General features: G+C 64.8%; 108 protein-coding genes and 2 pseudogenes (1 of these 110 running past the window's edge). 59 read left to right on the top strand and 51 right to left on the bottom strand.

Going from position 1 to position 112,400, the window contains the following annotated elements; genetic code table 11:
• The 8 genes in view from AX729_RS07915 to AX729_RS07880 are tightly spaced (at most 26 nt apart) and all read right to left on the bottom strand, a layout consistent with a single transcriptional unit that may run on beyond the window.
• A protein-coding gene (locus tag AX729_RS07915) for an FAD-binding oxidoreductase (RefSeq protein WP_063817228.1) crosses the window boundary here: on the bottom strand, positions 1–837 show its 5' portion. It extends 174 nt beyond the left edge of the window; only the first 837 of its 1,011 coding nucleotides appear in the window; it begins with the start codon at positions 835–837; its stop codon lies beyond the left edge, outside the window.
• A 26-nt stretch (positions 838–863) separates the two neighbouring features.
• Positions 864–2,006, bottom strand: a complete 1,143-nt coding sequence (locus tag AX729_RS07910) for an ABC transporter substrate-binding protein (protein ID WP_061021746.1) — start codon at positions 2,004–2,006, stop codon at positions 864–866.
• 13 nt (positions 2,007–2,019) lie between these two features.
• A complete protein-coding gene (locus AX729_RS07905; protein WP_061021744.1) occupies positions 2,020–3,210 on the bottom strand; it encodes a YlbE family protein in 1,191 nt (396 codons plus the stop codon).
• Between the two features lies 1 nt (position 3,211).
• Positions 3,212–4,828: an ATP-binding cassette domain-containing protein gene (locus AX729_RS07900; RefSeq protein ID WP_061021742.1), complete on the bottom strand. Its 1,617-nt coding sequence runs from the start codon at positions 4,826–4,828 to the stop codon at positions 3,212–3,214.
• The gene (locus tag AX729_RS07895) at positions 4,825–5,775 is read right to left on the bottom strand and encodes a branched-chain amino acid ABC transporter permease (protein WP_061021740.1); all 951 of its coding nucleotides are present in this window, start codon (positions 5,773–5,775) and stop codon (positions 4,825–4,827) included. The genes AX729_RS07900 and AX729_RS07895 overlap by 4 nt, the downstream gene beginning before the upstream one ends.
• On the bottom strand, positions 5,772–6,641 hold the full coding sequence (locus tag AX729_RS07890) for a branched-chain amino acid ABC transporter permease (RefSeq protein WP_156456789.1): 870 nt from the start codon (positions 6,639–6,641) through the stop codon (positions 5,772–5,774). The genes AX729_RS07895 and AX729_RS07890 overlap by 4 nt, the downstream gene beginning before the upstream one ends.
• Before the next feature lie 16 nt (positions 6,642–6,657).
• Positions 6,658–7,272, bottom strand: coding sequence for a hypothetical protein (locus AX729_RS07885; RefSeq protein ID WP_061021738.1), 615 nt, complete (start codon positions 7,270–7,272; stop codon positions 6,658–6,660).
• Positions 7,273–7,295: 23 nt separating this feature from the next.
• A complete protein-coding gene (locus tag AX729_RS07880) occupies positions 7,296–8,642 on the bottom strand; it encodes an aromatic ring-hydroxylating dioxygenase subunit alpha (protein WP_061021736.1) in 1,347 nt (448 codons plus the stop codon).
• 156 nt (positions 8,643–8,798) lie between these two features.
• Between AX729_RS07880 and AX729_RS07875 the strand changes: the two genes are divergently transcribed.
• Positions 8,799–9,794 carry a LysR substrate-binding domain-containing protein gene (locus AX729_RS07875; RefSeq protein ID WP_061021734.1) on the top strand — a complete coding sequence of 332 codons (996 nt, stop codon included), beginning with the start codon at positions 8,799–8,801 and terminating at the stop codon, positions 9,792–9,794.
• Between the two features lie 178 nt (positions 9,795–9,972).
• On the opposite strand, the gene AX729_RS07870 is transcribed toward AX729_RS07875, so the two are convergent.
• Positions 9,973–10,677 (bottom strand): hypothetical protein, encoded by a 705-nt coding sequence (locus AX729_RS07870; protein WP_061021733.1) that lies wholly within the window; start codon positions 10,675–10,677, stop codon positions 9,973–9,975.
• A 320-nt stretch (positions 10,678–10,997) separates the two neighbouring features.
• Positions 10,998–11,471, bottom strand: a complete 474-nt coding sequence (locus AX729_RS07865) for a hypothetical protein (RefSeq protein ID WP_061021731.1) — start codon at positions 11,469–11,471, stop codon at positions 10,998–11,000.
• A gap of 150 nt (positions 11,472–11,621) precedes the next feature.
• On the opposite strand from AX729_RS07865, the gene AX729_RS07860 reads away from it, so the two are divergent.
• The gene (locus AX729_RS07860) at positions 11,622–12,080 is read left to right on the top strand and encodes a hypothetical protein (protein ID WP_061021730.1); all 459 of its coding nucleotides are present in this window, start codon (positions 11,622–11,624) and stop codon (positions 12,078–12,080) included.
• Position 12,081: 1 nt separating this feature from the next.
• Here the strand turns inward: AX729_RS07860 and AX729_RS07855 are convergent, their stop codons facing one another.
• The 4 genes from AX729_RS07855 to AX729_RS07840 form a co-directional block, all read right to left on the bottom strand.
• Positions 12,082–12,903, bottom strand: coding sequence for a tetratricopeptide repeat protein (locus tag AX729_RS07855; protein ID WP_061021873.1), 822 nt, complete (start codon positions 12,901–12,903; stop codon positions 12,082–12,084).
• A 32-nt stretch (positions 12,904–12,935) separates the two neighbouring features.
• Positions 12,936–13,619, bottom strand: a complete 684-nt coding sequence (locus AX729_RS07850; RefSeq protein WP_061021727.1) for a substrate-binding domain-containing protein — start codon at positions 13,617–13,619, stop codon at positions 12,936–12,938.
• 37 nt (positions 13,620–13,656) lie between these two features.
• Complete coding sequence (locus tag AX729_RS07845; RefSeq protein WP_061021725.1) at positions 13,657–14,358, bottom strand: GrlR family regulatory protein; 702 nt, start codon at positions 14,356–14,358, stop codon at positions 13,657–13,659.
• A 195-nt stretch (positions 14,359–14,553) separates the two neighbouring features.
• Positions 14,554–15,588 (bottom strand): glutamine synthetase beta-grasp domain-containing protein, encoded by a 1,035-nt coding sequence (locus AX729_RS07840; RefSeq protein ID WP_061021723.1) that lies wholly within the window; start codon positions 15,586–15,588, stop codon positions 14,554–14,556.
• Positions 15,589–16,129: 541 nt separating this feature from the next.
• Between AX729_RS07840 and AX729_RS07835 the strand changes: the two genes are divergently transcribed.
• On the top strand, positions 16,130–16,333 hold the full coding sequence (locus AX729_RS07835; RefSeq protein ID WP_061021721.1) for a DUF2735 domain-containing protein: 204 nt from the start codon (positions 16,130–16,132) through the stop codon (positions 16,331–16,333).
• 113 nt (positions 16,334–16,446) lie between these two features.
• Here the strand turns inward: AX729_RS07835 and AX729_RS07830 are convergent, their stop codons facing one another.
• Positions 16,447–16,758 (bottom strand): MliC family protein, encoded by a 312-nt coding sequence (locus tag AX729_RS07830; RefSeq protein WP_061021719.1) that lies wholly within the window; start codon positions 16,756–16,758, stop codon positions 16,447–16,449.
• A 70-nt stretch (positions 16,759–16,828) separates the two neighbouring features.
• Between AX729_RS07830 and AX729_RS07825 the strand changes: the two genes are divergently transcribed.
• The 4 genes from AX729_RS07825 (at position 16,829) to AX729_RS07810 (ending at position 19,458) form a co-directional block, all read left to right on the top strand.
• The gene (locus tag AX729_RS07825; RefSeq protein WP_061021717.1) at positions 16,829–17,572 is read left to right on the top strand and encodes a tyrosine-protein phosphatase; all 744 of its coding nucleotides are present in this window, start codon (positions 16,829–16,831) and stop codon (positions 17,570–17,572) included.
• Between the two features lie 23 nt (positions 17,573–17,595).
• Entirely contained in the window at positions 17,596–18,276 is a 681-nt protein-coding gene (locus AX729_RS07820) for an SDR family oxidoreductase (RefSeq protein ID WP_061021715.1), read from the top strand.
• A gap of 94 nt (positions 18,277–18,370) precedes the next feature.
• Positions 18,371–19,057 (top strand): DUF2161 domain-containing phosphodiesterase, encoded by a 687-nt coding sequence (locus tag AX729_RS07815; RefSeq protein ID WP_061021712.1) that lies wholly within the window; start codon positions 18,371–18,373, stop codon positions 19,055–19,057.
• A 95-nt stretch (positions 19,058–19,152) separates the two neighbouring features.
• On the top strand, positions 19,153–19,458 hold the full coding sequence (locus tag AX729_RS07810) for a hypothetical protein (RefSeq protein WP_028182079.1): 306 nt from the start codon (positions 19,153–19,155) through the stop codon (positions 19,456–19,458).
• Positions 19,459–19,537: 79 nt separating this feature from the next.
• On the opposite strand, the gene AX729_RS07805 is transcribed toward AX729_RS07810, so the two are convergent.
• Positions 19,538–20,143 carry a GNAT family N-acetyltransferase gene (locus AX729_RS07805; protein WP_061021710.1) on the bottom strand — a complete coding sequence of 202 codons (606 nt, stop codon included), beginning with the start codon at positions 20,141–20,143 and terminating at the stop codon, positions 19,538–19,540.
• A gap of 152 nt (positions 20,144–20,295) precedes the next feature.
• Entirely contained in the window at positions 20,296–20,694 is a 399-nt protein-coding gene (locus AX729_RS07800) for a PaaI family thioesterase (protein WP_061021708.1), read from the bottom strand.
• Between the two features lie 118 nt (positions 20,695–20,812).
• Here AX729_RS07800 and AX729_RS07795 point away from each other — a divergent pair, with 118 nt between their 5' ends.
• The gene (locus AX729_RS07795; RefSeq protein WP_061021706.1) at positions 20,813–21,625 is read left to right on the top strand and encodes a cobalamin-binding protein; all 813 of its coding nucleotides are present in this window, start codon (positions 20,813–20,815) and stop codon (positions 21,623–21,625) included.
• A gap of 78 nt (positions 21,626–21,703) precedes the next feature.
• Here AX729_RS07795 and kynU read toward each other — a convergent pair whose 3' ends face one another.
• From kynU to AX729_RS07770, 5 genes are all read right to left on the bottom strand, one after another.
• Positions 21,704–22,906: a kynureninase gene (kynU, locus tag AX729_RS07790; RefSeq protein ID WP_061021871.1), complete on the bottom strand. Its 1,203-nt coding sequence runs from the start codon at positions 22,904–22,906 to the stop codon at positions 21,704–21,706.
• A gap of 8 nt (positions 22,907–22,914) precedes the next feature.
• On the bottom strand, positions 22,915–23,754 hold the full coding sequence (gene kynA / locus AX729_RS07785) for a tryptophan 2,3-dioxygenase (RefSeq protein ID WP_061021704.1): 840 nt from the start codon (positions 23,752–23,754) through the stop codon (positions 22,915–22,917).
• A 36-nt stretch (positions 23,755–23,790) separates the two neighbouring features.
• Entirely contained in the window at positions 23,791–24,600 is an 810-nt protein-coding gene (locus tag AX729_RS07780) for a hormone-sensitive lipase (protein WP_061021702.1), read from the bottom strand.
• Positions 24,601–24,875: 275 nt separating this feature from the next.
• Complete coding sequence (locus tag AX729_RS07775) at positions 24,876–26,153, bottom strand: ArgE/DapE family deacylase (protein WP_061021700.1); 1,278 nt, start codon at positions 26,151–26,153, stop codon at positions 24,876–24,878.
• Positions 26,154–26,207: 54 nt separating this feature from the next.
• Positions 26,208–26,933, bottom strand: coding sequence for a pyridoxamine 5'-phosphate oxidase family protein (locus AX729_RS07770; RefSeq protein ID WP_061021869.1), 726 nt, complete (start codon positions 26,931–26,933; stop codon positions 26,208–26,210).
• A gap of 75 nt (positions 26,934–27,008) precedes the next feature.
• Between AX729_RS07770 and pdxR the strand changes: the two genes are divergently transcribed.
• Together pdxR and AX729_RS07760 are read left to right on the top strand one after the other, a co-directional pair.
• Positions 27,009–28,478, top strand: a complete 1,470-nt coding sequence (gene pdxR / locus AX729_RS07765; RefSeq protein ID WP_061021698.1) for a MocR-like pyridoxine biosynthesis transcription factor PdxR — start codon at positions 27,009–27,011, stop codon at positions 28,476–28,478.
• 66 nt (positions 28,479–28,544) lie between these two features.
• Entirely contained in the window at positions 28,545–28,790 is a 246-nt protein-coding gene (locus tag AX729_RS07760) for a DUF6719 family protein (protein WP_061021696.1), read from the top strand.
• Between the two features lie 12 nt (positions 28,791–28,802).
• Here AX729_RS07760 and AX729_RS07755 read toward each other — a convergent pair whose 3' ends face one another.
• A complete protein-coding gene (locus AX729_RS07755) occupies positions 28,803–29,165 on the bottom strand; it encodes a hypothetical protein (protein WP_061021867.1) in 363 nt (120 codons plus the stop codon).
• Between the two features lie 33 nt (positions 29,166–29,198).
• Positions 29,199–29,363, bottom strand: coding sequence for a hypothetical protein (locus AX729_RS40400; RefSeq protein WP_197433553.1), 165 nt, complete (start codon positions 29,361–29,363; stop codon positions 29,199–29,201).
• A 59-nt stretch (positions 29,364–29,422) separates the two neighbouring features.
• On the opposite strand from AX729_RS40400, the gene AX729_RS39460 reads away from it, so the two are divergent.
• Both AX729_RS39460 and AX729_RS07750 read left to right on the top strand, forming a co-directional pair.
• Positions 29,423–29,569, top strand: a complete 147-nt coding sequence (locus AX729_RS39460) for a hypothetical protein (protein WP_156456787.1) — start codon at positions 29,423–29,425, stop codon at positions 29,567–29,569.
• A gap of 200 nt (positions 29,570–29,769) precedes the next feature.
• Positions 29,770–29,988 carry a hypothetical protein gene (locus tag AX729_RS07750; RefSeq protein ID WP_082770372.1) on the top strand — a complete coding sequence of 73 codons (219 nt, stop codon included), beginning with the start codon at positions 29,770–29,772 and terminating at the stop codon, positions 29,986–29,988.
• Here the strand turns inward: AX729_RS07750 and AX729_RS07745 are convergent.
• Positions 29,978–30,526 carry a CreA family protein gene (locus AX729_RS07745; RefSeq protein ID WP_061021694.1) on the bottom strand — a complete coding sequence of 183 codons (549 nt, stop codon included), beginning with the start codon at positions 30,524–30,526 and terminating at the stop codon, positions 29,978–29,980. The two genes, AX729_RS07750 and AX729_RS07745, sit on opposite strands and share 11 nt — an antisense overlap.
• A 208-nt stretch (positions 30,527–30,734) precedes the next feature.
• On the opposite strand from AX729_RS07745, the gene AX729_RS07740 reads away from it, so the two are divergent.
• The 5 genes from AX729_RS07740 to AX729_RS07720 all read left to right on the top strand — a co-directional run bounded on the left by AX729_RS07740 (position 30,735) and on the right by AX729_RS07720 (position 36,285).
• Positions 30,735–32,255, top strand: a complete 1,521-nt coding sequence (locus tag AX729_RS07740; RefSeq protein ID WP_061021692.1) for a L,D-transpeptidase — start codon at positions 30,735–30,737, stop codon at positions 32,253–32,255.
• 90 nt (positions 32,256–32,345) lie between these two features.
• Positions 32,346–32,915 (top strand): glutathione peroxidase, encoded by a 570-nt coding sequence (locus AX729_RS07735; protein ID WP_061021689.1) that lies wholly within the window; start codon positions 32,346–32,348, stop codon positions 32,913–32,915.
• Between the two features lie 163 nt (positions 32,916–33,078).
• Positions 33,079–34,107, top strand: coding sequence for a polysaccharide deacetylase family protein (locus AX729_RS07730; protein ID WP_061021862.1), 1,029 nt, complete (start codon positions 33,079–33,081; stop codon positions 34,105–34,107).
• Positions 34,108–34,114: 7 nt separating this feature from the next.
• On the top strand, positions 34,115–34,666 hold the full coding sequence (locus AX729_RS07725) for a dihydrofolate reductase family protein (protein ID WP_061021687.1): 552 nt from the start codon (positions 34,115–34,117) through the stop codon (positions 34,664–34,666).
• A gap of 503 nt (positions 34,667–35,169) precedes the next feature.
• On the top strand, positions 35,170–36,285 hold the full coding sequence (locus AX729_RS07720; protein WP_061021685.1) for a helix-turn-helix domain-containing protein: 1,116 nt from the start codon (positions 35,170–35,172) through the stop codon (positions 36,283–36,285).
• 3 nt (positions 36,286–36,288) lie between these two features.
• Here AX729_RS07720 and AX729_RS07715 read toward each other — a convergent pair whose 3' ends face one another.
• Positions 36,289–36,741 carry a DoxX family membrane protein gene (locus tag AX729_RS07715; protein ID WP_061021683.1) on the bottom strand — a complete coding sequence of 151 codons (453 nt, stop codon included), beginning with the start codon at positions 36,739–36,741 and terminating at the stop codon, positions 36,289–36,291.
• A 201-nt stretch (positions 36,742–36,942) separates the two neighbouring features.
• Between AX729_RS07715 and AX729_RS07710 the strand changes: the two are divergent.
• Positions 36,943–37,902, top strand: a pseudogene (locus AX729_RS07710) (IS5 family transposase).
• 244 nt (positions 37,903–38,146) lie between these two features.
• On the opposite strand, the gene AX729_RS07705 reads toward AX729_RS07710, so the two are convergent.
• Positions 38,147–40,453 carry an NADP-dependent malic enzyme gene (locus AX729_RS07705; RefSeq protein WP_061021681.1) on the bottom strand — a complete coding sequence of 769 codons (2,307 nt, stop codon included), beginning with the start codon at positions 40,451–40,453 and terminating at the stop codon, positions 38,147–38,149.
• A gap of 247 nt (positions 40,454–40,700) precedes the next feature.
• Here AX729_RS07705 and AX729_RS07700 point away from each other — a divergent pair, with 247 nt between their 5' ends.
• Positions 40,701–42,671: an aq_1923 C-terminal domain gene (locus tag AX729_RS07700; RefSeq protein WP_061021861.1), complete on the top strand. Its 1,971-nt coding sequence runs from the start codon at positions 40,701–40,703 to the stop codon at positions 42,669–42,671.
• Between the two features lie 254 nt (positions 42,672–42,925).
• Here AX729_RS07700 and aspS read toward each other — a convergent pair whose 3' ends face one another.
• Positions 42,926–44,761 carry an aspartate--tRNA ligase gene (aspS, locus tag AX729_RS07695; protein WP_061021678.1) on the bottom strand — a complete coding sequence of 612 codons (1,836 nt, stop codon included), beginning with the start codon at positions 44,759–44,761 and terminating at the stop codon, positions 42,926–42,928.
• A gap of 196 nt (positions 44,762–44,957) precedes the next feature.
• Between aspS and AX729_RS07690 the strand changes: the two genes are divergently transcribed.
• Positions 44,958–46,430 (top strand): protein adenylyltransferase SelO, encoded by a 1,473-nt coding sequence (locus AX729_RS07690; RefSeq protein WP_061021677.1) that lies wholly within the window; start codon positions 44,958–44,960, stop codon positions 46,428–46,430.
• A gap of 17 nt (positions 46,431–46,447) precedes the next feature.
• Here the strand turns inward: AX729_RS07690 and AX729_RS07685 are convergent, their stop codons facing one another.
• Positions 46,448–47,458: a M23 family metallopeptidase gene (locus AX729_RS07685; protein WP_061021675.1), complete on the bottom strand. Its 1,011-nt coding sequence runs from the start codon at positions 47,456–47,458 to the stop codon at positions 46,448–46,450.
• Between the two features lie 254 nt (positions 47,459–47,712).
• On the opposite strand from AX729_RS07685, the gene AX729_RS07680 reads away from it, so the two are divergent.
• Genes AX729_RS07680 through AX729_RS07665 form a run of 4 tightly spaced genes read left to right on the top strand, consistent with a single transcriptional unit; the run spans position 47,713 to position 51,722 of the window.
• Complete coding sequence (locus AX729_RS07680) at positions 47,713–48,561, top strand: phosphodiesterase (RefSeq protein WP_061021673.1); 849 nt, start codon at positions 47,713–47,715, stop codon at positions 48,559–48,561.
• Between the two features lies 1 nt (position 48,562).
• Positions 48,563–49,513 (top strand): carbohydrate ABC transporter permease, encoded by a 951-nt coding sequence (locus AX729_RS07675; protein WP_061021672.1) that lies wholly within the window; start codon positions 48,563–48,565, stop codon positions 49,511–49,513.
• On the top strand, positions 49,510–50,379 hold the full coding sequence (locus AX729_RS07670; RefSeq protein WP_061021669.1) for a carbohydrate ABC transporter permease: 870 nt from the start codon (positions 49,510–49,512) through the stop codon (positions 50,377–50,379). The genes AX729_RS07675 and AX729_RS07670 overlap by 4 nt, the downstream gene beginning before the upstream one ends.
• Positions 50,380–50,390: 11 nt before the next feature.
• On the top strand, positions 50,391–51,722 hold the full coding sequence (locus AX729_RS07665) for an ABC transporter substrate-binding protein (RefSeq protein ID WP_061021666.1): 1,332 nt from the start codon (positions 50,391–50,393) through the stop codon (positions 51,720–51,722).
• A gap of 324 nt (positions 51,723–52,046) precedes the next feature.
• Here the strand turns inward: AX729_RS07665 and AX729_RS07660 are convergent, their stop codons facing one another.
• Positions 52,047–52,862: an outer membrane protein gene (locus AX729_RS07660; RefSeq protein ID WP_082770371.1), complete on the bottom strand. Its 816-nt coding sequence runs from the start codon at positions 52,860–52,862 to the stop codon at positions 52,047–52,049.
• Positions 52,863–53,114: 252 nt separating this feature from the next.
• Here AX729_RS07660 and AX729_RS07655 point away from each other — a divergent pair, with 252 nt between their 5' ends.
• Together AX729_RS07655 and rnd are read left to right on the top strand one after the other, a co-directional pair.
• Entirely contained in the window at positions 53,115–54,104 is a 990-nt protein-coding gene (locus AX729_RS07655) for an AraC family transcriptional regulator (protein ID WP_061021662.1), read from the top strand.
• 365 nt (positions 54,105–54,469) lie between these two features.
• Positions 54,470–55,618 carry a ribonuclease D gene (gene rnd / locus AX729_RS07650; RefSeq protein WP_061021660.1) on the top strand — a complete coding sequence of 383 codons (1,149 nt, stop codon included), beginning with the start codon at positions 54,470–54,472 and terminating at the stop codon, positions 55,616–55,618.
• A gap of 163 nt (positions 55,619–55,781) precedes the next feature.
• On the opposite strand, the gene AX729_RS07645 is transcribed toward rnd, so the two are convergent.
• The 5 genes from AX729_RS07645 to AX729_RS07630 all read right to left on the bottom strand — a co-directional run bounded on the left by AX729_RS07645 (position 55,782) and on the right by AX729_RS07630 (position 59,387).
• Complete coding sequence (locus tag AX729_RS07645) at positions 55,782–57,164, bottom strand: aspartate aminotransferase family protein (protein ID WP_061021658.1); 1,383 nt, start codon at positions 57,162–57,164, stop codon at positions 55,782–55,784.
• Positions 57,165–57,372: 208 nt separating this feature from the next.
• Positions 57,373–57,543, bottom strand: coding sequence for a hypothetical protein (locus AX729_RS40395; RefSeq protein WP_197433552.1), 171 nt, complete (start codon positions 57,541–57,543; stop codon positions 57,373–57,375).
• Positions 57,544–57,573: 30 nt separating this feature from the next.
• Positions 57,574–58,137 carry an isochorismatase family protein gene (locus tag AX729_RS07640; protein WP_061021657.1) on the bottom strand — a complete coding sequence of 188 codons (564 nt, stop codon included), beginning with the start codon at positions 58,135–58,137 and terminating at the stop codon, positions 57,574–57,576.
• A 25-nt stretch (positions 58,138–58,162) separates the two neighbouring features.
• Positions 58,163–58,783 carry a GNAT family N-acetyltransferase gene (locus AX729_RS07635; RefSeq protein ID WP_061021656.1) on the bottom strand — a complete coding sequence of 207 codons (621 nt, stop codon included), beginning with the start codon at positions 58,781–58,783 and terminating at the stop codon, positions 58,163–58,165.
• Positions 58,770–59,387, bottom strand: a complete 618-nt coding sequence (locus AX729_RS07630; RefSeq protein WP_061021654.1) for a hypothetical protein — start codon at positions 59,385–59,387, stop codon at positions 58,770–58,772. Before AX729_RS07630 ends, AX729_RS07635 begins: the two co-directional genes overlap by 14 nt.
• 71 nt (positions 59,388–59,458) lie before the next feature.
• Here AX729_RS07630 and AX729_RS07625 point away from each other — a divergent pair, with 71 nt between their 5' ends.
• On the top strand, positions 59,459–60,499 hold the full coding sequence (locus tag AX729_RS07625) for a LysR family transcriptional regulator (RefSeq protein ID WP_061021652.1): 1,041 nt from the start codon (positions 59,459–59,461) through the stop codon (positions 60,497–60,499).
• Positions 60,500–60,517: 18 nt separating this feature from the next.
• On the opposite strand, the gene AX729_RS07620 is transcribed toward AX729_RS07625, so the two are convergent.
• Positions 60,518–61,663: an autotransporter outer membrane beta-barrel domain-containing protein gene (locus tag AX729_RS07620; RefSeq protein ID WP_061021650.1), complete on the bottom strand. Its 1,146-nt coding sequence runs from the start codon at positions 61,661–61,663 to the stop codon at positions 60,518–60,520.
• 375 nt (positions 61,664–62,038) lie between these two features.
• Here AX729_RS07620 and AX729_RS07615 point away from each other — a divergent pair, with 375 nt between their 5' ends.
• The gene (locus AX729_RS07615; RefSeq protein ID WP_027576280.1) at positions 62,039–62,245 is read left to right on the top strand and encodes a cold-shock protein; all 207 of its coding nucleotides are present in this window, start codon (positions 62,039–62,041) and stop codon (positions 62,243–62,245) included.
• A 92-nt stretch (positions 62,246–62,337) separates the two neighbouring features.
• Here the strand turns inward: AX729_RS07615 and purN are convergent, their stop codons facing one another.
• Both purN and purM read right to left on the bottom strand, forming a co-directional pair.
• Positions 62,338–62,991: a phosphoribosylglycinamide formyltransferase gene (gene purN, locus AX729_RS07610; protein WP_061021648.1), complete on the bottom strand. Its 654-nt coding sequence runs from the start codon at positions 62,989–62,991 to the stop codon at positions 62,338–62,340.
• Positions 62,992–63,005: 14 nt separating this feature from the next.
• Positions 63,006–64,079, bottom strand: coding sequence for a phosphoribosylformylglycinamidine cyclo-ligase (gene purM / locus AX729_RS07605; RefSeq protein WP_061021646.1), 1,074 nt, complete (start codon positions 64,077–64,079; stop codon positions 63,006–63,008).
• Between the two features lie 156 nt (positions 64,080–64,235).
• Between purM and AX729_RS07600 the strand changes: the two genes are divergently transcribed.
• The 4 genes from AX729_RS07600 to ppx all read left to right on the top strand — a co-directional run bounded on the left by AX729_RS07600 (position 64,236) and on the right by ppx (position 69,407).
• Positions 64,236–64,778: a CDP-alcohol phosphatidyltransferase family protein gene (locus tag AX729_RS07600; RefSeq protein ID WP_061021644.1), complete on the top strand. Its 543-nt coding sequence runs from the start codon at positions 64,236–64,238 to the stop codon at positions 64,776–64,778.
• Between the two features lie 91 nt (positions 64,779–64,869).
• Positions 64,870–65,547, top strand: a complete 678-nt coding sequence (locus AX729_RS07595; protein WP_061021859.1) for a P-loop NTPase family protein — start codon at positions 64,870–64,872, stop codon at positions 65,545–65,547.
• Between the two features lie 152 nt (positions 65,548–65,699).
• A complete protein-coding gene (locus AX729_RS07590; protein ID WP_061021857.1) occupies positions 65,700–67,889 on the top strand; it encodes an RNA degradosome polyphosphate kinase in 2,190 nt (729 codons plus the stop codon).
• A gap of 15 nt (positions 67,890–67,904) precedes the next feature.
• On the top strand, positions 67,905–69,407 hold the full coding sequence (gene ppx, locus AX729_RS07585; protein WP_061021642.1) for an exopolyphosphatase: 1,503 nt from the start codon (positions 67,905–67,907) through the stop codon (positions 69,405–69,407).
• A gap of 56 nt (positions 69,408–69,463) precedes the next feature.
• Here the strand turns inward: ppx and AX729_RS07580 are convergent, their stop codons facing one another.
• Genes AX729_RS07580 through AX729_RS41725 form a run of 3 tightly spaced genes read right to left on the bottom strand, consistent with a single transcriptional unit; the run spans position 69,464 to position 71,972 of the window.
• Positions 69,464–70,834 (bottom strand): sensor histidine kinase, encoded by a 1,371-nt coding sequence (locus AX729_RS07580; protein ID WP_061021640.1) that lies wholly within the window; start codon positions 70,832–70,834, stop codon positions 69,464–69,466.
• Positions 70,831–71,496: a response regulator transcription factor gene (locus tag AX729_RS07575; RefSeq protein ID WP_061021638.1), complete on the bottom strand. Its 666-nt coding sequence runs from the start codon at positions 71,494–71,496 to the stop codon at positions 70,831–70,833. The genes AX729_RS07580 and AX729_RS07575 overlap by 4 nt, the downstream gene beginning before the upstream one ends.
• Positions 71,496–71,972 carry a PepSY domain-containing protein gene (locus AX729_RS41725; RefSeq protein WP_502686901.1) on the bottom strand — a complete coding sequence of 159 codons (477 nt, stop codon included), beginning with the start codon at positions 71,970–71,972 and terminating at the stop codon, positions 71,496–71,498. Before AX729_RS41725 ends, AX729_RS07575 begins: the two co-directional genes overlap by 1 nt.
• On the opposite strand from AX729_RS41725, the gene AX729_RS07565 reads away from it, so the two are divergent.
• Together AX729_RS07565 and AX729_RS07560 are read left to right on the top strand one after the other, a co-directional pair.
• Positions 71,956–72,234, top strand: a complete 279-nt coding sequence (locus tag AX729_RS07565; protein ID WP_061021635.1) for a PepSY domain-containing protein — start codon at positions 71,956–71,958, stop codon at positions 72,232–72,234. The two genes, AX729_RS41725 and AX729_RS07565, sit on opposite strands and share 17 nt — an antisense overlap.
• An 11-nt stretch (positions 72,235–72,245) precedes the next feature.
• Positions 72,246–72,809 carry a cytochrome b/b6 domain-containing protein gene (locus AX729_RS07560; RefSeq protein ID WP_061021633.1) on the top strand — a complete coding sequence of 188 codons (564 nt, stop codon included), beginning with the start codon at positions 72,246–72,248 and terminating at the stop codon, positions 72,807–72,809.
• Between the two features lie 33 nt (positions 72,810–72,842).
• Here the strand turns inward: AX729_RS07560 and AX729_RS07555 are convergent, their stop codons facing one another.
• Positions 72,843–73,316: a hypothetical protein gene (locus AX729_RS07555; protein ID WP_156456784.1), complete on the bottom strand. Its 474-nt coding sequence runs from the start codon at positions 73,314–73,316 to the stop codon at positions 72,843–72,845.
• Positions 73,317–73,535: 219 nt separating this feature from the next.
• On the opposite strand from AX729_RS07555, the gene AX729_RS07550 reads away from it, so the two are divergent.
• The 3 genes from AX729_RS07550 to AX729_RS07540 are packed head-to-tail and all read left to right on the top strand — an operon-like array spanning position 73,536 to position 78,052.
• Positions 73,536–74,669, top strand: coding sequence for an efflux RND transporter periplasmic adaptor subunit (locus AX729_RS07550; RefSeq protein ID WP_061021630.1), 1,134 nt, complete (start codon positions 73,536–73,538; stop codon positions 74,667–74,669).
• Positions 74,670–77,744 (top strand): efflux RND transporter permease subunit, encoded by a 3,075-nt coding sequence (locus AX729_RS07545; protein ID WP_061021628.1) that lies wholly within the window; start codon positions 74,670–74,672, stop codon positions 77,742–77,744. It abuts the gene before it with no gap.
• Positions 77,741–78,052, top strand: a complete 312-nt coding sequence (locus AX729_RS07540) for a DUF3240 family protein (protein WP_061021627.1) — start codon at positions 77,741–77,743, stop codon at positions 78,050–78,052. Before AX729_RS07545 ends, AX729_RS07540 begins: the two co-directional genes overlap by 4 nt.
• 5 nt (positions 78,053–78,057) lie before the next feature.
• On the opposite strand, the gene AX729_RS07535 is transcribed toward AX729_RS07540, so the two are convergent.
• The 3 genes from AX729_RS07535 to ndk all read right to left on the bottom strand — a co-directional run bounded on the left by AX729_RS07535 (position 78,058) and on the right by ndk (position 81,908).
• Positions 78,058–80,391: a TonB-dependent receptor gene (locus AX729_RS07535; protein WP_349643754.1), complete on the bottom strand. Its 2,334-nt coding sequence runs from the start codon at positions 80,389–80,391 to the stop codon at positions 78,058–78,060.
• Between the two features lie 189 nt (positions 80,392–80,580).
• Positions 80,581–81,441: a TerC family protein gene (locus tag AX729_RS07530; protein WP_061021625.1), complete on the bottom strand. Its 861-nt coding sequence runs from the start codon at positions 81,439–81,441 to the stop codon at positions 80,581–80,583.
• 44 nt (positions 81,442–81,485) lie between these two features.
• Positions 81,486–81,908 (bottom strand): nucleoside-diphosphate kinase, encoded by a 423-nt coding sequence (gene ndk, locus AX729_RS07525; RefSeq protein ID WP_024338099.1) that lies wholly within the window; start codon positions 81,906–81,908, stop codon positions 81,486–81,488.
• Positions 81,909–82,215: 307 nt separating this feature from the next.
• Between ndk and AX729_RS07520 the strand changes: the two genes are divergently transcribed.
• From AX729_RS07520 to AX729_RS07500, 5 genes are all read left to right on the top strand, one after another.
• A complete protein-coding gene (locus AX729_RS07520; protein WP_061021852.1) occupies positions 82,216–82,467 on the top strand; it encodes a hypothetical protein in 252 nt (83 codons plus the stop codon).
• A 216-nt stretch (positions 82,468–82,683) separates the two neighbouring features.
• Positions 82,684–82,863 (top strand): hypothetical protein, encoded by a 180-nt coding sequence (locus AX729_RS07515; RefSeq protein ID WP_061021623.1) that lies wholly within the window; start codon positions 82,684–82,686, stop codon positions 82,861–82,863.
• A gap of 128 nt (positions 82,864–82,991) precedes the next feature.
• A complete protein-coding gene (locus AX729_RS07510; protein WP_197433551.1) occupies positions 82,992–83,456 on the top strand; it encodes a (2Fe-2S)-binding protein in 465 nt (154 codons plus the stop codon).
• Position 83,457: 1 nt separating this feature from the next.
• Positions 83,458–85,707: a xanthine dehydrogenase family protein molybdopterin-binding subunit gene (locus AX729_RS07505; RefSeq protein ID WP_061021621.1), complete on the top strand. Its 2,250-nt coding sequence runs from the start codon at positions 83,458–83,460 to the stop codon at positions 85,705–85,707.
• 8 nt (positions 85,708–85,715) lie between these two features.
• Entirely contained in the window at positions 85,716–86,345 is a 630-nt protein-coding gene (locus AX729_RS07500; protein WP_061021620.1) for a hypothetical protein, read from the top strand.
• A gap of 33 nt (positions 86,346–86,378) precedes the next feature.
• On the opposite strand, the gene AX729_RS07495 is transcribed toward AX729_RS07500, so the two are convergent.
• On the bottom strand, positions 86,379–89,240 hold the full coding sequence (locus tag AX729_RS07495; RefSeq protein WP_061021617.1) for an ATP-binding protein: 2,862 nt from the start codon (positions 89,238–89,240) through the stop codon (positions 86,379–86,381).
• A gap of 179 nt (positions 89,241–89,419) precedes the next feature.
• On the opposite strand from AX729_RS07495, the gene AX729_RS07490 reads away from it, so the two are divergent.
• Positions 89,420–91,282, top strand: a complete 1,863-nt coding sequence (locus AX729_RS07490) for an ABC-F family ATP-binding cassette domain-containing protein (RefSeq protein WP_061021615.1) — start codon at positions 89,420–89,422, stop codon at positions 91,280–91,282.
• A gap of 202 nt (positions 91,283–91,484) precedes the next feature.
• Here the strand turns inward: AX729_RS07490 and AX729_RS07485 are convergent, their stop codons facing one another.
• A complete protein-coding gene (locus AX729_RS07485) occupies positions 91,485–91,973 on the bottom strand; it encodes a MarR family winged helix-turn-helix transcriptional regulator (RefSeq protein WP_061021613.1) in 489 nt (162 codons plus the stop codon).
• A gap of 98 nt (positions 91,974–92,071) precedes the next feature.
• Here AX729_RS07485 and AX729_RS07480 point away from each other — a divergent pair, with 98 nt between their 5' ends.
• The 4 genes from AX729_RS07480 to AX729_RS07465 all read left to right on the top strand — a co-directional run bounded on the left by AX729_RS07480 (position 92,072) and on the right by AX729_RS07465 (position 95,401).
• On the top strand, positions 92,072–92,440 hold the full coding sequence (locus tag AX729_RS07480) for an antibiotic biosynthesis monooxygenase family protein (protein WP_061021612.1): 369 nt from the start codon (positions 92,072–92,074) through the stop codon (positions 92,438–92,440).
• A 13-nt stretch (positions 92,441–92,453) separates the two neighbouring features.
• Positions 92,454–92,927, top strand: coding sequence for a hypothetical protein (locus AX729_RS07475; protein ID WP_061021609.1), 474 nt, complete (start codon positions 92,454–92,456; stop codon positions 92,925–92,927).
• A 286-nt stretch (positions 92,928–93,213) separates the two neighbouring features.
• Positions 93,214–94,335 carry a PAS domain-containing protein gene (locus AX729_RS07470; RefSeq protein WP_061021607.1) on the top strand — a complete coding sequence of 374 codons (1,122 nt, stop codon included), beginning with the start codon at positions 93,214–93,216 and terminating at the stop codon, positions 94,333–94,335.
• 103 nt (positions 94,336–94,438) lie between these two features.
• Positions 94,439–95,401 (top strand): Bug family tripartite tricarboxylate transporter substrate binding protein, encoded by a 963-nt coding sequence (locus AX729_RS07465; RefSeq protein ID WP_061021605.1) that lies wholly within the window; start codon positions 94,439–94,441, stop codon positions 95,399–95,401.
• Positions 95,402–95,422: 21 nt separating this feature from the next.
• Here the strand turns inward: AX729_RS07465 and AX729_RS07460 are convergent, their stop codons facing one another.
• From AX729_RS07460 to AX729_RS07450, 3 genes are all read right to left on the bottom strand, one after another.
• Positions 95,423–95,911 carry a hypothetical protein gene (locus tag AX729_RS07460; protein ID WP_082770377.1) on the bottom strand — a complete coding sequence of 163 codons (489 nt, stop codon included), beginning with the start codon at positions 95,909–95,911 and terminating at the stop codon, positions 95,423–95,425.
• Between the two features lie 165 nt (positions 95,912–96,076).
• Positions 96,077–96,529 (bottom strand): DNA polymerase III subunit chi, encoded by a 453-nt coding sequence (locus AX729_RS07455; protein WP_061021601.1) that lies wholly within the window; start codon positions 96,527–96,529, stop codon positions 96,077–96,079.
• A gap of 6 nt (positions 96,530–96,535) precedes the next feature.
• Complete coding sequence (locus AX729_RS07450) at positions 96,536–98,035, bottom strand: leucyl aminopeptidase (RefSeq protein ID WP_061021599.1); 1,500 nt, start codon at positions 98,033–98,035, stop codon at positions 96,536–96,538.
• A gap of 339 nt (positions 98,036–98,374) precedes the next feature.
• Between AX729_RS07450 and lptF the strand changes: the two genes are divergently transcribed.
• From lptF to AX729_RS41060, 9 genes are all read left to right on the top strand, one after another.
• Positions 98,375–99,544: an LPS export ABC transporter permease LptF gene (gene lptF / locus AX729_RS07445; protein WP_061021598.1), complete on the top strand. Its 1,170-nt coding sequence runs from the start codon at positions 98,375–98,377 to the stop codon at positions 99,542–99,544.
• Positions 99,541–100,638, top strand: coding sequence for an LPS export ABC transporter permease LptG (lptG, locus tag AX729_RS07440; RefSeq protein ID WP_061021596.1), 1,098 nt, complete (start codon positions 99,541–99,543; stop codon positions 100,636–100,638). Before lptF ends, lptG begins: the two co-directional genes overlap by 4 nt.
• Positions 100,639–100,670: 32 nt before the next feature.
• A complete protein-coding gene (locus AX729_RS07435) occupies positions 100,671–103,127 on the top strand; it encodes an LPS-assembly protein LptD (protein ID WP_502686902.1) in 2,457 nt (818 codons plus the stop codon).
• A gap of 61 nt (positions 103,128–103,188) precedes the next feature.
• Entirely contained in the window at positions 103,189–104,124 is a 936-nt protein-coding gene (locus AX729_RS07430; RefSeq protein ID WP_061021592.1) for a peptidylprolyl isomerase, read from the top strand.
• The gene (gene pdxA, locus AX729_RS07425; protein WP_061021590.1) at positions 104,124–105,164 is read left to right on the top strand and encodes a 4-hydroxythreonine-4-phosphate dehydrogenase PdxA; all 1,041 of its coding nucleotides are present in this window, start codon (positions 104,124–104,126) and stop codon (positions 105,162–105,164) included. The genes AX729_RS07430 and pdxA overlap by 1 nt, the downstream gene beginning before the upstream one ends.
• Positions 105,161–106,018, top strand: a complete 858-nt coding sequence (gene rsmA, locus AX729_RS07420; RefSeq protein ID WP_061021588.1) for a 16S rRNA (adenine(1518)-N(6)/adenine(1519)-N(6))-dimethyltransferase RsmA — start codon at positions 105,161–105,163, stop codon at positions 106,016–106,018. Before pdxA ends, rsmA begins: the two co-directional genes overlap by 4 nt.
• A gap of 72 nt (positions 106,019–106,090) precedes the next feature.
• On the top strand, positions 106,091–107,149 hold the full coding sequence (locus AX729_RS07415; protein WP_061021586.1) for an alcohol dehydrogenase: 1,059 nt from the start codon (positions 106,091–106,093) through the stop codon (positions 107,147–107,149).
• A gap of 76 nt (positions 107,150–107,225) precedes the next feature.
• Positions 107,226–107,462: a hypothetical protein gene (locus AX729_RS07410; protein WP_061021584.1), complete on the top strand. Its 237-nt coding sequence runs from the start codon at positions 107,226–107,228 to the stop codon at positions 107,460–107,462.
• Between the two features lie 198 nt (positions 107,463–107,660).
• Positions 107,661–108,377 carry a Crp/Fnr family transcriptional regulator gene (locus AX729_RS41060; protein ID WP_061021582.1) on the top strand — a complete coding sequence of 239 codons (717 nt, stop codon included), beginning with the start codon at positions 107,661–107,663 and terminating at the stop codon, positions 108,375–108,377.
• Here AX729_RS41060 and AX729_RS38440 read toward each other — a convergent pair.
• Positions 108,361–109,074 (bottom strand): annotated as a pseudogene (locus tag AX729_RS38440) (Crp/Fnr family transcriptional regulator); the annotation flags it as partial. The gene AX729_RS41060 and the pseudogene AX729_RS38440 sit on opposite strands and share 17 nt — an antisense overlap.
• Before the next feature lie 155 nt (positions 109,075–109,229).
• Between AX729_RS38440 and AX729_RS07395 the strand changes: the two are divergent.
• The 3 genes from AX729_RS07395 to AX729_RS07385 all read left to right on the top strand — a co-directional run bounded on the left by AX729_RS07395 (position 109,230) and on the right by AX729_RS07385 (position 111,438).
• On the top strand, positions 109,230–109,469 hold the full coding sequence (locus AX729_RS07395; RefSeq protein ID WP_061021577.1) for a hypothetical protein: 240 nt from the start codon (positions 109,230–109,232) through the stop codon (positions 109,467–109,469).
• Positions 109,470–109,487: 18 nt separating this feature from the next.
• Positions 109,488–110,189 carry a Crp/Fnr family transcriptional regulator gene (locus AX729_RS07390; protein WP_061021575.1) on the top strand — a complete coding sequence of 234 codons (702 nt, stop codon included), beginning with the start codon at positions 109,488–109,490 and terminating at the stop codon, positions 110,187–110,189.
• A gap of 151 nt (positions 110,190–110,340) precedes the next feature.
• Positions 110,341–111,438: a helix-turn-helix transcriptional regulator gene (locus tag AX729_RS07385; protein WP_061021574.1), complete on the top strand. Its 1,098-nt coding sequence runs from the start codon at positions 110,341–110,343 to the stop codon at positions 111,436–111,438.
• The last annotated feature ends 962 nt before the right edge of the window (positions 111,439–112,400 follow it).

The raw sequence follows: 112,400 nt of genomic DNA, 5'->3' as shown, positions 1-112,400 counted from the left end.
GATATCAGGCGGGCTGAGCCCATGGGCCACGGATATCCGCAGGTCCAATTCCGGCATCGCCTCGGCGAGCGCGTGCAGTTCGTCGAGGAAGAACAGGTCACTGGCGGAATTCACACCGAAGCACAGCGTGACCTTCCGCTTTTCGGCAGGCGCGTTCATCTGCCGCAGCATGGACACCATCGGTGCGACGCCCGTGCCTCCCGCGACCATCAGCACCGGCCGCCCGCTGGATCTCAGGTAGAAGACGCCCTGCGGACCACGGCACTGAATGATATCGCCAGCCGCAGCCTGCGAGCTCAGATAGCGAGACATCGCCCCGTCGTCGATCAGGCGAACCAGAAACTCCAAGGCGCGGTCGTCGCTGGGTGAGTTGGCCATCGAGTACGAGCGCCACTGGGTCGTGCCCGGCACCTGCAGATTGACATACTGTCCCGGCAGAAACCTGATCGGCGAAAGCCCAAGCGTTTGCGCGACGACCCGGACCACGGACGTGCTGAGCCGTTCGATGCTCCCGAGCTTCATCGAGAACGGCTTCGCCGGGATCAGCTTGCCGCGCTCATAGGGCAGCCGTATCTCCAAATCGTTTCGGGCGATGGCGACGCAGGGCAGCATCTCGCCGGCGTCGATCTCGTCCTGCGACAGCGACACCGACGAGCCGTCTTCGTAGTCGAGATCGCCGCCGAGACGGGTCGCGCGGCAGGTCTGGCAGTCGCCGACCTCGCAATCCGAGCTCAGCGGAACTCCGGCGCGGCGCGCCGCGGCGAGAACGGTCTCGCCGGACCTCGCCTCGACGCGGACGCAATCGCCGTCCGCGAAGCGGAGGGAAAGGTTCGGCATGGCTTCGCTCCTGTCCCGTGCGGCGCTCACTGCGCGAGCGTGAACTTGCCGTCCTTTACGGTCAGCATCACGACGCTGTCGGCCTTGGCGCCGAAATGATCGTCGGGACCGTAAGAATACACCGCGGTCACGCCGACATAGTCCTTCAGGCCTTCGATGGCGTCCCGGATTTTGGCGCGGTCGGTCCCCGCCTTGCCGATCGCCGCCGCGATCATGTTGACGGCGTCGTAGGCGTTCCCCGCGAAGGTCGCCGGCGGCTTGCCGTACTTGTTCTGATAATCCGTCACGAAGCTACGCAGAGCGGCTTTCTGCGGATCGGAATCCTTGAGCGAATCGATCACGTAGATCTTCGACGACGGGATCAGCACGTCATCAGCCGATCCGCCAGCCAGCCGGAGGAAATTGAAATCGTTGGCGGCGTGCGACATGTACAGGGGCGCGGCCAGGCCGAGCTGACGGTAGTTCTTGGCTGCGATCGCCTGCCCAGGACCGGTCGCCCAGATCACCACCGCATCGGGCTGCGCGCTGCGGATCTTGGTGAGCTGCGGCGTCATATCCTTGTCGGCATTGGCGTAGGATTCCTGAGCGACGATGGTCAGGCCGAATGAGTCCGCATTCTTGACGAGCTGATCGCGACCGCTGGTACCGAACGGAGAATCCGCATAGAGGAGCGCGATCTTCTTGGCGCCGCGCTTCCGCATGTCGGTCATCATGACGCTCTGAACCAATGCGTCGGTCAGCGGCGACAGGAACAGCCATTTCTTGTCCTGCGCGGGCAGTACGATGCCGCGGGAGCCGCCATTGGAGATCATGGGCGTCGCGGCATTCTGAACCGTGTCGATGATCGCATAGGACGAACCGCTGTTCATCGGTCCGACCAGGGCGACCACGGCGCTCTGTTCCAGCAGCCGCTTGGCAGCGGTGACCGATTTGGTGTTGTCACCCTCGGTGTTGACGTTGTCGAGTTCGAGCTTCTTGCCGGCGATGCCGCCTTTGGCGTTGATCTGCTCGATCGCAAGCATCGCGCCCTCGAGTCCCGGCTGGCCGAGCGAGGCCAACGGACCGGAGGTCTCGAGCAGGCCGCCGATCTTGATCGTGTCTTCCGCGTGCGCTCCGGCGACGGCCGTCATGAGCACAAGAGCAGCCAGCATGGCTTTGGTCGTCATCATCAGATCCCCTGGGTTAGGAAGTCGTAGGTACGAGCGAAGTGACGGCGGCGGCGAACGGCTCCGAGGGCGGCAGAAAGATTCCGCCGCCGATCCGGCCGTTGTTTCCGTTGCGGTCGAGAATGCCGAGGACGATGGCGAGTGGCGAGCCGCCGCGCGCGAGGCTCCGGGCGACCGTCCCGACCCTGATTCCGCTCCGCGCGAAGCCGGGATGAACCGCGGGCAGCAGCTCCGCTGCTTCCGCCGCGGGACCGCCGGCTCGTGGCAGCGACACAGCGGTCATGGCCCCGAAGCCCATGGCGTCGACCAGGGCACTGTCGCCGATCGCGCCAAGCCGGTCGCTGCTCTGAAAGCCGGGCAGCAGATTGCCTTGTGGCGGCTCTGCCGGCGCGACGAACCAGCGTGGACCGCTGCCACCGAGCTTGACGCCGCAATCGACACCGTTGCCGCCGAGCGCAGTTACGATGCTGCTGCCCTCCCCCACCCCGGCCTTGGCGATGCACTTCACCGCTGCCATCCAGAGATTCAGGAAGAAGGCCGAAGCCCTGTCCAGAAAGCGCCGCTCCGGCGTGTCGCCACCGAGACGCGGCGCGAGCTGCTCGATCAGACTGCGTGTCGCAGCCGAGGTTCGCGAATGGCAATCGTCGCCGTCCATCAGCGCGCGGTCGGCAATCTCGATCAGCGAGATATCCCGGTCGGCGACGATCTCCAGCGTCGCAGCGAGATTGCCGTTCATCCAGCGCAGATGGGTCAGCACCTCGCGACTGCACAGCCCCAGCCGCTGCGCCAGCGCCATCCCTCCGTTGAGCGGGCTGTAGGCGACGTTCGCCGGTTCGGCGGCGTCGGCGACGATCTGCACCGCCATGCTGGGCGACAGCACCGCGGCGAGCGGCACCACCGCGTCGAAATCCTGCGCCGGCGCCAACTGAACCTCGCCGCTCGTCAGCATCGCACGGGCCGAACTCTCGTCCGAAGCCCAGCGCTCGAACAGGATTGCCATCACTGCACTGTTGACGATCGGCGCCGCAACCGCACCGGGTTGGACCGGAGGCCCGGCATGAAGGATGGTCCGGTCCGGAAACGTCATGACGTCGCGTGCTGCCGCGACGCCACGCCAGACCGGCCGCACCGCATGCATCCGCCTGAGGGCGGCGCGGTCGGCGGGGTGAAGGTCGGCTTCGACTGCCACGGCGGAAGGATCGGGCAATTCAGCCTCCGTTGATCGCGACGACGTTACGGCCCGCTTCGGTCCCGTCCGCCCCGGCCTCGCTCGACCCGAGATAGGCCTCGGTGAGGTTGCGGTCCTGAAGCAGCGTGCGACCCGGGCCTTCTGCGATGACCCGTCCGTTCGCGAGCACATAGCCGCGGTCCGCGATGGACAAGGCCGCGGTCACGTTCTGCTCCACCAGCAGGATCGTCAGCCCCTGCTCGCGCAGCCGTTCGACACAGCGCAGGATCTCGGTCAGCACTTGCGGCGCGAGGCCAAGCGACGGTTCGTCCAGCATCAGCAATTTGGGCTCGCCCATCAGGGCGCGGCCGATCGCCACCATTTGCTGCTGCCCTCCGCTCAGGGTCCCCGCGAGTTGGTCCGCACGCTCCTTGAGCACGGGAAACAGCTGGTACACGGTCTCCAGCCGCTGCTCGAAACTGATCCGCTCGGCGGAACTGCGCCAGATGACATGATGAAAGCCCCGCGCGCGGCGCAGGGCGTAGCGTCCCGCCGCGAGGTTTTGAAGGACCGTGAGCGAGCGGAACAACGCACGCCCCTCCGGCACCAGGCTGATGCCGCTCGCCACACGCTGGTCCGCCGCAATGCCGCGCAGGTCGATTTGACCGAACATCATCTTCTCGGCGGTGCAGGTCTCGACCCCGGCGATCGCCCGCAGCAAGCTGCTCTTGCCTGCGCCATTGGCGCCGACCAGCGCGACGATCTCTCCGCGGCCGATCCCGAGCGAGACGCGATCCAGCGCGAGCAGGCCGCCGTAATTGACGCCAAGACCGTCGATCTCGAGCAACGGAGGCGCGACGGCGCGGGTCACTTTCGGCGCTTGCGGCGGAGCGTCGCGACGCCCCAGATAGGCGTCGAGCACGCGCGGATTTCGGCGCACTTCCGCCGGCTCGCCGTCGGCGATGATGCGGCCCTGGTCCAGCACCAGGATGCGGCGCGCCAGCCGGCTCACCAGGGGCATGTCGTGATCGATGAACAGGATTGTCTTCCCGGCGCGCGAGAGTGACAGGATGATGTCGCCGAGCGCCCGTTTCTCGAGATCGTTCAGCCCGGCGCCGGGCTCGTCGAGCACGAGCATCCGTGCGCCGGAGGCGAGCACGCGCGCAATGCTGAGGAGCCGTCGCTGCCCGGCGGTCAGAACCGATGCCGATTGATCGGCGAGGTCCGACAATCCAACCGCCGCGAGATGCTCGTCGGCCTCGCGCCTCAGCTTGCCATGATCGAGCAGCGCCGCGCCGCGGCCGATGATCGAGGACAGCAGACCGAGACGATGATGCGCGACGCCGCCAACCATCACGTTCTCGCGCACCGTGAGTTGCTGGAACGGCTCGGCTGCCTGGAACGTGCGCGCCAGTCCCCGGGCGACGACGCAGTGGGGCGCTTCGCCGGTGATGGTCTCGCCGTCGAACCGCACCACCCCGGTCTGGGGAGCGATCTCGCCGGAGAGGACGTTGAGCAGCGTGGTCTTTCCGGCACCGTTCGGGCCGATCAGCGCGACGAGCTCACCGCCATGGACGTCGAAGCTGACGTCGGTCAGCGCACGGAACGCGCCGAAGCTCACCGAGGCGCCCGCGACCGAGAGAAGCGGACCGCTCATCGCGTGCTCCCCGCGGCCGCCGTCCCCCGGGCGCGCCTCGCGAGCGTCCCGAGAGCGCGCAACAATCCGTTGGGGCAGTAGATCACGCTGACGACCAGCAGCGCGCCGTAAGCCACGATGTCGTAGGCGCCGAGCGGCTTCAGGAGCTCGCCGATCAGGGTGATGAAGATGACGCCCAGCAGCACGCCCCAGACATCGGCGAAACCTCCAATTGCCACCATCAGCAACAGCTTGATCGAGAAGCCGACGTCGAACGGGCCCGGGCTGAGGTAGCCGATATAATGCGCGTAGAGCCCGCCGCCGAGCGCGCAGAAGAGGCCGCTCACCATCATGATCAGACGCTTGATCGACTGGACGTTGTTGCCGACCGACCGCGCCGTGGCCTCGTTCTCCGCGATCGCCCGCATTGCAAGGCCGGTGGGGGAGGCCACGAGATTCTGCGCGGCGAGGATCGCGGCGATCGTCGCCGCCCCGACCACCGGCAGCATGGCGAGATCGCCGCGCAGCGTGAATCCGAACAGGCTTAGCGGCGGGATCCCCGACAGCCCGTCCTGGCCACCCGTGATGCCGTGCATCTCTGTGAAACAGATCTGAACGATGATGCCGAATGCCAGCGTCGCCATCGCCAGGTAATGTCCCTTCAGGCGAAACACGAGCCAGCCGATAGCCCAGGCCAGCAGGGCCACCACCGCGGTTGACAGCAGGATATCGACCCAGGCGGGGACACCAAGCCATCTTCCGATCAGCGCGGCACCATAGGCTCCGAGGCCGTAGAACGCGGCGTGGCCGAGTGAGATCTGGCCAGTGAAGCCGGCGATCAACGCCAGGCCGATGGCAGGGAGTGCCTGCAAGCCGATCACCACCAACAGGCTCACCACATAGCTATTGCCGATCGCGGCGCAAGCCAGGAGAACGACGATCAGTGCGAGGACGCGCCACCACGTCATGCGCGCACCCGATCGTAGTCGCCGAGCAACCCGCCGGGACGGAACAGCAGAAAGCCGAGCAGCAGCGCGAAGGCGATTGCGTTCTTGTAGCCGGAGGAAACATAGCCTGCGGAGAACGCCTCCAGCACGCCGAGCACCAGGCCGCCGACCGCGGCGCCGACCGGCCCGCCGAAGCCGCCGACGATGCAGGCGACGAAGCCCTTTATTCCAAGTTGCAGGCCGCTGTCGTACTGGGTCAGCGCGATGGGCGCGACCACGATCCCGGCGATTGCCCCGAGCGCCCCCGACATGACGAAGCCGACCAGGCTCATGGTCTCGACCTTCATGCCGACCAGCCGCGCCGCGAAGGGATTCATGGCGCAGGCCCGGAACATCTGGCCGAGATAGGTGCGGCGAAACAGCAGGTCGAGGCCGCCCATCGCCACGATGCCAACGCCGATCACCCACAGCGACTGCGGCATCACGGTCGCGCCCAGGAGATGGATCAGCTTCTCGCCCGAGAACGCCGGCATCGGCTGCGCGTCGGTTCCCCAGACGATCGCTGCCATGCCTTGCAGCACCACCCCCACCCCGATGGTGACGATGATTCCGCGCATGACGTCGCCGCGGACGGGCTGAATGGCTGTGCGCTCGATCAGCACCGCCACCACGCTGGTGATCACGATGGCGAGCACGATGGCCAGCCAGAGGGGCACGCCGGCGACATTCAGCGCGATCGCACTCATCGCGCCCACCATCGCGAAATCGCCCTGCGCGAAGTTGACGATGCCGGTGACGTTGTAGATGCAGGTGAAACCGACGCCGATCAGCCCATAGATGCTGCCCACCACCAGTCCACTGATGAGAAACTGTAAGGCGTCGGACATCAGTCCTTCCTCCGCGTTAGACCTGCATCCAGGATTCGGAAAACGCCAGAAACGCCGTGCTCTTGCGTGTCCCGGCAAAATCGCGCTGCATCACCTTGCCGGCGAGCGGACGGCCGTTGATGGTCACGGCCCCCTCGCCCGCATCGAGGAACAGGCTGTACATCTGGTGGAGCTTGGTTGGGCCGTTTTCAGCGGGCATGTCGACCGCGTAGGGCGCGCCGAGCTTCGACCAGGTCGCGACCACCTCTACGTCGGCGGCGCGCACGATCTCCGAATAGGTCGACAGTGTGCTGCCTTCGCGGCGGCACTCGATCAAAGGCAGGTGCGTGACCGCGCCGATGCCGGGAGACACCCGGAAGGACGCAAACTTCGAGAAGAACTCGGCGATCAGATATTTGGCGAGCGGCTCGTTGTCGCTGATGCAGAAATTGTCGACCTCGGGACGGCCCTTCGCAATGCCGGGCTTGTCCAGCACGAGAATTCCGCTGCCCATGCCGTGCGCGGAGTAGAAGATGCGGAAGAAGCACATCAGTCCAGTCCATGGACCTTCCTGCGTGTCCTTCAGATAGATGCCGGGATTCTCGCCGGTCCAGGCCACTGCACCCGGATGAATGGGACTCTTGTTCGACACGTTGAAACTCTCTTCTTCGAGGCTCAGGCCGCGGCCTGCGATGCGACGGTGCGTTCGTATTCGCCGAGAAGCTTGCGGACGACCTCGTGTCTGTCGTCGGCGACGTGATGATCGCCCGCGATCACGATCTCGGTCACACGGCGTCCGATCTCTTCCTGGAGTTCGAGATCGTCGACACCGGCGATCGGCGGGATCGCCAACACGGTGTCGTGGCAGTATGTCGGGATCAACCCGCTCGAGCGGAGCGTCGAACGCGGCGGCTCCTCGCCGGCCGCGACTTTGCGGATGTCGCGACGCAGCAGCTTGCGCAGCATCACCACTCCCTTGTCGCAGTAGGTGAGGTGCTCGAGCGAATGCAGCGCGATTGGACGTTGGGTGACGATCGCGTCGTAGTCACCGGGCAGACGCTGCCGCTCCTCGAACGACCCGCCGGCGCCCTGACCGTAGAAGTCGTCCTCTTCCTTGCCGATCCCGCGGGGGTTGACCTCGGGATGGAAGTGCCGCCATCCGATCACCTTGCACGTCGTGTTGTCGATCGGCGTGGTCCAGCGTGTGATGCCGACACGACCGAACTGCTTGGCATCCTGGCCATCCTCCCAGATATGCCCGACCTGCGCGAGGTTCGGCATGATGATATCGTTGGAACGGACCCAGACCTTGTCCTTCCAGCGCCGCGTGGTGACGTAGATCATTCCGGTCGGCGTCTCGACAAAGTCCATCACCGGCAATTCGCCCCACGTATCGGAGAAATGCGAAAAGGTGACGCGAGTGTGCAGGAACACGGCATGGGCGGGGTCCATGACGTTCTCCTGTACCTGCAGCCAGTTGCAGGGATAGGTGATGCAATACGGCACCAGCTTGTCGCCCGGATACTCGTAGCTGTCGAAGATCGGAAACTCCGGAATACTGTCGGGTGGCCCGAAGTAGCCGAAAATCAGGCCCTTGTACTCCTTGCAGGGATAGGCGCCGTGAAACAGCCGGTCCTTCAGCGCACTTCCGGGAGGATCGCCCGGCGTTTCCAGCACCTGCCCATTCACGCCGAACAGCCAGCCGTGATAGCAGCATCGCAATCCGTTCTCCGTCGGCAGCCCAAACTCCAGCGACGTGCCGCGATGGCTGCAATGCCGGTCGAGGATGCCGTACTCGCCTTGGGTGGTGCGGAACACAACAAGGTCTTCGCCGAACATGCGGAAGCCAAGCGGCACGTCGGTTAGCTCCGACGTCAACGCAATCGGTTGCCAATAGCGCCGCAGCAGCTCGCCGGCAGGCGCCCCCTTCTCCACATGCGTGAGTTCGACGTTCTCTCCGGGTATCTCCCGCTTGAGATAGCCACCATAGGCTGTCGTAAGAAACTGCTTTTGCGCAACCATCGCCGCCCTCGTCCGCTCGCGCGGGTCTTTGGAATTAGTCTCGTTTGAGTATTGTGCGAGGCTCTGGTTCTGCCAATAATAGTTACTTGCACGATGAGTTTGGAAATCTTGAACTGCTCATTCGGACAGCGGCAATGCTCACGATCAGAGCAGTAAATGCTTCAAATTGGAGCCTTTGAGGAGATCGGCCGGTTGACGAGCGAGAAGTACAGGGACCAGATCGAAGTTGGCGAGGCCGTCCCCAAGCTCTCGCTGCGACAGCTCACTTATTTTCTCGCAACTGCGAACCACGAGAGCGTATTGCGCGCCTCGGAAACCCTGAACGTGTCGTCCGCTTCGATCTCGACTGCGATCTCCCAGATCGAGGAATTCCTTCAGACACAGCTGTTCATCCGGCGTCACGCGCGCGGCCTGGTGCTGACCTCGGCCGGGCAGGATCTCGCCGCTCACGCCCGAAACATTCTCCTCCATGCCCGCGAGATCGAGGCCGTTGCGCAACGGGGCCCGTTTCGAGCCGCTGGCCGCATCAACGTTGGATGCCTCGCAACCATCGCGCCCTATCTCGTTCCTCTGGTGCTGCGAGACCTGCAGGAGAAGCATCCCAACATTGAGATGCGCTGGCGAGCGGACAAGCATGAAGCGCTGCTCGACGGTCTGCACAACGGAAGTTTCGACCTGATCATCGTCTACGACTACGATATTCCGACAACGCTTCACGCTCTGCCGTTGAGATCGATGCCCATCCAGGTCGTGCTGCCGAGTGGCCATCCGCTCGCCTCCAGTCAGAGTTGCGTCCTGTCTGATCTGGTCGGCCTGCCGATGGTGCTGCTCGATCAGCCCCGGACTCGCGACTACTTCTTGTCGTTGTTCGGAAATCGGGGTCTCAGCCCGACCATCGCGCACCGCGTCGACTCGTTCGAGATGGTACGCAGCCTCGTGGCAAACGGATTCGGCTTCGCGCTGCTGAATTTTGTGCCACCCTATAATGTTTGCGGCCACGGTACGCTGACGTCGCGGCCGGTCGCCGACGTGGACCGGCCGCAGAACCTCGTGCTCGCCCGATTGTACCGATTTCGAGCTCCGCGGCTTGTCGACGAGTTCTTCAACAGCGTCAGCTTCGCCGCCCAGCAGCTGACAATATCGACCCCGTAGCGGACGCGCGCGACGCGGCCGGCACGGCGGATTCCTGAACCGGGCACGATATTTGCTAACTCATGCCTAGACGTGGTCGGATCCGAGGCGCTCGATGTTTCTCAATGCAATGAAGGCAGCCGTGAAGTTTCTCGCCGAGGGCGCGAAGTACATTCCCTACCATTGAGCGGAGGCGGGTTTAAGCCCGACGCATCAGCTTCAGTGACGCGACCAGCCGAAGGCTGCGCTTGCCGGCGAGCGCGATGCCTTCGAGTTCGCCGCTATCCTCGCTGCAAGTTCCCGAAAATCCGATCCCGACCTCGTAACCGCCGAACACCGGGTTCACGCCTTTCGCCGGCGTGTGCTCCTGGTTCAGCATCTCGCCCTTCCACCGGCCGTTCGCCGAGGAATAGGAGCCGAGATAATAGAAGAACGCATCGCCCCCGAGGATGCGGCCGTCGATCAGCAGCATCACGCCGGACAGTCCGGCATCGACCCCGTCCAGCGCCCGCAGGCTCATCCCGTAGAGCCCGTTGGCGATGCCGCCTTGGCCAATCGTCCCGCGTGCCGGCAGCACGCCGTCATCGAGCCGCGTGAGATTGGCCCAGAACTTGGCGCCCGGCATGGTGTTAGCGCCGCCCTCGAGACGGATCTGGTTGCCGTAGAGCCGGCCGCGCGCCCCGATCGAGGCGACGTCGGCGCCCATCAGCGGCTTGTAGTTGGGATCGTGATTGTGCCGCTCGGTGATCACCTCGGCGACGATCTCGCCGTCGCGCTCGAGATAGGTGCCAAGATGCGCAAAGCCGGAATTGCCGCCCAGCATCTTGCCGTCGTGCAGGCACATGATGCTGCAGCCGGACGCGTCGTTGACGCCGTATTCAACCTTGTAGAGCCCGTCCAGCAACGCAATGAACCCGCAAATTCGAAAGTGATCGACGGGTACCTAGCACCGCTGCCGCAGCCATTCCACCCGGCTTTTCCGCGCAGGGGTGGCTCGGAAACCCCGCTCCTGCCACCTTGCCATCATGCCCCTGTTTTGCCCGACAAAGCAAATCCATTTCGTAAAATCCGCATATCGGGATTTCGCAACGATTTCAATGCCAAGGCTACTGTGCATGGGGTTGTTTTCGAGCTTTTGTTCTGGAAAGCCCCCGGGCCCGCTCAGTGACGTCTTGAATACTGGACCTCAGGTGACCGAGCCCGCTGCGCTCTACATCCGTTCCGTCATGGCTTGGACGGCGGCGCAAACTGCTGATTGGCAAATGGCTCCTGCCCGGAAGGGACCTTCATGATGACGAAGTTGCGATTCATCGAGCGATGGCAGGCATTGCAGCCCTCGGTCAGATTGCCGAAGGCTTTTGCGAATTTGCGGCCGTCCTTCGCCGCGAGCGCGTCGGAGATCGATTGCAGCGACGGCTCCAACGTCGTGACGTTGCTGACGGGAATGCCCGAGTAGAGCACGGCGGCCTCGACCAGGCTGGTCTTGAGCTGGCGCAGCTCATAGTCCGCAAGCTCCCAGTGCTGGGCTTTGCCGGCCAGCCAGAGTTTCTGGTGACGCGTCTGCGCGATGCCCATGATGTCGCCGAGGCGCGGGACGTACAGGTCCGAGGATGGCGATTTGAGGTCCTGCGCCGCTGCCACGCCGGTTATCGCGCTTAGGCCGGCCAGGGCCAGCAGCATCCAACTTCGAAGCCTCATCGTAGATCTCCATTCCCGTGAGATCCAAGTGTAAGCCGGCGCGGCGCCCGGGAGTCTTGCGCTCGATCAAGGGCGGCGTCGATCCCGTCGGCAAAAGCACGCGATAATCTGCGGCTCGAACCCGCCTGCGCGGACACGCGACCAAGTGGAATGGATACTCCGCAGCCATCAGCACAAGACGAGATCGGCGCAATCATCGCCAGAGCAGCGAAGCTGCCGCTGCTCGATGCGGCCTACGAACTATGGCGCCAGCGCTACCGGTTCGACACGATCGAGGGACGCCCGACCGCCGAAGAGATCCGCATCAATCGGACGCTCACGCCGGAACAGTTCAGCGCCAAACGCCGCTATGAACGCGACCATGCCCATGAAGGGCCGATGTTCGGCTATGTGAAGCGCGCCCATCCGAACGCCGACGATCAGGCGATCAGGCAGGCCATCATCACCGCCGTCAGGTTCGAGGACGCCTACAACAAGCACTTCGACTGGAACGGTGATTTCGGCGACTGCGTGGCGCGCGCGGTGGCGCAGGCCGCGCGAAAGTTTCCCTTCTATCTCGAGACGAGCTATCGCGACGCCCGCAACGATCTCGCCTATTACATGAAGTGATTTAGAAGCACAGCGTGGTGACGAGCTTGCCCTGCTTGTCCTTGATCGCGTAGGGACAGCGCAGCCGCTCCAGCGCCTTCTTGGCGTCGTCGTCGCCGAGCGCCGCGGCCCGCTCGTAATAGGCTTTTGCAGCGTCCTTGTCCTTGGGCCCGCCGCGGCCTTCCTGCGCGAAGGCGCCCATCCGCTCCAGCGCGCCAGGATGGTTCTGCGCCGCCGCCTTCTCGAACAGCGCGCGCGCCGCGGCGTCGTCCTTGGCACCGCCCTCGCCTGCGGACAGCATCAGGCCGAGCTGATACTGTGCTTCAGCGTTGGTCTCGGCAGCCTTGCCGAGAAGTGCGCGCGCCTGCGCGGGGTCGGCCGGCGCGCTGCCGCCTGCGCCGCCGAGCGCGGCAAGATTGCTGACAGCGCGGGGATTGCCTGATTGCGCCGCCTTCTCGAACAGCTTTCGCGCCTGCGCCTCGTCCTTCGCAACGCCCGTACCGGTGGCATAGGCCACGCCGAGTTCGACCATCGCCGCACTCGATCCCTTGTCGGCGGCCTTGCGCCAGGCCGCCATCGCCTCCGCCGTCTGCCGGTTGGCGGCATAGGCCCGCCCGAGCGCGAACATGGCACGCCGTGACGATGCTGCGGCCTGTTTGCAGAACTTGACGGCGATCGTGACGTCGGCCGCTGCGATTTCCGCCACGCCCTTCACGTCAGCCGGCTTGTCGGGGTCGCTGGGATCGGCGGCGACGCGGTCGCACAGAACGAGGTCGGCCGACTGCGCCTGCGCCGTCAGCGGCGCGGCGAGCGCGAAGAGCATGGCAAGGAGATAAGTCCGCATGAGCATCACGTTGCGTCCCCGTCCCGGCAAATTCAAGGCTCAAGTCCCGATTGGCGCAGCACGGGCACGACATCAGGTGATGCCAAATAGCTTAAGAGCCGGTCGGCGGCTTCGGCTTGTTTCGCATTCGCCATGCGCCCGGCGGAGAACACGGCCGGCGTCTGCAAATCATGCGGAATCGGGCCGACGACCTCGATGCCGCCGACCTGCTTCAGCTCGCTGATCTGTTGCACGGCAAGGTCAGCCTCGCCGGTCACGAGCCGCTCCGCCGTGAATCCCTGCTCGACGATGGTGGCCCTGGCGTTGATCTCGGCCTCAATGCCCATCCGCACGATCAGCTGGGCGAAATACACGCCGCTCGCACCGAGCCGCGAATAGGCGACGGACCGCGCTGCGAGCAAGGTTGTGCGCAGCGCCGTTTCGTTGCCGATGTCGGGATGCACCTGCCCGGCCCTCACGGCGATGCCGACGAAGGAGCGCGCCAGATCGGCCGCGCCGCCGGCAACCACGCGCCCTTCGCCGATCATCTCGTCGAGCCCTTCGCGGGTGAGGATGACGAGATCGGCGGCTTCACCCTCGCGCAAGCGCTTGAGCAGCGCCAGGGTCGGCGCGAAGTCGGCATCGACATGGATGCCCGTCGCAGTCTCGAACGCGGAGGACAGGCTGCGCATCGCGCCCATCAGGCCGAGCGTCGAGAGCATGCGGACATTTTCCATGAGCCGTTCCTGGTTCCATGAGCCGTTCCTGGCGCGATCAGGCGCGATGCATCAGCCTGAGTGCTGCGGTCAGGCGCAGGCTGCGCTTGCCGGCAAGCGCGGTCGCCTCCAGCACCGCCTGCTCCGCATCGTAGCTACCGGAAAAGCCGATGCCGACCTCATGGCCGCCGAAGATCGGATCGTCCTTGGCCGGCGTGTGCTCCTGGTTCAGAATCTGGCCCTTCCAACGGCCGTTGGCGGCAGTGTAGCTCCCGAGATAGTGGAAGGACGCATCGCCGCCGAGGATGCGGCCCTGGTTGAGCAGCATCACGCCGGTGAGGCCGCCGTCGAGGCCGTCGAGCATCCGCAGATGGATCGAGTAGAGACCGTCGGCGATGCCGGCCTCGCCAACGCCCCCGGCAATCGGCACTTCATCTTCAGTGATCGGCGTCATCAGCGACTGGAAGGGCACGCCGGGCAGCTCCTTCAGCTCACCCTTGAAGCGATAGAGATCGCCGTCTGCCCAGCCCTTCGCGATCAAGGTGGCATCATCCGTGCCCGCCATGGCGCGGTAGCTCGGATCCGGGTTATGGCGGACGGTGCTGATCACGATGTCCACGCCCTCGCCGGTCTTCACGTAGGTGCCGATATGCGCGAAGGCCGAATTGCCGCCGAGCATCTTGCCGTTGCCGGCATGCATCACGCTCCGGCCGACGGCATCGCCGAGCTGAAATCTCACCTTGTAGAAGCCTTCAAACACCAGCCGTGTCCCCGGCCCTGCGCGCGTCCTGGAGCACTCTATCCCGCTTTCGGCGGCAATGGACAAGTTTCGCGGAGCCGGGTTCGGCACACACGGGGACGGCCGTCATTCAAATGCAAAAATCCGCCGGAGCCTTGCAGCTCCGGCGGATTGAGACCAACCCGGGCCAGCCCCCCAGCCCGGGCCGGGAGGATCTTAGGCCGCGGCCTTCTTGTCGGTCGGCACGGACGCGATCGTCTTCAGGATCTGCGAAGCGATCTGGTAGGGGTCGCCCTGCGAGTTCGGACGGCGGTCTTCCAGATAGCCCTTGTAGCCGTTGTTGACGAAGGAGTGCGGAACGCGGATCGAAGCGCCGCGATCGGCAACGCCGTAGCTGAACTTGTTCCACGGCGCGGTCTCGTGCTTGCCGGTCAGACGCTTGTCGTTGTCCGGGCCATAGACGGCGATGTGGTCCATCAGGTTCTTCTCGAACGCCGCCATCAGCGCCTCGAAGTACTCCTTGCCGCCGACTTCGCGCATATAGGCGGTCGAGAAGTTGGCGTGCATGCCGGAGCCGTTCCAGTCGGTGTCGCCGAGCGGCTTGCAGTGGAATTCGATGTCGATGCCGTACTTCTCGGTCAGGCGCAGCATCAGGTAGCGGGCCATCCACATTTCGTCAGCGGCCTTCTTGGAGCCCTTGCCGAAGATCTGGAATTCCCACTGGCCCTTGGCGACTTCCGCGTTGATGCCTTCATGGTTGATGCCGGCAGCGAGGCAGAGGTCGAGATGCTCTTCGACGATCTTGCGGGCGATGTCGCCGACGAACTTGTAGCCGACGCCGGTGTAGTACGGGCCCTGCGGCGCCGGATAGCCGTATTCCGGGAAGCCGAGCGGGCGGCCGTCCTTGTAGAAGAAGTACTCCTGCTCGAAGCCGAACCAGGCGCCGGGATCGTCGAGGATGGTGGCGCGCTTGTTGGACGGATGCGGGGTCTTGCCATCGGGCATCATGACTTCGCACATCACCAGCACCCCGTTGGTGCGGGCACCGTCCGGGAACACCGCGACCGGCTTCAGCACGCAATCGGAGCTGTGGCCTTCGGCCTGCTGGGTGGAGGAGCCATCGAAGCCCCAGAGCGGAAGCTGCTCGAGCGTCGGGAACGACGCGAATTCCTTGATCTGAGTCTTGCCGCGCAAATTCGGAGTCGGCGTATATCCGTCGAGCCAAATGTACTCGAGCTTATACTTGGTCATTGAGCCTCTCTGTAGATGATGCGAAAGGTTTGGGGGCCCGGAGGCCCCTGAACGTTTTGTACCCGGCCATCATCGGCCGGCCTTTTACAAGCATTTGTCGTGCCAAAAGGCCGCAGTCCGGCAGGTTTTCCCCCGCGGCCGCTCGATCTGGCCAAAGGCATGCGGCTCGCCCTACCCTGCGTCATAGCCGCGCACCTTCGCGTGAAGCTGCACCGCAAAATACCCGGGAATATCGCCCGATTCTGCAGCAGATGGGGCCATGCTGATTGGTGCCGATGAAACGCGCATCAACGCCTCGCAACTTTCGTAAAGTCTGGCGTCATGGCCCAGCAACCTTTGGAATAGCCCAGGCGTTGATCACGAAGCCGCTGCCTTGGAGGAAGCACAAGGCGCCATGCCCACAAATTGGGCGGCAACTGATTTTCTTTTCAGCACTTTCCAATCAGGGAAGCGCGGCCGATATGGGGACTCCAGTAACCACAATCGAACGAGTCGGGCGCACCATTGGAGGCCAAGGCGCTTCGACCAAGGAGAAATCGCAATGATGAACAATGGTCTGAGTCACGAATCTGCGAAGATCTACCAATTCCCCGCCGGGGGCCGCGCGGCTCTCGCCGGACGCCGCTATGGCGAGACCCGCCTTCCTGCCGATCACGCCTCGCTTCCTGCGAACGTCTCGATCTGCAGCGATAGCTGGTACCATCAAGACGCGGTCGACGAAGCCAAGCCGAAATGGGATCGCTGATGCCGACGGCCGGTTTGTTACCGCCGCGCTCTCACAAGCGCCCGGCGGCAGTTTGAAAAGGGTCGAAACAACGAAGTTTCGGCCTTTTTTGATTCTTGCACGAGCGATGCCGTTCAGGTCACTCCGCAGGCCGTGACCGGCCGCTTGAGGTGCTTGACCGTGGTGGCCCCGGTCTTCCCGATGGTCAGCGTGATACCGCCCCCCGAATAGCGCACGCCAGCAACAGCCAACCGCTTGGCGAGCGTGACGGCTTCGCCGTCGATCTGAAGAAAGGCGCGCTTGTCGCCATCATAAAAACCGACGATGAACTGGGTACCATCGGCACAGCGATAGGTCCGGAACGTCTGCGCATCAGCCTGCCGCGCCCAGCAAATTCCGCCCGCCAGCATGGTGACCGCCAAAAGAATGGCCTTGTGGCAGCCCATGATCGCCCCCTCTAGTACTCCTCGAGAACGCCCGTCGTGCGTCCAATGGAACATAACCCAAGCTGATCTCATGTCAGACTCCCCTGCCCGCCATCTCGCCCTGCAAGGCGCAAGCAATTTTCGCGATCTCGGCGGCTACCCGACCACCGATGGCCGCATCACGCGCTGGCGGCACATCTTCCGCTCCAACCATCTCGGCCAGCTCACCGCTGCCGATGTCGAGATCGTCCGCGCGCTGGGCGTCAGAAGCGCATTCGATTTCCGTGGCCGGGAGGAGCGCGCAGCCGGCATCTGCGTCGTGAACGAGATCACGGTGCACTCGCTGCCGATCGAGCCGACCGTCGTCGCCGCGCTGCGGGCCGAACTCGCGCGGGGCACTCTTACCGCGCCGGTGGCGCTCGAGCTCATGCGCGAGTCCTATCGCAACTATGTTCGCCACAACACGCACTGTTTTCGCGCGCTGTTCGGTCATCTTCTGGAAGACCGCGCGCCGCTCGTGATCCATTGCACGGCCGGCAAGGACCGCACCGGCTTTGCCAGCGCGCTGATCCTGCATGCGCTGGGCGTGCCCGACGACGTCATTGCCGAGGACTATCTCCTCACCAACAACCACTACAAGCGCGATGCGACGGCTGCCATCGACCTGCCGGAGGACGTCCGCAATGCCATCGGCAGCGTCGAAGCCTCTTACCTTGCAGCCGCGTTCGAAGCCGTCGACAAGGAATACGGCGATATCGAAACCTATCTGCGCGACGGCCTCAAGCTCGGCACAGCAGAGCGGACCGCGCTGAGGGAGCGCTATCTGCAATCATAGGCCAAGGCGCCGGGAGAACGACGATGCAAGGCAAGGTTCTGATCGTGACGGGCGCAAGCGGCGCGCTCGGCAAGGTGGTCACTGAGGCGGCGCTGGCACGTGGCGCCCGCGTGGCCGGCATCGACCATGCGCCATCGCAAGCCCCCGCAGTCGCCGACCGCGTCGAGATCGGCGGCGTCGACCTGTCCGACCCGGCGCAGGCGAAGACGGCCATCGAGACGGCGGCCAAGCATTTCGGCCGGCTCGACGCGCTGATCAACATTGCCGGCGGCTTTGCCTTCGAGACCGTCGGCGACGGCGACATCAAAACCTGGCAGCGCATGCATGCGCAGAACGTCCTGACCGCGCTCAACGCCTCGCGCGCGGCGCTGCCGCACCTCGCCGCATCCAAGGCCGGCCGCATCGTCAATATCGGCGCGATGGGCGCGCTCCAGGCCGGCAGCGGCATGGGCCCCTATGCGGCCTCGAAGGCAGCCGTGCATCGCCTCACCGAAGCCCTCGCTCAGGAGTGGAAGGGTCAGGTCACCGTCAACGCCGTGCTGCCCTCGATCATCGACACCAAGGCCAACCGCGCCGACATGCCGAAAGCCGACTTCTCCAAATGGGTGACGCCGCAGGAGCTCGCCGAGGTCATCCTGTTCCTTGCCAGCGACGCCGCGAGCGGCGTCACCGGCGCGCTGATCCCGGTCGGAGGACGGGTGTGAGCGTCTTGGTCGAACCGGCTGAACACAGGCTGGATTCAATCGGAGGCGAGAAGGCCCTAGACTAGCCGCAACTGATTCTCCGATCGGAACTGCCTTGGAAACCGCGCTTTACCTTCCCGTCAAACGCTTCCTCGAAGAGCTCGGCTTCACGGTCAAGGGCGAGATCGGCGGCTGCGATCTCGTCGGCCTCAGCGCCAGCGACCCGCCAGTGGTGGTGATCGGCGAGCTCAAGCTCGCCTTCAATCTCGAGCTGATTCTCCAGGCGGTCGACCGCGCGCCGGCGGGCGACGAGGTCTGGATCGCGGCGAAGATGTCGGCGCGCGGCAAGGGACGCGAGAGCGACGCGCGCTATCGAAATCTCTGCCGCCGCCTCGGCTTCGGCATGCTCGGGGTGACCGATCGCGGTCAGGTCGAGGTGCTGGTGAAGCCGCCGACGGCGGCGCCGCGCCGCGAGCCGAAGATTCGCTCGCGGCTCGTTGCCGAGCATCAGCGGCGCCAGGGCGATCCCGTGCTCGGCGGCAGCACCCGCGCACCGATCATGACGGCTTATCGACAACAGGCACTGGCGTGCGCGTCGGCGCTTGCCGAAGGCCCAAAGCGCGTGCGCGAGTTGCGCGAACGCTGTCCCGACGCCGGCAAGATCTTGCTTAACAATGTGTATGGCTGGTTCGAACGCGCCGAGCGCGGAATCTACGGGCTCACCGAAGCCGGGCGCGCCGCGCTGAAGCGTTGGCCGCAACAGCGGGTCGAGGCCGATGCAGGTGCTGCGTCACCGCCATGACACCCGACCGGTGCATAGCTGAGATGCCACACCGATTTCATATTGCAATGCAACATTCACGGCACTAGGTATCCCGGCATCAAGATGAGGCCGTTATGAGCGCAGACTGGAATACCAAATATGGCACGCGGCGCGTCCGCCACGATCCGCCCACCTTGGACGAGGCGATCTTCGCCGCCGTCGGCATCACCGACGACCAGGCGCAGCAGGCCGAGATCGCCGCGGCCTTGATGGGTATGCCGCTCGATGTCGTTCAGGCCGAGGTGAAGAAGCAGGCCCGCACCAACAGCCGCATCACCGCGACGCGCGTGATCGCCGGCGAACAGGGCGCGCAGCGCTCCGTGGTGGTCGAACGCCGCGTCGTCCGCCGTTTCGGCAACGACAAGCGCACCGGCACCTGAGCGTTCATTTCACTGCCCAAGAACACGAAAGCGGACCGGCCTTGCCGGTCCGCTTTGTGATTCCGTCTGCCATTTCAGGCTATGCGGCGCGATTGCCGTACATGCTGGAGATCAGCTTCCAGCAAGTGCTGTTGAAGCTGAGAAGCGCGCGCCCGGCCGTGAAGGGCGAGGCCGCCAGTTCGGCGAGCTCGGCCTCAGGCGTCTTGGCGAGGTCGATCGTACCCGTCGATTCACCGTGGCGGAAAGCCAGATGCGCTCCGAACTTCCTCGCGAGCGCCCGCATCGCGTGATTCTCGGCGCCCGTGGTGATGCGCAATTGCTTGTAGCCCCTCCAGCGCGCTTCCGCGATCAGCCGGCGGAACAGCGCGGTTCCGACACCCTGGCGGCGCGCTGAGGCTTCCACGCTGAAGGCGACCTCGGGCAAGCAATCACCCTCCGGCGGATGCAGCTCGGCCGCACCGCGGACCATGCCATCGACGATGTAGGCGACGATCACGGTGCCGTCGTCGGCACAGCGGGCGGCATAGCGCTCGATGAAGCTGTCGTCGAGAAAGCCGTTGAAACGGTCGTGCCTGCTGCCGGCATCGAGCCTCAACAGGTGATCGCGCAGAAGCGGCAATTCTTCCTGCTGGATCAAGGTCCGTACATAGCCGGGAGCGGTCCGGACGATCTCTTCAAGTACCACGTCAAAACTCCTCTTGGTGTCCCTCGAGGAGGCGTTCGAATCCCTAGGCCCCCTATATTGTGCATCGCACCATAATTTTCAAGCCGGAGGCCTGCCCAAGTTTCGGGCACCGGAAGCGACTAATTCGTTAACAGAATCAAAGCCCCGTAGTCTTACAGGACCAGCTGCGTCTGGGTCACAACGGCGACCAGCTTGCCGTCCTCGGTCTCCAGCCGGGTGGTCCAGATCTGGGTCCGCCGGCCACGATGAACCGGAGTGGCCGTGGCGATGACCGTGGTTCCCTCCTTGGCTCCGCCGATGAAATTGGTCTTGCTCTCCAGCGTGGTCGTGCCCTTGGCATCCTCGGGCAGATTGATCACGGTCGCCGCCGCGCCGACGGAATCGGCCAGGGCCATCACTGCCCCGCCATGGATGGTATGGTGAAGCGTGCAGAGATCGGGCCGGACCGTCATCCGCGCCACCACGCGGTCCTTCTCGGCCTCGACGAACTCGACGCCCTTGAGCTCGGCGAACGGCATCTTCATCGCTTTAAGTTGATCGAGCGGCGTCATCACATCTCCTCCCAATTGCTTGTTGTCTCAGGGTGAATTGCTTCGCGCGGCAAAGCAATGACGTCCGAGGTAATGGCGGTGCTGACATATGCGCCGCGTTCGCGCATATGCTCCCTCCATGCGCCACTTCCCGCCCCGCCGCGTCGTCTGTCTCACCGAAGAGACGGTCGAGACGCTCTATCTGCTCGGCGAGCAGGACCGTATCGTCGGCGTCTCCGGCTATGCGGTCCGCCCACCGCAGGTGCGGCGCGAGAAGCCACGGGTGTCGGCTTTCGTCTCAGCGGACATCCCGAAAATCCTGGCATTGGAGCCGGACCTCGTGCTCGCGTTCTCCGATCTCCAGGCGGGCATCGTCGCCGACCTCGTCCGCGCCGGCATCGATGTCCACGTCTTCAACCAGCGCGACATCGCCGGGATCCTGGCGATGATCCGCACGCTAGGTGCACTGGTTGGCGCCGCGGGGTGCGCGGAAGACCTAGCGCAAGGCTTCGAGCGGCGCCTTGCGGCGATCGCAGCAACGCCCCGCCCCTCGCCGCCGCCAAAGGTCTATTTCGAGGAATGGGATGATCCGTTGATCTCGGGCATCGGATGGGTGTCCGAACTGATCGAGATTGCCGGTGGCAAGGACGCCTTTCCGGACCTGCGCCATCGGCAGGCGGCGAAGGATCGCATCATTTCACCGGACGACGTGCGTGAGGCTGCGCCCGACGTGATCCTCGCATCGTGGTGCGGCAAGAAGGTCGTGCCCGCCCGCATCAAGCAGCGCGACGGATGGAGCGGCATCCCGGCCGTGCGTGACAACCGCATCATCGAGATCAAGTCGCCGATTATTTTGCAGCCGGGACCGGCGGCGCTGACGGACGGGCTCGATGCGATCGTGACGGCGTTGTGGGGCGAGCAAAGCTCTCTCATCCCGTCATCGCGAGTGTAGCAAAGCAATCCAGAATCTTTCCACGGGGACAGCCTGGATTGCTTCGCTCGCAATGACGCTCGAGGCAACGTTCGGTGCTCACGTCACCGCGTTCACGACCTGGTACTCCGGCCGGCGCCACACCTCTCCCCCGATCACCTCCTCGATGATCTCAGCCGCCCGCACGATCTCGGCTTCGCCGATGTACAGCGGCGTGAGGCCGAACCGCATGATGTCGGGGGCGCGGAAATCGCCGATGACGCCGCGAGCGATCAGGGCCTGCATGGCGGCGTAACCACCATCAAACGCGAAGGAGACTTGCGATCCGCGCTGCACATGCGCGCGCGGCGTCACCAGCTTCAAGGACGGGCAGCGGCGTTCCACCTGTGTGATCAGGAGATCGCCCAGCGCCAGCGAGCGTGCGCGGACGTCAGCGATATCGACGCGGTCCCAGATGTCGAGCGAAGCCTCCAGCGCCGCCATTGCCAGCACCGGGGGCGTACCGACGCGCATGCGCTCGACGCCACCGGCGGCTGCGTAAGCGAGCTCAAATGCAAACGGCTTTGCGTGGCCCATCCATCCCGACAGGGCCGCGCGCGCAATATCGGCGTGGCGCGGCGCGACGTAGAGGAAGGCGGGCGCGCCCGGGCCGGCGTTGATGTATTTGTAGGTGCATCCCGCGGCGAAATCGGCGCCACAGCCGGCGAGATCGACCGGCAGCGCACCGGCGGAATGGGCGAGATCCCAGACCGTGACAATGCCGAGCGCATGCGCCTTTGCGGTCAGCTTCGCCATGTCGTGGCGGCGGCCGGTGCGGTAATCCACCTCGGTGACGTAGAGGACGGCGATCTCCTCCGACAGCGCCATTTCGATCTCTTCCGGTGCAACCAGGCGCAATTGATGGCCGCGCCCGAGCGTTTCGATCAGGCCCTCGGCCATGTAGAGATCGGTCGGGAAATTGCCGGTGTCGGACAGGATCACCTTGCGCGACGCGTTCATGTCGAGCGCGGCGGCGAGCGCCTGATAGACCTTGAGCGACAGCGTGTCGCCGACCATCACGGAACCCGCTTCCGCGCCGATCAGCCGCGCGATGCGGTCGCCGACATGGCGCGGCTGCGCATACCAGCCCGCGGTGTTCCAGGCGCGGATCAGCTCGTTGCCCCATTCATCCGTGATGACGCGGTTGACGCGCTCGGCAACGCCAAGCGGCAGCGCACCGAGCGAGTTGCCGTCGAGATAGATCACGCCGTCAGGCAAATGGAACAACGCCCTGGTGTCGTCGTAGACGCGAAGCCTGGTCATGGACATTCCTACAAGATCGTGCGCACGCGCCAGAGTTCGGGAAACAGTTCGACCTCCAGCATGCGCTTGAGATAGCTGACGCCGCCGGTTCCGCCGGTGCCGCGCTTGAAGCCGATGACCCTCTCGACCGTCGTCACATGGTTGAAGCGCCAGCGCCGGAAATAGTCCTCGAAATCGACCAGCTTCTCGGCGAGCTCATAGAGCATCCAGTGCGTCTCCGGCGCCTCGTACACGATACGCCAGGCTTGCAGCACGCCCTCGTTGAAGCTGTGGGTCTCGCGCACATCGCGAGCCAGCACCGCCGCAGGCATCGTCAGCCCGTTGCGGTCCGCGAGCCGCAGCACCTCGTCATAGAGGCTTGGCGTCGCGAGCTCGGCTTCGAGCAGTTTCGTCGTCGCGGCATCGTGCGCGTGAGGCTTCAGCATGGCGTGATTGCGGTTGCCGAGCAGAAACTCGATCAGCCGGTATTGCCGCGACTGGAAACCGGAGGACTGGCCGAGTTGCGAGCGGAAGCGCGTGTATTCGCTCGGCGTCATGGTGCGCAGCACGTCCCAGGCGCCGTTCAGCTGCTCGAAGATTCGCGACATCCGTGCCAGCATCTTCATGGCAGGCTGCACCTCGTCTTTCGCGATGGCCCGGCGCGCGGCGCTGAGCTCGTGGATGGCAAGCCGCATCCAGAGCTCCGTGGTCTGATGCTGGATGATGAACAGCATCTCGTCATGCGCCTCCGACAGCGGATGCTGCGCGCCGAGGATCGCATCCAGCGCAAGGTAGTCGCCGTAGGACATCCGCCGGGCGAAATCGGTCTCGGCGCCTTCGCTCGCGGGATCGTAGTCGCTGGACGTCATGACAAGGTCCTTTCGATCTATCTTCCCGGGCTTTGCTCAGTCGAGGCCGATCAGGCAGCCGGTGATCGGCGAGGATGGATCCTTCAACCCGTCGATGACGGTAAAATGGTTGAGGCCGGGCTCGACGACGAGGCGGGTCGGCACATCGAAGCCGGTCCAGACATTGGCCAGCAGATCGGATTGGCGGATGAACTCGGGCCGCTCGCTGGCCCCGACCCAGGCGGTCACAGACGAATGCCCTCGCGGCAGATGCAGCGCCGCGCTTTCCAGCGTCGCCTCCTCCATCGTCATGCGCAGCGTCTCGTTCATCTTGGTCTTCAGGAGCGGACGCAGATCGTGCAGGCCGCTGATCGAGAGCGTGCCGGCGATGCGGTTGTAGACGGCCGACTCGAGGCGGCTGTCGTCGCACAGCATGCGGGTGACGAGATGGCCGCCGGCGGAATGGCCGGCGAGCCGGATCGGACCTGAGACGAGCGAAGCCGCCTTGGCGATCGCTGCGGCGATCTCGGCCGTGATGTCGGAGATGCGCGCGGCGGGGGTCAGCGTGTAGCTCGGCAGCGCCACCGTCCAGCCGTGACGGCGCGCGCCTTCGGCGAGATCGGTCCATGTCGATTTGTCGAAGCGCATCCAGTAGCCGCCATGGACGAACACGACGAGGCCCTTGCTGTCGCCGTCCGGCAGGACCAGATCGAGCTTCTGGCGCTCGCCGGCGCCATAGGCGATGTCGGGGCGAAACTCCGTCAGTCCGGCGCGATACGTCGCCGCCCGCTCCGCCCACAGGGCCGGCATCTTGTCCGAGCCCTGGATATGGGCCGAATTGGCATAAGCGTCATCCCAGTCGCGCATCGTGATTTCCTCGACGGACTCAAGTCCAGCAAACCGGACGCCAGTCTGCCACCGGCAAGGCCACCATCCTAGTCTTTATTTTAAGCTTAAAGGATTTGGGCGCGCCCGTGTTTCGGGCAGCGGAGCGGCAATATCTTCCGCCTGCAGGGGGATCTGGTGGCCGCCCGGTCATTGCGAGCGCAGCGAGGCAATCCAGAATCTTGCCGTCGCGGCAGCCTGGATTGCTTCGTCGCTTCGCTCTTCGCAATGACGGGGGGAAGAGCGAGGCTCGACGGCTACGCCTTCTCCACCCCGCACCATTCCGCGATGAACAGGGCCATCGCCTTGGTCGTCTTCTTCAGCGAGTCCAAATCGACATATTCGTTGAAGCCATGCATCTCGCCGCCGCTGGCGCCGAAGCAGAGGCTCGGGATGCCGTGATTCAGGCCGTAGAAGCGGGTGTCGGTCAGCGCGGTGAAGACGAGATCCTCGACCGCGCCGCCGTAGACGGCGTTGAAGGCCTTGCCGAACGCAGCTTCCGGCGCGGCCGCGTCGGTCAATTCATAGCCTTCCGACAGGAAGCCCGACCATTCGATCTCCGGCGGATTGTTGGCGAGGAAGCGGTGGTTGCGCGCCGCGGCCGCGACGCAAGCCATGATCTCCTTCTGGTGATCGGCGATCGACCAGCCCGGCAACACGGCAATCCGGCAGTCGACGTCGCACCAGGCCGGCACGCTCGAGGCCCAATCGCCGCCCTTGATGATGCCGGGGTTGAAGTTGATGGGATGGTTGAGCGTCTTGAAGTGACGATCGGCCTTGGCGCGCTCGTTCCATTCGATCTCGAGCTTTTGCAACGCCTGGATCAGGTGATACGCCGCCATGATCGCGTTCGCGCCTGAACCTGCGAAGGCAACGTGGGTCGGATGGCCCTTCACGCGCAGGCGAAACCAGATCACGCCGACCTGCGAGCGCACCATCTTGCCGCCGGTCGGCTCCGGAATGAAGCACGCGTCCGCGCGATAGCCGCGCTGCAGCGTCGAGAGTGCGCCGACACCGGTGCTCTCCTCCTCGATCACCGACTGGAAATGGATCCGCGCCGTCGGCCTGAAGCCCGCCGCCTTGATCGCATCAAGCGCATAGAGCGCACCGATCGTGCCCGACTTCATGTCGCAGGCGCCGCGGCCGAACATCTTGCCGTCCTTGATGACCGGCGAGAAGGGCGGCGTATCCCACAACTCCAGCGGGCCCGCCGGAACCACATCGCAGTGCCCCTGCAGGATCAGCGATTTGCCGCCGTTGGTTTGCGGACGGTAAGTACCCACCACCGTGCGCGCCTTGGAGAAATCGTGCTCGATCGGACCGAAACCACGCAGATCCTTGAGGTCATCGACATTGATGTGCCAGTCATCGACCTCGTAGCCGCGCTCGCGCAGGAGGTCGCCGATCATGTCCTGGCACGGACCCTCCGCCCCGCGGGTCGAAGGGATCGCGACGAAATCGCGCGTGGTTGCAAGCTGAGCTTCGAAGCCGCTATCGACGGCGTCAAGAATCCTCTGCTGCGTTTCGGCATTCATCAGGCAACTCCAGGCATCTCAATGGTTCTCAAGGAGTGCGCAAACTAGCCGATTTCAGCCGTTCGGGTACTCCACAAAATAAGCATCCCGCAATGCATCTTCGAGCAGCCGGCCTTCGGAATAGCCATTCAGCGTGGCGGGCCGGCTCACACCGTCCAGCAGGCGCGGGCACGGCTCCGGGGCGCCGAGCACGGTGCGCACCGGAATGCGCTCGGCATAGATCGGCAACGCATAGTCCTCGTCGTCGTCGGCAACGCCCTTGGCGCGGATCTTGGCCGAGGCTTCCTCGATTTCCATCGCGATGAAGGACGTCGCCTTGATCTCCTGCGTGGTGCTCTGGCGGAGGCCAGCGGTGCGGCCCGGGAAGAAGCGGTCCACCATGGCGATCACCGCCCGCTCCTTCTCCTCGGGATCGGTGACGAGATAGGCGGTTCCGAACGCCATCACCGCGCGGTAGTCGGCGGAATGGTTGAAGCCGCAGCGCGCCAGCACGAGGCTGTCGAGATGGGCGACCGTCAGGCAGACGCGCTCGCCCTTGGTCTGGTTGCGCAACATGCGACTGGCGCTCGAGCCGTGCCAGTAGAGCCTGGTGCCCTCGCGCCAGAAGAACGTCGGCGTGCAATAGGGCTGGCCGTCGATCACGTAGGAGACGTGACAGAGCATCGAGGAATCCAGGATGCGATGAACCGTGTCGTGATCATAGAAGCCGCGGTCGTGCCGGCGCTTCACCTGGTTGCGTGCCGATGTCGGATAGGAATTAGAGGTCTTGGTCTGGCTCACGACGGCTCCCACTCGGATTGGAAGAATTCCAGAGCAGTTGTAGCGGAGCTTTTGGTCTGCGATAGTTCCAATTCCATGCGAAAAATTCCGACCAATTCTTCCTCGCCGGCCAAAACCGAACTGCCCCTCGACCTCACGGGGCCGCACATCACGGCCGGCGCCTCCGCCGCTCACCGGCTCTATCAGGCGCTGTGCGAGACGATCGTCTCCGGCCTCGTCAAGCCCGGCGAGCCGCTGCCGCCCTCGCGGACGCTGGCCAGGCAGACCGGATTCCGGCGCAACGCCGTCGTCACCGCGTATGAGCGCCTGATCGCCGACGGCTTTGCCGACGCAACTATTGGCTCCGGAACGTTCGTCGCCGCACGTATCCCTGCTCGGCCGACCGAGCGGAATAAGTCGAAGGTGGTTGTCGAAACGCCCAGGCAGGGCGCGTTCGCGCTCGGCTGCACCCATATCGATGAGCGTGCGGTGCAGCGTTTTCGCGCTTTCGTCGGCCGGCGCATGCGCGCGTTCGGGTCCGAGCACCTGCACTATGGCGATCCCCGCGGCAGCCGCGAGCTGCGCGCGGCGATCGCCGATCATCTGCTCTCGGCCCGCGGACTGCGCTGCGACCCCGATCAGATCATGCTGACATCGGGCACGCTGCACGCGCTGCGCATCGTGCTGAGCGCGATCCTCAAATCCAACGACCAGGTCTGGTGCGAGGACCCCGGCTACCCGGCCGCGCGAAAAACAATCGCCCATTGCGGCTATCGCGCCGTACCCGTCCCCGTCGACGAGCACGGGATGCGTGTCGCCAAGGGCCGCATCGCGGCGCCGTCCGCGCGCGCGGCCTACGTCACACCGTCGCACCAGTTTCCACTCGGCGTGCAGATGTCGATGCCGCGGCGGCTCGAGCTTCTGGACTGGGCCAGGCAAGCCGGCGCGTTCGTGCTCGAGGACGATTACGACAGCGAGTTCCGCTACGACGGCGCACCGCTGATGTCGCTCGCCGGCATCGATCGCCTCCAGCGCGTGATCTACCTGGGCACGTTCGCCAAGACGCTGTTTCCGGGCCTGCGCATCGGCTATTGCGCCCTGCCCGAACGCCTGATCGCGGAGGTGACCGCAGCGCGCGCGGCGCTCGACCGCTTTCCCGGCACGCTGATGGAAGGCGCGGTGGCCGACATGCTCAATTCCGGCGCCTTCGTCGCGAACCTGAGGCGCGTGCGAAAGCTCTATCGCGAGGCGCGCGATGCGCTCGCCGAGACGCTGGAGGCCAGATCCGACGGCGTTCTATCCGTGCCGGTGCCATCCCACGGACTTCATCTTGTCGCCCGGTTCGATCCTTCGGTCGACCTGTCGGTGGCAGCGCAAGCCAAACGAGCCGCCGGCGCCGAGGGCTGGCTATTGGCCGACACCTATTCGCGCGCGCGTCCGCTGCCTGGATTCGTGCTGGGATTTTCGGGGCATGCAGTTCCGCAACTCGTGGCGGCCGCCGACCGGCTTGCGCGGGAATCGCGCTCGGCCTTGCGCGCGAACGGCAGGTCGAGCCGGCGGGCATAACCAAGCTTCACTATCAGAATCGCTGACCGGCCCCTACATTGCGGCTTCAGTTTCGGGAGCTTCGTCATGTCACTTCTTCGCGTCGCCTGCTGTTCGCTCCTGATCGCCACCGCGCTTGCCTCGACGGCGCGTGCAGGCAGCATCGGACGCGAGCGGGACATCGTCGATCTGAAGCTCGGTCAGCGTGTGCTCGTGGATGATGGAACCTGCCCCGCCGGTCAGGTCAAGGAGGTGCGCGGCGCCAAGATGACGGACAAGGGTGTCTCGCGCACGAGCTCCTGCGTGCCGCGGCACGGGCCGAAATCGAGATGATCAGCTGAGAGGCTACTTCGCCGGATCGAACATGCACTGCAGGGTCGGCTTGGCGATCTTGGTGAAGGTCGCGCCGATCTCGCCCTGCTTGGAGGCCGGCACCCAATCGGTCTCGATCGTGGGCACTCCGGTCTCGCTGATGCCCCGCAAAAGCGCTTCGCGCAAATCGCGGTCCTCGACGACCGCGGCGGCATGGTCGTGCAGGCAGCCACAGACCGCCTCCGGATGCTCCCAGCGCCCCTGCATGCGGGGCGCGCACTGGCGCACGAATTCGCCGCGGGGATCGGGGAGCTTGGAGGGGGCGCGGACTTGCGCCTCAGCGGCGCCGATCGTCAGAACGGACATTAACGCTGCGGCGCAGATACGGACGATCATGATGGCCATTGGCGGCTGATTTTCTGTTGGCGATCAGAGGCGCGTAGCGAGCACGATCGGCTGAGGTGCGGTGATCGTCAGCGGGGAACCGCTATATTGGAAAGTTCCGACACCGGGCAGGCTGCCATCCGGCGCGCCTGCGAAGGAGGAGCCGGCGAGCACAAAACCGAAGGCAAGGATGAAGCTGAGCGCGCGCATGGTCTCGTCTCCGAATTCGTCGCCGGCGATACGCCGTCGTCGTTGTGAAGCTGATAACCATGGGTGGTTTCGTGCGTGATGCGCCAAAAACGGAAAATGGTTTCATCTTCGGCGAGAATTGTTTCGTGGCGATCGGGACGACGAAACATTCAGCCAAAATTCCCAATCATTTCAGCTTGCTCTCTCCAACATCCAAAGCGGCCTGACAAGTTCCCGCTCGAGCCTGGATCAGGTTCGAGCGCGGCGTCGTCATGCTCCCGCCTCACGCCCTTCACACGCATTTTACGTTTTTCTGCTGAAGAGAGCCCAAACGAAGGCTGGGCCCTGTCGAACCGGGGGCGCTTTGGCTGCGACCCAAGCCATCGAGATCGAGACGCCCGGAAGCACCGGGCGCGTTCACGTGAGGATGGCCATCATGATGGCGACAGATCGCGCACCGACGCGCGAGGCGGTCCAAGGGACGGGCCGCGGAGATCAACGACGAGTTCGTGACAGCGTCAAATCGGCTGGCGAAATGACGCAGCAATCCAGCCGCGGCTTTGAAGCCGCGCCGCAGACATTCGTGCGGCTGACCGGCTCACATCTTGCGAAGCCGCGCGCGGGCAGCGCCGTCGTCACTGAGTGAAGAACTCGCCGCACTTCTGGACGTTCGCGTCCGCCGGTCCCCAGGGCATGATCGGTACGGTCGAAGTCGAGTTCTTCGGCGAGCCCTCGATCAGCCTGTCTGAATAGACCATGTAGACCAGTACGTTGCGCTTGGCGTCGCAGCCGCGCACGATCTGCATCTTCTTGAAGAATAGCGAGCGCCGCTGACGGAACATGTCGTCGCCCTGCTCCATCTTGTTCTTGAACTTGATCGGGCCGACCTGGCGGCACGCCAGCGAGATGTCCGAGACTTCCTCGGCAAGGCCCAGCCACCCCTTGAAGCCGCCCTTCTCCGGCACCGTGAAATGACAGGCGACGCCCTCGACTTCCGGATCGTCGAGACCATAGGTCGCAAGCTTGTCGTTCGGGCTCATCCATTTGAACACGGTCGAGCGGCGGAAGATCAGATCGGGCTCGTCGGCGGCAGATGCCGATGCCATCGGCGCGACCAGAGCCAGGAGGAATAAAGCGAAACCTTTCAAGCGGATGCCCGAAAGACTGGGGAAACGAGATGACATGAAGCTCTCCGGTAACAAGTCCCCGCAATGTAGGAACGCGACAGCCCGACAGGAAGGCGACAGGCTGTCGAGCTCGGCCTCCGTTTACCGCTCCGTGAGGCTTTTTTGCTACGGCTTGGACAAATGTAGCTGATCGCAGAACCACCCTGCTGGTGAACGCGTATCCCCTCTGCGAGACTAATCTCTGATTTGGATTATGGATTCGAGGATGAACAGCGTGAACGGGTCGGGTTCTTCTGCCAAGCCGGGGCGGCTTTGGCAGGTCGCCATATTGACGGCGGCGGGCGCGATCGGCGCGACCAGCCAGGCGGACGCAGCGTTTTATTATTGGACGGATTATTCGGACGGATCCTACTACGCCCGGCAGAACCGGCTTCCCGAAATACCGCGCCAGAAGCCGCAGAAGCGTGGCGCCGCAAGCAAGAAAGAAAGCGTCGTCGAGAAGGAAGCCGGTACCAAGCCGCAAGGACCGCTCGTCATCGTCGTCTCGATCGACCGGCAGAAGATGACGGTCTACGACAGCACCGGCGTGTTCGCGGAATCCCCGGTGTCGACGGGCATGAAGGGCCACTCGACGCCGATGGGTGTGTTCAGCGTCATCCAGAAGCACAAATTCCACCATTCCAACATCTATAGCGGCGCACCGATGCCGTACATGCAGCGGATCACCTGGTCCGGCGTCGCCATGCATGCCGGTGCGCTGCCGGGCTATCCTGCTTCGCATGGCTGCATCCGCATGCCCCTGGCGTTCGCGATGAAGATGTGGAATTGGACCCGGATGGGCGCACGAGTCATCGTTGCGCCGGGCCAGATATCACCCCAAGGCTTCTCCCATCCCCTGCTCGCCTCCGTGCGCGTGCCGCCGCAGCCTACGGCAAGCATCGAGCCGCAGACCAACGTCGGCGACAAGGCCGACAAGGGCGCCGTCAAGCCCGTGGAGACGAAGACTGCCAGCGCCGACAGCGTGCTCGATCTGCGCGCGTCCGTCGGCCACGCCGTGATGTCGGATGTGACGACGGGCAATGCGCCCGCGCGCGAGGAAGCCGTACCGGCCGACAAGGCCAGGACGGCCGAGGCAACTGATACCGCCAAGCCGGCCAGCGACGACAAGGTCGAGGCGGTCAAGGCCGAGCCGGTCAAGACGGACGCGGCGGACTCCACGAAGACGCCCAGCCCACAGGCCACTGCACCGGCGCCCGCCACTTCGCCCGATGCGAAGGACGTGAGCCGCGTTACCGATCCTGCGCCTGCCGCAAAGGCGGAAGCGCCAAAGCGGAGCGGCCGGATCGCCGTTTTCATCAGCCGCAAGGATTCCAAGCTCTACGTGCGCCAGAATTTTGCGCCGCTGTTCGAGGTGCCCGTCACGATCGCCGCCGGCGACCGGCCGCTCGGCACCCATGTCTTCACCGCCGAAGTCGACAAGGCCGATGCCAATGCGCTGCGTTGGTCGGTGACGTCGCTGCCGGTTTCCGTCCGCGCGGCCGCGCGCGATGACGACGGACGCGCGTCGCGCCGCCCGCGTGGCGCCAACGTGATTCCCGTTGCCGCAAAGCCTGTGGTCACGTCGGACAGCCCGGCTGAGGCCCTCGACCGTATCTCGGTCCCCGCCGACACCATGGCGAAGATCAACGAGATGCTGACGTCGGGCGGCTCGATCATCATCTCCGACCAGGGCATCAACCAGGGCGAGACGGGCGAAGGCACAGACTTCATCGTGCGGCTGCACTAGCAGCCGTCGCTGCCCGATAACGCGGTGTTGACCAGGCGGGTCGCACCAGCGGAGTATCGTGCTCTCCGGATCATTTCGGGGGACGCCGTCATGATGAACCGCAGGACCATGCTCACCGCGGCGCTTGCTGGCGCCCTCGTACCAACGACGCGCGCCCTTGCCGCAGGCGGCATGAGCCGGATCTCGGCCTACGCCTTCTCCTTCCCCGCCTTGTCCGGCGACGACATTCGTCTTGCCGCGTTCACCGGCAAGCCGCTGCTGGTGGTGAACACCGCCTCGCTCTGTGGCTACACCCCGCAATATGCGGGACTGCAAGAGCTGTGGGGCGAGTTTCGCGAGCGTGGGCTCACCGTGATCGGCGTGCCATCAAACGATTTCGGCGGCCAGGAGCCCGGCGGCACGAGCGAGATCACGGAAACCGCACACCACCAATATGGTGTTACCTTCCCGGTCACGGCCAAAGCCGTGGTGGTCGGCGCAAAAGCGCACCCCTTCTACAAATGGGCAGCTGACGCCCGACCGAAGGAAGTTCCGCGCTGGAACTTCCACAAATACCTGATCGGGCGCGACGGCTATATTGCCGATGTCTTTCCGTCAGCCGTCGAGCCAGCCGATACGCGAATCAAGACGGCCATTGCCAAGGCGCTGGCCGATAGTTGACCGCAGGCGCTCCATCCGGTTGGGCACAATTGTGGCGGGGCGTCAAACAGCCGTTGCAATGGCGAGGGCCCACCATCTAGGCTAGGATCGTTTGGGCAGGACGGTTCTTGCTGCGAGCGAAAAACCGCGGCGGAACAACGGGATCAATCTCAAGGATAACACCATGCGCGTGGCGGCAGGACTGATTCTAGCAGGCACGATGTCGGTGGCTATGACCGGCGCAGCATGGTCGCAAACACCGGCCGCGAAGCCGGCAGCCGCGACGCAAGCCGCACCGGCGGCAACGACGCCGGTCGCGTCGGCGCCTGCCACTGCTCCGGCAGCCGCTCCCGCGACAGGCGCTTCACCAGCGGGGTTCGTCAATCCGCCCCCGCCCAAACAGGCGCCGCAGCCGGCGCGCGCGGCCTGCAACACGCCGGGCGCGCTCGGTGTCGCCCGCACGGTCGAGATCGACACCACCGGCGGTCCCGGCTTCGGCTTCGAGCACTTCAAGGAGCTCGACTTCCTGCGCGACAAGGAGGTGGTGCTGACCTTCGACGACGGCCCCTGGCCGCGCAACACGCCTGCGGTTTTGAAGGCGCTCGCTGACGAATGCACCACCGGCATCTTCTTCATCATCGGCAAGCACGCGACCTATGAGCCGGAGATCCTGAAGCAGGTCTACGCGGCCGGCCATACGGTCGGCGCCCACACCTGGTCGCACGCCAACCTCAACAACAAGAAGTTCACCGAGGCGCAGCGCAAGGACGAGATCGAGAAAGGCTTTGCGGCCGTGAAGTGGGCGCTCGGCGGCATCTCGCCCTCGCCGTTCTTCCGCTTCCCGGCCCTCCAGCATCCGCCGGAGATGGTCACCTATCTCGGTAACCGCAACATCGGGATATTCTCCTGCGACATCGACTCGTTCGACTTCAAGGCTTCCAAGCCCGAGAAGATTGTCGAGACCGTGATGAAGAAGCTCGACACCAAGGGCAAGGGCATCGTCCTGATGCACGACTTCCAGAAGCATACCGCCGAAGCCCTGCCCGAGCTGCTCAAGCGCCTGAAGGCCGGCGGCTACAAGGTGGTCGCGATGCGGGCGAAATTCCCGGCCTCGACACTGCCCGAATACGATCAGGAACTGATCAAGGACCTTAAGCTCCCGACGGTAAGCCAGCGCCCCGTCAATTCCGTGGTGACGACCGTTTCCGAATAGCAGGCCGTTGTCTTTCCACATCGAAGGCTACGTCATCGTCTCCGCGGACGGCATGCTTGCCGACGCCGATCGCGTCATGCCGGACAGCCTGAAGTTCGAAGGCGACAAGCTGTTCTTCGAGCAGGCGCTCGATCGCGCCGCGCTGATCGTGCATGGCCGCAACTCGCACGAGCAGCAGCCGAATTCGCCGAAGCGCAAGCGGCTGATCCTGACCCGCAAGATCAGGGACCTCACCGTCGATCCGGAGATGCCGAATGCGACACTGTGGAATCCGGAGCACGCGAGCTTCGAGGCCGCCTGCGCCTTTGCGGACGTCGCCTCCGGCATGATCGCCATCATCGGCGGCCCGGTCGTGTTCGAAATGTTCATGGACCGTTACGACACGTTCTGGCTCTCGGAGGCTCCGCATGTGCTGCTGCCCGGAGGCGAAGGCTGCTTCGTCGGCGTGCCGGCGCGGACGCCTCACCAAGTACTGGCTTCGCACGGATTGAAGCCGGGCGCCCCGTACGTGCTCGACGCCGCACATGACGTGACCGTAACTCCGTGGCGGCCGGGTTAGCCTCCCGGTACGGCCGGCTGGCTTTCACTCGCGCCGGTGGGATGAGGCAAGAATCGGAGGAACAACCCCATGCACAGTACCGGCATCAGGATACCTTTGCTTATCCTGTCGGTCTATCAAGCGAAATTGGCGCCGCCGCCGGCCAGCGCAAAGCCGGCTAGCATATTGGCCGAGGCCCGATAATCGGCCCCGACGGCGGTCATGGCGCTATAGCCAACGTCCGTGGCGTTGCGTCAATACGAGCTGACGACTGAGAAACACCGGATCAATAGACTGAGACAAAAGCGCAAAACTGGACGGCCTGGATCGTGGCGGAAGACGCCAATTGGGTGCGGCCTGCCCCGAGATCGGCAGCATTGGTACACAAACGAGCCGCTTTTCCTCTGCGGGATCATCACCATATACGCCGGGGCTCGGGTCTCCCGCCGAAGCCCGCTCGGCCGGATTGGCCCGGCTGGCCGGCTTCCGGCCTCAACGATGATCGAGACGCGACCACGGGCACCATGAACGACGACTGCACGACGACAGGTCCGACAGACGCCTCCGGACCGACGGGCAATGCAGCCCCGATTTCGTCCCTGCTACCGGCATTCGGCTTCACCGCAGATCGGATGGAGGCAGATGCGAACGTCGCCGCCTGGCGAGAAGCTGTCGCCACCCTGTTCGACGTCGACGAGCTCGCCGCCGACGAACCGGGCCCGTTTCGCGCCGACATCACCTCCTACGCCATGGGGCCGGTGCTGATCGGGCTCAGCCGTGCCAGCGGCCAGCGTTTCCGCCGCACCCCCGAAACGATTGCGCGCAGCGGCGTCGACCACGTCATTCTCCAGCTCTATCTGAAGGGCGGCTATGCCGGCGTCGCGGGCACCCGGCCGATCCGTGTGCGTGCCGGCGACATCTGCCTGTTCGACCTTGCCCAGACTCTGGAGACCAGGGCGACGGCTTTTGAGAATATCACGCTGGTGGTGCCGCGCCCGATGTTCGGCACCCATCTCTTGCGAGTCGACGACCTGCACGGTCTGGTCCTGCCCGGCAGCAGCGTGATCGCAAGGCTGCTGGCGGGACATCTCACCGCTCTGATCGAATTTGCTCCCCGCATGACGCTCGACGAATGTCAGTCGGTGGTCGAGGGCACGGTTTCGCTGCTGGCCGCGTGCCTGCGCAACGAGCTCGAACGTCGCGACGCTGACGCCGACCATACCGTCGCTGCGAGCCCGTCCTTGATGCGGATTCGGCAATATATCGAGGCTGGCCTTGCCAGCGAGGATCTGTCGGCCAATTCGATCGCGGCCCATTTCGGCCTGTCCCGGGCCTCACTGTACCGGCTGTTCGCGCCCGTCGGCGGCATCGCGGACTACATTCGCAGCCGTCGGCTGCACCGCGCGTTCTTCGACCTCGCAAATTCGGGCTCGCGTGGTCCGCGCATCAGCGAGGTCGCGCGGCGCTGGCAGCTCGGCACCGACGCGCATTTCACGCGCTCGTTCAAGGCTGCCTACGGCATTACGCCCCGCGCAGCGCGCGAGGCCGCATTGCTCGGCCTGCAGCACGGCACCGATGCAACGAGCAGCGCAACGATTTCCCGCTGGATGCGCGAGATCGCGCCTCCAAGGGCGCATTGATCGCTACACGTCGCCGTAGGCCGCCTCGGCCGGACGCGTGGTGCGGCCGTAGCCGATGATCATGCAGAGTGCGCCGATGATCGACAGGTTCTTGAGCGCGTCGACCAGCATCTTGGCGTTGTCCGGCGGGGTCTGGTTCCAGAAATCGTAGAACAGGACGGTCGCAACGGCGACGTAGACGATCAGCAGCATCGCGAAGAAACGCGCGGCAAAATTCAGCGCGATCATCAGCCCGGCCAGGATCTCGAGCCCGCCGATCGCGATCGCCAGCAATTGCGGCGTCGTCATCGCCGTTGCGGTCTCGATCTGCGTGGCATAGGGCGCGATGGCCTCGGGCACCACGATCTTGCTGGCGATGAAATCGGCCGTGGCCTGGATGGCAAAGAGCTTGGTCGCGCCCGTGTAGATGAACAGCACGGCGAACAGGATTCGCCCGAAAGTCACGAACGCTGGCATGATCGGCCTCTTGGCAAAGCGCTACCGCACGGAACGCTTGAGGGGATTATGAAGAGTCGGCTTGCGGTTTTCAAACGGGGAAATGGAGAACCGCGAGGAATTCAAAACGCGCCACACATTCGCTACCCCTTCTCCCCTTGTGGGCCTGTTGCGTAATTCGTCGGCTGTGATTCTCTAGGGCAAAGCCTTGGGAGAATGACGATGGCGGTGAAGCAGACGGGACAGCCGAGCTTTGTGGAGGCGCTGATGCCGAAGGGGGCTGGCGCCAATGCTGCGCTGGATCGGCTTGCGGGCTTGGTGAAGTAGTATCGGTTTGAGAAGTTGATCGGCCATTTGCGGGATGAGGGGAGTCCCGGTCGTCCCGGCTATCCAGTGCTGGTTCTGTTTCGTGCTGTGCTGCTGCAGTCGCTCTATGGTCTTTCAGAGCGCGAACTCGAGGAGGCGCTGGGCGACCGGTTGTCGTTCAAGCGCTTCGTCGGTTTGAGCCTTGAGGATGCGACGCCCGATCATACGGTTCTGAACCGATTCCGGAACCAGCTTGTTGAACAAGGCCTGCTGGAGAAGCTGTTTGCCGAACTGGATCGACAGCTTGAGAATGCTGGCGTCATCCTCAAGCGCGGCACCATGCTGGATGCCACCTTGATCCAGGCGGTGTCGGCCTCTCCAAAAGAGGATCGTCCCTCGAACGATCCTGATGCCCGGTTTGCCAAGCGGCAGGGCAAGAGCGGCTCGACGTTCGGCTACAAGGCTCATGTGGGGGTCGATGAAGGATCAGGTCTGATCCGCGCGGTGCTGACCACACCTGCCAACGTCAATGACACGACACCTGCAGACGCCTTGATCCGCGGCGACGAAGCCGTGGTCTGGGCCGACGCGGCCTATGACACTCATGCCCGACGGGCCCGGCTGAAGGCGGAAGGCAAGAAGCCCCGCATCGCCCGCCGTCCCAACAGGCATCATCCAGAGCTGCCGGCCCGGCTCAAACGCTACAACCGCCTCATCGCGCGCCGACGAGCCCAGGTCGAGACCACCTTCGCCACTCTCAATCGCCGCATGCGACTGACCTGTATCCGCTACGTCGGTCTCGTGAAGGCGAACGGGCAGGTCCTGCTTGCCTCTATCGCCTTCAACATGAGGCGGTGGGCCACGATCGCCGCCTGAGCCGCCCGCCAAGGGCCACCAACACAGCCCTTGACCAATAACAGCCCTGACCAAGGCCCGCTCTCCCGACGTCGCCGGCCCAAAAGCCGATAACGCAACAGGCCCCTTGTGGGAGAAGGTGGCTCGTCGCGAAGCGGCGAAGCTTCGCTTCGGCGTTCTTAAGAACGGCGGCCAAAGCCACCTATGCCACCTTCTCCCACAAGGGGAGAAGGAATAGCACCTCCGGCGGCACTGCAGACGCCCTTCAGGTGAACAACGTCGGCTGCCGGGCTGCCTGCTCCTGCGCTTCGACGACGGCCACGGCCGTCATGTTGAGAATGCCGCGCGCCGTCACCGATGGCGTGAGGATGTGCGCGGGGCGCGCCGGACCGACCAGGATCGGGCCCACGGGAAGCGCATCCGCCAGCGACTTGATCATCTGATAGGCGACGTTGGCGGTGTCGAGGGTCGGCATGATCAGGATGTTGGCCTCGCCCTCGAGCTTGGAGTGCGGCAGCACCATCTTTCGCGCAGCGGCTGAAAGTGCAGTGTCGCCCTGCATCTCGCCATCGGCCTCGATCTCCGGATGCTTGTCCTTCAACAGCTGGGTCGCCCGCCGCATCTTGCGCGAGGACTCGGTGTCGTAGCTGCCGAAATCCGAGTGCGAGACGAAGGCGATCTTCGGCTTGATGTTGAAGCGCTGCACGTGAACCGCCGCGAGCGAAGCGATCTCGGCAAGCTCTTCCGCGCTCGGATTGGGCCGCACCTGCGTGTCGGCGATGAAGAAGGCGCCCTTGCTGGTGATCATCAGCGCCAGCGCCGCGTAGTCGCTGATGCCGGGCGAGAAGCCGATGATCTCGCGGACATGACGCAGATGGCTCATGTAGCGGCCCTCGACGCCGCAAAGCATCGCATCGGCCTCCCCGCGCACCACCGCGAGTGCGGCAATGACCGTATTGTTGGTGCGCACCACCGTGCGCGCCGCATCCGGTGTCACGCCGCGGCGTCCGGCGACCTCGACATAGGACTGCACATAGGAGCGGTAGCGCGGATCGTCCTCGGGATTGACGAGGTCGAAATCCTTACCCGCCTTGATCGACAGCCCGAAGCGCTTGATGCGCGCCTCCACGACCGAGGGACGGCCGACCAGGATCGGCCGCGCCAGGTTCTCCTCCAGCACCACTTGCGTCGCGCGCAGCACGCGCTCGTCTTCGCCCTCGGCATAGATCACGCGGACCGGCTGGGTCTTTGCCTTGGCGAACATCGGCTTCATCACGAGGCCGGAGCGGAAGGCGAAGCGCTCGAGCAGCGCGGTGTACTCGTCGAAATTGGTGATGGGCCGCGTCGCGACACCCGACTCCATCGCGGCCTTGGCGACGGCCGGCGCAATGCGCAGAATCAGGCGCGGGTCGAACGGGCTCGGGATCAGCGAGCCCGGGCCGAACCCTTGCGTCTCGCCGGTGTCGAAGCCTTGCGCGACCGCATCCGACGGCGCCTCGCGCGCGAGCTGCGCGATGGCCTCGACGGCGGCGTGCTTCATCTCCTCGTTGATCGCGGTGGCGCCGACGTCGAGCGCGCCGCGGAAGATGAAGGGGAAGCACAGGACGTTGTTGACCTGGTTCGGATAGTCGGAGCGTCCGGTGCAGATCATGGCGTCGGGGCGCGCTTTTCGCGCCTCCTCCGGCATGATCTCCGGCGTCGGGTTGGCGAGCGCCAGGATCAGGGGCTTTTCGCCCATCGCCTTGGCCATCTCGGGCTTGAGCACGCCGGGTGCCGAGAGCCCGATGAAGATGTCGGCGCCGCCGATCACGTCGGCGAGCGTGCGCTTGTCGGTCTTCTGCGCATAGACCGCCTTCCAGCGGTCCATCGAGGTGTTGCGTCCCTCATGCACGAGACCGTCGATGTCGCAGACCCAGATGTTCTTGCGCTGCGCGCCCATCGAGACGAGCAAGTTCAGCGTGGCGAGCGCGGCGGCCCCTGCCCCCGATGCCACGATCTTGACGTCCGACAGCTTCTTGCCGTTCAGCCTGAGGCCGTTGCTGATCGCCGCGGCGACGATGATGGCGGTGCCGTGCTGGTCGTCATGGAAGACCGGGATCTTCATGCGCTCCTTCAGGCGCGTTTCGATCTCGAAGCATTCCGGACCGCGGATGTCTTCCAGATTGATGCCGCCGAAGGTCGGCTCGAGCGCCGCAACCGTCTCGACCACGCGGTCGATGGTGTCGGCCGCGATCTCGATGTCGAACACGTCGATACCGGCGAATTTCTTGAACAGGACCGCCTTGCCTTCCATCACCGGCTTGGAGGCCAGCGGGCCGATATTGCCGAGGCCGAGCACGGCGGTGCCGTTGGAGACGACTGCGACCAGATTGGCACGGGTGGTGAGCGTGGCCGCCTCGGCCGGGTTCTTGGCGATCTCGGTGCAGGCCGCGGCGACGCCAGGAGAATAGGCGAGCGCGAGGTCGCGCTGGTTGGCAAGCGGCTTGCTTGCCTGGATCTCGAGCTTTCCGGGGCGCGGCAGACGATGATAGGCCAGCGCCGCCTGGTGGAGATCATCAGAATAGGACGACATGCGGAGTCTTGCCTCACGTTACCGGCATCAAAATGCATGATCCGGAGCTGCCGCCCGAGCGAAACGGTATTTCCGGGTCATGGAAACGGGATGAAGCACGCCGGGTGCCCCGGTGGCAACATCCGATTGCTTCCCCATCAACAGGGCGCGCAGTCAACTGTCTGAAAAGCATAGCTTTCCCTGGACCGCGCGACGTTTGCCGAATATGGCAGGTTGCGCGGTGCAGAGCGAGCAACTGGAGCTGGGAATGAAGCGAATCCTGATCGGCGTGATCGTGGCAGCCGTGCTCGGCGCGAGCGGATGGTTCGGCTTCAATCTCTACGTCCAGCACCGGGCCACCAGCGAGGTCGAGGCGGCGTTCGAGCAGATGCGCTCGGGCGGCGGCAAGGCCAGCCATGGCAAGATCACGTTCGAACTGGGGACGCGTACCCTCGCGATCGAGGACATCGCGATCGCTCCCGGCGAGCAGCCGCAGGCGCAGATCAGGATCGCCGGCATCAAGGGCACCGGCGTTCGCCTGATCGACGACAGCAGGTTTTCGGCCGACCGCATCGACATCACCGGCATCGACGTCGCGCTTGACCAAGTCGGTCAGGCCAAGGTGATGGCGTCGTACAAGATCCCGCAGCTGACGATGAGCGACTATGCCGGCCCCCTTCACGCCCGGACCGCGCCGGCGAACGGCTCCCTGATCGAACTCTACCGCTACGTGCTCGGTCAATACGCGAGCGTCACGGCGTCCTCGCTCACGGCGCCGACACTGACGATGAGCTTCGATTCCGGGAGCGGTCCCGGCGGCAGCAGCGAGATCACCTATTCCGGATTGGCGATCCAGAACCTAAAGCGCGGCAAGATCGATGCGATCAAGGCGGACCTCGCCGCCATCTCGATCGAAGTAAAGCAGCCAGGCAAGCCGGACAAGCTGACCGGCGAGGTGTCGAACGTCATCGTAAATGATTTCGATGTGACCGCGGTCATCGCCGCGCTCGATCCAAAGACCAGTAGTGACGAGACCTATCATCGCGTCTACCGGCAAATCTTGGCCGGTCCTTATGCGCTCAAAACGGCTCAGGGGATGCGTATCGATATCGATGGCTTCTTGATCGAGGACATCGACATACAACCGTCGAAATTCCGGCTGGCCGATCGATTTGACGCGCTGTCGCAGGATCAATCGTCCGTTCCGACGCCGGCACAATCGCGCGAAATGCTGGAGAAGATCGCCGGAATCTATGAGGGTGTTCGCATCGGCAAAGCCGAGCTCAGCAAGATCTCGATAGGCACGCCGGAGGGGACCGGCAAGGTCAACGCGATCAGATACCGCGAGGGCGAATTCGCGATCGAGGGCGTCGATACGCCGGTACCGCAGGGGCGGTTCAAGATGGAGCGCTTCGCGCTGAAGTCGTTCAGCGCGGCAAACCTGATGCGCTTGGGGGCCGGTCTCAGCAATCCCGGACAGACGCCCTCACCGGAGCAGATGCTGGGTCTGTTCCGCGTGTTCGAAGGCGCCGAGGTCAAGGGCGTGATTGCACCCCATAAGAACGCTCGGCAGCCCATCACCGTCGACACGATCAGCCTGAACTGGGGCCAGTTGGTGGGATCGATCCCGAGCAAGGCCAGTCTGGTCGTGAAGATGGTCACGCCGACCGATCCCGCCAATCCGGCGCTGCAGCCGCTGATCGTGGCGGGCGTCGACAAGCTCGCGATCGACCTCGATCTCGGCGCGGCCTGGACGGAATCGTCAGGCGCATTTGCTCTGGCGCCGGCCACGCTCGATCTCGGCAACCTCGCCAAAGCGCAGGTAAGCGTGGCTCTCGCCAATGTGCCGCGCGGCCTGTTCACGACTGATCCGGCGCAGGCCATGATCCAGGCGGCGCAGGTCGAGACCGGCGCGATCGAGCTTTCCTTGCGCGACAGCGGCGTCGTCGATCTCGTCGTCGCGCAGTTCTCGCGCATGCAGAACCTCAGCCGCGATGCCGCGCGCGGAGCCATCGTCGCGATGATCAGGGCCCAGGGCGAGAAGGTTGCAGCCTCCAATCTCGATGTCAGGGCGGCGGCGGATGCCCTTGCCGGCTTCGTCGAGACCTCGGGGCAGACGCTCACCATCAAGCTGACCCCGCACGGCAAGCTGCCGGTGCTTCAACTCATGGACGTCCTCGACAACGAGCCGATCATCGCGCTGGCACAGTTCAGGATCGAGGCATCTACGGGGCTGTAGGGCCTATTGCTGCGAAGGTGGTGGCAGCTGGCCTGGCGAAAATCTCTCTTCGTCTTTGCGAGGAGCCCTTGCGACGAAGCAATCCAGAATCCCTCCGCCGAGAGATTCTGGATTGCTTCGCTTCGCTCGCAATGACGGTTTAGAGAGAGCGGGGCCACTATCAGCAGATCGACTCGCGGAGAGTCCCCCTCGCCCGCCTCGCATCTTCGATGCGATGCGGCCTCTCCCCGCACGGGGGAGAGGCGAAGAGGCACTCACTTCTGCGGCAGGTTCACCCGCACATGCAGCTCGCGGAGCTGTTTTGTCGTGGCTTCCGACGGCGCGCCCATCAGCAGGTCCATGGCCTGCTGGTTCATCGGGAACAGCGAGATCTCGCGCAGATTCGTGGTGCCGCAGAGCAGCATCACGATGCGGTCGACGCCCGCGGCCATGCCGCCATGCGGCGGCGCGCCGTACTGGAAGGCGCGGTACATGCCGCCGAAGCGGTCGACCACTTCCTGCTCGCCGTAACCTGCGATCTCGAACGCCTTCACCATGGCTTCCGGCACGTGATTGCGGATGCCGCCCGAGGCGATCTCGTAGCCGTTGCAGGTGATGTCGTACTGGAACGCCTTGATGGTCAGCGGGTCCTGGCCCTTCAGCGCCTCCAGGCCGCCCTGCGGCATCGAGAACGGGTTGTGCGAGAAGTCGACCTTCTTGTCGTCCTCGTTGTACTCGTACATCGGGAAGTCGACGATCCAGGCGAGCTCGAACCGCTCCTTGTCGGTGAGGTTCAATTCCTCGCCGACCTTGTTGCGGGCAAGGCCCGAAAACTTCCAGAACTTGTCGGGATCGCCGGCGACGAAGAAGGCGGCATCGCCCGCTTTCATACCAAGCTGATCGCGGAGCGCGGCAGCGATCTGAGGACCAACATTGTTGGCAATTGGCCCGCGGCCAACGGGATAGCCCTGCTCGACGGGAAGTTTCTTGGTGGTGCCATCGGCCCCAACTTCGGTCAGCGTGTCGGGCAAGCTCCACATGATGTAGCCGAGGCCGGGCTGGCCTTCGCCCTGCGCCCATGAGTTCATGCGGTCGCAGAACGCGCGGCTGCCGCCGCCCGGTGCCGGGATCGCCCACACCTGGTTCTTGGGATCCTCGAGCATGCGCGCGAAGACCTTGAAGCCGGAGCCGCGGAAGTGCTCGGAGACGTCCTGCATCTCGATGGGGTTGCGCAGGTCCGGCTTGTCGCTGCCGTATTTGCGCAAGGCTTCCGCGAATGGAATCCGGCGCCAATTCTTCGACACCGGCTTGCCTTTGGCAAACTCCTCGAAGACACCCGTGATCACCGGCTCCATCGCCGCGAACACGTCTTCCTGCGTCACAAAACTCATCTCGACGTCGAGCTGGTAGAACTCGCCCGGCAGTCGGTCGGCGCGCGGATCCTCGTCGCGGAAGCAGGGCGCGATCTGGAAGTAGCGGTCGAAGCCCGACATCATCAGCAGCTGCTTGTACTGCTGCGGCGCCTGCGGCAGCGCGTAGAACTTGCCGGGATGAATGCGCGAGGGCACCAGGAAGTCGCGTGCGCCTTCCGGCGAGGACGCGGTCAGGATCGGCGTGTTGAACTCGAAGAAGCCCTGCGCCTCCATGCGCCGGCGCATCGACTTGATGATCTCGACGCGCGTCATGATGTTCTGGTGCAGTTTTTCGCGACGCAGGTCCAGGAAGCGATATTTGAGCCTGATGTCTTCGGGGTATTCCTGGTCGCCGAACACCGGCAACGGCAGGTCGCCGGCCGGGCCGAGCACCTCGATCTCGCTGACATAGACCTCGACCTTGCCGGTCGGCAGATCGTCGTTGTCGGTGCCCTCGGGGCGGCGGCGGGCCTTGCCGTCCATCCGCACCACGAACTCCGAGCGCAGCTTCTCGGCCAGCGAGAACGCCGGCGAGTCCGGATCGACCACGCACTGGGTCAGGCCGTAATGGTCGCGCAGGTCGATGAACAGCACGCCGCCATGGTCGCGGACGCGATGGACCCAGCCTGACAGGCGGACCGTCTCGCCGATGTTGCTCTCGCGGAGCGCGCCGCATGTATGTGACCGGTAGCGATGCATGGTCGTCCCAAAATCAATGTCGGAGAGGTCGAATCGGGTAGGGCCTAATGCCCTAGCCGAAGTTGCGCAGGGTTTACCCGACGAGGCCGAGGGCGGCAACCAAGGGAACGGCCTGTTTTGGGCCCGGAACGCCCATTTTTGGGCGATCCGGCCTCAAGCCTTTGCCATCAGGCGTTCCCCGCCTATCTTTACCTCCATGACCATCCATTTCCCCTTCCAGAACTCCTATTCGGCGCTGCCGGACAGCTTCTTTGCCCGCGTCGCGCCGACCCCGGTCGCGGCCCCCCGGCTGATCAAGCTGAACCGGCCGCTGGCGCTCCAGCTCGGGCTCGACCCGGACCTGCTGGAGACCCCGGAAGGGGCCGAAATCCTGGCCGGCAAGACGGTTCCCGCCGGCGCCGATCCCATCGCCATGGCGTATGCCGGCCACCAGTTCGGGCATTTCGTGCCCCAGCTCGGCGATGGCCGCGCCATCCTGCTCGGCGAGGTCATCGACAAGGACGGCGTCCGCCGCGACATCCAGCTCAAGGGCTCTGGCCCCACCCCGTTCTCCCGCCGCGGCGACGGCCGCGCCGCGCTGGGCCCAGTGCTGCGCGAATACATCGTCAGCGAGGCGATGTTCGCGCTCGGCATTCCGACGACGCGCTCGCTCGCCGCGGTCGTCACCGGCGAGCACGTCATCCGCGAGACCGCGCTGCCCGGCGCGGTGCTGACCCGCGTCGCCTCCAGCCATATCCGCGTTGGCACCTTCCAGTTCTTCGCCGTCCGCCGCGACACCGAGGCGGTGCGTCGCCTCGCCGACCATGTCATCACCCGCCACTATCCGGACCTACTCCAGGCCGAGCGCCCCTATCACGACCTGCTCGCGAGCGTCGTCGCGCGCCAGGCCGAGCTCGTCGCGCGCTGGCTGCTGGTCGGCTTCATCCACGGCGTGATGAACACCGACAACACCTCGATATCAGGCGAGACCATCGACTACGGCCCCTGCGCCTTCATGGACGCCTACAACCCCGCGCAGGTGTTCTCCTCGATCGACGAGATGGGCCGCTACGCCTATGCCAACCAGCCGCGCATCGCGCTGTGGAATCTGACGCGGCTCGCCGAATGCCTGCTGCCGCTGTTCTCCGACGAGCAGGAGAAGGCGGTCGCCGAAGCCCAGGACATTCTCGGCGCCTTCTCCGACCAGTTCAGCGCCGCCTATCAGGCCGGCCTGCGCAGGAAGGTCGGCCTGTTCACGGAGCGCGACGGCGACGAGGCGCTGATCCAGGACCTGCTGGATGCGATGGCCAAGAACCAGGCCGACTTCACCCTCACCTTCCGCAAGCTCGGCGACGCCGCGGGCGATGAGACTGCCGATGTTCGCGCGCAATTCATGGAGCCCGGCGCGTTCGACGAGTGGGCCGGACGCTGGCACGCGCGTCTCGCACTGGAGCCGCAGAGCGCCGTCGAGCGGCAAGCCGCCATGCACGCCGTCAATCCGCTCTTCATCCCCCGCAACCACCGCGTCGAGGCCGTGATCCAGGCCGCGGTGAACGATGACAATTACGCGCCGTTCGAGGAATTGGTGCAGGTGCTGGCCAAACCGTTCGATGAGCAGCCGGACGACCCCGCCTACGCCGATCCGCCGCTGCCGGACCAGCGGGTGCTGCAGACGTTCTGCGGGACGTGAAAGACGCGCCAGCGTCCCTACTTCGTCGCCTTCCTCACGCCGCCGAACGACGCCGCGTCGAACTTCTGGGGATCGACGGGATCGTAGCGGGACCACTCCATGTCAGGCATTTTGCCGTAGCGCTCGGCCCACGCCTTGTCCGCCGTCGTCGTGCCGGGCGCGACGGGGCGGAGCTCGAAATGCAGCACCTTATCGGGACCGATCTCACCGATCGCGTCCTTGGCCTTGACGCTCGCGCCGACTGCGAGCGGCTCACCCTTGGGCCCATTGATGCGGCCGAGATGAGCATAGCGCGTGTAGACGATGGCGCCATTGGGATAGGTGTGCTTGAGCACCACGTAGCGGCCGCAGTCACCGATGATCGGCAGGTCGGCCGGCGCCTGCTCGGCGGTCTCGATCTTGACGACGACGCCGTCCGCCATTGCCGTGACCGCGCCACCGACCTTGTCCGTGGTGAAGTCGACCCCGGGGTGCTCGTCCTGGATCCAGCATCCGCAGGACGTCATCGTCGTGTTCTTCGGTTCGTCGGCGCGCGGAAAACTGCGCGGGGTCAGGAATTCATTGACGAGCAATCCTGGCCCGTCAGGAGACGTGAACGCATGGATCGCATAGAGTGACAGCTTGTCCCCGACCGGCACCTCGTCGGGCAGAAAGCCGTAGACCACGTCCTGGATGAAGACCTTGAGCTCGCGCCCCTTGGCGGAGCGCACCGTGATGCAGTTGGTCACCTGCAAACCGTCGGCGTCCGTCTTGGGCATGCCGCTCATGATCAAAGTGCGCTTGAGCGCGCCGCTTGCGCAGGGCCCCCCTTGCGAGGCCAGCGTGACGTCTAGTTTCAGCGGCGACATCGGATAGACGTCGAGGCCACTCGTGGGCCGCCGGCGCGCCAGGAATTCATCGAGATCGGTATCCTTGTAGCGGGCGAAGTTGAATTCCGCGCGGGCGGCTTCCGGGACGGCAAAGGGAACGACAGTCAGCAGAAGGGTCGCAAGCCATCCGAGCTTGCGAAGAACACGCGGCGTCGCCATGGAAAGATCTCGTGATGCAAATTTGATGAGCAGCACGAGCAAACCACAGCCGCACCCTCGCGGCAAGGTAGATGACACCACGACCCTCAATCGTGGCAGGTCGTCTGGCGGCAGGCGGGTCGCCAAGGCCTATCCACATCATCGGCGCGCCGCCTGAACGCCTGTCATCAAACTGAAACATACGCGCTCTAACCGCCTGTCAGGGTCGTCTTGCCGGAGACGTCCATCCTCCAACCGTCCCGACACAGCGCGCCATGCCCTTCAAATTCATCCACCTCACCGATACGCATCTCGCGAATCCCGGGCTGAAGCTCTATGGCCTCGACCCGCGCGCCCGGCTGGACGCTGCGATCGCCGACATCAACCAGCATCAATCCGATGCCGCCTTTGCGGTGGTGACCGGCGATCTCACGCATTGGGGCGAGCCGGAATCCTACGCCAATTTCGCCGAGGCAATGGCTGCGCTGAAAATTCCCTACATCGCCATGGTCGGCAATCACGACCGCCGCGTCGCCTGTCTCGATGCGCTGAAGGCCGCGCCGCGCGATTCCAACGGCTTCGTACAGGGCACGCGCACCACCGAGCATGGGCTGTTCGTCTTCCTCGACACGCTGGACGAGACCAGCCACGCCGGCGAGATGTGCGGCAAGCGCCTCGACTGGCTCGCGAGCACGCTCGCGGCCGCGCCGGCGGATATGCCGCTCGTCGTGTTCATGCATCATCCGCCCTTCCCGGTCGGCGTGCTCGCGATGGACGAGATCTCGCTGAAGCAGAGCGCGGAATTCGCCGAGGTGATCGCGCCCTATCGCGCGCGCATCCGCCATCTCTTCTTCGGCCATGTGCACCGGCCGATCTTCGGCAGCTGGGGCAAGATTCCGTTCTCGACCCTGCGCGGCACCAACCACCAGGTCTGGTTCGAGCTCAATGCCGGCGCTACGCATCTGGCCAGCCACGAGCCCCCGGCCTACGGCGTCGTGCTGATCCACGACGAGAACCTCGTCGTGCACAGCCACGACTTCCTCGATCAGAGTCTGCGCTTCCCGTTCGAGCCGCCGGCGGGAATGGACGGCCGCGACTACGCGCTCAACTTCCCGGCACGGTGAGATGAGCCTCGCCGAACCCGCGGCTCTCTCCGTCGCGACCCCGGCAGCGCCGCGCCTGCACCTCCTCAAGCGCGCCACCAAGCGTCTCAAAGCCTCGCTGCCGGCCTATCTGCTGCTGTTGCCCTCGCTGGTCTTCCTCGCGCTGTTCACCTACGGCGCGATGGGCCGCGTGCTCGTCGATGCGCTCTATCAGCGCGCTACACCGAAGGCGCCGCTCCGCTTCGTCGGTCTCGACAATATATCAGCGGTGCTGGGCGATCCCGCCTTCACCGGCGCCGTCGTCAATAACCTGATCTACGCCGTGGGCACGGCAGTGCCGAGCATCGCTCTTGCGCTGTTGTTCGCGCTGGCGCTCGCGCGCACCAACGCGGTGACCAGCGCGCTCCGCGCCGCGCTGTTCCTGCCGGTGCTGATCCCGATGGTCGCTGCGTCCGCGCTGTTCCTGTTCATCTTCCTGCCCAATGTCGGCCTGCTCGACTACTACATCGGCCGGCTGCTTCCGGTGCTGCCGAACTGGCTCGGCGACCCCGACATCGCGCTCACTGCGATCATGATCATCACGATCTGGAAGAACGCCGGCTACTACATGCTGTTCTTCCTCGCCGGCCTCCAGGCCGTGCCCGAGGACGTGATGGAAGCCGCGCATCTCGACGGCGCCGGCCCATATCAGCGCCTGCGCCACATCATCCTGCCGGAGCTCAAGCCCACCTTCCTGTTCGTCACCGTCATCGCAATCCTCAACGCGGTGACGCAGGTCGACCACGTCTTCGTCATGACCCAGGGCGGACCATCCAATTCGACCAGCCTCGTGCTGTTCTACATCTACCAGCAGGCGGTGGAGCACTACGACATCGGCAAGGCCTCGGCGGCGACGCTGCTGACACTGGCCGCGCTGATGAGCCTCACCGCGCTCTCCTTCCGCACCATGGCGAACCGCGAGGGTGGGGCATGAAGCTGTTCGACCGCCTCTTCAGGGACGCCCCGCTCGCCACCCGTAACGAGATCACGCCGAAGCTCGGCTTCGTGCTGACGATGCTGCTCGCGATCGTCTGGCTGATCCCGTTCCTGTGGATGGGCGTGGCGACACTGCGCCCGGCCTCCGACGGCATCAACACCATGGCCGAGCTGATACCGAGCCTGAAACCGACTCTCGACAATGTCAGGGATGCCTGGGAGATCGGCGATTTTCCGCGCTACACGCTCAACACCACCATCATCTGCGCCGGCATCCTGCTGGTGCAGCTCGTCACCATCACGCTGGCGGGCTTTGCCTTCGCCCGCCTCGACTTTCCCGGCAAGACGCTGATCTTCTACCTGTTCCTGATGCAGCTGATGCTGGTGCCGGTGCTGCTGATCGTGCCGAATTTGAGCCTGGTGGCGCAGCTCGGCCTCTATGACACGCTCCTCGGCGTGATGATGCCGTTCTTCGCCTCCGCCTTCGGCACGTTCCTGATGCGGCAGGCGTTCGAGGCCATCCCGACCGAGCTGGAAGACGCCGCCCTGATCGACGGCGCCAGCCTGTTCCAGCGCATCCGCCACATCTACGTGCCGCTGTCGATGCCGAGCTTCTCGGCCTTCGCCATCATCTCCGTCACCAGCCACTGGAACGACTTCCTGTGGCCGCTGATGGTGATCAATTCGCCGGACAAGCGGCCGCTCACGGTCGGCCTCTCCGTCTTCACCAAGACCGCGGAAGGCACCCAGGCCTGGGGCACCATCGCCGCGGGCACGCTGATGGTGATCGCACCGCTGCTCGTCGCCTTCCTGATCTTCCAGAAGCGCTTCATCAGTTCTTTCGTCACCTCAGGCATCAAATAGGAGATTTTCCGATGCTGTTTTCCCGCAGGCTCATGCTCGGCCTCGCCATGGCCGGCTCTTTGGCAGGCGCCCTCGCCTTCCCGGCAATGGCCGAAGGCCCGACCGAGATCGACCTGTTCTTCCCCGTCCCCGTCGACGGCAAGCTCGCCCGCGACATGGGCACGTTGATAAAGGAGTTCAACGAGACCCATCCGAACGTCAAGGCGACCGCCGTCTATACCGGTTCCTACGACGATACGCTGATCAAGACGCGCGCCGCGATCAAGGCCGGCAAGCCGCCGGCCGCCGTGATCATGTCGGCGAACTTCCTGCTCGACATGCAGATCGAGAACGAGCTCACCAATCTCGATGCCCTGATCAAGGCCGACGGCTCCACCAAGGAGCAGTTCCTCGGCCAGTTCTTCCCCGCGCTGCACGGCAACGCGGTGATCAACCGCTCGGTCTATGGCGTGCCGTTCCACAATTCGACGCCGCTGCTCTACATCAACGCCGACAAGGCCAAGGAAGCCGGCCTTGATCCGAGCAAGCCGCCGCAGACCTGGGCCGAGGTCACCGACTGGGCCAAGAAGCTCACCAAGCGCGAGGGCGACAAGGTGACCCAATGGGGCATCGCGATCCCCTGCGCCTACGACTATTGCGGCTGGATGATGGAAACGCTCACCATGAGCAATGGCGGGCGCTACTACAACGAGGAGTTCGGCGGCGAGGTTTATTACGACACGCCTTCGATGCTCGGTGCGCTCACCTGGTGGAACGATCTCGTCTACAAGCACAAGGTCCACGCGCCCGGCGCGACGCCCGGTCCGGCCGTGAGCACCTCCTTCATCTCCGGCAATGCCGCCATGATGATGCTGTCGACCGGCTCGCTCACCTACGTGCGCGACAACGCCAAGTTCAACTACAAGGTCGCTTTCATTCCGCGCAACGTCCGCAACGCCGTGCCGATCGGCGGCGCCTCGCTGATCATGCCGGCCGGCCTCGAGGCCGACAAGCAGAAGGCCGCCTGGACGCTGATCAAGTGGATGACCTCGCCCGAGAAGAGCGGCTGGTGGAGCCGCGCCACCGGCTATTTCGCGCCGAACATGGCCGCCTACAAGACGCCCGAGATGGTCGACTTCCTGAACAAGAACCCAGACGCCAAGACCGCCGTCGAGCAGCTCGACGTCGCCAAGCCCTGGTTCGCGACCTACAAGACCGTCCCGGTGCGCAAGAACCTCGAGGACGAGGTGATGCTGGTCCTCAACGGCAAGAAACAGCCGAAGGAGGCGCTGGCCGCCGCCCAGAAGGCCGCGGACGAGACGCTGAAGCCTTACAATGCTGAGACGTCGCTGAAGCTGCCGTAAGAAGGGCTTGTATGTGGATTAGCCAGCGACTGCGCGAAGCGTAGTCACTGGCGCAATCCACCTCTTCTGCGTCCTCGGATACGAACAGCGGTGGATACGCCTTCGGCTAATCCACACTACGAACCACGAACGCGATCTCGTAGGGTGGGCAAAGGCGCGCAGCGCCGTGCCCACCATTTCTACCTCACCGCCGTTGAGAAATCGTGGGCACGCTTCGAAGTCGATGATATGATAACGACGATAGACGTCCGGGATCAAATCTCCCGGGATCGCTCCCGGGCCTTCGTCTATTCGAGGTGTGATCCCTCACATCGCACCCAACAGTCAAAACTTGTAAGCGATCCCAAGATTCACCTGGTGGTGCGAAATATCGACGTCTGCGCCCAGTCCATAACTCGCGCCGTTGCCCATCAAGATGTGTTCGATGCGGCCAAGGTCCGTATAGCGGTACTCGGCCCGGGCAATCCAGTTCCGGGAAATCATGCTTTCAACACCCCCGCCAAGAGTCCAGCCCGTCAATAACTTGGAATACGATTCCGCATTGCCATTCGGGCAAAACCAGGTTCCGCCGTTATTGCAATACGCGCTGATCGTTGTTCTCTGAAACGCAAACCCGCCGGTGGTGTAGAGCAGCGTCGACGGCGTGACGAGTACACCAACACGCCCCCGTATGCTGCCATCCCAGCCAAAATCGACGCTGGTGCCGTTCAGACCGACAGGAACGGCAGCGCCCGTGACCACGCCGCCTGGAAGATAACCGAGGCTAGCTTTGCCGCGGAGCCCCGACCCGACATCTGCCTCGATGCCGACAACGAAATTTGAAAGTTGCCAGTTATAGCCCGCGTACGCTCCGAGACGCACCGCATCGCTTTCAAAATTGTAGTGGGGACCCACGCCACCATCCCAGTTGGTTGGTGTGGGATTGAACCCAAAGCCGCTCAGAATGCCGGTGCGCGACCAGTCCGCTTCGTCGCGCTTCCACCCGGCGGTGCCGCCAACATAGGCGCCGGACCATGCCGGCACTGCCGTCGGCTGCGCCTTGTAGACCGGCAGGTCGGCGGCCTGCGCGCTGCCGATGAAGCCAAGCACAACTGCCCCCCACGCCAAAGAAGCAGCCCTGAATGTTGTTTCGATTCCCATGTCTCGTTCCTCAACCGCCCGCAATTTACTGCGTGGTTGAGGGGTACACGTGTCCGCGCCATGCGGTCTTGGCGTGACAGGCACAGGTTTTGGTCGTCACGGAACTGTCCCAACGGCTTGAACGGTTTCGGTTCGAGTGTGGCCGCGCTGTTACTATCCCTTGACCATCGCCCTATAGTAGATTGCGATGGCTCGCTCCGTGACGGACGGAAAGACTGGTCCCACTCATTGAATCCGAGGTCGTTTGAAGCCATGGCCGATCGCAATATGCCCCGGATTGGCGCGACGGTTTTTGATTCGCATGCATTGCAGGACAACGCGAGTGACGATGTACGTTTCGCCGGCTATCACGCGTTTTACGAATCTCTTCTTCGCCTGACGGATCTGTCGCGCCACCCCGACTTGCCGTTCCTGGTGCGACACCGAGTTGCAAATATCGCCGGGTTGCGGCTCAGCCGCTATGTAGGAACAATCAGCCGGCTCAGACGCGGCCCAGCTTCGATCACACATGGTTCGAACGACGATTTCTGTCTGGTTATCAATCGCGGCTCCGCGCGCGTGCTGTCGCGACAGGCGGGCCATGAACATGTGACGGATGGACCGTCCTCCGTGCTGCTTAGCAACGGCGATCCCATCGAGAAGCTGATGGACGGCCAGGCCGACTGGATCACCGTGAATGTGCCGCGCAAGCGCCTGATGGCGCAGGTCCCGCACGCCGAAGACCTGCTGGCCAGGCCATTGCAGCGGACCCCGCTCGCGCATCTGCTCGGTCGCTATGTCGATGGGGTGCTCGACACCAGCGAAGCCGAATTTGATGGTGCGCTGGAACGTCATGTGGAGGCCACCATCACGGACCTTCTGGTGCTGACCTTGGGCGCACAAGGAGACGCTGCGCAGATCGCCGCTGGCCGAGGATTGCGCGCAGTACGGCTGAGGGAAATTCTGGCGCAGCTCAAAGCCCGCTATACGGAAACGCATTTTGCTCCGCGGGACGTGGCCGCGGTGCTGGACGTCTCGCCGCGCTATGTCAACAAGCTGCTGCTGGAGAGCGGCCAGACCTTCGCGGAGCGCATTCTGGAGTTGAGACTTCAGAAGGCGCAGGCGATGCTCGCGGATAAGCGCCACGATGCCATGAAGGTGAGCGACATCGTCTTCGCCTGCGGATTCGGCGACGTGTCCGATTTCAACCGCCGCTTCCGCGCCCGCTTCGGCTGCTCGCCAACGCATTATCGCGGCAAATAACGACCGCTTCGCGCCCTCGCACCCGTCCGTTAACTCCCCGTCCACCATGCGGCCCGCCCCGCTGGCGGTAACCATTGGAATTAACAGACCCTCAACGTACCCCCGACAAATCTATCAATGTTTCTGGAGATTTCGCCGTGGATCTGTTGGTTATCGAATTCTTGGGACTGGCTCTGGTCGCCATGTGCGTGCTCGTTGTGGCGCTGCCCTGCGCGCGGAAATCCTCGCAGCGGGTCCGCTACGAATAGGATTATCGTCGGAAAAAGGCGCTTCCGGCCCAAAAGCAAGGCTCGAATTCGCTTAGAGCCCCTTGACATCACAGCACTTTCGGCAGAACGGCTGATGTCAAGTGTCATGGGCCGTTCATGGATTTGATTACCACCACCGCTGACCTCGCGGCTGCCTGCAGCCGACTGGCCAAGCACCCCGTCATCACCGTCGATACCGAGTTCCTCCGCGAGACCACCTATTACCCGCTGCTGTGCGTGGTGCAGATGGCCAGCGCCGAGGAAGCCGTGGTCATCGACACCCTGGCCGAGGGCATCGACCTCAAGCCGTTCTTCGAGCTGATGGCCAACGAGGGGGTGCTGAAGGTGTTTCACGCCGCCCGCCAGGACATCGAGATCATCTGGCACCAGGCCAACATCATCCCGCATCCGGTGTTCGACACCCAGGTTGCCGCGATGGTGCTCGGCTACGGCGACAGCATCGCCTACGACGCGCTGGTCGAGAAGGTCACCGGCCACCGCCCGGACAAGACCCACCGCTTCACCGACTGGTCGCGCCGGCCGCTCACCAAGGAGCAGATGCATTACGCGGTCTCCGACGTCACCCATCTGCGCGACGTCTTCGCAGCGCTCGACGCCGACCTGAAGAAGCGCCGCCGCAGCGAATGGGTCTCCATCGAAATGGAAGTCCTGACCTCGCCCCGCACCTATGATTTCCACCCCGAACGCGCCTGGGAGCGGCTGAAGACGCGGGTGCGCAAGCCCAAGGACCTCGCCGTGCTGATGGAGGTCGCGGCCTGGCGCGAGCAGGAGGCGCAGAGCCGCGACGTGCCGCGCGGCCGCGTGCTGCGCGACGAGGCGATTACCGACATCGCGACCCACGCGCCGACCACGCTGGAGAAGCTCGCGCACCTGCGCTCGGTACCGAAAGGGTTCGAGAAATCCAAATGGGGCGCGGACATCGTCGCCGCGGTCGAGCGCGGGCTGGCGCGGGACTTCTCGAAGCTGCCCAAGCTGGAGAAGCCGCGCAACAACTCCAACGGCGCCGCCATCGTCGAGCTGCTGAAGGTGCTGCTGCGGATGACCGCCGAGCGCCATGCGGTCGCGAGCAAGGTGATCGCGACCGTCGACGATCTCGAAGAGATCGCGGCGGACGATGAGGCCGACGTGCCGGCCTTGCGCGGCTGGCGCCGCGAGCTGTTCGGCGATGCCGCGCTGAAACTGAAGCGCGGAGAGCTGGCGCTGGCGATCGAGAAAGGCCGCGTCATCGGGGTGCAGCGGGCGTAGCGACCAGCCTCGCTGTTTCCGCATCGTCATTCCGAGCCACCGGCTCCGCGCGAAGCGCGGCCCGATGACAGGCTCCGCGAAGCAATACTGTCTGCCTCCTCGGAGCCGGTCAGGATTGCTTCGTCGCTTTGCTCCTCGCAATGACGAGGAGAGAGCCAGGGCCTTACGCCGGCGTCAGCTTCGCCACTTCGCCCTTCATGTCGTTCAACACGCCCGAGATCGCGGCGACCAGATCGTCGATCTGGGCCTTGTTGACGATCAGCGGCGGACAGATGGCGATGGCGTCCAGCATGTTGCGCGAGATCACACCGCGCTCCTGGAGCATGCGGCTGGCGATGCCGCCGACGGCACCCGGCGTTGCCGCTGCGGTCTTGCGTGTCTTGTCGAGCACGAGTTCGAGTGCCGCGATCATGCCGACGCCGCGGACCTCGCCGACCAGCGGGTGGCTGGCGAGCTCGCGCAGCCTGCCTTGCATGTAGCCGCCAAGTTCGGCCGCATGCGCGACCAGACCACGCTCCTCGATGATCTTCAGGTTCTCCAGCGCAATCGCCGAGCCGACCGGATGGCCGCCGGCGGTATAGCCATGGCCGAGCACGCCGATCCTGTTGCTCTCGTCTGCGATCGGCTCGAACATGCGATCGTTCAGGATGATCGCCGAGAGCGGGAAGTAGCTCGAGGTGATCTGCTTGGAGACCACCATGACGTCCGGCTTGATGCCATAGGTCTCGCAGCCGAACATCTTGCCGGTGCGGCCGAAGCCGCAGATCACCTCGTCGGCGACCAGCAGGATGTCGTACTTCTTCAGCACTGCCTGGATCTTCTCCCAATAGGTCGCCGGCGGCACGACGACGCCGCCCGCGCCCATCACCGGCTCGCCGAAGAAGGCCGCAATGTTCTCCGGCCCTTCCTTCTGGATGAGCGCGTCCAACTCCTCGGCCCGCCGCGTCGCGAACGCCTCCTCGCTCTCGCCGGGGGCGCCGTCCTTGTAGAAGTGCGGCGAGCCCGTGTGCAGGATGTTCGGCAGCGGCAGATCGAACGAGCGGTGGTTGTTCGGCAGGCCGGTGAGGCTCGCGGAGGCGATGGTGACGCCGTGATAGCCGCGCAGGCGGCTGATCACCTTCTTGCGCTGCGGCTGGCCGAGCGCGTTGGAGCGGTAGGCGATCAGCTTCAGCACGGTGTCGTTGGCTTCCGAGCCGGAATTGGTGAAGAACACCTTGCTCATCGGCACCGGCGCCAGCGCCACCAGCTTCTCGGCGAGATCGATCGAGGGGCCGTGCGATTTGGAAGAGAAGGTGTGGTAGAAGGGCAGCGCCTGCATCTGCTTGTGCGCGGCCTCGACCAGACGCTTCTCGTTGAAGCCGAGCCCGACGCTCCACAGGCCGGCCATCGCCTCGAAATAGCGCTTCCCCGACGCATCGAACACGTAAGGCCCCTCGCCGCGCTCGATCACCAGCGGACCGGCCTGCTGGTGCGCGCGCGCATTGGTGTAGGCGTGGAGCTGGTAGGCCACATCGCGGGCTTCTTGCGAATTGGGCAGCATGGACATTTGCGAAGATCCTTGAAAGCGTCACGTCGCAGGCAGAGCCGGCGTCATCACTCGATGGCAAGTACCTTGGCTATTGCGACAGCGCAGAACTTGCAACGCCAATTCGTCGGCAGCAAGCGCTCAGCTGCAATGCACAAAGCCGCACGTCCAGGCACATGCCACAACGCACATGCCAGAACGCACGTGCCAGACCGCGCCGGACCGGCTCTTAGCCTGCACCGTCGTCGTCCCCATCGCCGGCGGCGGCAACGGCTTCCCCTACCTCCACCAGCGCCATCGCAAGCAAATAGACCGTGGTGGCCAGACCAAGCCGGCGCGCCCTCTCCGCGGCCCGCGATAGATCGCTCGCCAGCTCCTCGAGCTCGTCTCCCCGTGACAATTTCTCACCCCATCCGCCGGTTGCGGCGGCCTAAACCGCAACGGCGCCGCTGGTTCTGATCAGTTCGGCGCTGGATTGGATTGTAGCAAAATTCCCAATGACATTCACTACCGCACGCCGGTAGGCAGCGGCGTCGTCCGTGCCCGGCTGCCGGCAAGCCACGGCGTCCGTGACCACGTGGTACCGATGGCTGCGGTGAAACCCCTCGACGGCGGTGGCCAGGATGGTCTCGTCCAGAGAAAAGCCGATCAGAATGCAGCGCATCGTTCGGATACTGGACATGTGGTCGACGAACCGCGACGAGCTGTAGGCGGACGGCAGCGGGTGCTCGAACGTCATCTCTCCCGGCTTCGGCCTGGTCTGCGCGATCCAATCGGTCAGCCTGGATGCCGGATTGAACCAGGCCGCCTGCGCGATGCGCTTCAGATGCATCACCGGCCACATGTTGCCGCGCCACAGCGTCAGGAGTTCCAGGCAGCGCGCCGTCGCCGCATCCCCGTCCAGGATGACGTGGCGACGGCCGGGGGTCAGGTATTCGACCTGGAGATCCGCACAGACCAGGATCGGCGGATCATCGTGGATGGAAGCCGGCATCTTGTTGCGCGCTGTTGCATCTATTTCAGCGACCGGCGAGTGCGAGGTCCCGCAGCGGCGATGTGACCGCCCGCCCCGCCGACGCATCGAGCACGCCAGGCCGGTCCCAATCGCCCTCGGGACGGATGATCACATAGGGATCGCTGTCCAGCGTGATGGCATCCGGGCCCGGCTCGATCTCCAGCAGCATTTCCGTATAGGAAAAATCCGAGAAGGTGATCTTGCGGTTATGACCGAGCGGCTTGGCGCCGAAATGGGCCCAGAAATCGACCAGCCGGTCCTGCGCCTGACCGTAGATCTTGCGGAAGCCCTTGCGCTTCACATAGTCGACGCTGGCCTGCACCAGCTTGAACGAGACGCGCGAGCGCCGATGTTGGTGACGCACCGCGAGCCGCTCCACCTTGGCGAAATCGCCGAAGAAGCGCACCCGCAGGCAGCCCGCAGGCTCGTTGCCGACGAAGCCGATGAAATGCGCCGCGACCATGTCGTTGCCGTCGAACTCCTCCTCGAACGGACAATCCTGCTCGGCGAGATAGACAGCCGAGCGGATGGCGGTCACCAGCATGAGATCGCTCGGATCGCGCGCGAGGCGGATGGTGATGGCGCGGGAACTGGGCTTGGCGAGAGGAATCCTAGTACCGTGCATCTGCAAAACTCCTTGCTTGAACGATCGCACCCGGCATGCTCATCGGCTGCCGATGCCAGGGACGCTCGTAACACCACAGATCGGGTTGGAAGCTCGGGACGGGCGCAAAACCTGTCGCCTTCATGATGTCGCGTCCAGCCACCGTTGACGGCTGCGCATAGCAATCGGCGCCGCGAAACCTTATCTGGCGCAGGTGAGCCGCGGCCTTGCCGAGACCGGCGATGCCGCGGCCCATCGCCGCGATCGCCCAGATGTAGATGGCAGCGACGTCGTCGTTCGCCGATGCGAGATAACCCATCTCGGGCGCGGTGAGACAGATCTCGTCGAGCAGCAGCGCATCGTGTCCACGGTCGTTGAGAAACAGGAACGCCATGCCGCCGACGAGCTTGCCCTTCCGGCTGAAGGTGAGAATGCTTTGAGGATCGAGAGTGAAGTATCGCGCAAGCTCCGCTGTGCCGATCTGCACGCCCGGAACCATCTGGTGCGCCATATCCGAAAGCGCCTCGATTTCGGAGAATTGCGCACAGCGGACGTCGACGTCCGGGCTCAGCGGCAAGGCATCGAAATCATGCCTTGCGGCAAACGAGCCCCTTTCCATACTCATGTCACGCCTCTATCGTTCGAGGCTTTCGTGCCCCGCTATGACGATGAGCTTAGCGGCTGGGGATCAGGAGTATGCAGCAGTTATTGCACCGGGGTGCTGCGATGATGCAGCACCGTGAAGAAGCCCTGGATGCGTCCTGGGACGATTTGAAGCTGTTTTTAGCGTGCGCAAAATATAAAAGTTTTCGTAATGCCGCCGAAGAGCTCGGACTCACCTCCACCACCCTGATGCGCCGCATCGACCGGCTCGAAGAGAGCATCGGGTGCAAGCTGTTCCTGCGTGACCAGAGCGGGCTCACGCTCAGCGATGAAGGCACAGCCATGATCGCCGACGTTGCGCACATGGAGCGTCATGCCTTCAACATCTTCCGCCGCGCCTCGCGCTCGTCGAACGACACCTCGGGTACCGTGCGCGTCGCCGTGACGGAAGGCCCCGGCAATTTCTGGATCCTGCCGCGACTGATCGATTTCCAGAAGACCTACCGCAAGATCACGGTCGACTTGCGCTGTGCGATGGAGCAGGCCGACGTGGCGCGGCTTGAATCGGACATCGCCATCCAGCTCGAGCCGCCGACCAATCCCGATCTGATCGTCGCAAAGCTCGGCCGTCTCCACATCTATCCCTTCGTCTCCAAGGAGTACGAGAGACTCTACGGCGTGCCGGCAACGCTCGCCGAATTGCAGAACCACCGCATCGTCAAGCAGAGCGCGCCGCAGGTCGATGACGGCGCCTATGCCCGCGTGCTCGGGCTGAAGTCGCTCGAGGGCATCGTCGGCATCAAGACCAATTCCTCGGTGGGCGTGCTCTATGCGGTGGAGCGCGGCGCCGGCATCGGCTTCCTGCCGACCGTGTCGATCGCGCTCGGTGCGCCGCTCGTTGCGGTCGATCTCGGCGTCAGCCATCACGCAGATCTCTGGCTCACCTATCACAAGGAGTTCCGCACGTCCGAGCGCCACAAGATCGTCGTCGACTGGCTGAAGAAGATCTTCGATGCCAGGACCTATCCCTGCTTCCGCGACGAATTCATCCATCCGAACGCGCTGGTGCCGATGATGACAGCCGCGCGCGAGGGATTTGGATTGACGGGCTATGTCGCGGCAATGCCGGCTTGAGCGCGGGCGAGCTTCAGCTCACCATCTGTATTCGAAGCCGGCCGTGCCCTGGTGCGAGGTGAGCTCGTGGCGGAACTTGCCGTCGTAATTGACGTAGAGCCGTGCCACGCTGGTCAGGCTGAGCGAAGCCGAGGCACCCGCATCCACGCCGTAGCGGCTCTCCCCGATGCCGGGGACCACGATGCTCTGGGCGCCCAGGCTGACCTGAATGGATCCCAGATCCTGGTGGAAATTGTCGACGAACTTGCCGTAAGCCGACAGATCCAGAACCTTCTGCTCGATGATGAAGTAGCGGCCGATCTCGGCCCCGACCATGAGACGCGCGCGCGAGAGCGCCGTCGAGCCGACGTTGAGCGGATCGAGCCCTCCGGCTTCCTGGAACGCCGCACTGGTGGCGCGCACATATTCCAGCGCGCCCTTCGGCACGATGCGCATCTGGTCCTTGGTCCAGTAGTAACTGATTTCGGTCAGCGCGCCGTCGACCGCGGCGCGATAGGCCGAAGTCGCAGCGCCAAGGCCGGTGTCGCGGATGGACCGAACCTTGCCGAAGCCGTGCACCACGGCAAAGGCCCATGTCCAGGGGCCCTTGTCGACCGAGCCGCTGAAGCCAAGCTGAGTGAGGTCGAGCGTTGCGGACTGCAGCGCCAGCGGCACGTCGATATCGGTGTGGCTCTGGTCGACGGAGAAGCCGAGATTGACGCCCGGCGCCACACGCGCGCCAAGGCCGGCCACGCCGCCAAAGGTCTTGCGCTTGTCGCCGACGAAGTCTCCTTGCGCGTCGGTCCGGACCGAGATGCCATAGCCTTCGAACCAGGTGCGGTAGCGCGGATCCTCCGTGCTCGCCGACGCGCCGCCGCCGCCGGGATTGGTGCGGAACGCCCGGGTGAAACCGTTCGAGGCCTGGTTGCCGAGCCGCTCCAGGAAGCCTGAGCCGAGATTGAGCATGCTGCTTCCGGTCGAGCTCGGCATGGGGACCGGCGTTGGCGACGGTGTGGGTGTAGGGGTCGGAGTCGGCGTAGGCGTCGGGCTCTGCGCGAGAACGGGCGTCGCCGACGACAGCGCAACGATGAGCGCAAAAGCCATCGCAACCGCTGCCGCGACCCGGCGGACGCGGTTCAGCCCGATCGTCTGCCGTGTCGCTGGTGGCTGCGCGGTGCAGCGCATGACGAGAATCCCGAAACAAAGGGCGACGCGCAAAAACAACACGAACCCGCGGCGCAGGTGGCGATTTGTGCCGAACTGCCACGGAGCGTCAATTGGTTGGAGCGCCGCGACACCGGTGATTGCCCCCGATTGTGGTTCTGCTGCAACAGGTCGCAAATTGCCGTCGGGCACGCCTGCCTCGGCCTTGAAATTTACGCACAGCTTGCTAGCGGGCGATTTTCATGTTGCAATATCGGGCACAATCGGAATTGGCCGATCGACTGTGCGTTTCGTGACATTGAGATTCAAGACTCGAACAGACTTCCGGAAGCCCGTTTGTGGCGTGGCACGCGAAAAGCGGCCGCGTCTTTTTTTATCTAGTGGAGGAGACTAGCGATGCCGCAAAAGGGCACGGTCAAATGGTTCAACCCGACCAAGGGCTATGGGTTCATCAAGCCGAACGGCAGCGACAAGGACGTGTTCGTCCATATCTCCGCCGTCGAGCGTGCCGGACTCTCAACCCTCAACGAAAACCAGGTGGTTGAATTCGACCTCGTGGAGAACCGCGGCAAATCATCCGCGGAGAACCTCAAGGTTTCCTGATTTCTCTCGAGCCTGACAAGCGAGAGATCATGACGCTGCCCCCGGCGCTGCCGGGGGATTTTGTTATGCGACGGGCGCAGCGAGATGTCGCTTCAGCTCACCACCGGCGCAATCAGGAAATTCTCCGACGGACCGCTCCCCGCCGCCTTGCACACGTCACCCTCGATCCGGACCTTGCCGGTCGCGAGCAGCCGCAGCGCTTCGGGATAGATGCGGTGCTCGACTTCGAGGATGCGCTCCGACAGCGTATCGGCCGTGTCGTGGTCGCTGACGGGCACCGCGCCCTGCATCACGATCGGCCCGGCATCGGTCTCGGGGATCACGAAATGCACGGTCGCGCCGGACAGCTTGACGCCTGCGCGCAGGGCCTGGCCGTGCGGGTCGAGGCCGGGGAAAGACGGCAGCAGCGAGGGGTGGATGTTGAGCATCCGCCCGTACCAGGCCCTGGTGAATTCCGCCGTGAACAGGCGCATGAAGCCGCCCAGACAAATCAGCTCGATGCCGTGCCGATCGAGCGCGGCCTGCAGCACCTTCTCGAAACCGGCGCGGTCCTTGCCGAACGGCTTGCTCTCGATCACCAGCGTGTTCACGCCGCTCGCCTTGGCCCGCTCAAGCCCCGGCGCATCGGCCTTGTTCGAGATGACGAGCGAAATCTCCGCTGGAAAATCCGGCGTGCTTGCTGCCCTGATCAGCGCGGCCATGTTGGAGCCGCGCCCGGAGATCAGGATGGCAACGCGGCGCTTCATCACAGCGCCAGTCATCACAGCGCCAGGTCGAGGTGGCCGTTATAGACGACGCGGTGCTCACCCTCGGCGGGGATCACGGTGCCGAGCTGCGCCACGGTCTCGCCGGCATCGGTGAAGACCTCGATTACCTTGTCGACCTTGTCGGGCTCGACGATCGCGATCATGCCGATGCCGCAGTTGAAGGTGCGCAGCATTTCCAGCTCGGCGATGCCGGCCTGCGCGGCCAGCCATTTGAACACCGGCAACACCGGCAATCGGGCAAGATCAATGCCGACGCCGAGATGCTTGGGCAGCACGCGCGGAATGTTGTCGGTGAAGCCGCCGCCGGTGATGTGGGCAAGCCCCTTCACCGCGCCGGTCTCGCGGATCGCGCGCAGGCAGGATTTGACGTACAGCCGCGTCGGCGTCAGCAGCGCGCCGCCGAGCGTCATGACCGGTGCGAACGGCGCCTGTGCCGCAAAGCCGAGGCCCGATTGTTCCACGATCTTGCGCACCAGCGAGAAGCCGTTGGAATGCACGCCCGATGAGGCCAGACCGATCACGGCATCGCCCGCCGCGATGTCGTTGCGCGGCAACAACGTACCGCGCTCGGCGGCACCGACCGCAAAGCCTCCGAGGTCGTAATCGCCGTCCTTGTAGAGGCCGGGCATCTCGGCGGTCTCCCCGCCGATCAGGGCGCAGCCGGATTCGCGGCAGCCCTCCGCAACGCCGGCGACGATCGAGGCCGTGGCCTCCGGATCGAGCTTGCCGCAGGCGAAATAATCCAGGAAAAACAGCGGCTCGGCGCCCTGTACCACGAGGTCGTTGACGCTCATGGCGACGAGGTCGATGCCGATGCCGCCATGCAGGCCGGTTTCGATCGCGATCTTGACCTTGGTGCCGACACCGTCGGTCGCGGCCACGAGGACCGGGTCCTTGAAGCCGGCCGCCTTGAGGTCGAACAGGCCGCCGAAGCCGCCGATCTCGGCGTCGGCGCCCGGCCGCGCGGTGGCGCGCACCATCGGCTTGATCAGGTCGACCAGGCGGTTGCCCGCGTCGATATCGACGCCTGAATCGGCGTAAGTGAGGCCGTTTTTGCGGTCGGTCATGCCCGATTTCCAGTGGGTTTGCGGCTGGTTACGTCGAATTCCGGGGACGCGCAATGGCTCGCATGGCGCTCCTGCCTATACTATGTAGATATCAACCGGTTCAGCCTCCCGAGGGGGCCGGATTCGAGGTCAGACCGGGTGCCGGGAAGCGCTTTCGTGAGTATTCCGAACATCATTACTCTGGGCCGCATCATGCTGGTCCCGATCATCGTCTGGGCCATCGTGTCGAGCCAAATGGAAGTGGCGTTCGCCGTCTTCCTGATCGCCGGCATCAGCGATGCCGTGGACGGCTTTTTGGCCAAGCGCTTCAACATGACGAGCGAGCTCGGGGCCCTGCTCGATCCGCTCGCAGACAAGGCGCTGCTCGTCTCGATCTACATGGCGCTCGGCATCTGGGGCGCGATCCCGCGCTGGATCGTGATCCTGGTGGTCTCGCGCGACATCATGATCGTCGCCGCCGTGATCGTATCCTGGCTGTTCGATCGGCCGGTCGAGATGAAGCCGTCCAAGGTGTCCAAGCTCAACACCGTGGCACAGGTGGCGTTCGCGGCGCTGGTGCTGGCGGCGCTTGCCTTCGGCTTCAAGCCGGCACCTTATGATATCATCCTGATGGGCCTCGTCACGCTCTTCACGCTCTCCTCCGTGTCGCTCTATCTCGTCGAGTGGCTGCGGCACATGAGCACGATCGAGGCCAAATGAGCCGGGATGCGGCCTGCAAGAGGCCAAGTCCCGCATGATCAGGTCGAATCTCTTCAAACGGGCCGGCGCGCCGGCATGGAGCAAAGCAAGCGTGGCAGGCCGCGTCCATCCCCGACAATTGGCGTTCTCGCTTCCGCATGCGGAGAGCCTCAGCCGGGACAACTTCCTCGAAGGTCCGGCCAACGCGGCCGGTGTCGGCCTGATCGACAGCTGGCCGGAATGGCCGAACCGCATCATGTGGCTGGCCGGCCCGGAAGGAAGCGGCAAGAGCCATCTCGCCGCGATCTGGGCCGAGCTGTCAGGCGCCCGCTCGACCACCGCCAACGCCCTGACCGCGGCAGGCGTGCCGGGCGCGCTCGCCACCGGCGCGCTGGTGGTCGAAGATCTCAAGGCAAGGGATTTCGACGAGCGCGCCCTCTTTCACCTGATGAACCTCGCCCGCGAGGACGGCGCCTACGTCCTCTTCACCGGGCGCGAGGCGCCGGCCTCGCTGGAGATCGAGCTTCGCGACCTGCGTTCGCGTCTGCGGGCCGTTCCGGTCGTCGCGCTGCTGCCCCCAGACGACCAGCTCTTCCGCGGCCTGATCGTCAAGTTCTGCGCCGACCGCCAGCTCACGGTGGATGAGAGTGTGGTGAGCTACCTCGCCACCCGCCTGGAGCGGTCCTCGGCCGCGGCCCGGCAGGCCGTGGAACTGCTCGACACTGAAGCCCTCCGCCTCGGCCGTCCCGTGACCCGGGCTCTGGCGGCGGAGCTGCTCAGGGACGCCTGATCGGCGCGGCTCCCTGAAGTCCCTGAAGCCAGCTTGACGCAGCGGAAAGACGGAACATCAATGTCATCGAAACGTCATCGCTGTAACACATGCTCCCCGGGGTTTTGCGCATTGGTCGCAAAGTGAGGCGAGACAGGATGGACCGACTTCTGATGGACTCTGCGCAAGCTGTTGAAACTAAAGAGAAAGCCCCAGAGCTTGAGGGCTTGCCGGCGATCGCGTCCAGCCCTGAACGGTTCATCAACCGCGAGCTGTCTTGGTTGCATTTCAACCGCCGCGTCCTGGAGGAAGCGGTCAATCCCAACCACCCCGTGCTGGAGCGGGTGCGTTTCCTGTCGATCTCGGCGAATAACCTCGACGAGTTCTTCATGGTCCGCGTCGCCGGCATCAAGGCCCAGGTGCGCGAGGGCATTGCCGAGCGCAGCCCCGACGGCCTGACGCCGTCGGAGCAGCTCGCGCTGATCAACCGCACCGTTTCCCAGCTCGCCTCCGACCAGCAGGCGATCTGGCGCGACCTGCGCAGCGCGCTGGCCGAGGTCGGCATCGTGCTGGTCGACGGCAAGGACGTCTCCAAGGCGGAACGGACCTGGATCGAGGACTATTTCCTCAACAACGTCTTCCCGCTGCTGACACCGCTGGCGATCGATCCCGCCCACCCCTTCCCGTTCATTCCGAGCCTCGGCTTCACCATCGCGCTCCAGCTCACGCGCGCCGCCGACGGCAAGCAGATGAACGCGCTGATCCGCATGCCCGGCAAGATCGACCGCTTCATCCGCCTGCCGGCCGAAGGCACGGTGCGCCTGATCTCGCTGGAGCAGGCAACTGCTCTCTTCATCAACCGCCTGTTCCCGGGCTACAATCTTCACGGCCAGGGCGCCTTCCGGATCATCCGCGACTCCGAGCTCGAAATCGAGGAAGAGGCCGAGGATCTCGTCCGCCTGTTCGAGACCGCCCTCAAGCGCCGCCGGCGCGGGTCCGTGATCCGGCTCGAGATCGATGCCAAGATGCCGGAGGAGTTGCGCAGCTTCGTGCAGCACGCGCTGTCGGTCGCCGACGACGAGGTCTTCCTGGTCGACGGCGTGCAGGCGATGAACGAGCTCTCGCAGCTCACCCGCCTCGACCGGCCCGATCTCGAATTCGCCCCTTACGTGCCGCGCCATCCCGAGCGCGTGCGCGAGCATGGCGGCGACATCTTTGCCGCGATCCGGCAGAAGGATCTCGTCGTCCATCACCCCTACGAATCCTTCGACGTCGTCGTGCAGTTCCTGCAGCAGGCCGCACGCGACCCCGATGTCGTCGCGATCAAGCAGACGCTCTACCGCACCTCAAACAACTCGCCGATCGTGCGTGCGCTCGCCGAAGCGGCCGAAGCCGGCAAATCCGTCACGGCCTTGATCGAGCTAAAGGCGCGCTTCGACGAAGAGGCCAACATCCGCTGGGCGCGCGACCTCGAACGCGCCGGCGTGCAGGTCGTCTACGGCTTCCTCGAACTGAAGACGCACGCAAAACTCTCGATGGTGGTACGCCGCGAGGGTGGCAGCCTCACGACTTACGTCCATACCGGCACCGGCAACTATCACCCTGTCACCGCGCGCATCTACACCGACCTCTCCTACTTCACCTCCGATCCGACCATAGGCCGCGACGCCGCGCGCGTGTTCAATTTCATCACCGGCTATGCCGCGCCGAGCGATCTGGAAAGGATGGCGGTGTCGCCGCTGACCTTGCGCAAGCGTATCATCGAGCACATCCAAGGCGAGACCGCGCATGCGCGACACGGCCGGCCCGGCGCGGTCTGGATGAAGATGAACGCGCTGGTCGACCCCGACATCATCGACGCGCTCTACGAAGCCTCCCAGGCCGGCGTCCAGACCGAGCTCGTGGTGCGCGGCATTTGCTGCCTCAGGCCCGGCATCCCCGGCCTGTCGGAGAACATCCGCGTCAAGTCGATCATCGGACGCTTCCTGGAACACGGCCGAATCTACTGCTTCGGCATGGGCCAGGGCCTGCCGAGCGCGAAAGCGGCTGTGTATATCTCGTCCGCCGACATGATGCCGCGCAACCTCGACCGCCGCGTCGAGGTGCTGTGCCCGCTGCAAAATCCCACGGTGCATCAGCAGGTTCTCGAACAGATCATGGTCGCCAATCTGAAGGACAATGAGCAGAGCTGGCAGTTGTTGCCGGACGGGTCGTCAACGCGTATGAAGACCGCGAAAGGCGAAGAGCCTTTCAACGTCCACAACTACTTCATGACAAATCCGAGTCTGTCTGGCCGTGGAAAGTCGCTCAAGGAATCCTCGCCGCGTCGTCTCACGCGCCGGAACGAACGCCATCAATCCTGATCCGGGATTTGCGACGTGAAGCGGCCGCGCAAGCGCGGCTCGAGCGTCGCAGTTATCGACATCGGCTCCAACTCGGTCCGTCTCGTCGTCTACGAGGGACTGTCGCGGAGCCTCATCCCGATCTTCAACGAGAAGACGCTGTGCGGCCTCGGGCGCGAGGTGCAGAGCACGGGTCTGCTCGCGCCCGACGCCATCGACAAGGCGCTGACCTCGCTCAAGCGGTTCCGCGCATTGTGCCGCGTGATGCAGGTCGGGCGGGTGTTCGCGATCGCGACCGCGGCCTGCCGCGACGCCTCAAACGGCCCCGACTTCATCGCCAGGGCCGAGCGCATCTGCGCGGTGAAGATCGAGATTCTGTCGGGTCCGCGCGAGGCGCGGCTGTCGGCGCTCGGCGTGATCTCCGGCATCCATCTTCCCGACGGCATCGTCGGCGACCTCGGCGGCGGCTCGCTCGAGCTGATCGACGTGCGCAAGAACACCGTACGCAGCGGCGTGACGCTGCCGCTCGGCGGTCTCGCACTCCAGGATCTCGCGCACAAGTCGCTCAAGCGCGCCGATCGCATCGTGCGCGAGGAGCTCGACGGGGTGCCGCAGCTCACCGCGGGCCGCGGCCGGACCTTCTATGCCGTCGGCGGCACCTGGCGCGCGCTGGCGCGCATCCACATCATCCAGAGCGGCTATCCGCTCCAGGTGATGCACGGTTACTCGATTTCAGCCGCCGAGGCCCTCGACTTCTCGCGCCGTCTTCGGCGCCTCGTAGCCGCCGACATGCTCGCGGACATCGAGATCGTCGCCGATGCGCGGCGGCCGCTCCTCACCTATGCGGCGCTGGTGCTCGAGCACATCATTCGCGTGGCGAACCCCAGGAACATCGTGTTCTCGACCTTCGGCGTGCGCGAGGGCCTGCTGCACGAAAAGCTGCCGGAGACCGAGCGCAACAAGGACGGGCTGATCTGCGCGGCCGAGGAGCTGAACCAGTTGCTGTCACGCTCGGCCAAACATGCCCGCGAGCTGATCGCCTGGACCGACCGCCTCGTGCGCGTCGTGAAGCTGCGCGAAAGCGCCGCGGACCGCCGCTTGCGACACGCCGCATGTCTGCTGTCCGACATCGGCTGGCGCGTGCATCCCGACCACCGCGGCGAGCAGACGCTGAGCCTCGTCGTCAACGGCAATTTCGGCGCGATCACCCACACCGAGCGCGCCTTCGTCGGCCTGTCGGTGTTCTATCGCTATGCCGGCCTGAACGAGGAGAACCAGCCGCCGGTCACGATGCAGGAGCTGTTGACGCCGGCCCAGCTCGAACGCGCGCGCCTGCTGGGCGCAGCGTTGCGCGTCGCGCATCTGATCTCGGCAGCGCGACCGGGAGTCTTGCCCGCCACGCATTTCCGCAGCCAGGGCCGCAAATTGATGCTGGTGTTCGAGCACCGGCTCGGCGACCTCGTCGCCGACCGCGTCGGCAGCCGCTTCCGCCAGCTCGCCCGCCTGATCAACCGCGCCGGCTCGATCGTGAGGCGCTGAGGAGCAGCAGCAGTGCAACGCGGCCCGGGTCGTCGGTCGCGCAATGAGCAAGCTGGTCACGCAACGAGGCGGCGGCCGTCCTCCGGCGCGACGATGGCCTTCAGTCCGCCGAGTTCGGAGGTGGTGAGAACAAGCTGCCATCCATAGGCACTGAGCACGTCCTGAACGATCGCGAGGCCGAGGCCGGCACCCTCGCCGCGTTCATCAAGTCTTACTCCCCGCTCGAGGACGCGGGCGCGCTCGGCGGACGCGATTCCCGGGCCGTCGTCCTCGACGGAAATCGCCGGATTCGCGGTGGCATTGGCGCCAATGCGCACCTTGCTCTTGGCGTGACGGGCGGCATTTTCCAGGAGATTGCCGAGCACTTCGGCCAGATCGGTGCGATCGAGCGGCACGCTCGGCTCGCCCGTTATGCAGGTCTCGAATTCGAGCCGTTGCGCAGTGGGCGTGCGCGCCAGCGTGAGCACCAGAGACTCGACAAGCGGTCTGAGGGGCGTGGAAATTCCGCCGCGCTGTCGTGCCGTCCCCCGCGCCCGGGCGCGCGCCAGCTCGCGGTCGACGTGACGGCTCATCGTGTCGCCGACGGTTTCGATTGCCCGGGCGACGTCCGGCTCACCTCGCTGACGCAAGCGCGCGACATCGGCTGCGAGTGCGGCGAGCGGCGTCTTCAGCCCATGCGCCAGGTCGGCGGCGCGGCTGCGCGAACGCTCGATCTCGCGCTCCTGGGCGTCGATCAGGCTGTTCACCTCTTCCACCAGAGGCTTCACCTCGGCAGGGACATCGGCGGGGAGATGATTGCGTTGCCCGGAGCGGACGTCCGCGACGCCGCGGCGAAGAGCGTCGAGCGGACGTAAGCCCAGCGCAACCTGGATCGAGGTGGCCGCCGCCAGCACCAGCCCAAGCAGGCCGAGTGCCAGCGCCAGTTCCCTGGCGAATTGCGAGCCGGCGGCCGACACGCGGGCAAGATCGGCCGCCACGACGACGCGCACCGGCGCACGGCGGTCGCCGATGGTGAGCAGCACGCGGCGTTCACTGACCAGGAGCCGTGCGTTCGCAGGCCCGGGGATGACATGATGGTGCAATTCGGCAGGCGACGGCTCGTCCTGCGGCAGATCCAGCGCCGTGTCCCACAGCGAACGCGAACGCAGCACCTGACCAACATCGTCCGATACCTGCCAGTACAAGCCTGAAAGTGGCTCGGCAAAACGCGGATCGGCCGGCGGCCGGCCCACCACCAGCTTGCCCTGTGCATCGGCGTCGATACCCGCGACGAGCTGCTTCAGATAGACGTCGAGGTCGTCGCCGATGGTGCGCGTGACGTGGCGTTCGAACAGCAGCGTCAGCCCAGCGCCGGCAATCGTCAGCGCGATCAGGATGGCTATGAGTCCGCCAGCGACCAGTCGCAGCCGCAGGGAGCCCCAGCTCACGGCGTCGTCTCCGGGACCAGATAGCCGAAGCCGCGCCTGGTCTCGATCAGATCGGCACCGAGCTTCTTGCGCACTCGGCCGATCAGCACCTCGAGCGCGTTCGACTCGTGGTCCTCGCCGTGGCCGTAGACGTTCTCGTCGAGCTCCTGCTGCGACACCACGCGGCCTCGGTGGTGCAAGAGAAAGGCGATCAGGCGATATTCCAGCGGCGACAACGCGACGGGTACGCCGCGCAGCGTCACTTTCATCTGACGCTCGTCGAGTTCGACCTCGCCGGCGACGATCCGTGGGGAGGCATGCCCCGCCGAGCGGCGCACGATCGAGCGCAGGCGCGCCAGCAATTCCTCCATGCGAAACGGCTTGGGCAGGTAATCGTCGGCGCCCGCGTCGATCCCATCGACGCGCTCGGCCCAGCTGCCGCGCGCCGTCAGGATCAGCACCGGCATCGACCTTCCGTTGGCGCGCCAGCGCTTGAGGACCGCCAGACCGTCCATGCCGGGCAAGCCGAGATCGAGGACGACGGCGCCGTAGTCCTCGGTGTCGCCGCGGAACCAGGCGTCCTCGCCGTTGCGGACCGTCTCGACCACATAGCCGGCCGCGCTTAGCGCCCGCTCCACATCGGTCGCGATCCGTCGGTCATCCTCCACGAGCAGCAGGCGCATCACTTCTCCTTGATGCGTTCAATCTCGCCGCTGCGCGCGTCCACATACGCTTCGTAGAGGCGGCCCTTGTCGTCGACCAAACGAAACTCATAGATCCAGCGGCCACGCGCACGCTCTATCTCGACGCCGGCAACCTCGCCCGGCAGCTTGCCACGCACGGATGCGAGGATGTCGGCGAGTGACTTGATTTCGCCCGCCTCGACCGCGCGGCGCACCGCGTCGGGCGCCCCATTATCGTGGTCGCCTGCGGCCGCAGGCACCGACGGGAGCAGGACTCCCACCAGCAATGGCACCGCGAGGAATTCCAGAAAGCGAGATGGCTGCATCCACGAAGTATGCCGCAATCGACCTGACAGATCGCTGACGTGGATCAACAGGCGGCGGTCAGGGCGCTTCTGCCAATGTCCGCGCATTGCCTTGCCGCATGATGTGGCCGGGCCATACGGACTGGAGAGAACCATGCGCAAGATCACCATCTTCACTGCTGCTGCTGCCGGCGCCCTGCTCGCGGCCGCGACCGCTCATGCCGGCAGCCTCGGGCGCCCCTGCACGGCAGCCCCGGCGACCCGTTGGCTGCCGCTCGAAGAACTGCAGGCCAAGATCGAAGCCCAAGGCTACAAGGTTCAGAAGGCCAAGCTCAAGAATGCCTGTGGCGAACTCTATACGATCGACAAGTCCGGCAGCCGGGTCGAACTGTTCGTCGATCCGACCAATGGCCAGATCGTCGGCCAGCTGTAAAGAGCGCCACCATGAGCGCCATCAACAACGGGATCGAGGCCGGCGGCGAGACGCCACCGGCATCGGTCAAGGTCTGGGACCCCTTCGTGCGCGTGTTCCATTGGTCGCTGGCCGGGCTGTTTCTGCTCGCTTATGCCACGGGTGACGAGATCGAGAACGTCCATATCGCCGCCGGATACACGATTGCCGGATTGCTTGCGCTACGGAGCGCGTGGGGCGTCGTGGGGCCGCGCAATGCGCGCTTCAGCGACTTCGTGCGCTCACCGCGTGCGGTGCTCGCCTACATGCGCGACGTGGCGTTGCTCAGGGCGCCGCGTTATCTCGGCCACAATCCAGCCGGCGGCACGATGGTCGTGGCGCTGATCGTCACGCTGATCGTCACCTGCGCCACCGGTTACATGATGACGACCGGCACCTTCTGGGGAGCAAAATGGGTCGAGGAGATTCATGAGGCGTTCGCCAACCTCACGATCGGCCTCGTCGTCGTCCATGTGCTTGGCGTCCTGTGGGCGAGCTTCGAGCACAGCGAGAATCTGGTGAAGGCGATGATCACCGGACGGAAGCGTCCATCGTAACCGGAGCCGGGGAGCCGATGCGACAGGTTCTCGCTATCTCTCGACGAATCGGCTCCCGTTCCACCGCAGCGTTCGGCCCTTGCCGCTCGCGTCCAGAACTTCAAGGAAGGCCTGATCGTGGGCAGAAGACAGCCGAACGTCGTACGCGTGGACGGCCAGCACACGCCTATAACGTCCGCTTTTCAAGACATACACCTCGTGCAGGCAGCCTGCGGGCCCGCAATGAACAGCCCTGTTACGGCAATGGAAATCGTCGAAATGAAGAGCCAGGAATTGAGCTCCCGGCACGGTCAGATAGAGAGCAAAGCGTTGGGCGGCAGCGATTGGGCCACCGCACGCCGTGTCCCATTTCCGCACGTCTGCACGGATTTCGGGCGGCAACATTTCGATGTGCGCAGAGCTCCAAGGGTCCCGTATCGTTCCGCTATAGGAGAGCGCTGGTTGCAAGAGCCCGACCAGCACAGCAAAGCCGGTCACCAGGATCGAAGCAAGGTTGGTTGGTCTCACTGCCGCCTCTCCAAACGGTACGTCCACAGCCTAGCTTCTGCGGCTGCGAGGGAATTGAGCGACATCAACCCAAACGCTCAATGGACGGCAGGCAGCCTTCCCAATTGGCTGTCTCGCTCGAGCCGCTTGAGGCAAATCAATTCACCAAGGCGGTGGTGGAGTAAGCCAAACATGCAATCGAACAGCACTTCGCTCGCCGGTGAGCGTGGGACATTCCTCATGAGAGTCAGTCGCAGAACTCTCCATCTTGCCTCTTCTCGGGTCGCGCTCGCCCGTACGCTCGTCGCGATTGCATTGAGCTTTTTACCTTCCGTGGCGATGGCGGAGGATGAGCTGAAGCTGAGCGAGGCGCAGGCACGCAATCTCGGAGTGCGCGTGACCCACCCGGTCGCGATCCGTACCGACCTGACGCTGCCTTATCCCGTCAAGATCGTGATCCCCACACAGCAGATGTGGGTCGTCAGCGCGCCGGTGGCCGGCATGGTCGCCACTCTGCTCGTCGGGCGCGGTGACCGCGCCTCGGCCGGCCAGCCGCTTGTCACGCTGGAGAGCCCGAGTTTCGTCTCCCAGCAGCGCGACTACCTGCACGCGATCGCACAGGAGTATCTCGCCAGCCAGCAGTTGAAGCGGAACGCCGATCTGTTCGAGGGCAAGGCCGTGCCGCAGCGCGTGCTGGAGGCCAGCCAGGCCGAAGCGCGCCAGGCCGCTCTCGTGGTCGCCGAGCGGCGTCAGATGCTGCATCTGAGCGGGATGTCCGACGAAGCCATTTCTCGGCTGGCCCAGGAAGCGGCGATCAGCGCGACGCTCACGGTCAATGCGCCGCAAACCGCATCCGTCGTCGAGGTCGCCGTGTCGCCGGGGCAGCGGCTCGAACAATCCGCGCCGCTCGTCAAGCTGGCGCGGCTCTCACCGCTATGGGCGGAAATCGCGGTTCCTGCAGCCAACATTCGCGCAATCCGCACCGGCGCCAAAGTCGAGATCGAGGGCTATTCCACCCCCGGCAAGGTCGTGCTGGTCTCCGACACCATCGACCCTGCCACCCAGACCATTCTGGTTCGCGCGGAAATCCCCAACGACGGAGAGCTGCATCCCGGTCAGACCACCGTTGCCCGCATCGGCTTTCTCTCCGCCGGCGAAAGCGCGTGGGAGATTCCCTACAGTGGGCTGGTGCGGCGGGGCGAACGGACCTCGGTGTTCGTGGCAATAGCCGGCGGCTTCCGGCTGGTCCCGGTCAAACTGGTTGCGGACGACCAGGACCATGTCGTGGTGTCCGGTCCCATCACGGAGCAGAACGAGATCGCGATCGGCGGCATCTCGGCGCTTCGCGGCATTCTCTCGGGGCTGGGGCAATAGATGCTCCAGCGCCTGGTTGCGTTCGCGCTTTCGCAGCGACTGTTCGTCCTGCTGAGCGTGCTGCTGCTGGTCGGCGCCGGCGCCGTCCTGCTGCCCGGTCTGCCGATCGACGCGTTTCCCGACGTATCGCCGGTTCAGGTCAAGATCATCATGAAGGCGCCGGGCCTGACGCCCGAGGAGGTCGAGCAGCGCATCACGGTTCCCGTCGAGCTCGAACTGCTCGGTCTGCCGAACAAGAAAGTCCTTCGTTCGACCACGAAATATGCACTGGCCGACATCACCGTCGATTTCGAGGACGGCACCGATATCTACTGGGCGCGCAACCAGGTGTCGGAGCGGCTATCGAACATCGCCCGTGACTTTCCCGACGGGGTGACCGGAGGTCTTGCGCCGATCACGAGCCCCCTCGGCGAGATGTTCATGTTCACGATCGACAGTCCCGAGCTTTCGCTCGCCGAGCGCCGAACCTTGCTGGATTGGGTGATCCGTCCCGCGCTGCGAACGGTCCCCGGCGTTGCCGACGTCAATGCGCTCGGCGGTTACGTCCGCGCCTTCGAGATCGTGCCGCGCAACGATGCGCTGGCCGCGCGCGGCATTTCCTACGACGTGTTTCGCCGGGCCATCGAAGCCAATAGCCGCAACGACGGTGCCGGACGGGTGAACCAGGGCGAGGACAGCGCGCTGGTCCGGATCGAGGGCAGCATCCGGTCGATCGAAGACATCAAGGCCATCGTCGTCGACGCACGCGAGGGCGTGCCGATCCTGGTCAACGACGTGGCGAACGTCAAAATCGGGACGCTGACCCGCTATGGCGCAGTCACGTCGAATGGCGGCGGCGAGACCGTCGAGGGGCTCGTCCTCGGCTTGCGCGGCGCCAACGCCGGTCAGCTCGTCCGCGACGTGCGCGCCCGGCTCGCCGAGCTGCAACCCTCGCTGCCGAAAAGCGTCTCCATCAACGTGTTCTATGACCGCAGCCACCTGGTCAACCGCGCGGTCGGCACCGTGGTGCGGGCGCTCGGCGAGGCCACTGCCCTCGTCATCGTCCTCCTGCTGCTTTTCCTCGGCAACTGGCGGGCCTCGCTGGTGATCGCTCTCAGCCTGCCGCTGGCCATCGTCTTCGCATTGATCGTCATGCGCGTGGTCGGCATGTCGGCCAACCTGATGAGCCTCGGCGGACTTGCGATCGCGATCGGCATGTTGATCGACGCGCTGGTCGTCGTGGTCGAGAACATCGTCGGCAATCTCGGCAAGCACGAAACGGGTAAAGCTGGTCCGCTGATCCACCTGGTGTACCGTTCGGTTTGCGAAGTCCTGGAACCGGTGGCCTCGGGCGTGCTCATCATCATCATCGTGTTCATACCCCTGCTGACGCTGCAGGGGTTGGAGGGGAAGCTGTTCATCCCGGTCGCGCTGGCCATCATCTTCGCGCTCACCGGTTCACTGCTGCTGGCGCTCACCGTGATCCCGGTCATGACCTCCTATGTGCTCACGTCAGGGTCGCATCGAGATCCCATGCTGGTCCGTGCGGCGCAACGTGTCTACACGCCTGCGTTGGACTGGGCCCTGAAGAACGAACGCAAGGTGATGGCTGCGGCGCTGATCGGCCTGGTCGCCGCGGGATTCGCCTATACCAAGCTCGGCAAGACCTTCATGCCGACGATGGACGAAGGCGACGTCATCGTCAGCGTGGAGACGCTGCCTTCGGTCAATCTCGACGAGTCGCTTGCCATGAATGCGAGGCTCCAGAAGGCACTTCTGGCCGTGCCGGACATTGCCGGCATCGTCGCGCGGACCGGGTCGGACGAACTTGGCCTCGATCCCATGGGCCCCAACCAGACCGACACGTTCCTCGTGCTCAAGCCCGCCGCCGAGAGGCAGACCGACAATCGCGAGGCCCTGCTGCAGAAGCTCCGCGAGGTCCTCGCCGGCTTTCCCGGCATCTCGCTGAGCTTCACCCAACCCATCGACATGCGCGTGCAGGAGATGATCAGCGGCGTGCGCGGCGACGTCGCCGTCAAGATCTTCGGCCCCGACATCGCCAGGCTGAACGAAGCCGCGGCCAAGCTGTCGGCGATCCTGTCCGGCATCGACGGTGCCGAGGACGTCTACACCACGCTGAACGAAGGCGCTCAATATTACACGGTTGCGGTCAATCGCATGGAGGCCGGCCGGCTCGGCCTGACCGTGGATTCCATCGTCAACTCGCTCCGTGCCCAGATCGAGGGCCGAACGATCGGGACCGCGCTCGAGGAGGGCCGCCGCACCCCCATTCTCGTCCGCGGCAGCGAGACCACGAGGGAGGCGCCGACGCTGCTGGCGAGCCTGCCCCTGACGCTCGCGTCCGGACAGCATGTGGCGCTGTCGCAGGTGGCGCGAATCCAGCGCGTCGACGGGCCGGTGAAGATCGACCGCGAGGATGGCGCGCGCATGAGCGTCGTTCGCGCCAACGTCCGCGGCCGCGACATGGTCGGATTCGTCGAAGCGGCCCGCCAGAAGGTTGCGACCGAACTTCCTCTCCCGAACGGCTACCGGCTGACATGGGGCGGACAGTTCGAGAACCAGCAACGCGCCGCCGCACGCCTGTCCATCGTGGTCCCGGTCGCGATCGGTCTGATCTTCCTGCTGCTCTTCACCACATTCGGCGCCATCCGGCAGGCCTTGCTGGTGCTCGTCAACATCCCCTTTGCCCTGATCGGGGGCGTCTTCGCACTGGTCCTGACGGGCGAGTATCTGTCTGTGCCGGCCTCGGTCGGATTCATCGCGCTGCTCGGCATCGCCGTCCTCAATGGCGTCGTTCTGGTGTCCTACTTCAATCAACTCCGCGCCCATGGCCTGAGCGAGGACCGCATCGTGGTCGAGGGCGCGATGCGCAGGCTACGGCCCGTGCTGATGACTGCGAGCATCACGGCGCTCGGCTTGATCCCGCTGCTGTTCGCGTCAGGGCCAGGATCCGAAGTGCAGCGGCCGCTTGCCATCGTCGTGATCGGCGGGCTGCTGTCGTCCACCCTGCTCACCCTGATTCTCCTGCCGATCCTGTATCGCCGCTATGGCGGAGCATCGAAGGTGGCGAAATGAGCGATCGGCCGGTCTGTCTCACGCTGATCGTACCGCGTCAGCTCCGCGAGGAGGTGTTCGACTATCTCATCGAACAGACCGACCTCGTTTCGGGATTCACGGCATCGCACGCAGCCGGTCACGGCGCCGAAGTCCGATTGCAGACGGCCGCCGAACGCGTCAAGGGCCACGCCGATCAGACCGCCGTGCAGATGATTCTGGCGGAGAGAAACGCCGCCGGCCTGCTCGACCGGCTGCGGGCTTCATTCGCCGGAACGAAGCTCGTCTATTGGACGATGCCCGTGACGGAGTTCGGCACGATCGATTGAGCCCCTCAGAAATCCGTCGACATCGACAAGAGCAGGGTTCGCGGCGCCCCTTGCGCCAGTGCCGAGTAGCTTGCGACGCCAGCCCAGTAATTGGTGTCGAACACGTTCTGGACCAGGGCCCGCAGCGTGACGGGCCGGTTGTTGATGCGCGTGCTGTAGCGTGCGCCCAGATCGAGTCTCGTCCAGGCTGGGACGACCTGCGTGTTTGCCCCATTCAGATATTGGTGCCCGGTATAGATGGTGTTTGCGACCAGCGTCAGTCCGGGCGCGAACGGGGTGTCCCATTCAGCGGACAGATTGGCCTGCACCTCGGGCACTCCGATCGGCGTCTTGCCGAGATTTGCCAGCGTGCTCGTCTTCGTCAGCACGGCGTCGATCAGCGTCACGCCGCCAAGGACGCGAATGCCCGGCTGCACTTCTCCGAACACAGTGAATTCCACGCCGCGATTGCGCTGCTCCTGATCGGCCCGGAAGATGTTGTCGGCTCCCGTCTGCCCCGACGGCTTGGTAATCTCGAACAGGCTGATGGTGGTCGCCAGCATGCCGAAATCGACCTTGACGCCTGCTTCCTTCTGCTTGCTGAGATAGGGCGCGAGGACCTCGCCTTGATTGCTCGCCGTGTTCGGTGCCAAGTCGCCCTTGCTGAGCCCTTCGATGTAATTGGCGTAGAGCGATACGTTGCTCCAGGGCTTGACGACGACGCCAACCATCGGCGTGTACGCCGTCTGGTCGTAGGCGGAGGTCACGGCTCCCGTGGTGGTGTTGTAGTTGTTCGACTTGACGCCCTGCTGCCTGACGCCGACGGTCAATTGAAGCCGCTCCTGGAAAACTGACATGGTGTCGGCCAACGCAAGGCCGGTCAGTTCGGTATCCGACAGCTTCGGCACGGTGGCGGGAGCCGGTACGAGCTGCTCCGGACGGGCGATCGGCGCATAGATGTTGGACAGCACCGCCGTGCCGTTCACCGAGCCGCGCGCGATTTCGTCCGTGTAGTAGCTTCCCTGGAAGGTCACGGCGTGACTGATCGCGGCGGTGTCGAACCGGGCGCGCACGCCGGCGTCGGCCACGTTCCTGTCGATGTCGAACTTGAACCGTCCCGGAGTGGAGGTGGTGTTGCCCGTCGCATTCAGGATCGTCGGCGTGCCAAACAGACGATCGACCTGGGTCCTGCCACCACCGGCGTCGGCAAACACGGTCACAGTTTCAGTCACATCGTATTCGGCGCGCGCCAGCAACGAGTTGTCGTGAACCTTGGCCCATTCCCAGGCCTGCGTGACGTTGCGCCGCCCGACCGGCGCCGTCGGGACCGCGACGCCCGTTGCGACCAGGAACGGCCTCGTCGGCGCGTCGAACTTTTCTTCCTGATCGATGAAGTCGAGCGAAGCCCTGAATTTCTCGCCGCGATAGTCGAACGCCGCGGAGCCGACATGCGCCTCGCGGCTCTGGTTGTCCAGCGGCGTATCGCCATTGTGATAGCTGCCATTGACGCGAATGCCGAATTCGCGGTTCTCGCCGAACCGTCGGCTCACGTCGACATGTGTGCCAAGCTGAGTGTTCGTGGCGTAGCTGGTCGTGACCCGCGTGAGATCGACATCCCCGGCACGCTTCGGCACGATGTTGATGGTGCCGCCGACGCTGCTGTTTGGCGCCATGCCGTAAAGCAGCGCGGTCGGCCCCTTGATGATTTCGATGCGCTCGACGTAATCGGTGAACACGCGGTAGTTCGGCGCGACGCCATAGACACCGTGGAAGGCAATTTCTCCGACGTTGCCCTCCCCGATCGGAAAGCCGCGGATGAAGAAAGAGTCGAGGATGCCGCCGGTCTGTCCCGTGAAACGGACCGAAGGGTCGTTGCTGACGACGTCTGCGACCGTGACGGCCTGTTGATCCTCGATCTTCTTCGCCGTGTAGCTGGTGATGTTGAACGGCGTATCCATGAAATCCTTGTTGCCGAGCAGGCCGACCTGGCCTCCCCGGGCGACCTGCCCGCCTGCGTAGGTCGGCGGCAGTGCGCCGGGCCTCGCAGCCGTGGGGGTCGCTTCCGCCTGCAACTTGGCCCGCTCGTTCGCGGGCGCGCTACGGCCCGCCCTGCGGCCTGGATAGGAGCGCGGGCGTGCGCGCGGCTTCGGCGCGTCTGCGGTGACGGTCACCGCCGGCAACGTCGCCTGGTCCGCCCCCGTCCCGGCGCTTTGCGCGTTGGTGCCGTGCAGGAAGCCGTCGGCAAACAAGGCGATGGAGACAAGGGAGGCGGCGAATGCCGCGGGGCTGGAGAACCTCGGAGGCGCTTTGACGGTGGACGCCAGAACAGCAATGGAACGGCAAATGACTTTCGACGGCATCTCGTAGCAGCTTCCGGTTTGATGAATACCGGAGCGACGTGATGGGGGAACAGTCACCGAGTCAACGAAAGGGCCTTTATTTTCAGTAGTTTAGAATAAGACAAGATCTAAATATGGGGAGAAGCGCCGCTTGCTGGCCGCGCTGCCCCCTGGATCGCAACCGGGTGCGGGCACCGGCTTCCGTCCCAATCACTCCGCTGAGGCCCTGGCGTGATGCTCGGAGGATTCGAGCGCTGCCTGGGTCAGGCTGCGTCGGCGCCAGATGTAGCCGACCACCAGCACGACCACGACGCCGAGCACGGCGCAGAGATATTCGCCGCCCGCCCCGCCATGGCCGAACTGCGGCGGGATGCGCAACGCGCCGAGCATGCTGTCGAGCGAGGTGCCCAGCGAGCCGTCGAGCAGCGCATGCAGCTTCGGCGCGACGCCCGGATCGGTCGCGATCACCTCGCCCGCGACCCAGCCGAGCAGCGCAGCGCCGGCCCAGACCAGGACCGGCAGCTTCGCGAGCAGCGCCATGATCAGCGCGGCGCCGGCGACGATCAGCGGCACGCTGATGGCGAGGCCGAGGATCAAGAGCGGCACGCTGCCATTGGCCGCGGCGGCGACCGCAATGACGTTGTCGAGACTCATGACGATGTCGGCGACAACGACGATCTGGATGGCGTGCCACAGATGCGAGGCGGACTCGACGTCGTCCTCGTCCTCGTTTTCCGGCACCAGCAGCTTGGCCGCGATCACGATCAACGCGAGACCGCCGGCGAGCTTGAGGTACGGCAGCCCCATCAGGGTAGCGACGATTCCGGTGAAGATGATCCGCAGCATCACCGCTGCGCCGGCACCGAAGATCATGCCCCAGAGCCGGTGGCGCGGCGAGAGACCGCGGCAGGCGAGAGCGATCACCAGCGCGTTGTCGCCGGAGAGCAGAATGTTGATCCAGATGATCTTGCCGACCGCAATCCAGAAGGTCGGTTCGGCCATCTCATTGCGGAACTGGGTGAAGAACGCCCCGATCGTAGCGGGATCGAAGATCTGCGAGAGCCAGTCCACAATGAGTCCTTTCGCGCGTCGTGCCTAACCTGTCGGCCGATGGATCAGCCGACGATCTCGTTGCCCGAGAAGAACTGTGCGATCTCGATCGCGGCGGTCTCGGGCGCATCCGAACCGTGCACCGAGTTTTCGCCGATCGACTTGGCGTAGAGCTTGCGGACCGTGCCCTCGGCGGCCTTGGCCGGATCGGTCGCGCCCATCACCTCGCGGTACTTGGCGATCGCGCCCTCGCCTTCCAGAACCTGCACCACGACCGGACCGGAGGTCATGAAGTCCACGAGCTCGCCGAAAAAGGGGCGCGCCTTGTGGACGGCATAGAAGGTCTCGGCCTGCTCCCTGGTCATGCGGATGCGCTTCTGCGCGACGATGCGCAGGCCCGCCTTCTCGATGACGGCGTTGACGGCGCCGGTCAGGTTACGCTCGGTCGCGTCGGGCTTGATGATCGAGAAGGTGCGTTCGATGGCCATAAATCTTGTCCCTGGGAAAAGCGGTGGTTCGGAGTTGCGGGGCTTATATCGGCGCCTTTGCCGGACGGCAAGCGACCGCGAAACCGCCGCACTGAATCTTCGCCGCAGGCGACGAACTCCGATTCAGCAAGGATGACAACAATTTCACCCAGATGAACCCAATCTGAAACCGCCGTCAGGGATCGGTTCAGCTTCCCCGGCGTAAGGTCGGATCCATCGAAGCCGAGGCCTGATCGTCAGGCGGACCGTTTCGACGGCCTTTCCATCGACGCGATAGCCCCGCGCCGGCAGTCATTTGGAGATCACCATGTTGAGGAAACTTTCGCTTGCCGCCGTCGCCGCGGTCGCGCTGGGTGCCGCGCTGGCACCGACCTCCGCTTCCGCCCACTGGCACGGCGGCTGGCATCGCGGCGGTTGGCACCATGGCCACCATGGCTGGGGCGGGCCGCGCTTCTATGCCGGCGGCCCGGTCTCTTACGGTTATGGCGGCTGCTACGTGCGCCGGCTGGTCCCGACCCCCTGGGGACCCCGCTGGCGGCTGATCAACCGCTGCTACTGAGCCCGTCAGCACCTTTCCAAGGGGGTACCTAAGCCCCCCAGGTACCTCCCCAGAGAAGCCCCGGCGCTCCCCCTCGCCGGGGCTTTGCCTTGAGCCGACAACGCCCGGTTCATACAATTTTTACGAGAATGCCGGGCATTTTCCACGGTCAGCGAAACCAATTGGGCGGCAATGACTTGATACCGTGTCCTTACTTTGCGAACACGGAACCCCGCGATGGCTGGCCTTCTTGCCAATGACAGCGAACAGATCGACCGGCGCACCAGCCGCTCGATTTGCGACGCCGTGGGCGAACGGCTGCAGCAGAATCTCCGGCCCGAGCCTCGCCTGCCGACACATCTCGAGAAGCTTCTGGATCGCTTGAGACAGAGCGACAGCGCAAAGCTGAGCCGCTAGAGCACGCCCACAAGGCGGCCACTTCGAAGTGAACCGCCGCGCCTCACCGGAAATATTTTACATCTTTTAACAGCCGCGCCTGCGCTGCCTCGATTATGCATCGGTCCTCCGTCAAAGGACCAACCGCCATGATCGAACTGACCGTCAACGGCATCAGGCACCAGGTCGACGTCGTCCCGGAAATGCCTCTGCTGTGGGTGTTGCGAGACGAACTCGGCGTCACCAGCCCCAAATATGGTTGCGGCGTTGCGCAATGCGGCGCCTGCACAGTGCAGATCGACGGCAAGGCCGTGCGTTCATGCCAGGCGCGCGCCGGTGACGTCGCAGGTAGATCGGTCACCACGATCGAAGGGCTGGCCAACAAGGAATCGCATCCGGTCTTGCAAGCCTGGATCGAGCATCAGGTTCCGCAGTGCGGCTACTGCCAGACCGGTCAGATCATGCAGACGATTTCGCTGCTAGACCGGGTCGCACGGCCGACCGACGAACAAATTGATCAGGTAATGTCCGGCAACCTCTGTCGTTGCGGGACCTACCCGCGCATCCGCGCTGCCATTCACGCCGCTGCGGCGAAAAAAATCGCGGAGAAGTGAGATGGGACAGGCCCTTTCCCGCCGCACCTTCGTCATCGGCTCTGCCGCCGTCGCGGGCGGCATCGCATTCGGATGCTTCGGCAACGCCGAGCCCGCGGCCGCGGTGGCGAGCGACAATCCGCTTGCGGCCGATCTCCCGCCGAACGCGGTGACCTTCAATCCCTGGGTCGAGATCAGCCCCGACAAGATCACGCTGATCGCGCAGCATGCCGACATAGGCCAGGGTGTCGGCTCGGTGCAGCCGATCATGATCGCCGAGGAGATGGACCTCGACCCCGGCCAGTTCGAGATCCGCTTCGCAGGACCGAGCCCCGCCTATTTCAACACCGGCTTTGCCGACGAGTTCGCCCCCTTCGTCGCCGCAGACCAGAGCCCCGCCGCCGAGGAAGCCCGCGCCAAGGCTCTCGAATGGCTGAGGCAGTCCGGCCTGCAGATGACCGGCGGCTCGAGCAGCGTGCCGGACACCTATGAGAAGCTGCGCGTCGCCGGCGCGGTCGCGCGCGAAACGCTGAAGGCCGCCGCGGCGAAACGGTCGGGCGTCAGGGTGGCGGACCTGCGCACGCAGTCGGGTCACGTCATCCTGCCCGACGGCAGCAGGATCGCCTATGTCGATCTGTCGGCGGAGGCCGCGACGATTCCGCCGGTGCTCGATGCGAAGCCACGAGATCCCTCGACATGGCGCATGCTGGGCAAACCGATGATGCGGCTTGACGTTCGCGCAAAGGTGATGGGCGATATCAAGTTCGGCATCGACCAGAAAATGGACGGCATGCTCTACGCCGCCGTCAAGCTCAACCCCGCCAAGGGTCAGCCGCTCAAATCGTATGACGCCGGCAAGGCGCGGACGATGCCGGGGGTCAAGCAGATCCTCGAGATCAGGAACGGCGTTGCTGCGATCGCAACCAACAGCTGGTATGCCATGAAGGCAGTCGATGCCGTCGTGTGCGAATGGGCGCCGTCTACGTATCCCGCCGAGCAGGACGACCATTGGAAAGTGCTTCAATCCTCATTCAAGCCCGAATTCCTCGGCAAGGAGTGGCGGAAGATCGGCGACATCGAGGCCGGGCTGAAGGCGGGCAAGCTCGTCGAAGCCGAATATCGCGCGCCCTATGTCGGGCATCAGCCGCTCGAGCCGCTGAACGGACTCGGCTTCGTCACCGACAAGGGGTTCGAGATCTGGGTCGGCCATCAGAGCCCGCGATTCGTGCAATATGTCGCGGCGACCGCGATCGGGCTGAAGCCGGAGCAGGTCACCTTCCACAACCAGTGGACCGGAGGCAGCTTTGGCCACCGTCTCGAATACGAGAACATTCGCGTCCTCGCCGAGATCGCCAATCAGGTGAAGGGGACGCCGATCAAGCTGGTGTTCTCGCGCGAGGAGGATTTCCTTCAGGACATTCCACGGCAGATCGCGATCGCCCGGCACCGCGGCAGCGTCGCCAAGAGCAAGATCGTCGCCGCCGATCTGCAAGTGGCCTCGACGGCGCCGCTCAAAGGACTGCTCGAACGTTCGGGCACGCCTTCGAAAGATCCCGACGGGCAACTGGCCGCCGGGCTATGGAACGTCTATTACGACATCCCGCATTTCCGGGCCACGAGCTACGAGGCTCAGGGACTGTCGCCGAGCACCACGTGGCGCTCGGTCGGCGCCTCGACCGCGGGCTTCTTCACCGAGAGTTTCGTCGACGAACTGATCCATGCGGCGGGCCTCGATCCCATGAAGGCGCGCATCGCGATGTGTACCGTGCCGCATTATCGCAAGGTACTCGAGACCGTCGCTCAGATGTCGGACTGGAAGGGACCGCTGGGCAACGGCCGCGGACGCGGCGTCGCTTTCGTCGAGTCGTTCGGCACGCCGACGGCCGAAGTCGTGGAGATCACGATGACTCCGCGCGGCGTCAGGATCGACAAAGTCTTTGTCGCGGCCGACGTCGGCAAGGTCGTTGATCCCGTCAATTTCGAGAGCCAGGTCCAGGGCGGGGTCATCTGGGGGCTCGGCCACGCGATCAATTGCGAGCTGACCTACGCCAAGGGCGGGGTGCAGCAGACCAACTACAACCATCATGAAGCGATGCGGATCTACCAGTGCCCGGTCATCGAGGTCCGCGGGCTCGAGAACGATCCCAAGGTCAGGGGCATCGGCGAGCCGCCTGTTCCACCCGCAGCGCCCGCGCTCGCCAATGCGATCTTCGCGGCGACCGGCAAGCGCATTCGCGAAATGCCCTTCAACAAGTTCATCGATTTCGTGTGAGGCCGGCCATGTCGAGAGCCTTGATCGCCATCGTCGCGGCCGCCTCGCTCGCGGCCCTCACCGGCGTCGTCGCAGCCAAAGACGAGGACGCCAAAGATGTGTTGCCGCCGGGCAGCGTCAGCCGCGCCGAGGGGCTTCAGGCCTGGAGGCGGATCGAAGCTGTCGTGACGCATCCGCGTTGCGCCAATTGCCACGTCGACGCCAAGGCGATTCCGATCTGGACGCCGGCAGGCGAAACCAGGCCGCGCGTGCACGGCATGAACATTCACGGCGGAGAGAGCCGGATCGGGACCGAAGCGATACCCTGCTCGACCTGTCATATGACCTCGGCGCAACCCAACGATCCCGCGCCCGCGCCGCCACGCGCCGGCATCGACTGGCAACTCGCGCCGGTCGCGTTCATCTGGTTCGGCAAGAGCGGCGCGGAAATCTGTGCGCAGCTGAAGGATCCCAAGCGCAATGGCGGCCGCAACGCCGCCGGCCTGCTCGACCACCTTCGGCACGACGCCTCGCTCAATGGCTTCATCCCGCGCGGCTGGCATCCCGGAGCGGGTCGCTCGACACCACCGGGCAGTTTCGAGGACCACGTCAAGGACATGGCGCTGTGGGGAGCGGCGGGACAACCCTGCCCGAACTGATGCATCTCGCCGCGAGGATCGCGAAGGCGGGCCTCAATGCGACCTTGCCCGCAGACCCCGCCCGACCTCGCCGGCCCGACGCAGCAGCTCGGCCGCAACGGTCACGTCTCTCGTCGCCGCATTCGCGCTCAGCGCCTCGAGCAGCGGCGGCAATAACGTCGCGGCCTCCTTGCCCCGGCCGTCGTCGAGATAGTGCTCAGACAGATCGTTGGCGACGCGCAACTCGAGCGACACGGACTTGATGGCCTTCGCCTCCAGCCGTGCGGCTTCGAGCAGGCGCTCGGCTTCACAACGATGTCCCGATCGGCGAAGGACCGCGGCCTTCACCCGCAGCACCTCGGGCCGGCACCAACGCTCCTGCTGCTGCTCCTGATAGTGCTGCGCCTTCGCGATGACGCTGCCCGCCTCCCCGAACTTGTCCTGTCGCGTCAGCGCTTCGGCGAGATGAGCGAGATAGGCTCCAATCCGCATCAGGAATCGGCACGCCATCAGCTCGTCGACGGCATCGCTCATGTCGCGAACGGCATCGCGGTCGCCGTTCAAGTCGCGACCGGCGGCCGCGAAGAAGCGAAGCACCGGCCCCCAGCGCGCGATCTGTTCGCTGTCGAGGATCGATTGAAGCCTGCGCGTATAGTTTCCGAGCGCGTCGAGGTCGCCATTGTAGAGCGACACCGGCAGCGCCCCGAGACCGAGCACGTTGGCCTGCGAGACCATGTGCCCAGCGCTGGCCGCGATGCCTTCGGCCGCGAGCGCGGCGGCGTAATCGGTGTGGCCGCGCAGCCATGCGACGATCGGCAGATAGAAACGGGTCGAGACGTAGCGATCGACGTCGAGCTCCGCCATGCGGGTGCGCCGGTCGGGCCGGCTGTATGTCCGGGCCTGCCGCGCGAGCACGTCCCAGCTCTCGCTCAGAGCGCCGGCATGGGCCTTGGCCCAGGCCAGGGCGCGTTCGCCATCGGGAATGCCGGGCCATTCCGGATGCTTGCGGGAGAGCGACCGCAATTCCTCGAGACAATCGATGGCGCGGGCGATCTGTCCGCATTGAAGCAGGTAGAAGGACAGTCCCAGCAAGGCGCGCATGTGGTAGTCCGCGTTGTCGGCGGACGTCGCATAGCCGATCGCCGCGAGCCAGACATGCTCGTTCTCGTCGGCGAGCTTGCGCGCGTAGAACAAGCCCCAGCCCCGCGAGCAGGCCAGCTTGGCCTTCACGAGATCGGCGCAGGGCAGTCGGGTCGCCGCGTCGAGCGCCATCGCGACCCATCGCTGGGATTCCGACAGCGACGAGATCTCCGACCAGAGCGGGATCGCGGCCGCCGCAAGCTCGATGCCGAGCTCGGGCGCCTTGCCCGGGCCGAACGCCCAGGACAAGGCGGCCCGCAGATCGGCCAAGCAGCGCCGATAGCAGGACAACCAATCCTGCACCTCCCGCCAGCGACACTCCCGCTCGGACTGCTTGAGCAGTGCCAATATGCGGCGAGCGTGCCCAAGCAGTGCGGCGGCGTCGATCGGGTCTTCGTGCCGTAGCGCGGCGGCGTAGCGGCGGGTGCTGTCGAGCAACCTGTAACTCAAGCCGGTCTCGCCAAGCCGGGCTGTCACCAGCGACTTGGCGACCAGGCCCCCGAGGCCTGCGGTCACCTCGGCCGGCTTCAGTCCGGCGACGCTGGCGACCGCTGCAATATCGTCCAGTTCGAATGCGTCCGCAAAGACCGAGCTTAGACGGAAGATCGTGGACTCCGTCTGCGACAGGAGCCTGAAGCTCCACTCGATCGTCGCCAGCAACGTCTCGTGCCGGTGCGACGAAGAACCAAAGCGCGGATTGCGGAAGCCGAGATGCCCGTCCAGCATGGAGAGCAGCTCTTGCGGCGTGTACATCTCCATCTTGGCGGCAACCAGTTCGAGTGCCAGCGGCATGCCCTCCGCGGCACGGCAGAGGTGCACGACCGCGGCACAATCGGAATCGGCGAACGCATAGCCGACACAGTCCGAAGCGCGTCGCACGAACAGCTCGACGGCCGGAAAGCGCAGCGCCTGCGCGGCGGTGATCCCCTCGCCGGTTTCGGGGCAAGCGAGCGCGTCGATCCAGATGATGTGCTCCGCTTGCGTGCCCAACGGTTCGCGGCTCGTCGCGAGCAATTTGCAATCCGCCGTGCCTGCGGCGAGTCCCCGCGCAAAGATCGTCGCGGCCGGCAGCACGTGCTCGCAATTGTCGAGCACCACCAGCATCCGGCGCTTGCGCACGTGGTCGATCACGGCCCCCAGGGGATCGACACCCACGCGACACAATCCGAGCGAGGCCGCCAGCGCGACCGGCACGAGCGCCGGGTCGTCCGTCGTCGACAGATCGACGAAGCACACGCCGTCGGGGAAGTCCGCCTCCAGCGCGCGGGCCGCCGCCACCGCGACCGTCGTCTTGCCGATGCCGCCGGCACCGATCAACGTCACATGGGCATGATCACGCAAGGCGGCCAAGACGCCGGCGATGTCCGCCTCGCGCCCGATGATGTCGCGTTGAGGGGGTAGACCAGTGGATTCGGGCGCGCCCTCCGCGACCGGAAAATCGGCCTGCCGGGAGACGCCGAGTTCGACCGGTGCAACGAAGCGATAACCTCGACCGGGAATCGTCGCGATATAGATCGGCGAGGTCTGCACGTCGCCGAGCACGCGACGCAAGCCGCTCATGGTCACCCTCAGATTGCTTTCATCGACGAACGTGTTCGGCCAAGCCGCTGCGATCAGTTCGTCCTTGCGCAACAATTGCCCGCTGCGCTTGACCAGCTCATGCAGGAGTTCGAACGACCGGCCGCCGAGCTTGACCGGCTCGGTCCCGCACAGCAGGAGCTGCCTCTCCGGAATAAGGCGGAACGGGCCAAAGGAGTATACCGCATTCTTCGTCATCGGACTGGACAGGCATCATTGGCTACATGATACCGTTGCACATTCGATGCCATGCCGTCCATTCTTGCTCTCCGGCCCGCCCACCCCGCGAGAAGAGTTCCCGCGCCGTGGGGGCGAATGGGCTCGCTTTTGGCGCAAAAACGGGTTGCGTTTGGCCTCGGCTGCGGTGACAAGGCCGCATGCTGTCCATCACCGATCTCTCCATCCGTCTCGCCGGACGCCTTTTGATCGACAACAGTTCCGTGCAGATCACGCCCGGATCCCGCGTCGGCCTGGTCGGACGCAATGGCACCGGCAAGTCGACCCTGTTCAAGGTGATCCGCGGCGAGCTTGCGGCCGAGCACGGTTCGGTGACGCTGCCGCCGCGCTGGCGCATCGGCAGCCTGGCGCAGGAAGCGCCGAACGGGCCGGAAAGCCTGATTTCCGTCGTGCTCAAGGCCGACCTCGAGCGCGACGCGCTGCTCGCCGAGGCCGAGCACGCCACCGATCCGCACCGGATCGCCGAGATCCAGACCCGGCTGGTCGACATCGACGCGCATTCGGCGCCGAGCCGTGCCGCCGCCATCCTCTCCGGCCTCGGCTTCTCCGCCGCCGATCAGCTCCGCCCCTGCGCCGAGTTCTCCGGCGGCTGGCGCATGCGCGTGGCGCTCGCCGCGACGCTGTTCGCAGCCCCCGACCTCCTGCTGCTCGACGAGCCCACCAACTATCTCGATCTCGAAGGCACGCTGTGGCTGGAGGATCACCTCGCGCATTATCCGCGCACGGTGATCGTGATCAGCCACGACCGCGACCTGCTGGAAAGCTCGGTCGACCAGATCCTGCATCTGGAGCGCGGCAAGCTCACGCTCTACAAGGGCACCTATTCCTCGTTCGAGGAGCAGCGCGCCGCGCGCGAGCTGCTCGACGCCAAGCAGCTCAAGCGCCAGGAAGCGGAGCGCGCGCGGCTGCAAGCCTTCGTCGACCGCTTCAAGGCCAAGGCTTCCAAGGCGCGGCAGGCACAGTCTCGCGTGAAGATGCTGGAGCGGCTGAAGCCGATCACGGCGCTGGTCACCGAGGACGTGCGCGAGATCAGCTTTCCCGCGCCGGAGAAGATCCTCTCGCCGCCGATCATCGCGGCGGACAACGTGTCGGTCGGCTACGACCCCGCCAGCCCCGTGCTCAACCGCGTCACCCTGCGCATCGACAATGACGACCGCATCGCGCTTCTTGGCGCCAACGGCAACGGCAAGTCGACGCTCGTGAAGCTGCTCGCCGGGCGGCTCGCGCCGTTCTCCGGCAGGGTGACCCGCGCCGACAAGCTGTCGATCGCCTATTTCGCGCAGCATCAGCTCGACGAGCTCAACGAGGACGCCTCCGCCTATGATCACGTCCGCAAGCTGATGGGCGATGCGCCCGAAGCCAAGGTGCGCGCCCGCGCCGGCGCGATCGGCTTCTCCGGCAAGGCGGCCGACACCAAGGCCGGCAAGCTATCGGGCGGCGAGAAGGCGCGGCTGCTGCTGGGGCTTGCCACCTTCTTCGGCCCCAACATGATCATTCTGGACGAGCCGACCAACCATCTCGACATCGACAGCCGCGCCGCGCTCGCCGAAGCCATCAACGAATTCCCCGGCGCCGTCATCATGGTCTCGCACGACCGCTACCTGATCGAGGCCTGCGCCGACCGGCTCTGGATCGTCGCCGACCGCACCGTCACCAATTACGACGGCGACCTCGACGAATACCGCCGTCTGGTGCTGTCCGCGCGCAACGCGGACAGCTCCCCGCGCGAGCGCAGCCCCGCGGCCGAGAAGCCGCAGCGCCCGAAATCGGACAATCGCGGCTCGCTGAAGAAGCGCATCGCGGAGGCCGAGGCCGAGATCGCCCGCGTCAGCGAGATCATCGCCAAGATCGACACCGCGCTGGCGCTACCCGACATCTTCACCCGCGATCCCAAGCAGGCTGCGCAACTGTCTAAGGCGCGCGTGAATGCGGCCGAGGCACTGGCGCGCGCGGAGGAGCAATGGCTCGAGGCGAGCACGCAGTTTGACGAGGCGGCGGGGTAGCGCCTCCGCCGCGTGGGCTGCTCGATCAAAATGTGACGAAACAACCCCATGCACTGTACCGGTGTCAAAATACCAATCAATGAATGATTGAATTTGCACCCCTTTATTGGCCCGGCCGGCGCGATCCGAGGTGGCGATTGCCCGCCGCAATGGCTCAGTCCGCGTGTTCCGGCATCACATCGCGAAGAGCAGCCGTCAGCTCTCACCGGTTCGCCGCGCCCTCAGTCTGGCTCTCCGTATCGCTCTCAAGCCTCGTCCGCAGGTCCGCGACGATGCGATGAACGGTTTGCAGATCCTTGACCGGAAGCCCCTTCGAAAGGCCGTTGACCCACGGCGCCTGCAAAGCCATGGCGGCATCGAAAGCGCGCCGCCCCTTGTCGGTCAGGACGACAAGCTGCGCGCGGCGGTGATGAGGGTTGGCCTCGAAAGCAACGAGGCCTTCCGCGTGAAGGTCATTGACGATCCGCTGCACGTTTTGCCGATTGGCACCCAGATCGCGGGCAAGCCAGGCCACCGGCTGGGGGCGCTCGGCGTCCACGATGGCGCCAAGGATCTGCCAGCGGGCGCTCGTGAGCCCGAGCCGGGCCACCAAGCGGTCCCCGGCGGTCAGGAGCAGGCTGTTCAGCCGAAATAGGTCAAGCATGAGGTTCGTCAGCGCATCGCCGGCCGGCGTTCGTTGGGGTCTCGGCATTCGTCACCATAGAGTTTTATTGACATGATGATGTCAAATGGCTACTTTGCTCACAATACCACATTGACACCATGACACCAAAGTGAACGGAGCCGGCCATGGCGCGCCTACGCCCACTGGACCCTGACTTTCCCATCGAACGTCAGCTTGGCATCGACACCAGCCCTGTGGTGCTGGTGAATGTCTTCACGCTCGACCAGGCCTACGAACAAAGCTTCCTCAACGTCTGGCAAGAGGATGCCGCCTTCATGAAGAGGCAACCGGGCTTCATTGCCACCCAGCTTCACCGTGCGATCGGCGAAAGCCCGACATATCTGAACTACGCCGTCTGGGAGTCGACGGCCCACTTCCGGGCTGCATTCACGCACCCTGAGTTCAGATCGAAGATATCGGCCTATCCCGCGACCGCCGTCGCCTCTCCGCATCTGTTCCGCAAGGTCGCCGTGCCCGGCATCTGCGTCGCGTAGCTTCGGCAGGCCCATGACCAGGATCATCCACCCATTGGCGGGCGCGATCGCGCTGACGACCATCGCGACCTTCTGGCTTTCCACGGCTCTCACCGAGCTGTTTGCGTCACACGCGAGCGTGGCCATGGTCAAGACGGCCATACCCTGGGGCTTCCTGTTGCTGATTCCGGCGCTTGCGGTGACGGGAGGTTCAGGGCTCTTCCTGGCAAAGGGGCGACGCACTGGCCTGATCGGCGCAAAGATCAAGCGCATGCCGTTCATCGCCGGCAACGGCATCCTGGTTCTCGTTCCCGCCGCGTTGTTTCTTGCCTCTAAGGCGAAGGCCGCGGAGTTCGACACCACGTTCTACGCAGTGCAGACTCTCGAACTATTTGCAGGCGCGCTGAACATCGTTCTTCTCGGCCTCAACATGCGTGACGGCTTCAAGATGAAGGGCCGTTTCCGCGTTGGCCAACCTGATCACTTCAACACCAAGGCGCTGCTCTGAGGGGCACTACACGGCTTTCGATCGGTTCTCCTCCTCACGTCCTAGGTCGCCAAACTCTTTCGTTTCCGGACGGCAGTCGTCATGACTATGCGCGAGCACCACCGCCCGCCATAATCGGCGCGGGCTGTGGGTTAGCGCCGGTCCTTTGGAGCCACGGAGTCGCTGCCGTCGTATTCGCTTTCCTCCATGCGGGCGGGAACGGCCCCACAAGTTCCACGACGAGCCAGCTGCTTGCGGATCGGGTCCCGCGTGGGCAATCTAGTGCCGCCTTGCGGAGGGATCGCGGATGCCGACCGACTTTGAACAGAGGCGAGAGGCGCTTGTCGGACTGATCTATGACGCCGTGCTCGATGCATCGCTCTGGAGCGCGGCTCTGGAAGGCATCGCAGACATCACCAACAGCGCCGCCGCGCTGATCCACGGCTACAGCGTCGATCACAACGTGTACACGTTCCACGACCTCGGCCGGATCGACCCCGAATGCAAGCGGCGCCACGAAGTCTATCACGTCAGGAATCCGTGGATGCGGTCGAGCCGATTTTCGGCAGGCCAGATGGTGCATACGGATGACCTGATCGAGCTGTCACAGCTCAAACGAACCGCTTTCTATGACGACGTCCTCCGCCCGCAGAACCTCGCGCATGGGCTGATCGTCAACGTGGTCAGCCGTCCGGAATTCCGCGTCTCGCTCAATGTCGAACGAAGCGAGACGAGCGGACCGTTCAGCGCACGAGACCGCGCCATCTTGAGCTCGCTGTTGCCGCATCTGCGGCGCGCCTGCGAACTGCGGCTGCGCGTGCTCGACTACCAGGAGGCGGCCCAGACGGAGCGCGACGCGCTCGACGCCTTGTCGACCGGAATCGTGGTGTTCGATGCCGGGCAGCGTGTGCTGTTCGCAAACTCGGCGGCTCGTGCCCGGGCCGAGGAATTCTCGCTGCGCCTTGACTCCGGCAGCGCGCCTTCCGGTCCTTCAGCGAACGAACTCCTCGCCGTGCTCGCAGACACCCTCCGCGGCGAGACCGTAGGGACGTGTCGGCTGTTGCACGAGAGCGGCCGGGAGATTCGGATCGCCGTGACACCGGTGAAGGGGCGCGCGTTCGCAAATCCCTCCCACCACAAGAGGGCGTCGCCCGCGGCAATCGCGCTCCTCGGCGACGTCTCGCGAAGCCGGGATGCGGCCAGTGCGCTGTTGGCAGCCCGGCATGGACTGACGGCGGCCGAGTTGCGGGCGGCAGCCGCACTGGCCCAAACCAGCGGCATGGAGGCAGCCGCAGCAATGCTTGGCCTCAGCCGCAACACGCTCAAGACTCATGCCAAGCGGATTTACGCCAAGATCGGCGTCCGTGGCCACGCCGAGCTGGTGCAGTCGATTGCGCAAACCGCCCAAACCCTCGATCCACCGACGTGACGTTGAGCTGACCCGCGCAAGGGGAGTCGCGATCACCCTTAGGGGTGACGACGGACGATCGACCGAGACGGACAATCCGCCACCTTTCGCGAGGAGACCGAACATGATCCGCTTGGCGCTTGCCTTGCTCTCGCTTCTGTCGCTGGCCCACCCGCTGCATTCGGAGCCGCGTTATCCCCAATCGACCATTCGGATCGTACTCGGGTTCAGCGCGGGAAGCGCCCCCGACGTTGCCGCTCGCATCCTCGCCGACCAATTCGCGGCAACATGGGGCAAGCCGGTCGTCGTCGAGAACATGCTCGGAGCCGGTGGCAACATCGCGGCGGACCACGTCGCCAAGTCAACGCCGGATGGCGCCACGCTGCTGATGGCGGGCAATGCGGCAATCGTCATCAACCCATCGCTCTACGCCAAGCTGCCATATGATCCCGTGCGTGATCTGGTCCCCGTGGCGCAGGTCACGGTCGCACCGAACATCCTGGTCCTGAACAAGGACGTGCCTGCGACGAGCATCCAGGATCTGGTCGATGTGGCTCGGCGCAGCCCCCTCACCTTCGCCTCGGCTGGAGTGGGTACATCGACCCATTTGGCGGGCGAGCTGTTCCAAACCATGGCTGGAATCAAGCTCCAGCACGTGCCCTACCGCGACAGCGCGACGCTGTTGAACGACCTCATTGCCGGCCGCGTGACGATGTTCTTCGGCAGCATCGCCTCGGTGCTGCCGCATGTCCGCGACGGCAGCGTACGCGCTTTGGCGATCACATCGCTGCGGCGCTCACCAGCCGCGCCCGACGTGCCGACGCTGGACGAGCTTGGCTTTCGTGGCTTTGAGGCAACCGCCTGGTTCGGCCTGATGGCACCGGCCGGAACGCCGGATGCGATCGTCGCACTCCTGCATGAGGAGGCCCAGAAGGCCGTGGCAGCGCCGGCTGCACGACAGAAGTTCGCGGCCCTCGGCATGGAAACGGTGACGCGTACGCCGAGCGAGTTTGCCGACCAAATCCGGGCCGAGGCTCCGAAATGGGCAGAGCTGATCAGGCGGGTGGGAATCGCGCCGATCCAGTGATCGGCGACCGAAGGCCGAGCCTCAGGCCGCGTGCTTCTTCTTCGGCTTCGCCGTCTTCGGCATCGGCTGCGGCTCCGGATTGCCTTCGATCGAGGACAGCCGGCCGGCCGTGAAGGTGTAAATCCCCGCGCGCGGCCCGGTGGTCCACGTGACCACCGCAACGCGGCGGCCGGCGGCATCATTGGAGAGGTTGACGTTCGCGGGCGCGCCGATGCCGCGCACCACGTCGCATTCGGTATGGCCGAGCGCGACCGTGCCGCCCATCGGCGCCGGTGCCGTGGTCGATGCATTGGCATCGGCCGGTCCGGGCGGCGGCGCCATGCCGGGACAGGCGCCGTCGGCGCTGACGAGATCCTGGGCACCCACCGGCTTGTCGGGGGTCAGCGGCGGCGATTCGATCGAGATGTTCTTGATGAAGAGGCGGCCGGGTCTCTGGAACCATTCTGCGTCCTTCGACAACAGATCGGCCCCGCCCGAACAGCCCGCGACCAGCGGTGCTACGGCAGCCAACGCAATCATGAGCGAGCCGGGAAGCTTTTGATGTCGCACGATAAACTAATTCCCCGCGTGAAGGACCAGCCCTAAACGTTTGTCCCAACATCCCTTTGCGGCACGAAGGTGGCCGAGGCCAGCATCCTTCGAAAAGCGCAAATTATCATTAATTGCGGACCGTTGCTAATTCCGCTTCTGCCACCGGCCCCGCTCGTCGGCCTGCCAATAGGTGACATCAAATCCCCGCGCCTTGCAATCCGTCCAGGCGCTGCGCGCCAGCGCCAGCGCGTCCGGATCGTCTCCGTTGAAGAGCAGCACCATGCGCTCATAGGCCTGCGCGTCCTGCGGCAGCCCGGCGTTGTCGATCAGGAAGCGGACATTCGCGCCGTTCGGATTGTCCGCCTCGATCGCCAGCACGATCGGCTGATCGGCGGCATCGCTCACGCGCCATGTCGCGTGGGGCAGGAAGGAATCGTCGCGATAGGTCCATAGATGCGCATCCAGCGCATCGGCGCGCTCTTCCGAGCTCGACTGCACCACGACGCGCCAGCCGCGCTCGAGCGATTTCTCGAGAAGCGGCGGCAACACATTCTCCACCGTCATGTTTTGCAGATGGTAGAACAGTACTTCAGTCATCTCGGGTCATTTGCGCTCGTAGTGGTCGGAGACCAGACGATCGAGCAGGCGGACGCCGTAGCCACTTCCCCAGCTCTGGTTGATGTCGGTCTTCGGCGCGCCCATGGCGGTGCCTGCGATGTCGAGATGCGCCCAGGGCGTGCCGTCGACGAAGCGCTGGAGGAACTGCGCCGCGGTGATCGAGCCGCCATGGCGGCCGCCGGTGTTCTTCATGTCGGCAAACTGGGAATCGATCAGCTTGTCGTATTCGGGGCCGAGCGGCATGCGCCAGACCTTCTCCCCGCTTTCGACGCCGGCCACGAGCAGCCGGTCGGCGAGTTCATCATTGTTGGAGAACATGCCGGCGTGCTCGGTGCCGAGCGCCACCATGATCGCGCCTGTCAGCGTGGCCAGATCCACCATGAATTTCGGCTTCATTTTCTTGGCGACGTACCAGAGCACGTCGGCCAGCACGAGGCGGCCCTCCGCGTCGGTATTGATGATCTCGATGGTCTGACCGGACATCGAGGTCACGATGTCGCCCGGCCGCTGCGCGTTGCCGTCGGGCATGTTCTCGACGAGGCCGATGGCGCCGACCACGTTGACCTTGGCTTTGCGCGCAGCAAGCGCATGCATCAGGCCGACGACGCAGGCCGCGCCTCCCATGTCGCCCTTCATGTCCTCCATGCTGCCGGCCGGTTTGATCGAGATGCCGCCGGTGTCGAAACAGACGCCCTTGCCGACGAAAGCAACGGGCGCCTCGCCTTTCCTGCCTCCGTCCCAGCGCATGATCACGGTGCGGCTCGGCCGCGCCGAGCCCTGGCCGACACCGAGCAGTGCGCCCATGCCGAGCTTCTGCATCGCCTTGACGTCGAGCACCTCGACCTTGACGCCGAGCTTGCGGAGCTGACCGGCACGGCGCGCGAATTCCTCGGGGAAAAGCACGTTCGGCGGCTCGTTGACGAGGTCGCGCGCGATGATCACGCCGTCGATGACGTGGCCGGCCGAGGCAAACGCCTTCTTCGCAGCGCCGGCATCGCCAACCGCAAGCGACACGTCGGCGCGCGAGCCGCTCTCCTCGCCGTCCTTCTTCCTGGTTTTGTAGCGGTCGAACTTGTAGGTGCGCAGGCGAAGGCCCGAGGCGAGCGCGACCGCCTGCTCGCTCGTCATGGCGCCACCGGGCAGCTCCGCCATGATGGTCATGGCGGTGGTGCCGGCGGGCAGCTTGCTGGCGGCCACGCCGCCGAATTTGAGGAAATCGTTCGTCTTGAGGCCGGTCGCCTTGCCGGCGCCGATCACGATGAGCCGGGTCGCCTTCACGCCCTCCGGGGCCAGAATGTCCAGCGAGGCCGCGCTCTTGCCTTTGAAGGCGGCGGCAGCGGCCGCGCGCTTCACAAGATCGACACCGCCCCCCAGCGCCTTGGCCGTCGCCGGGCCGAGCTTCAAGGTGTCATCGCAGAACACCACCAGGATGCCACGGGGGGCGGCAGACAGCGGGACAAAGCCGACCTTGATGGCATCGGACATGGGTAACTCCTTTAATGCATGGAACTTTTCGCCGTTCGGCGGTGCCGGCCCCAGCCGGAGCTGAACGGCGATTCACTGAGGCTTCCCCCACTATGGGCCAGCGGCCCGCCTGATGCCAAGCGCCGCCGTGGCCGCCCCGCCACAACCAGCGAAATATTAACCATATATTGAAGGTGCCACGGGGCAGCCATTTTGTTGACGGATCAAAGGGATGGTAGTGAGAAAGTGAACCGCCGGAAGAAGCTGCTGGCCAACCTTGGGGATCCCCTGTTCGGGGATTGGTTGGACAGCCGGAATTCTGGTCGACATCGGGGCTGATGGGGATTCGTGCGGTAGCGCATGGGGTCGATCGATAGGTATATCTTCCGCACGACGCTGGCGTCGTTTGCGCTGGTCCTGGTCAGCCTCACCGGTGTGATCTGGATTACGCAGGCGCTGCGCGGCATCGACCTGATGACGAGCCAGGGTCAGACCATCCTCACCTTCCTCGGCATCACCAGCCTCGTCATCCCGGCCCTGGTCCTGATCATCTCGCCGATCGCGCTGATGATCGCGATCTCGCACACGCTGAACAAGCTCGCGACCGATTCCGAGATCATCGTGATGAATGCCGCCGGCTTCTCGCCGTTCCGGCTGTTCTATCCGTTCTTCTACGCCACCTGCGTGGTGGCGCTGCTGGTCGCCTTCATCGCGGCCTATCTCGCCCCCGACGGCATGCGGCGGATCAAGCAGTGGGATGCCGAGATCACCGCCGACGTGCTCACCAACATTCTCCAGCCCGGCCGCTTCGCCCAGCTCGACAAGAACCTGACGATCCGGATCCGCGAGCGCCAGCCCGGCGGCATCCTCGCCGGCATCTTCATCGACGACCGCCGGGATCCGAACGAGCGCGTTTCGATCGTCGCCGAGCACGGGGAGATCGTGAAGAACGAGACCGGCTCGTTCCTGGTGCTGGAGACAGGCAATCTCCAGCGCTTCGAGGCGGGCAAGCGCGATCCAGCGCTCGTGGCGTTCGGCCGCTACGGCTTCGACATGTCGAAGTTCTCGGGCCAGGGTCGCGACGTCACCCTCGGCATCCGCGAGCGCTATCTCTGGGAGCTGTTCTCGCCGTCCGAGAACGACCCCGTCTACAAGCAGATTCCCGGCCAGTTCCGCGCGGCCCTGCACGACAGCATCCTGGCGCCGATCTATCCCTTCGCCTTTGCCGTGCTGACATTCGCTTTCCTGGGGGCGCCGCGCACCACCCGCCAGAGCCGCAATTTCTCGATCGGCTCCTCGATCGTCGCAGTTTTCGGCCTGCGCATGGCCGGATTTGCCTGTTCGGTGATGGCGGTGAAATCGCCGGGCGCGGTGGTGGTCCAATATGCGCTGGTCAGCGGCGCGATCGGCATCGGGCTCGCGATGATCATCGGCGGCGTCGTGGTCGAGCCGCCCGCCGGCCTGATGGATGCCATCAACAGATCGAACGCGCGGATCGCGCGGCTGTTCGGACGTCCGGCCACCGCATGAGCATGCTCACCAACACACTCGGGCGCTATTTCGCCGGCCGCTTCGTGGTCGCAGCGCTCGGCGTCTTCGGCGGCATTTTCCTGCTCCTGGTGCTGGTCGACTACATCGAGATGGTGCGCAAGACCTCGGGGCTGGCATCCGTCTCTGCGATGATGGTGGCCGAGACCTCGCTGTTCCGGGTGCCGCAGCTGCTGGAGAAGCTGACGCCGTTCTGCATGCTGATCGGCGCCATGACCTGCTATCTCGCCCTCTCCCGCCGGCTCGAGCTCGTGGTGGCGCGCGCCGCCGGCATCTCCGCATGGCAGTTCATCTCGCCGGCGCTCGGCAGCGCGCTCTTGATCGGGGTGATCGCCACCGTCGCCTACAATCCGATGTCCGCGAACCTGCGCGAGCTGTCCAAGCGCATGGAAGCCGAGCTGTTCGGCTCGGCGCCCGGCGGGGGCATCCAGGACGCCTCCGGCTTCTGGCTCAATCAGGTGACCAGCGACGGCCAGACCATCATCAATGCGGCACGCAGCGAGCAGCAGGGCATCCGGCTCACCGGGCTGACGCTGTTCCGGTTTGATCCGGACCAGCACTTCAAGGAGCGGGTCGAGGCACGCGAGGCGACGCTCGAGGCCGGCCGCTGGCTGTTCAAGGGCGTCCGCCGCTTCTCGCTGGATGCGCCGCCGATCGACCAGGCCAGCCTGGAGATTCCGACCACGTTGACCGAGGCGCAGGTCCGCAACAGCTTTTCCACACCCGAGACTGTGTCCTTTTGGCAACTACCGAGCTACATCCGCTCGTCCGAGAGCTCGGGCTTCGCGACAGCCGGATACCGACTCCAGTATCAGAAGCTACTGGCGCAGCCGTTTTTGCTGGCCGCCATGGTGATGCTCGCGGCCTCCGTGTCGTTGCGCTTCTTCCGGATGGGCGGCGTGCAGAAGATGGTTTTGAGTGGCGTGGGCGCAGGCTTTCTGCTCTACGTTCTGTCGAAAGTAACTGAGGATTTGAGCAAGGCTGAGTTGATGCATCCGATCGCTGCGGCGTGGTTGCCCGTTGTGGTGGGCGGCCTCACCGGCTTTTTGGCCTTGCTCTATCAGGAGGACGGATAGTGACTGCCGTCCACCGAGGGCTCGTGTCCCGTTTGACGCGGCGCATTTCGGTGCGCGCGAGCGGGTTCGGCTTGTCCGTCCGCAGGCTCCTGATTGCCGTCGTCGCCGCGTCCTCGCTCGGCGGGTTGATCGACGTTGCCGCCGTGGCGCCGGCCCATGCCCAGAGCTTCACCTACAATCCGCTGCCGCCGCGTCCGAAGCCGCCGAAGGTCGCCAACGACAACCAGATGCTGGTTCAGGCGACCGAGGTCAATTACGACTACAACAATTCGCGCGTCTCCGCGGTCGGTAACGTCCAGCTGTTCTACAACGGCACCAGCGTCGAGGCCGACAGGGTCATCTACGACCAGAAGACCAAGCGGCTGCATGCCGAAGGCAACATCCGCATGACGGATGCCGACGGCAAGATCACCTATGCCGAGATCCTGGATCTCTCCGACGATTACCGCGACGGCTTCGTCGATTCGCTGCGCGTGGACACGGCCGACCAGACCCGCATGGCCGCGAGCCGCGCCGACCGCTCCAGCGGCAACTACACGGTGTTCGAGAACGGCGTCTACACGGCCTGCGCGCCGTGTAAGGACGATCCGAAGAAGCCGCCGCTGTGGCAGGTCAAGGGTGCGCGCATCATCCACGACCAGCAGGAGAAGATGCTGTATTTCGAGACGGCACAGCTCGAGTTCTTCGGCGTGCCGCTCGCCTACATGCCCTATTTCTCGACGCCCGACCCGACCGTGAAGCGCAAGTCCGGCTTCCTGATGCCCGGCTATTTCCCCGGCACGACGAACACGGGATTCGGCGCCGAGGTTCCCTATTACTGGGCGATCGCGCCCGACATGGACGCCACCTTCACCCCCCGCTTCATGTCGCGGCAAGGCGTGATGCTGCAGGGCGAATTCCGTCAGCGCCTGATCGACGGCGCCTACCAGATCCGCGCTTACGGCATCAACCAGCTCGATCCCGGCGCGTTTTCCGGCCAGCCCGGCGACCGCGACTTCCGCGGCGCCATCGACACCAAGGGTCAGTTCGCGCTGAACGACAAATGGGTCTGGGGCTGGGACGGCGTCCTGATGTCCGACTACTATTTCTTCTCGGACTACCGGCTCTATCAGTATCGCGATCCGCTCGGCTCGTTCCTGCTGCTGCCGACGGAAGCGCTGTCGCAGCTCTACCTCACCGGCGTCGGCAATCGCAGCTTCTTCGATGCCCGCACGATGTACTGGCTGAGCTATTCGGGCAACCAGAGCCAGGTGCCGATCGTCTATCCGGTGATCGACTATTCCAACGTGCTGAACTATCCCGTCTTCGGCGGCGAGTTCAGCTACAAGACCAATTTCGTGAACCTGTCGCGCGACCAGGCGGTGTTCGATCCGATCACGACGGTCGCCAACACCAGCAGCCTGTGCACCACGGCGTCTGCCGACCCGCTGGCCCGCACGCCTTCGCAATGCCTGCTGCGCGGCTTCCCCGGCACCTACACCCGCCTCACGGCGGAAGCGCAGTGGCGCAAGTCCTTCACCGATCCGCTCGGCCAGATCTGGACGCCGTTCGCCAGCCTGCGCGCCGACGCGATCAACTCCTCGGTCTCGAACCAGCCCGGCGTCTCGAACTACCTGCCCGTGGGAGACACCCAGGCGTTCCGCCTGATGCCGACCGTGGGCCTGGAGTACCGCTATCCCTTCATCAACATTCAGCCCTGGGGTTCGACCACCGTTGAGCCGATCGCGCAGATCATCATCCGGCCGAACGAGACCTATGCCGGCAAGCTGCCGAACGAGGACGCCCAGAGCATGGTGTTCGACGCCTCGAACCTGTTCAGCGTCGACAAGTTCTCCGGCTACGACCGCGTCGAGGGCGGCGGCCGCGCCAATGTCGGCGTGCAGTCCACTACGCAGTTCGACAAGGGCGGCGCCGTCAAGGTGCTGTTCGGCCAGTCCTACCACCTGTTCGGCCTGAACTCCTTCGCAGTCCAGGACGCCATCAATACGGGCCTCGATTCCGGCCTCGACAAGCCGCGCTCCGATTACGTCGCGAGCGCCAGCTACTCGCCCAACAGCACCTACACGTTCAGCGTCCGCTCCCGCATGGACGAGCAGACCTGGAACGTGCAGCGCTTCGAGGCGGAAGGCCGCGCCAACTTCAACCGCTGGTCGGTCAGCATGCTGTATGGCAATTACGCGGCGCAGCCGGAGCTCGGCTATCTGACCCGCCGCGAGGGCATCCTGACCACGGGCTCGCTGAAGGTCGCGACCAACTGGGTGGTGTCGGGCTCGGCGCGCTGGGATCTCGAGGCCAACAAGATCAACCAGTATGTGCTCGGTGCCGGCTATGTCGACGATTGCTTCGTGCTGGCGGCGAACTATGTAACTTCGTATAGCTATGCGGCGGGCTCCGCGCCGCCCACGCTGAGCCACGCGTTCATGTTCCAAATCGGCCTGCGCACGCTGGCGACCTCGTCGACGACCAGCAGTTCCGCCGGCCTCCAGTGAACGGTTTGAAGTGCCGGCCGCGTTTGCCCCATCCCGGCGCGGCTGACATGCGAGCGACATCATGACGATCCCACTGCCAGTCTTCCGCCTCCTTCTCGCCATCGGTGCCACACTGATGCTGACGGCCCTGCCCTCGCCGTCGCGCGCGCAGAACATCGTCGTCATGGTCAACGGCGACCCGATCACCGATTTCGACATCGAGCAGCGCGCCAAGCTCGACCAGCTGACGACGCAGAAGACCCCGAGCCGGCAGGAGGTCATCAACGAGCTGATCGATGACAAGGTGAAGCTCAAGGAAGGCAGGAAGTTCGGCGTCGACCCCGGCGTCTCCGACGTCAACCAGTCCTACGAGGGCATGGCGCAGCGCATGCGCATCACGCCGGATCAGCTCACCAAATCGCTCGAATCCAAGGGCGTCCGCCCGGAGACGCTGAAGGGCCGCATGAAGGCCGAGATGGTCTGGACCAGCCTCGTGCGCGGACGCTACAAGGAGCGCCTCCAGGTCGGCGAGCGCGACGTCGCCCAGGCCGTGCAGGCCCAGACCGGCGAGAAGCTCCAGGTCGAGGGCACCGAATACAAGATGCAGCCGATCGTGCTGATCGTGCCGCGCGGCTCGTCGGCGGCGTTCCTGGAAACCCGGAAGAAGGAAGCCGAGAACTATCGCGCGCGCGTCGGAAGCTGCGAGGAAGCCAACTCGCTGTTCCGCTCGACGCCGAACGCCACCATCCGCGACACCGTCACCAAAACCACCGCGGAGCTTCCCGAGCCGCTGCGCAAGGTGCTCGACGACACGCCGATCGGCCGCATGACCGCGCCCGAGATGACCAAGAACGGCATCGAGATGGTGGTGCTGTGCTCGCGCAAGCCGACCATGATCGACACGCCGAAGAAGCGCGAGGTTCGCGAGAAGATGTATCAGGAGAAGTACGAGAAGACCCAGAAGGCCTATCTCGAAGAGCTCCGCAAGGCGGCGATGATCGAATATCGCAACCGCTGATGGCCAAGCACCTCTCGGAGTCTTCCACCAAGTCCGCAGCCAAGCCCCTTGCCCTGACCCTGGGAGAGCCCGCCGGCATCGGCCCCGACATCGCGATCGCGGCCTGGCTCAGGCGCCGCGAGCTGAACCTGCCCGCCTTCTACCTGCTCGGCGACGAAGCGCTGATCGCGCGTCGCGCCAAGGCGCTCGGCGCCGGGATCAGGATCGCATCGTCGAGCGCCGAAGAGGCCGCTTCCGCCTTCACCGATGCCCTCCCCGTGGTCGCGACCGGCGAGCATGCGACCGCCGAGCCCGGCAAGCCCGACGCATCCAGCGCGCCGGCCGCGCTCGCCTCGATCCGCCAGGCGGTCATCGACGTGCGCGCGGGCCGCGCCGGCGCCGTCGTCACCAACCCGATCGCCAAGAGCGTGCTCTACCGCTCGGGCTTCCGCCATCCCGGCCACACCGAATTCCTCGCCGAGCTTGCCGCGGAGAACGGCCGCGTGCCGCAGCCGGTGATGATGCTGTGGTCGCCGCGGCTCGCCGTGGTGCCCGTGACCATCCACGTCTCGCTGCGCGATGCGCTGGCCCAGCTCACCAGCTCCCTGATCGTCTCGACCGTACGCATCGTCGCCACGGAGCTGAAGTCACGCTTCGGCATCGCAAAGCCGCGCATCGCGATCTCGGGCCTCAATCCGCATGCCGGCGAAGACGGATCGCTCGGCCACGAGGAGCAGACCGTCATCGCCCCGGCGCTGAAAGTGCTGCGCAACGACGGCATCGAGGCCAGGGGTCCGCTGCCCGCCGACACCATGTTCCACGAGGCCGCGCGGCAAACCTATGACTGCGCGGTCTGCATGTATCACGACCAGGCGCTGATCCCGATCAAGACGATCGCCTTCGACGACGCCGTCAATGTCACGCTCGGCCTGCCCTTCATCCGCACCTCGCCCGATCACGGCACCGCCTTCGACATCGCCGGCACCGGCAAGGCCAATCCGGCGAGCCTGATCGCGGCGCTCGAGCTTGCGAGCCGCATGGCCGCTTCGCAAAGCCGATGAGCGCGATCGACGACCTCCCGCCGCTGCGCGAGGTCATTCGCCAGCACGCGCTGTCGGCCAGGAAATCGCTCGGCCAGAACTTCCTGCTCGACCTCAACCTGACCGCGCGCATCGCGCGTGCGGCCGCGCCGCTGGACGAGGCGACCATCGTCGAGATCGGCCCCGGCCCGGGCGGGCTGACGCGCGCGCTGCTCGCGCTCGGCGCCAAGCGCGTCATCGCCATCGAGCATGACGCGCGCGCGATCCCTGCGCTGGAGGATATTTCGGCGCGCTATCCCGGACGGCTCGAGATCGTGCATGGCGACGCCATGACCTTCGATCCGCGCCCGCTGCTCGGGGACGGCAAGGCCAAGATCGTCGCCAACCTGCCCTACAACATCGCGACCCAGCTGCTGATCAACTGGCTCACCATCGAGCCCTGGCCGCCCTGGTACGAGATGATGGTCCTGATGTTCCAGCGCGAGGTCGGCGAGCGCATCGTCGCGCGCGAGGACGAGGAGGCCTATGGCCGGCTGGGCGTGCTCGCCAACTGGCGCTGCGAGACCAAAATCCTGTTCGACATTGCGCCGTCAGCCTTCGTGCCGCCGCCGAAGGTCACCTCTTCCGTCGTGCGCCTCGTGCCGCGCCCGGAGCCTTTGCCCTGCGATCGCAGGCTGCTCGAGCAGGTCGCCGCAGCAGCCTTCGGCCAGCGCCGCAAGATGCTGCGGCAAAGCCTGAAGTCGCTCGGCGTCGATCCCGCGCGGCTCGCGCAGGCCGCCGGCGTCGATGCGACGCGACGCGCCGAGACCATCTCGATTCCGGGCTTTGTTGCCATGGCGCGCGAATTGGCCGATATACGCAGCGAAGCAGCGTGATCCGGAAACGTGTGAAGCGGTTTTCCGAAACAGATCATGCTCAAACAATGAGCTAATTTCGGAGGAAGAAATATGGCGTTGATGCGCAGGCAGTCCCTGGTCAAGTTCGACGCGCCCTTGTGCGAGACCGTCATCGACACGCCGAAGCCGCAAGGACGCGAGGTGCTGGTGCGCATCGAGCGCTGCGGCCTCTGCCATTCCGACCTGCACATCCAGGACGGCTATGCCGATCTCGGCGGCGGCAAGAAGCTCGACACCACGCGCGGCATGACGCTACCGTTCACGCTCGGCCACGAGATTGCCGGCGTCGTCGACGAAGTCGGCCCGGACGTGCCCGCCGGCCTCATCGGCGCGAAGAAGGCGGTGTTTCCATGGATCGGCTGCAGCCAGTGCCGCGACTGCGCCAACGGCGACGAGAACCTCTGCGTCAAGCAGCGCTTCCTCGGCGTCTCCATCGACGGCGGCTTCGCCACCCACGTGCTGGTCCCCGACGCCAAATACCTGCTCGACTACGATCCCCTGCCCGTCAACCAGGCCGCGACCTTGATGTGCTCCGGCGTCACCGCCTATGGCGCGCTCAAGCGCCTGGTCGATCGTCCGCGCCAGCGCAACCTCTTGCTGATCGGCCTCGGCGGCGTCGGCATGATGGGCCTGTCGTTCGCGCAAGCGATGTTCAAGCAGCCGATCACGGTCGCGGACCTCTCACCGGCCGCGCGCGAGACCGCGCTGAAGAACGGTGCCGCAGCCGCCTACGATCCGGCCGAGCCTGACGTCATCAAGCGCATCCTCAAGGAGACCGAAGGCGGCTTCGACGAGATCGTGGATTTCGCCGGCAACGAGAAGTCGATGGCCTTTGCGGTCGCTGTGGCCGCGCGCGGTGGCAAGATCGTGGTGTCCGGCCTGATGGGCGGCCAGTTCACGCTGCCCATGGTGCAGTGGGTCTACAAGCGCATGACCATCGAGGGCTTCATGGTGGGCACGCTCGCCGAAGCCCACGAGCTGATGGCGCTGGCGCGCGCAGGCAAGATCAAGCCGACGCCGATGCGCGAGGAGCCGATGGGCGACGTCCAGAAATGGATCGACGAATTGCGTGCCGGCAAGGTCGTCGGCCGTATCGTGCTGAAGAACTGATCCGCTCCAGCGGCGGGCCTGACGGAAGTCTCGCCCGCCGCACGGAACGCCTTCGGCCCGGCCGCGTTGGCTGCCCATGTCCATTCGCTGCACCGTCGAAAGCGCTTTCTTCATCGCCTGGAGCTGCCTCGAGACGAGCGGCGAGCTCGGTCCGCCGGACGAGAGTGCGAACTTCCTTCTCGACGCCATCGAAGCGCAGCTCAAGACCGGCGAACGCCGGCAGTTGATGCTGGCGAACAAGGCGATCGATGCCTATCGCACGCACGCCGCGCTGAAGCGATCGTCGCGGGACTGCGAAGCCCATTTCGGGTGAACGATCATCGCGCCCCTCGGACGCGCCGTTCGGCGGACCGAAGCGCACTGTGCGGCGACCGCCGCTGGCGCCGCCCCACACGCCTTCCAAGTTTTCAACGTCCGAACATCCCTTGTGTGCACTTTGGAACCGTCGGTTCCGCCGCGGAAACGTAGGTTTCCCGCTGGCGCCGATTCCCGGCCGCGAAGAGAACACATTGTGACCGGTCGGCCCCAGAACGATCTGCTGCGGCAGCTCACCCATCAGGACTTTGAACTGCTCGCGCCTCACCTTCAGTCGGTGGAAGTCGAGGCGAGCCAGATCCTGCACCACGCCGGCGACAGCGTCGCGGCGGTTCATTTTCCCTGCGGTCCGGCACTCCTGTCGTTCGCCGTGCCGGTTGAAGATGATCGCGAGGTCGAGAGCTTGCTGGTGGGGCGCGAGGGTGCGGTGGGCATTGCCGGCCGCACGCCTTCGCTCGCCTATTCGCGGATCGTCGTGAAGCTCGGCGGCACCCTGGTCCGGCTGCCGCTGCGGGCGCTCGAGCAGGCGCAGCAGAGGTCGGCTACGCTGCAGGACGTGTTCGCGCGCTATGCCGACTGTCAGTTCGCGCAGTTGCTGCAGACCGCGGCCTGCAACGCCGCCCATTCCATCGAGCAGCGCGCCGCCAAGTGGATCATCTCCGCGCATGAACATATCGGCGGGGCCGAGATTCCCCTCACCCACGAGCAGCTCGCCGGCATGCTGGGCGTCTCCCGCAGCTACGCCAGCCGCGTCATCCAGATGTTCAAAGCGAGGCGCATCCTCGCGACGCGCCGCGGCGCCCTCCTGATCCTGGACGCGCCGGCGCTCGCGGCAAGAGCCTGTTGCTGCAACATCTGGGTGAACAGGTATTTCGACGAGGTCCGCGGCAAGGCGGCAACCGCGGAGGGCTAATGCCTCCATCTTCCCCGAGCCGCTGCAATTCACGCCATTGCAACACGATCAGCTCGCCCTCGCGCAGGTCCATGGCTCCGCTCCGCCTGAGCTCGGCGAGTGTCCGGTTCACCGTCGCGATCGCCATGCCCAGCGTCTCGCCGAGCTGGGCCAGGCTGATCGGCACGCGGCAGCGATTGCCGCGGACCAGCTGCGCGGCGCGGGCGCGGTAGAACAGCTCGCAGAACAGGTGCGCCATGCGCGCCTGCATCGGCCGCGCGCTGTTGTTGGTGATGGCCTCGCGAAAGATGGCCGCATCGAGCAGCGTCTCGCGCCAGATGGCCAGCCACAGGGCGGGCCGCCGCCGGAACGCGGCGATCAGTTCACGATGCGGGATGAAGGCCACCGAAGCCGGCCCAAGCGCGCAGAGCCCATGGTCCATCTGGTCGATGAAAAGCCCCTGCGAGTCCGGCAGGTCGCCGGCGAGATGAAACGAGAGATACTGCCGTCCACCGCTGAAGAGCAGATGATAGCGCGCGACCATGCCCGAGACGACCAGCGCCGAATGTTCGGGCTCGTCGCCCTGCCGAATGAAATCCTCGTTCGGCTCGACATCGCGCTGGGTGAAGGTGAGCGCGCGGATCTGGGCGACGTCATCCTCTTCGAGCGCGGTGTGCTCGCCAAGGTTCCGTATCAGTACGTCGTGGGCTTTTTCCATGCGGGTGCCGAAAATCGCACCGGTCCTATCAAATGATACATCCGGCCTGCGTCCAGCTGACTAGAACTCGCATCCGACGCACGGGTTGCTAACCGGTTTCGACATTGCGGGGTCGCGACCATGCGTTTCCCGAAAGCTGACCCAGCGCCTTTCTCATGAGCCCTACGACGATCCTGGAGCGCATCCGCCACCTCCTCGAGCCCGAGCCGAGCGAACACCTGGACCGCATCGGCGATGCCCTGCTGAAAGGCGCACCGCGTGAACCGGCGCACCCGATGACGGACCAGGAACTGGCTCGCGCGATCCGCGAGTTCCGCTCCGCGCCGGTCTCGCACCGGACCCTCGCAAGACTCTCCCGACGCCTGAGCGAGGCGCCGGTGCCGCACGACGTTTGAAGCACGCACACGATTCTCATGCCGCATCCTAAATTCCTTGCGCGCCTCCAAACGATCGAAGGACTTTCCGAAGAGGAACGCCGGCAGGTCGCAGACTTACCGTCCACACTGCGCCATGTCGTAGACGGCGAGATCGTGCTGCGGCAGGGTGAGGCTGCCTCACGCTGCGTCTTCGTCGTCAGCGGCTTCCTTTACCAGTCCCGCATCGTCGGCGACCGCAGCCAGATCCTCGCCTTTCACGTTCCCGGCGACATGCCGTGCCTGCACACGCTGCTGGTCTCACCGCTCGATGCGGACCTCGTCGGGCTTGGCCCGACCATCGTCGGCACCGTCGCGCACAGCCAGCTCCGCCAGCTTCTCGACGGCTCCAGCCACCTGACCCGCGCCTTCTGGCGCGAGACGTTGATCGACGCGGCGATCTCGCGGCAATGGATCGCGCGCCTCGGCGCGCAGGCGGCGCTGCCCAAGGTCGCGCATCTCATCTGCGAACTCTCAGCAAGGCTGGAGGTCGTCGGCCTCGTCAAGGACGGGAGTTTCCAGCTGCCGATGACGCAGCGGCACGTTGCCGACGCCTGCGGATTGTCGATCGTCCACGTCAATCGCACCATCCAGGAGCTGAGGCATCGCGGGTTGATCGCATGGGAAGGCAGCGAGATCGAGCTGCTCCAGCCCGACGAGCTGCGCAAGCTTGCGGATTTCAGGCCCGACTATCTGAGCTGAGCGCGATGACGAGTCATCCTGATCTCATCGTGCTTTAGGCCACCACCGCGCCAGCGACCGAAAAGCCGGCTCGTTCCATGGGGGGACTCCAGAGGCTCTCGCCATTTGGCTAATTGCGTCGCCATGGCATCGAACTATTATCGCACTGAGCATGAGTGGATCTGGGCATCTCGATCAGCTGATCGACCGCATCTACGAGGCCGGGCTGCTACCCTCATTGTGGCCCGACGTCCTCAATGAGATCGGTCTCGCCATCGGCGGGAATGGCGGCCTGCTTTTCGCAGTACGCGACGGCTATGTCAGTGCGGTCAATTCCCCTAATTACGACCAGACAATGCCTCTTTTCCTGAAGGAGGGATGGGCCGAGCGCGATCCGTTGCTGCCGCGTGCCACTGCTCTCAACTACGCCGGCTTCCTCAATGATGGAGACCTTCTCTCGGAGGATGAGATTGCGACCAATGATGTGTATCGCAATTTCTATCGCAAGCACGGGCTCGGTTACAGAGCCGGAACAATCATCCCGATACCCAGCGGCGATTCGATTGCGATCGTCATGCCGCGGCACCATGACAATGGACCGGTGCCGCGCGACATCGTTCGGTTCCTGGATGACTTGAGGCCGCATCTGGCTCGATCGTCCCTGGCGGCAAGCCGCCTTGGCTTCGAGCGCGTTCGCGCGCAGGCCGATGCGTTGCAGGCGATCGGGCTGCCCGGAGCGATATTGCGCGAAGGCGGCCGCTTGCTCGCGGCGAACGGCCTGTTCGAAGCCCTGATGCCGTCGCTGTTCCACGACCGCGCCGACCGGTTGACGTTGACCGATGCTGCCGCGGACGGGTTGTTCTCGGCAGCGCTGGCGGCCTCGTTCGTTGGCAACGGTCGGATGGTCAACTCCGTTGCCATCGCAGCGGCGATGGACCGCGTGCCGATGGTCCTGCATGTCGTCCCGGTGCGCGGATCGGCACGCGATATCTTCACGCGAGCCACTTTCATGCTCGTCGTGACTCCAGTCGATCGCGGTGCGGTACCGACTGCGGAGGTCCTGCAAGGGCTGTTCGACCTGACGCCGGCAGAGGCCCAGGTGGCGCGTGGCGTTGCACAGGCGGAATCGCTCGACGCACTCGCCGCAGCAATCGGCGTTGCGCGAGAGACAGTGCGCACGCAGCTCAAAGCCGTGCTTTCAAAGACCGGTCTATCGCGTCAGCAGGAGCTCGTCAGCCTGCTCGCCGGCAAGGCATTGCGCGGCGACTAGACTGTTATCCATCCGCAAAGCGTGGATCCGACCACCTTACGCTGGCTGCTCGCGCGGCGCGAATTCACTTGGGCTCTTGATCACCTATCCTCGTTTTGGCACGCGCCGCCCTGTCAGACTTTTCCTGTCAGACTCGCCTGGATCAGACTTGCCTGGGTCACGCAAGCCCCCTCTTCACCCAAATGGGTGAAGACACAATTCGACCCTCCGGGTTCAACTCTGTCCAGGTTGGATGTTTGACGAGAAGCGGCAGCGATGGTCAGACCGGCGTTTCCGATATTCGACGTGATCCTGGTACAGCGCAAAAGAAAATGGACCTGGAGCATCTGCACCAGCCAGGGAGTGGTCGTGGCGCACGGGCGGGAACCAAGTCGACCTGCCGCGAAGTACCAGGCCGATAGAGCGCTTTTCATGCTGCTTCTGACCGCGCCCTATCGGTCGCGGCTTCCTGTATAGATACCCCTCATTGAGGGGCGTGCGGCTCAACCGACGTTGACCGCCCGAGGCGTCGGGCAAAACACCTCGTCAACCCCTCGTCGCGAAAATATTACACTTTTCCGAATTTCGGATTTATGGCATATCCTCCCTCATCCCGGCCTGCCAAAGGGGCGCTTCGCGATCGTCACGAGATGCGGGCCGGGTGGCGGTGGACGCGGCAGCGCCGGCGCGGATCAGCGTGATGCCAGGGCGGGCAACCGTGAGGCATCGTGCGGACGCGAACGACACGGCGCCGTAACAGCGGTCTCGTCGATGCCGGGGGCGAGCACACGCAAGCCCTCGGGCATTCAGGCGAGGCCGTCCGCGGACGGAGAAGTCGTGTGGTCCTGACGCCCGGGGTCTGTGCGTCAAGGCTTGCGGTGATGCGGCGGCCCGACCGGGTGCGCGCGTCAGCCATCTGCAAGGCGACGGGGGCAATAGTGCATCGCTCCCCGGGGAGAGCACGAAGGACACCGTTAAAACCA

This window comes from Bradyrhizobium sp. CCH5-F6, assembly GCF_001556045.1.
GTDB lineage: Bacteria > Pseudomonadota > Alphaproteobacteria > Rhizobiales > Xanthobacteraceae > Bradyrhizobium.
This window is presented reverse-complemented; position numbering and strand designations above follow the sequence as displayed.

What these genes read in the sequence shown, in the direction of transcription:
- aspS (WP_061021678.1), bottom strand. Translation starts at nt 44,761, where the DNA reads ATGCATCGCTACCGGTCACATACATGCGGCGCGCTCCGCGAGAGCAAC.
- AX729_RS07655 (WP_061021662.1), top strand. Translation starts at nt 53,115, where the DNA reads ATGGCCGATCGCAATATGCCCCGGATTGGCGCGACGGTTTTTGATTCG.
- kynA (WP_061021704.1), bottom strand. Translation starts at nt 23,754, where the DNA reads ATGACGTCCAGCGACTACGATCCCGCGAGCGAAGGCGCCGAGACCGAT.
- purN (WP_061021648.1), bottom strand. Translation starts at nt 62,991, where the DNA reads ATGAAGCGCCGCGTTGCCATCCTGATCTCCGGGCGCGGCTCCAACATG.
- AX729_RS07385 (WP_061021574.1), top strand. Translation starts at nt 110,341, where the DNA reads ATGAGTGGATCTGGGCATCTCGATCAGCTGATCGACCGCATCTACGAG.
- AX729_RS07910 (WP_061021746.1), bottom strand. Translation starts at nt 2,006, where the DNA reads ATGATGACGACCAAAGCCATGCTGGCTGCTCTTGTGCTCATGACGGCC.
- AX729_RS07410 (WP_061021584.1), top strand. Translation starts at nt 107,226, where the DNA reads ATGTCCATTCGCTGCACCGTCGAAAGCGCTTTCTTCATCGCCTGGAGC.
- AX729_RS07685 (WP_061021675.1), bottom strand. Translation starts at nt 47,458, where the DNA reads ATGGCGACGCCGCGTGTTCTTCGCAAGCTCGGATGGCTTGCGACCCTT.
- AX729_RS07630 (WP_061021654.1), bottom strand. Translation starts at nt 59,387, where the DNA reads ATGAGTATGGAAAGGGGCTCGTTTGCCGCAAGGCATGATTTCGATGCC.
- AX729_RS07890 (WP_156456789.1), bottom strand. Translation starts at nt 6,641, where the DNA reads ATGTCCGACGCCTTACAGTTTCTCATCAGTGGACTGGTGGTGGGCAGC.
- AX729_RS40400 (WP_197433553.1), bottom strand. Translation starts at nt 29,363, where the DNA reads ATGCGCGCGCTCAGCTTCATCCTTGCCTTCGGTTTTGTGCTCGCCGGC.
- rsmA (WP_061021588.1), top strand. Translation starts at nt 105,161, where the DNA reads ATGAGCGCGATCGACGACCTCCCGCCGCTGCGCGAGGTCATTCGCCAG.
- AX729_RS07690 (WP_061021677.1), top strand. Translation starts at nt 44,958, where the DNA reads ATGACCATCCATTTCCCCTTCCAGAACTCCTATTCGGCGCTGCCGGAC.
- AX729_RS07860 (WP_061021730.1), top strand. Translation starts at nt 11,622, where the DNA reads ATGGATACTCCGCAGCCATCAGCACAAGACGAGATCGGCGCAATCATC.
- AX729_RS07565 (WP_061021635.1), top strand. Translation starts at nt 71,956, where the DNA reads ATGCGCAAGATCACCATCTTCACTGCTGCTGCTGCCGGCGCCCTGCTC.
- AX729_RS07550 (WP_061021630.1), top strand. Translation starts at nt 73,536, where the DNA reads ATGAGAGTCAGTCGCAGAACTCTCCATCTTGCCTCTTCTCGGGTCGCG.
- ndk (WP_024338099.1), bottom strand. Translation starts at nt 81,908, where the DNA reads ATGGCCATCGAACGCACCTTCTCGATCATCAAGCCCGACGCGACCGAG.
- AX729_RS07875 (WP_061021734.1), top strand. Translation starts at nt 8,799, where the DNA reads ATGCTTCAAATTGGAGCCTTTGAGGAGATCGGCCGGTTGACGAGCGAG.
- AX729_RS07865 (WP_061021731.1), bottom strand. Translation starts at nt 11,471, where the DNA reads ATGAGGCTTCGAAGTTGGATGCTGCTGGCCCTGGCCGGCCTAAGCGCG.
- AX729_RS07470 (WP_061021607.1), top strand. Translation starts at nt 93,214, where the DNA reads ATGCCGACCGACTTTGAACAGAGGCGAGAGGCGCTTGTCGGACTGATC.
- AX729_RS07705 (WP_061021681.1), bottom strand. Translation starts at nt 40,453, where the DNA reads ATGTCGTCCTATTCTGATGATCTCCACCAGGCGGCGCTGGCCTATCAT.
- AX729_RS07615 (WP_027576280.1), top strand. Translation starts at nt 62,039, where the DNA reads ATGCCGCAAAAGGGCACGGTCAAATGGTTCAACCCGACCAAGGGCTAT.
- lptF (WP_061021598.1), top strand. Translation starts at nt 98,375, where the DNA reads ATGGGGTCGATCGATAGGTATATCTTCCGCACGACGCTGGCGTCGTTT.
- AX729_RS07560 (WP_061021633.1), top strand. Translation starts at nt 72,246, where the DNA reads ATGAGCGCCATCAACAACGGGATCGAGGCCGGCGGCGAGACGCCACCG.
- AX729_RS07680 (WP_061021673.1), top strand. Translation starts at nt 47,713, where the DNA reads ATGCCCTTCAAATTCATCCACCTCACCGATACGCATCTCGCGAATCCC.
- AX729_RS07395 (WP_061021577.1), top strand. Translation starts at nt 109,230, where the DNA reads ATGAGCCCTACGACGATCCTGGAGCGCATCCGCCACCTCCTCGAGCCC.
- AX729_RS07520 (WP_061021852.1), top strand. Translation starts at nt 82,216, where the DNA reads ATGTTGAGGAAACTTTCGCTTGCCGCCGTCGCCGCGGTCGCGCTGGGT.
- AX729_RS07465 (WP_061021605.1), top strand. Translation starts at nt 94,439, where the DNA reads ATGATCCGCTTGGCGCTTGCCTTGCTCTCGCTTCTGTCGCTGGCCCAC.
- AX729_RS07835 (WP_061021721.1), top strand. Translation starts at nt 16,130, where the DNA reads ATGATGAACAATGGTCTGAGTCACGAATCTGCGAAGATCTACCAATTC.
- AX729_RS41725 (WP_502686901.1), bottom strand. Translation starts at nt 71,972, where the DNA reads ATGGTGATCTTGCGCATGGTTCTCTCCAGTCCGTATGGCCCGGCCACA.
- AX729_RS07855 (WP_061021873.1), bottom strand. Translation starts at nt 12,903, where the DNA reads ATGCGGACTTATCTCCTTGCCATGCTCTTCGCGCTCGCCGCGCCGCTG.
- AX729_RS07830 (WP_061021719.1), bottom strand. Translation starts at nt 16,758, where the DNA reads ATGGGCTGCCACAAGGCCATTCTTTTGGCGGTCACCATGCTGGCGGGC.
- AX729_RS07745 (WP_061021694.1), bottom strand. Translation starts at nt 30,526, where the DNA reads ATGTCATCTCGTTTCCCCAGTCTTTCGGGCATCCGCTTGAAAGGTTTC.
- AX729_RS07575 (WP_061021638.1), bottom strand. Translation starts at nt 71,496, where the DNA reads ATGCGCCTGCTGCTCGTGGAGGATGACCGACGGATCGCGACCGATGTG.
- AX729_RS07450 (WP_061021599.1), bottom strand. Translation starts at nt 98,035, where the DNA reads ATGTCCGATGCCATCAAGGTCGGCTTTGTCCCGCTGTCTGCCGCCCCC.
- AX729_RS07625 (WP_061021652.1), top strand. Translation starts at nt 59,459, where the DNA reads ATGCAGCAGTTATTGCACCGGGGTGCTGCGATGATGCAGCACCGTGAA.
- AX729_RS07660 (WP_082770371.1), bottom strand. Translation starts at nt 52,862, where the DNA reads ATGGGAATCGAAACAACATTCAGGGCTGCTTCTTTGGCGTGGGGGGCA.
- AX729_RS07900 (WP_061021742.1), bottom strand. Translation starts at nt 4,828, where the DNA reads ATGAGCGGTCCGCTTCTCTCGGTCGCGGGCGCCTCGGTGAGCTTCGGC.
- AX729_RS07760 (WP_061021696.1), top strand. Translation starts at nt 28,545, where the DNA reads ATGTCACTTCTTCGCGTCGCCTGCTGTTCGCTCCTGATCGCCACCGCG.
- AX729_RS07780 (WP_061021702.1), bottom strand. Translation starts at nt 24,600, where the DNA reads ATGCGCGACTGGGATGACGCTTATGCCAATTCGGCCCATATCCAGGGC.
- AX729_RS07500 (WP_061021620.1), top strand. Translation starts at nt 85,716, where the DNA reads ATGTCGAGAGCCTTGATCGCCATCGTCGCGGCCGCCTCGCTCGCGGCC.
- lptG (WP_061021596.1), top strand. Translation starts at nt 99,541, where the DNA reads ATGAGCATGCTCACCAACACACTCGGGCGCTATTTCGCCGGCCGCTTC.
- AX729_RS07735 (WP_061021689.1), top strand. Translation starts at nt 32,346, where the DNA reads ATGATGAACCGCAGGACCATGCTCACCGCGGCGCTTGCTGGCGCCCTC.
- AX729_RS07850 (WP_061021727.1), bottom strand. Translation starts at nt 13,619, where the DNA reads ATGGAAAATGTCCGCATGCTCTCGACGCTCGGCCTGATGGGCGCGATG.
- AX729_RS07540 (WP_061021627.1), top strand. Translation starts at nt 77,741, where the DNA reads ATGAGCGATCGGCCGGTCTGTCTCACGCTGATCGTACCGCGTCAGCTC.
- AX729_RS07670 (WP_061021669.1), top strand. Translation starts at nt 49,510, where the DNA reads ATGAAGCTGTTCGACCGCCTCTTCAGGGACGCCCCGCTCGCCACCCGT.
- AX729_RS07535 (WP_349643754.1), bottom strand. Translation starts at nt 80,391, where the DNA reads ATGCCGTCGAAAGTCATTTGCCGTTCCATTGCTGTTCTGGCGTCCACC.
- AX729_RS07715 (WP_061021683.1), bottom strand. Translation starts at nt 36,741, where the DNA reads ATGCCAGCGTTCGTGACTTTCGGGCGAATCCTGTTCGCCGTGCTGTTC.
- AX729_RS07840 (WP_061021723.1), bottom strand. Translation starts at nt 15,588, where the DNA reads ATGACCAAGTATAAGCTCGAGTACATTTGGCTCGACGGATATACGCCG.
- AX729_RS07455 (WP_061021601.1), bottom strand. Translation starts at nt 96,529, where the DNA reads ATGACTGAAGTACTGTTCTACCATCTGCAAAACATGACGGTGGAGAAT.
- pdxR (WP_061021698.1), top strand. Translation starts at nt 27,009, where the DNA reads ATGCGAAAAATTCCGACCAATTCTTCCTCGCCGGCCAAAACCGAACTG.
- rnd (WP_061021660.1), top strand. Translation starts at nt 54,470, where the DNA reads ATGGATTTGATTACCACCACCGCTGACCTCGCGGCTGCCTGCAGCCGA.
- AX729_RS07675 (WP_061021672.1), top strand. Translation starts at nt 48,563, where the DNA reads ATGAGCCTCGCCGAACCCGCGGCTCTCTCCGTCGCGACCCCGGCAGCG.
- AX729_RS07880 (WP_061021736.1), bottom strand. Translation starts at nt 8,642, where the DNA reads ATGGTTGCGCAAAAGCAGTTTCTTACGACAGCCTATGGTGGCTATCTC.
- AX729_RS07390 (WP_061021575.1), top strand. Translation starts at nt 109,488, where the DNA reads ATGCCGCATCCTAAATTCCTTGCGCGCCTCCAAACGATCGAAGGACTT.
- AX729_RS07730 (WP_061021862.1), top strand. Translation starts at nt 33,079, where the DNA reads ATGCGCGTGGCGGCAGGACTGATTCTAGCAGGCACGATGTCGGTGGCT.
- AX729_RS07505 (WP_061021621.1), top strand. Translation starts at nt 83,458, where the DNA reads ATGGGACAGGCCCTTTCCCGCCGCACCTTCGTCATCGGCTCTGCCGCC.
- AX729_RS07800 (WP_061021708.1), bottom strand. Translation starts at nt 20,694, where the DNA reads ATGACGCCGCTCGATCAACTTAAAGCGATGAAGATGCCGTTCGCCGAG.
- AX729_RS07645 (WP_061021658.1), bottom strand. Translation starts at nt 57,164, where the DNA reads ATGTCCATGCTGCCCAATTCGCAAGAAGCCCGCGATGTGGCCTACCAG.
- AX729_RS07775 (WP_061021700.1), bottom strand. Translation starts at nt 26,153, where the DNA reads ATGAATGCCGAAACGCAGCAGAGGATTCTTGACGCCGTCGATAGCGGC.
- AX729_RS07515 (WP_061021623.1), top strand. Translation starts at nt 82,684, where the DNA reads ATGGCTGGCCTTCTTGCCAATGACAGCGAACAGATCGACCGGCGCACC.
- AX729_RS07635 (WP_061021656.1), bottom strand. Translation starts at nt 58,783, where the DNA reads ATGCACGGTACTAGGATTCCTCTCGCCAAGCCCAGTTCCCGCGCCATC.
- kynU (WP_061021871.1), bottom strand. Translation starts at nt 22,906, where the DNA reads ATGACCAGGCTTCGCGTCTACGACGACACCAGGGCGTTGTTCCATTTG.
- AX729_RS07740 (WP_061021692.1), top strand. Translation starts at nt 30,735, where the DNA reads ATGAACAGCGTGAACGGGTCGGGTTCTTCTGCCAAGCCGGGGCGGCTT.
- AX729_RS07750 (WP_082770372.1), top strand. Translation starts at nt 29,770, where the DNA reads ATGGCCATCATGATGGCGACAGATCGCGCACCGACGCGCGAGGCGGTC.
- AX729_RS07490 (WP_061021615.1), top strand. Translation starts at nt 89,420, where the DNA reads ATGCTGTCCATCACCGATCTCTCCATCCGTCTCGCCGGACGCCTTTTG.
- AX729_RS07510 (WP_197433551.1), top strand. Translation starts at nt 82,992, where the DNA reads ATGATCGAACTGACCGTCAACGGCATCAGGCACCAGGTCGACGTCGTC.
- AX729_RS07825 (WP_061021717.1), top strand. Translation starts at nt 16,829, where the DNA reads ATGTCAGACTCCCCTGCCCGCCATCTCGCCCTGCAAGGCGCAAGCAAT.
- AX729_RS07590 (WP_061021857.1), top strand. Translation starts at nt 65,700, where the DNA reads ATGGACTCTGCGCAAGCTGTTGAAACTAAAGAGAAAGCCCCAGAGCTT.
- AX729_RS07895 (WP_061021740.1), bottom strand. Translation starts at nt 5,775, where the DNA reads ATGACGTGGTGGCGCGTCCTCGCACTGATCGTCGTTCTCCTGGCTTGC.
- AX729_RS07480 (WP_061021612.1), top strand. Translation starts at nt 92,072, where the DNA reads ATGGCGCGCCTACGCCCACTGGACCCTGACTTTCCCATCGAACGTCAG.
- AX729_RS39460 (WP_156456787.1), top strand. Translation starts at nt 29,423, where the DNA reads ATGGGTGGTTTCGTGCGTGATGCGCCAAAAACGGAAAATGGTTTCATC.
- AX729_RS07755 (WP_061021867.1), bottom strand. Translation starts at nt 29,165, where the DNA reads ATGATCGTCCGTATCTGCGCCGCAGCGTTAATGTCCGTTCTGACGATC.
- AX729_RS07545 (WP_061021628.1), top strand. Translation starts at nt 74,670, where the DNA reads ATGCTCCAGCGCCTGGTTGCGTTCGCGCTTTCGCAGCGACTGTTCGTC.
- AX729_RS07475 (WP_061021609.1), top strand. Translation starts at nt 92,454, where the DNA reads ATGACCAGGATCATCCACCCATTGGCGGGCGCGATCGCGCTGACGACC.
- AX729_RS07495 (WP_061021617.1), bottom strand. Translation starts at nt 89,240, where the DNA reads ATGACGAAGAATGCGGTATACTCCTTTGGCCCGTTCCGCCTTATTCCG.
- AX729_RS07485 (WP_061021613.1), bottom strand. Translation starts at nt 91,973, where the DNA reads ATGCCGAGACCCCAACGAACGCCGGCCGGCGATGCGCTGACGAACCTC.
- AX729_RS07620 (WP_061021650.1), bottom strand. Translation starts at nt 61,663, where the DNA reads ATGCGCTGCACCGCGCAGCCACCAGCGACACGGCAGACGATCGGGCTG.
- AX729_RS07820 (WP_061021715.1), top strand. Translation starts at nt 17,596, where the DNA reads ATGCAAGGCAAGGTTCTGATCGTGACGGGCGCAAGCGGCGCGCTCGGC.
- AX729_RS07415 (WP_061021586.1), top strand. Translation starts at nt 106,091, where the DNA reads ATGGCGTTGATGCGCAGGCAGTCCCTGGTCAAGTTCGACGCGCCCTTG.
- AX729_RS07720 (WP_061021685.1), top strand. Translation starts at nt 35,170, where the DNA reads ATGAACGACGACTGCACGACGACAGGTCCGACAGACGCCTCCGGACCG.
- purM (WP_061021646.1), bottom strand. Translation starts at nt 64,079, where the DNA reads ATGACCGACCGCAAAAACGGCCTCACTTACGCCGATTCAGGCGTCGAT.
- AX729_RS07810 (WP_028182079.1), top strand. Translation starts at nt 19,153, where the DNA reads ATGAGCGCAGACTGGAATACCAAATATGGCACGCGGCGCGTCCGCCAC.
- AX729_RS07665 (WP_061021666.1), top strand. Translation starts at nt 50,391, where the DNA reads ATGCTGTTTTCCCGCAGGCTCATGCTCGGCCTCGCCATGGCCGGCTCT.
- AX729_RS07700 (WP_061021861.1), top strand. Translation starts at nt 40,701, where the DNA reads ATGAAGCGAATCCTGATCGGCGTGATCGTGGCAGCCGTGCTCGGCGCG.
- pdxA (WP_061021590.1), top strand. Translation starts at nt 104,124, where the DNA reads ATGGCCAAGCACCTCTCGGAGTCTTCCACCAAGTCCGCAGCCAAGCCC.
- AX729_RS07795 (WP_061021706.1), top strand. Translation starts at nt 20,813, where the DNA reads ATGCGCCACTTCCCGCCCCGCCGCGTCGTCTGTCTCACCGAAGAGACG.
- AX729_RS07430 (WP_061021592.1), top strand. Translation starts at nt 103,189, where the DNA reads ATGACGATCCCACTGCCAGTCTTCCGCCTCCTTCTCGCCATCGGTGCC.
- AX729_RS07640 (WP_061021657.1), bottom strand. Translation starts at nt 58,137, where the DNA reads ATGCCGGCTTCCATCCACGATGATCCGCCGATCCTGGTCTGTGCGGAT.